Annotated in this window: 110 protein-coding genes, 1 tRNA gene and 4 pseudogenes (1 of these 115 cut by a window edge); 57 read left to right on the top strand and 58 right to left on the bottom strand. The window is 54.4% G+C overall.

Annotated elements, in window-relative coordinates:
* Both OGY07_RS21500 and OGY07_RS21505 read right to left on the bottom strand, forming a co-directional pair.
* A protein-coding gene (locus OGY07_RS21500) for a CDP-alcohol phosphatidyltransferase family protein (protein WP_286603066.1) crosses the window boundary here: on the bottom strand, nt 1-231 show its beginning. 393 nt of this gene lie to the left of the window's left edge; 231 of the gene's 624 nt are visible here — the first part of the coding sequence; its start codon is at nt 229-231; the stop codon falls past the left edge of the window.
* Complete coding sequence (locus OGY07_RS21505; protein WP_042287541.1) at nt 224-793, bottom strand: carboxymuconolactone decarboxylase family protein; 570 nt, start codon at nt 791-793, stop codon at nt 224-226. Before OGY07_RS21505 ends, OGY07_RS21500 begins: the two co-directional genes overlap by 8 nt.
* A 75-nt stretch (nt 794-868) precedes the next feature.
* Between OGY07_RS21505 and OGY07_RS21510 the strand changes: the two genes are divergently transcribed.
* Nucleotides 869-1285, top strand: a complete 417-nt coding sequence (locus OGY07_RS21510; RefSeq protein WP_042287735.1) for a pyrimidine (deoxy)nucleoside triphosphate diphosphatase — start codon at nt 869-871, stop codon at nt 1283-1285.
* Here the strand turns inward: OGY07_RS21510 and OGY07_RS21515 are convergent.
* Nucleotides 1245-1520, bottom strand: coding sequence for a YnjH family protein (locus tag OGY07_RS21515; protein WP_407208747.1), 276 nt, complete (start codon nt 1518-1520; stop codon nt 1245-1247). The genes OGY07_RS21510 and OGY07_RS21515 overlap by 41 nt on opposite strands.
* 229 nt (nt 1521-1749) lie before the next feature.
* Here OGY07_RS21515 and gdhA point away from each other — a divergent pair, with 229 nt between their 5' ends.
* Nucleotides 1750-3093 (top strand): NADP-specific glutamate dehydrogenase, encoded by a 1344-nt coding sequence (gene gdhA / locus OGY07_RS21520; protein ID WP_042287545.1) that lies wholly within the window; start codon nt 1750-1752, stop codon nt 3091-3093.
* A 15-nt stretch (nt 3094-3108) separates the two neighbouring features.
* Here gdhA and topB read toward each other — a convergent pair whose 3' ends face one another.
* From topB to OGY07_RS21535, 3 genes are all read right to left on the bottom strand, one after another.
* Nucleotides 3109-5061, bottom strand: coding sequence for a DNA topoisomerase III (gene topB / locus OGY07_RS21525; RefSeq protein ID WP_286603067.1), 1953 nt, complete (start codon nt 5059-5061; stop codon nt 3109-3111).
* A gap of 4 nt (nt 5062-5065) precedes the next feature.
* Nucleotides 5066-6109 carry a selenide, water dikinase SelD gene (gene selD, locus OGY07_RS21530; RefSeq protein ID WP_042287550.1) on the bottom strand — a complete coding sequence of 348 codons (1044 nt, stop codon included), beginning with the start codon at nt 6107-6109 and terminating at the stop codon, nt 5066-5068.
* A 116-nt stretch (nt 6110-6225) separates the two neighbouring features.
* A complete protein-coding gene (locus OGY07_RS21535) occupies nt 6226-6777 on the bottom strand; it encodes an NAD(P)H nitroreductase (RefSeq protein WP_042287553.1) in 552 nt (183 codons plus the stop codon).
* Nucleotides 6778-6942: 165 nt separating this feature from the next.
* Here OGY07_RS21535 and sppA point away from each other — a divergent pair, with 165 nt between their 5' ends.
* The 5 genes from sppA to yajD all read left to right on the top strand — a co-directional run bounded on the left by sppA (nt 6943) and on the right by yajD (nt 12476).
* Entirely contained in the window at nt 6943-8799 is a 1857-nt protein-coding gene (gene sppA, locus OGY07_RS21540; protein WP_269535942.1) for a signal peptide peptidase SppA, read from the top strand.
* Nucleotides 8800-8874: 75 nt separating this feature from the next.
* Nucleotides 8875-9891 carry an asparaginase gene (ansA, locus tag OGY07_RS21545; protein WP_042287737.1) on the top strand — a complete coding sequence of 339 codons (1017 nt, stop codon included), beginning with the start codon at nt 8875-8877 and terminating at the stop codon, nt 9889-9891.
* A gap of 10 nt (nt 9892-9901) precedes the next feature.
* Entirely contained in the window at nt 9902-10543 is a 642-nt protein-coding gene (pncA, locus tag OGY07_RS21550; protein WP_042287557.1) for a bifunctional nicotinamidase/pyrazinamidase, read from the top strand.
* Nucleotides 10544-10741: 198 nt separating this feature from the next.
* Entirely contained in the window at nt 10742-11995 is a 1254-nt protein-coding gene (gene chiD / locus OGY07_RS21555; RefSeq protein ID WP_286603069.1) for a chitinase ChiD, read from the top strand.
* Nucleotides 11996-12131: 136 nt separating this feature from the next.
* Nucleotides 12132-12476: an HNH nuclease YajD gene (gene yajD / locus OGY07_RS21560; RefSeq protein ID WP_042287562.1), complete on the top strand. Its 345-nt coding sequence runs from the start codon at nt 12132-12134 to the stop codon at nt 12474-12476.
* Nucleotides 12477-12533: 57 nt separating this feature from the next.
* Here yajD and OGY07_RS21565 read toward each other — a convergent pair whose 3' ends face one another.
* Together OGY07_RS21565 and msrB are read right to left on the bottom strand one after the other, a co-directional pair.
* Nucleotides 12534-12809, bottom strand: coding sequence for a YeaC family protein (locus tag OGY07_RS21565; RefSeq protein ID WP_205611928.1), 276 nt, complete (start codon nt 12807-12809; stop codon nt 12534-12536).
* Between the two features lie 39 nt (nt 12810-12848).
* Complete coding sequence (gene msrB, locus OGY07_RS21570) at nt 12849-13262, bottom strand: peptide-methionine (R)-S-oxide reductase MsrB (protein WP_042287567.1); 414 nt, start codon at nt 13260-13262, stop codon at nt 12849-12851.
* Nucleotides 13263-13604: 342 nt separating this feature from the next.
* On the opposite strand from msrB, the gene gapA reads away from it, so the two are divergent.
* Together gapA and OGY07_RS21580 are read left to right on the top strand one after the other, a co-directional pair.
* Nucleotides 13605-14600 (top strand): glyceraldehyde-3-phosphate dehydrogenase, encoded by a 996-nt coding sequence (gapA, locus tag OGY07_RS21575; protein ID WP_012905550.1) that lies wholly within the window; start codon nt 13605-13607, stop codon nt 14598-14600.
* A gap of 74 nt (nt 14601-14674) precedes the next feature.
* Nucleotides 14675-15559: a D-hexose-6-phosphate mutarotase gene (locus tag OGY07_RS21580; RefSeq protein WP_042287570.1), complete on the top strand. Its 885-nt coding sequence runs from the start codon at nt 14675-14677 to the stop codon at nt 15557-15559.
* A 61-nt stretch (nt 15560-15620) separates the two neighbouring features.
* On the opposite strand, the gene OGY07_RS21585 is transcribed toward OGY07_RS21580, so the two are convergent.
* Together OGY07_RS21585 and OGY07_RS21590 are read right to left on the bottom strand one after the other, a co-directional pair.
* Nucleotides 15621-16475 (bottom strand): aldo/keto reductase, encoded by an 855-nt coding sequence (locus tag OGY07_RS21585; RefSeq protein ID WP_060569640.1) that lies wholly within the window; start codon nt 16473-16475, stop codon nt 15621-15623.
* 90 nt (nt 16476-16565) lie between these two features.
* Nucleotides 16566-17312, bottom strand: coding sequence for a MipA/OmpV family protein (locus OGY07_RS21590; protein ID WP_042287574.1), 747 nt, complete (start codon nt 17310-17312; stop codon nt 16566-16568).
* Between the two features lie 443 nt (nt 17313-17755).
* Between OGY07_RS21590 and yeaG the strand changes: the two genes are divergently transcribed.
* The 5 genes from yeaG to OGY07_RS21615 all read left to right on the top strand — a co-directional run bounded on the left by yeaG (nt 17756) and on the right by OGY07_RS21615 (nt 23838).
* Nucleotides 17756-19690, top strand: coding sequence for a protein kinase YeaG (gene yeaG / locus OGY07_RS21595; protein WP_042287576.1), 1935 nt, complete (start codon nt 17756-17758; stop codon nt 19688-19690).
* Between the two features lie 120 nt (nt 19691-19810).
* Entirely contained in the window at nt 19811-21094 is a 1284-nt protein-coding gene (locus tag OGY07_RS21600) for a YeaH/YhbH family protein (RefSeq protein WP_042287579.1), read from the top strand.
* A gap of 136 nt (nt 21095-21230) precedes the next feature.
* The gene (gene dgcJ, locus OGY07_RS21605; RefSeq protein WP_286603076.1) at nt 21231-22721 is read left to right on the top strand and encodes a diguanylate cyclase DgcJ; all 1491 of its coding nucleotides are present in this window, start codon (nt 21231-21233) and stop codon (nt 22719-22721) included.
* A gap of 41 nt (nt 22722-22762) precedes the next feature.
* Nucleotides 22763-23266, top strand: coding sequence for a YbaK/prolyl-tRNA synthetase associated domain-containing protein (locus OGY07_RS21610; RefSeq protein ID WP_042287581.1), 504 nt, complete (start codon nt 22763-22765; stop codon nt 23264-23266).
* Between the two features lie 125 nt (nt 23267-23391).
* Nucleotides 23392-23838, top strand: coding sequence for a DUF441 domain-containing protein (locus OGY07_RS21615; protein ID WP_042287584.1), 447 nt, complete (start codon nt 23392-23394; stop codon nt 23836-23838).
* On the opposite strand, the pseudogene OGY07_RS21620 reads toward OGY07_RS21615, so the two are convergent.
* Nucleotides 23821-24613: pseudogene (locus tag OGY07_RS21620) on the bottom strand (AraC family transcriptional regulator); the annotation flags it as partial. The gene OGY07_RS21615 and the pseudogene OGY07_RS21620 sit on opposite strands and share 18 nt — an antisense overlap.
* Before the next feature lie 99 nt (nt 24614-24712).
* On the opposite strand from OGY07_RS21620, the gene OGY07_RS21625 reads away from it, so the two are divergent.
* A complete protein-coding gene (locus OGY07_RS21625) occupies nt 24713-25897 on the top strand; it encodes a CynX/NimT family MFS transporter (RefSeq protein ID WP_181821444.1) in 1185 nt (394 codons plus the stop codon).
* 50 nt (nt 25898-25947) lie between these two features.
* Here OGY07_RS21625 and OGY07_RS21630 read toward each other — a convergent pair whose 3' ends face one another.
* Nucleotides 25948-26655 (bottom strand): CTP synthase C-terminal region-related (seleno)protein, encoded by a 708-nt coding sequence (locus tag OGY07_RS21630; RefSeq protein WP_060569636.1) that lies wholly within the window; start codon nt 26653-26655, stop codon nt 25948-25950.
* A 151-nt stretch (nt 26656-26806) separates the two neighbouring features.
* Between OGY07_RS21630 and OGY07_RS21635 the strand changes: the two genes are divergently transcribed.
* Both OGY07_RS21635 and OGY07_RS21640 read left to right on the top strand, forming a co-directional pair.
* Nucleotides 26807-27316 (top strand): 2-thiouracil desulfurase family protein, encoded by a 510-nt coding sequence (locus tag OGY07_RS21635; RefSeq protein WP_286603425.1) that lies wholly within the window; start codon nt 26807-26809, stop codon nt 27314-27316.
* Nucleotides 27300-27647, top strand: a complete 348-nt coding sequence (locus OGY07_RS21640; protein ID WP_060569634.1) for a DUF488 domain-containing protein — start codon at nt 27300-27302, stop codon at nt 27645-27647. Before OGY07_RS21635 ends, OGY07_RS21640 begins: the two co-directional genes overlap by 17 nt.
* Here OGY07_RS21640 and OGY07_RS21645 read toward each other — a convergent pair.
* Both OGY07_RS21645 and OGY07_RS21650 read right to left on the bottom strand, forming a co-directional pair.
* A complete protein-coding gene (locus OGY07_RS21645) occupies nt 27633-27944 on the bottom strand; it encodes a hypothetical protein (protein ID WP_269535944.1) in 312 nt (103 codons plus the stop codon). The genes OGY07_RS21640 and OGY07_RS21645 overlap by 15 nt on opposite strands.
* A 74-nt stretch (nt 27945-28018) precedes the next feature.
* On the bottom strand, nt 28019-28273 hold the full coding sequence (locus OGY07_RS21650; RefSeq protein ID WP_286603081.1) for a putative hemolysin: 255 nt from the start codon (nt 28271-28273) through the stop codon (nt 28019-28021).
* A 161-nt stretch (nt 28274-28434) separates the two neighbouring features.
* Here OGY07_RS21650 and OGY07_RS21655 point away from each other — a divergent pair, with 161 nt between their 5' ends.
* Nucleotides 28435-28533, top strand: a complete 99-nt coding sequence (locus OGY07_RS21655) for a YoaK family small membrane protein (protein ID WP_042287604.1) — start codon at nt 28435-28437, stop codon at nt 28531-28533.
* 137 nt (nt 28534-28670) lie between these two features.
* Here OGY07_RS21655 and OGY07_RS21660 read toward each other — a convergent pair whose 3' ends face one another.
* Nucleotides 28671-28919, bottom strand: coding sequence for a GlsB/YeaQ/YmgE family stress response membrane protein (locus OGY07_RS21660; RefSeq protein ID WP_042287607.1), 249 nt, complete (start codon nt 28917-28919; stop codon nt 28671-28673).
* Nucleotides 28920-29382: 463 nt separating this feature from the next.
* On the opposite strand from OGY07_RS21660, the gene fdhF reads away from it, so the two are divergent.
* Entirely contained in the window at nt 29383-31530 is a 2148-nt protein-coding gene (fdhF, locus tag OGY07_RS21665; RefSeq protein ID WP_286603083.1) for a formate dehydrogenase subunit alpha, read from the top strand.
* Nucleotides 31531-31572: 42 nt separating this feature from the next.
* Here fdhF and OGY07_RS21670 read toward each other — a convergent pair whose 3' ends face one another.
* The 9 genes from OGY07_RS21670 to OGY07_RS21710 form a co-directional block, all read right to left on the bottom strand.
* On the bottom strand, nt 31573-32220 hold the full coding sequence (locus OGY07_RS21670) for a hypothetical protein (RefSeq protein WP_181821447.1): 648 nt from the start codon (nt 32218-32220) through the stop codon (nt 31573-31575).
* A 199-nt stretch (nt 32221-32419) separates the two neighbouring features.
* Nucleotides 32420-32602, bottom strand: a complete 183-nt coding sequence (locus OGY07_RS21675) for a DUF1869 domain-containing protein (protein WP_042287613.1) — start codon at nt 32600-32602, stop codon at nt 32420-32422.
* Between the two features lie 2 nt (nt 32603-32604).
* A complete protein-coding gene (gene yeaR, locus OGY07_RS21680; RefSeq protein ID WP_042287615.1) occupies nt 32605-32967 on the bottom strand; it encodes a DUF1971 domain-containing protein YeaR in 363 nt (120 codons plus the stop codon).
* A 158-nt stretch (nt 32968-33125) separates the two neighbouring features.
* Nucleotides 33126-35102: an acyltransferase family protein gene (locus OGY07_RS21685; RefSeq protein WP_286603087.1), complete on the bottom strand. Its 1977-nt coding sequence runs from the start codon at nt 35100-35102 to the stop codon at nt 33126-33128.
* Nucleotides 35103-35230: 128 nt separating this feature from the next.
* The gene (gene leuE, locus OGY07_RS21690) at nt 35231-35869 is read right to left on the bottom strand and encodes a leucine efflux protein LeuE (protein ID WP_042287620.1); all 639 of its coding nucleotides are present in this window, start codon (nt 35867-35869) and stop codon (nt 35231-35233) included.
* Nucleotides 35870-35984: 115 nt separating this feature from the next.
* Nucleotides 35985-37250: a Y-family DNA polymerase gene (locus tag OGY07_RS21695; protein WP_042287622.1), complete on the bottom strand. Its 1266-nt coding sequence runs from the start codon at nt 37248-37250 to the stop codon at nt 35985-35987.
* Nucleotides 37251-37252: 2 nt separating this feature from the next.
* Entirely contained in the window at nt 37253-37672 is a 420-nt protein-coding gene (locus OGY07_RS21700) for a translesion error-prone DNA polymerase V autoproteolytic subunit (RefSeq protein ID WP_042287741.1), read from the bottom strand.
* A 209-nt stretch (nt 37673-37881) separates the two neighbouring features.
* Nucleotides 37882-38532, bottom strand: coding sequence for a metal-binding protein ZinT (gene zinT, locus OGY07_RS21705; protein ID WP_042287624.1), 651 nt, complete (start codon nt 38530-38532; stop codon nt 37882-37884).
* Between the two features lie 141 nt (nt 38533-38673).
* Complete coding sequence (locus OGY07_RS21710) at nt 38674-39000, bottom strand: four-helix bundle copper-binding protein (RefSeq protein WP_042287626.1); 327 nt, start codon at nt 38998-39000, stop codon at nt 38674-38676.
* A gap of 230 nt (nt 39001-39230) precedes the next feature.
* Here OGY07_RS21710 and uspF point away from each other — a divergent pair, with 230 nt between their 5' ends.
* The gene (uspF, locus tag OGY07_RS21715) at nt 39231-39659 is read left to right on the top strand and encodes a universal stress protein UspF (protein WP_042287629.1); all 429 of its coding nucleotides are present in this window, start codon (nt 39231-39233) and stop codon (nt 39657-39659) included.
* Nucleotides 39660-39688: 29 nt separating this feature from the next.
* On the opposite strand, the gene sedR is transcribed toward uspF, so the two are convergent.
* Nucleotides 39689-40549, bottom strand: coding sequence for a beta-lactamase transcriptional regulator SedR (gene sedR, locus OGY07_RS21720; RefSeq protein WP_181821451.1), 861 nt, complete (start codon nt 40547-40549; stop codon nt 39689-39691).
* Between the two features lie 197 nt (nt 40550-40746).
* On the opposite strand from sedR, the gene blaSED reads away from it, so the two are divergent.
* Together blaSED and OGY07_RS21730 are read left to right on the top strand one after the other, a co-directional pair.
* Nucleotides 40747-41634 (top strand): SED family class A beta-lactamase, encoded by an 888-nt coding sequence (blaSED, locus tag OGY07_RS21725; protein ID WP_286603094.1) that lies wholly within the window; start codon nt 40747-40749, stop codon nt 41632-41634.
* Between the two features lie 132 nt (nt 41635-41766).
* Nucleotides 41767-42057: a YdgH/BhsA/McbA family protein gene (locus tag OGY07_RS21730; protein ID WP_042287633.1), complete on the top strand. Its 291-nt coding sequence runs from the start codon at nt 41767-41769 to the stop codon at nt 42055-42057.
* A gap of 76 nt (nt 42058-42133) precedes the next feature.
* Here the strand turns inward: OGY07_RS21730 and OGY07_RS21735 are convergent.
* The 4 genes and pseudogenes from OGY07_RS21735 to OGY07_RS21750 form a co-directional block, all read right to left on the bottom strand.
* Nucleotides 42134-42208, bottom strand: a tRNA-OTHER gene (locus OGY07_RS21735).
* A gap of 150 nt (nt 42209-42358) precedes the next feature.
* Nucleotides 42359-44713, bottom strand: a complete 2355-nt coding sequence (locus OGY07_RS21740; RefSeq protein ID WP_286603097.1) for an autotransporter outer membrane beta-barrel domain-containing protein — start codon at nt 44711-44713, stop codon at nt 42359-42361.
* Between the two features lie 783 nt (nt 44714-45496).
* Nucleotides 45497-45685 carry a cold shock small protein YmcF gene (gene ymcF, locus OGY07_RS21745; protein WP_042287743.1) on the bottom strand — a complete coding sequence of 63 codons (189 nt, stop codon included), beginning with the start codon at nt 45683-45685 and terminating at the stop codon, nt 45497-45499.
* Nucleotides 45686-45703: 18 nt separating this feature from the next.
* Nucleotides 45704-45889: pseudogene (locus tag OGY07_RS21750) on the bottom strand (cold shock domain-containing protein); the annotation flags it as partial.
* A 293-nt stretch (nt 45890-46182) separates the two neighbouring features.
* On the opposite strand from OGY07_RS21750, the gene cspF reads away from it, so the two are divergent.
* Nucleotides 46183-46395 carry a cold shock-like protein CspF gene (gene cspF, locus OGY07_RS21755; protein ID WP_286603099.1) on the top strand — a complete coding sequence of 71 codons (213 nt, stop codon included), beginning with the start codon at nt 46183-46185 and terminating at the stop codon, nt 46393-46395.
* 153 nt (nt 46396-46548) lie between these two features.
* On the opposite strand, the gene icd is transcribed toward cspF, so the two are convergent.
* Complete coding sequence (gene icd / locus OGY07_RS21760; RefSeq protein ID WP_042287636.1) at nt 46549-47799, bottom strand: NADP-dependent isocitrate dehydrogenase; 1251 nt, start codon at nt 47797-47799, stop codon at nt 46549-46551.
* Nucleotides 47800-48000: 201 nt separating this feature from the next.
* Here icd and rluE point away from each other — a divergent pair, with 201 nt between their 5' ends.
* The 8 genes from rluE to roxA all read left to right on the top strand — a co-directional run bounded on the left by rluE (nt 48001) and on the right by roxA (nt 55854).
* The gene (gene rluE / locus OGY07_RS21765; protein WP_286603102.1) at nt 48001-48636 is read left to right on the top strand and encodes a 23S rRNA pseudouridine(2457) synthase RluE; all 636 of its coding nucleotides are present in this window, start codon (nt 48001-48003) and stop codon (nt 48634-48636) included.
* A gap of 3 nt (nt 48637-48639) precedes the next feature.
* Complete coding sequence (locus OGY07_RS21770) at nt 48640-49101, top strand: NUDIX domain-containing protein (protein WP_042287638.1); 462 nt, start codon at nt 48640-48642, stop codon at nt 49099-49101.
* A gap of 54 nt (nt 49102-49155) precedes the next feature.
* The gene (mnmA, locus tag OGY07_RS21775) at nt 49156-50262 is read left to right on the top strand and encodes a tRNA 2-thiouridine(34) synthase MnmA (RefSeq protein ID WP_060569624.1); all 1107 of its coding nucleotides are present in this window, start codon (nt 49156-49158) and stop codon (nt 50260-50262) included.
* Nucleotides 50263-50295: 33 nt separating this feature from the next.
* Entirely contained in the window at nt 50296-50937 is a 642-nt protein-coding gene (gene hflD / locus OGY07_RS21780) for a high frequency lysogenization protein HflD (RefSeq protein WP_042287747.1), read from the top strand.
* A 3-nt stretch (nt 50938-50940) separates the two neighbouring features.
* Entirely contained in the window at nt 50941-52311 is a 1371-nt protein-coding gene (gene purB, locus OGY07_RS21785; protein WP_042287640.1) for an adenylosuccinate lyase, read from the top strand.
* A gap of 181 nt (nt 52312-52492) precedes the next feature.
* On the top strand, nt 52493-53164 hold the full coding sequence (gene phoP / locus OGY07_RS21790) for a two-component system response regulator PhoP (protein WP_042287748.1): 672 nt from the start codon (nt 52493-52495) through the stop codon (nt 53162-53164).
* The gene (phoQ, locus tag OGY07_RS21795; RefSeq protein ID WP_286603111.1) at nt 53164-54627 is read left to right on the top strand and encodes a two-component system sensor histidine kinase PhoQ; all 1464 of its coding nucleotides are present in this window, start codon (nt 53164-53166) and stop codon (nt 54625-54627) included. The genes phoP and phoQ overlap by 1 nt, the downstream gene beginning before the upstream one ends.
* 105 nt (nt 54628-54732) lie before the next feature.
* A complete protein-coding gene (gene roxA / locus OGY07_RS21800) occupies nt 54733-55854 on the top strand; it encodes a [50S ribosomal protein L16]-arginine 3-hydroxylase (RefSeq protein WP_042287642.1) in 1122 nt (373 codons plus the stop codon).
* A 69-nt stretch (nt 55855-55923) separates the two neighbouring features.
* Here the strand turns inward: roxA and pepT are convergent, their stop codons facing one another.
* Complete coding sequence (pepT, locus tag OGY07_RS21805; RefSeq protein ID WP_042287643.1) at nt 55924-57159, bottom strand: peptidase T; 1236 nt, start codon at nt 57157-57159, stop codon at nt 55924-55926.
* A gap of 228 nt (nt 57160-57387) precedes the next feature.
* On the opposite strand from pepT, the gene potA reads away from it, so the two are divergent.
* From potA to potD, 4 genes are read left to right on the top strand one after another with little or no spacing between them, the layout of a single operon-like run.
* Complete coding sequence (potA, locus tag OGY07_RS21810) at nt 57388-58524, top strand: spermidine/putrescine ABC transporter ATP-binding protein PotA (protein WP_060569622.1); 1137 nt, start codon at nt 57388-57390, stop codon at nt 58522-58524.
* A complete protein-coding gene (gene potB, locus OGY07_RS21815) occupies nt 58508-59365 on the top strand; it encodes a spermidine/putrescine ABC transporter permease PotB (RefSeq protein WP_060569621.1) in 858 nt (285 codons plus the stop codon). The genes potA and potB overlap by 17 nt, the downstream gene beginning before the upstream one ends.
* The gene (gene potC, locus OGY07_RS21820; protein WP_042287646.1) at nt 59362-60153 is read left to right on the top strand and encodes a spermidine/putrescine ABC transporter permease PotC; all 792 of its coding nucleotides are present in this window, start codon (nt 59362-59364) and stop codon (nt 60151-60153) included. The genes potB and potC overlap by 4 nt, the downstream gene beginning before the upstream one ends.
* Nucleotides 60154-60204: 51 nt before the next feature.
* On the top strand, nt 60205-61251 hold the full coding sequence (gene potD, locus OGY07_RS21825; RefSeq protein ID WP_286603117.1) for a spermidine/putrescine ABC transporter substrate-binding protein PotD: 1047 nt from the start codon (nt 60205-60207) through the stop codon (nt 61249-61251).
* A gap of 45 nt (nt 61252-61296) precedes the next feature.
* Here potD and OGY07_RS21830 read toward each other — a convergent pair whose 3' ends face one another.
* Genes OGY07_RS21830 through OGY07_RS21855 form a run of 6 tightly spaced genes read right to left on the bottom strand, consistent with a single transcriptional unit; the run spans nt 61297 to nt 67241 of the window.
* Entirely contained in the window at nt 61297-61923 is a 627-nt protein-coding gene (locus tag OGY07_RS21830) for a helix-turn-helix transcriptional regulator (RefSeq protein WP_286603119.1), read from the bottom strand.
* A gap of 18 nt (nt 61924-61941) precedes the next feature.
* Entirely contained in the window at nt 61942-62457 is a 516-nt protein-coding gene (locus tag OGY07_RS21835; protein ID WP_052406284.1) for a fimbrial protein, read from the bottom strand.
* A gap of 12 nt (nt 62458-62469) precedes the next feature.
* Complete coding sequence (locus OGY07_RS21840; RefSeq protein ID WP_286603126.1) at nt 62470-63549, bottom strand: fimbrial protein; 1080 nt, start codon at nt 63547-63549, stop codon at nt 62470-62472.
* Entirely contained in the window at nt 63443-65953 is a 2511-nt protein-coding gene (locus tag OGY07_RS21845) for a fimbria/pilus outer membrane usher protein (RefSeq protein ID WP_286603128.1), read from the bottom strand. The genes OGY07_RS21840 and OGY07_RS21845 overlap by 107 nt, the downstream gene beginning before the upstream one ends.
* 29 nt (nt 65954-65982) lie before the next feature.
* Nucleotides 65983-66660, bottom strand: a complete 678-nt coding sequence (locus OGY07_RS21850; protein WP_211934412.1) for a fimbrial biogenesis chaperone — start codon at nt 66658-66660, stop codon at nt 65983-65985.
* Nucleotides 66661-66710: 50 nt separating this feature from the next.
* Nucleotides 66711-67241 (bottom strand): fimbrial protein, encoded by a 531-nt coding sequence (locus OGY07_RS21855; RefSeq protein ID WP_042287657.1) that lies wholly within the window; start codon nt 67239-67241, stop codon nt 66711-66713.
* Between the two features lie 349 nt (nt 67242-67590).
* On the opposite strand from OGY07_RS21855, the gene OGY07_RS21860 reads away from it, so the two are divergent.
* Both OGY07_RS21860 and OGY07_RS21865 read left to right on the top strand, forming a co-directional pair.
* Nucleotides 67591-68253 (top strand): winged helix-turn-helix transcriptional regulator, encoded by a 663-nt coding sequence (locus OGY07_RS21860; RefSeq protein WP_042287756.1) that lies wholly within the window; start codon nt 67591-67593, stop codon nt 68251-68253.
* A 76-nt stretch (nt 68254-68329) separates the two neighbouring features.
* Nucleotides 68330-68962 carry a winged helix-turn-helix transcriptional regulator gene (locus OGY07_RS21865; protein WP_060569617.1) on the top strand — a complete coding sequence of 211 codons (633 nt, stop codon included), beginning with the start codon at nt 68330-68332 and terminating at the stop codon, nt 68960-68962.
* Here OGY07_RS21865 and dhaR read toward each other — a convergent pair.
* On the bottom strand, nt 68959-70869 hold the full coding sequence (gene dhaR / locus OGY07_RS21870) for a dihydroxyacetone kinase operon transcriptional regulator DhaR (protein ID WP_286603134.1): 1911 nt from the start codon (nt 70867-70869) through the stop codon (nt 68959-68961). The genes OGY07_RS21865 and dhaR overlap by 4 nt on opposite strands.
* 221 nt (nt 70870-71090) lie before the next feature.
* On the opposite strand from dhaR, the gene dhaK reads away from it, so the two are divergent.
* Genes dhaK through dhaM form a run of 3 tightly spaced genes read left to right on the top strand, consistent with a single transcriptional unit; the run spans nt 71091 to nt 74230 of the window.
* Complete coding sequence (gene dhaK / locus OGY07_RS21875; RefSeq protein ID WP_211934414.1) at nt 71091-72161, top strand: dihydroxyacetone kinase subunit DhaK; 1071 nt, start codon at nt 71091-71093, stop codon at nt 72159-72161.
* A gap of 10 nt (nt 72162-72171) precedes the next feature.
* A complete protein-coding gene (gene dhaL, locus OGY07_RS21880) occupies nt 72172-72804 on the top strand; it encodes a dihydroxyacetone kinase subunit DhaL (RefSeq protein ID WP_042287666.1) in 633 nt (210 codons plus the stop codon).
* A gap of 10 nt (nt 72805-72814) precedes the next feature.
* Nucleotides 72815-74230 carry a dihydroxyacetone kinase phosphoryl donor subunit DhaM gene (gene dhaM, locus OGY07_RS21885; RefSeq protein ID WP_286603137.1) on the top strand — a complete coding sequence of 472 codons (1416 nt, stop codon included), beginning with the start codon at nt 72815-72817 and terminating at the stop codon, nt 74228-74230.
* A gap of 57 nt (nt 74231-74287) precedes the next feature.
* On the opposite strand, the gene OGY07_RS21890 is transcribed toward dhaM, so the two are convergent.
* A complete protein-coding gene (locus tag OGY07_RS21890; RefSeq protein ID WP_286603139.1) occupies nt 74288-75643 on the bottom strand; it encodes a glycoside-pentoside-hexuronide (GPH):cation symporter in 1356 nt (451 codons plus the stop codon).
* A 324-nt stretch (nt 75644-75967) separates the two neighbouring features.
* On the opposite strand from OGY07_RS21890, the gene OGY07_RS21895 reads away from it, so the two are divergent.
* Nucleotides 75968-77647: an alpha,alpha-trehalase gene (locus tag OGY07_RS21895; RefSeq protein ID WP_286603141.1), complete on the top strand. Its 1680-nt coding sequence runs from the start codon at nt 75968-75970 to the stop codon at nt 77645-77647.
* Nucleotides 77648-77723: 76 nt separating this feature from the next.
* On the opposite strand, the gene OGY07_RS21900 is transcribed toward OGY07_RS21895, so the two are convergent.
* From OGY07_RS21900 to emtA, 3 genes are all read right to left on the bottom strand, one after another.
* On the bottom strand, nt 77724-79835 hold the full coding sequence (locus OGY07_RS21900; RefSeq protein WP_286603431.1) for a TonB-dependent siderophore receptor: 2112 nt from the start codon (nt 79833-79835) through the stop codon (nt 77724-77726).
* A gap of 135 nt (nt 79836-79970) precedes the next feature.
* A complete protein-coding gene (locus OGY07_RS21905; protein WP_042287677.1) occupies nt 79971-80225 on the bottom strand; it encodes a GlsB/YeaQ/YmgE family stress response membrane protein in 255 nt (84 codons plus the stop codon).
* Between the two features lie 178 nt (nt 80226-80403).
* The gene (gene emtA, locus OGY07_RS21910) at nt 80404-81015 is read right to left on the bottom strand and encodes a membrane-bound lytic murein transglycosylase EmtA (protein WP_286603143.1); all 612 of its coding nucleotides are present in this window, start codon (nt 81013-81015) and stop codon (nt 80404-80406) included.
* A 147-nt stretch (nt 81016-81162) separates the two neighbouring features.
* Between emtA and ldcA the strand changes: the two genes are divergently transcribed.
* Both ldcA and OGY07_RS21920 read left to right on the top strand, forming a co-directional pair.
* Complete coding sequence (gene ldcA, locus OGY07_RS21915) at nt 81163-82077, top strand: muramoyltetrapeptide carboxypeptidase (RefSeq protein ID WP_042287682.1); 915 nt, start codon at nt 81163-81165, stop codon at nt 82075-82077.
* Between the two features lie 95 nt (nt 82078-82172).
* Nucleotides 82173-83891, top strand: a pseudogene (locus OGY07_RS21920) (potassium/proton antiporter); the annotation flags it as partial.
* Here OGY07_RS21920 and OGY07_RS23535 read toward each other — a convergent pair.
* The 3 genes and pseudogenes from OGY07_RS23535 to OGY07_RS21930 all read right to left on the bottom strand — a co-directional run.
* Nucleotides 83844-83948, bottom strand: a pseudogene (locus tag OGY07_RS23535) (hypothetical protein); the annotation flags it as partial. The pseudogenes OGY07_RS21920 and OGY07_RS23535 overlap by 48 nt on opposite strands.
* A gap of 11 nt (nt 83949-83959) precedes the next feature.
* Nucleotides 83960-85030, bottom strand: a complete 1071-nt coding sequence (dadX, locus tag OGY07_RS21925) for a catabolic alanine racemase DadX (RefSeq protein WP_286603146.1) — start codon at nt 85028-85030, stop codon at nt 83960-83962.
* A gap of 12 nt (nt 85031-85042) precedes the next feature.
* Nucleotides 85043-86341 carry a D-amino acid dehydrogenase gene (locus tag OGY07_RS21930; protein ID WP_286603148.1) on the bottom strand — a complete coding sequence of 433 codons (1299 nt, stop codon included), beginning with the start codon at nt 86339-86341 and terminating at the stop codon, nt 85043-85045.
* 322 nt (nt 86342-86663) lie between these two features.
* On the opposite strand from OGY07_RS21930, the gene OGY07_RS21935 reads away from it, so the two are divergent.
* Nucleotides 86664-88196, top strand: coding sequence for a SpoVR family protein (locus OGY07_RS21935; RefSeq protein WP_042287691.1), 1533 nt, complete (start codon nt 86664-86666; stop codon nt 88194-88196).
* A gap of 81 nt (nt 88197-88277) precedes the next feature.
* Here OGY07_RS21935 and fadR read toward each other — a convergent pair whose 3' ends face one another.
* Nucleotides 88278-88997 (bottom strand): fatty acid metabolism transcriptional regulator FadR, encoded by a 720-nt coding sequence (fadR, locus tag OGY07_RS21940; RefSeq protein WP_042287694.1) that lies wholly within the window; start codon nt 88995-88997, stop codon nt 88278-88280.
* A 226-nt stretch (nt 88998-89223) separates the two neighbouring features.
* Between fadR and nhaB the strand changes: the two genes are divergently transcribed.
* From nhaB to OGY07_RS21955, 3 genes are all read left to right on the top strand, one after another.
* Nucleotides 89224-90768, top strand: a complete 1545-nt coding sequence (gene nhaB, locus OGY07_RS21945; protein WP_042287696.1) for a Na(+)/H(+) antiporter NhaB — start codon at nt 89224-89226, stop codon at nt 90766-90768.
* A gap of 141 nt (nt 90769-90909) precedes the next feature.
* Entirely contained in the window at nt 90910-91440 is a 531-nt protein-coding gene (gene dsbB / locus OGY07_RS21950; protein ID WP_042287698.1) for a disulfide bond formation protein DsbB, read from the top strand.
* Nucleotides 91441-91551: 111 nt separating this feature from the next.
* Nucleotides 91552-91893, top strand: coding sequence for a TehB family protein (locus OGY07_RS21955; protein WP_042287700.1), 342 nt, complete (start codon nt 91552-91554; stop codon nt 91891-91893).
* A gap of 23 nt (nt 91894-91916) precedes the next feature.
* Here OGY07_RS21955 and ycgN read toward each other — a convergent pair whose 3' ends face one another.
* The 3 genes from ycgN to OGY07_RS21970 all read right to left on the bottom strand — a co-directional run bounded on the left by ycgN (nt 91917) and on the right by OGY07_RS21970 (nt 93479).
* Nucleotides 91917-92363 (bottom strand): cysteine cluster protein YcgN, encoded by a 447-nt coding sequence (gene ycgN, locus OGY07_RS21960; RefSeq protein ID WP_060569797.1) that lies wholly within the window; start codon nt 92361-92363, stop codon nt 91917-91919.
* A gap of 93 nt (nt 92364-92456) precedes the next feature.
* A complete protein-coding gene (locus OGY07_RS21965; RefSeq protein ID WP_042287702.1) occupies nt 92457-93116 on the bottom strand; it encodes a fumarylacetoacetate hydrolase family protein in 660 nt (219 codons plus the stop codon).
* A 69-nt stretch (nt 93117-93185) separates the two neighbouring features.
* On the bottom strand, nt 93186-93479 hold the full coding sequence (locus OGY07_RS21970; RefSeq protein ID WP_042287705.1) for a YcgL domain-containing protein: 294 nt from the start codon (nt 93477-93479) through the stop codon (nt 93186-93188).
* Between the two features lie 126 nt (nt 93480-93605).
* On the opposite strand from OGY07_RS21970, the gene minC reads away from it, so the two are divergent.
* From minC to minE, 3 genes are read left to right on the top strand one after another with little or no spacing between them, the layout of a single operon-like run.
* On the top strand, nt 93606-94313 hold the full coding sequence (gene minC / locus OGY07_RS21975) for a septum site-determining protein MinC (RefSeq protein WP_286603153.1): 708 nt from the start codon (nt 93606-93608) through the stop codon (nt 94311-94313).
* Nucleotides 94314-94336: 23 nt separating this feature from the next.
* Nucleotides 94337-95149 carry a septum site-determining protein MinD gene (gene minD / locus OGY07_RS21980; RefSeq protein WP_286603155.1) on the top strand — a complete coding sequence of 271 codons (813 nt, stop codon included), beginning with the start codon at nt 94337-94339 and terminating at the stop codon, nt 95147-95149.
* Between the two features lie 3 nt (nt 95150-95152).
* Nucleotides 95153-95419, top strand: a complete 267-nt coding sequence (gene minE / locus OGY07_RS21985; RefSeq protein WP_001185666.1) for a cell division topological specificity factor MinE — start codon at nt 95153-95155, stop codon at nt 95417-95419.
* A gap of 126 nt (nt 95420-95545) precedes the next feature.
* Here the strand turns inward: minE and OGY07_RS21990 are convergent, their stop codons facing one another.
* On the bottom strand, nt 95546-96463 hold the full coding sequence (locus OGY07_RS21990; RefSeq protein WP_199957401.1) for a LysR substrate-binding domain-containing protein: 918 nt from the start codon (nt 96461-96463) through the stop codon (nt 95546-95548).
* 103 nt (nt 96464-96566) lie between these two features.
* Here OGY07_RS21990 and OGY07_RS21995 point away from each other — a divergent pair, with 103 nt between their 5' ends.
* Nucleotides 96567-97658 (top strand): tartrate dehydrogenase, encoded by a 1092-nt coding sequence (locus OGY07_RS21995; protein WP_286603157.1) that lies wholly within the window; start codon nt 96567-96569, stop codon nt 97656-97658.
* A gap of 60 nt (nt 97659-97718) precedes the next feature.
* On the opposite strand, the gene rnd is transcribed toward OGY07_RS21995, so the two are convergent.
* The 5 genes from rnd to yoaA all read right to left on the bottom strand — a co-directional run bounded on the left by rnd (nt 97719) and on the right by yoaA (nt 104129).
* Nucleotides 97719-98852 carry a ribonuclease D gene (gene rnd / locus OGY07_RS22000; RefSeq protein ID WP_181821466.1) on the bottom strand — a complete coding sequence of 378 codons (1134 nt, stop codon included), beginning with the start codon at nt 98850-98852 and terminating at the stop codon, nt 97719-97721.
* Nucleotides 98853-98921: 69 nt separating this feature from the next.
* Nucleotides 98922-100607 carry a long-chain-fatty-acid--CoA ligase FadD gene (gene fadD, locus OGY07_RS22005; RefSeq protein WP_060569607.1) on the bottom strand — a complete coding sequence of 562 codons (1686 nt, stop codon included), beginning with the start codon at nt 100605-100607 and terminating at the stop codon, nt 98922-98924.
* Between the two features lie 204 nt (nt 100608-100811).
* Nucleotides 100812-101393: a Slp family lipoprotein gene (locus OGY07_RS22010; RefSeq protein WP_060569606.1), complete on the bottom strand. Its 582-nt coding sequence runs from the start codon at nt 101391-101393 to the stop codon at nt 100812-100814.
* 72 nt (nt 101394-101465) lie between these two features.
* Nucleotides 101466-102161, bottom strand: a complete 696-nt coding sequence (gene tsaB / locus OGY07_RS22015) for a tRNA (adenosine(37)-N6)-threonylcarbamoyltransferase complex dimerization subunit type 1 TsaB (protein ID WP_060569605.1) — start codon at nt 102159-102161, stop codon at nt 101466-101468.
* A gap of 57 nt (nt 102162-102218) precedes the next feature.
* A complete protein-coding gene (gene yoaA, locus OGY07_RS22020; protein ID WP_200033016.1) occupies nt 102219-104129 on the bottom strand; it encodes a DNA repair helicase YoaA in 1911 nt (636 codons plus the stop codon).
* A gap of 128 nt (nt 104130-104257) precedes the next feature.
* Here yoaA and OGY07_RS22025 point away from each other — a divergent pair, with 128 nt between their 5' ends.
* Nucleotides 104258-104602 carry a RidA family protein gene (locus OGY07_RS22025; protein WP_060569604.1) on the top strand — a complete coding sequence of 115 codons (345 nt, stop codon included), beginning with the start codon at nt 104258-104260 and terminating at the stop codon, nt 104600-104602.
* Nucleotides 104603-104606: 4 nt separating this feature from the next.
* On the opposite strand, the gene OGY07_RS22030 is transcribed toward OGY07_RS22025, so the two are convergent.
* Nucleotides 104607-104786, bottom strand: coding sequence for a YoaH family protein (locus OGY07_RS22030; protein ID WP_042287725.1), 180 nt, complete (start codon nt 104784-104786; stop codon nt 104607-104609).
* A 73-nt stretch (nt 104787-104859) separates the two neighbouring features.
* On the opposite strand from OGY07_RS22030, the gene pabB reads away from it, so the two are divergent.
* The 4 genes from pabB (at nt 104860) to pdeD (ending at nt 111076) form a co-directional block, all read left to right on the top strand.
* Complete coding sequence (pabB, locus tag OGY07_RS22035; protein ID WP_042287727.1) at nt 104860-106221, top strand: aminodeoxychorismate synthase component 1; 1362 nt, start codon at nt 104860-104862, stop codon at nt 106219-106221.
* Nucleotides 106222-106224: 3 nt separating this feature from the next.
* Entirely contained in the window at nt 106225-106803 is a 579-nt protein-coding gene (locus OGY07_RS22040) for a CoA pyrophosphatase (protein ID WP_042287729.1), read from the top strand.
* Between the two features lie 1160 nt (nt 106804-107963).
* Nucleotides 107964-109328, top strand: coding sequence for an L-serine ammonia-lyase (sdaA, locus tag OGY07_RS22045; RefSeq protein ID WP_286603166.1), 1365 nt, complete (start codon nt 107964-107966; stop codon nt 109326-109328).
* Nucleotides 109329-109477: 149 nt separating this feature from the next.
* A complete protein-coding gene (pdeD, locus tag OGY07_RS22050; protein ID WP_286603167.1) occupies nt 109478-111076 on the top strand; it encodes a cyclic di-3',5'-guanosine monophosphate phosphodiesterase PdeD in 1599 nt (532 codons plus the stop codon).
* A gap of 6 nt (nt 111077-111082) precedes the next feature.
* On the opposite strand, the gene yoaE is transcribed toward pdeD, so the two are convergent.
* Nucleotides 111083-112642 carry a CNNM family cation transport protein YoaE gene (gene yoaE / locus OGY07_RS22055; RefSeq protein WP_042287780.1) on the bottom strand — a complete coding sequence of 520 codons (1560 nt, stop codon included), beginning with the start codon at nt 112640-112642 and terminating at the stop codon, nt 111083-111085.
* Nucleotides 112630-112935, bottom strand: coding sequence for a protein YoaL (locus tag OGY07_RS23540; protein WP_373322609.1), 306 nt, complete (start codon nt 112933-112935; stop codon nt 112630-112632). Before OGY07_RS23540 ends, yoaE begins: the two co-directional genes overlap by 13 nt.
* A gap of 149 nt (nt 112936-113084) precedes the next feature.
* Between OGY07_RS23540 and manX the strand changes: the two genes are divergently transcribed.
* On the top strand, nt 113085-114053 hold the full coding sequence (manX, locus tag OGY07_RS22060) for a PTS mannose transporter subunit IIAB (RefSeq protein WP_060569601.1): 969 nt from the start codon (nt 113085-113087) through the stop codon (nt 114051-114053).
* The last annotated feature ends 55 nt before the right edge of the window (nt 114054-114108 follow it).

A 114108-nucleotide genomic window follows, 5' to 3' on the forward strand; every position in this document is an offset into this window, starting at 1 on the left:
CAGTCCCCTGCGCCGGGCCAGCGCGCCGTCCAGCCCATCCAGCAGTCTGTTCAGCACGATGGCGACCAGCGCCGCAAAATACCATCCCAGCGCGAGAAACGGCAGCGCCAGTACGCCGATGGCAAAGCCAAACAGCGTTACGCCGTCCGCTGATACCCCTGGTTTGTCGAGCAGCCCGGCGCAACGGTGCAAAAACGGTTTGCAGCGCGGATGCAGATGACGGTCAAGCACGCGGCGCTCCTTTCAGGCTGTCACACAAGCCCTGTGAGGGGATATCCAGCGCGGCGTTAAAGCGCGCCGAAAGATTCTGAAACGCCAGCAGCGCGGTCATTTCGCTAATCACCTCGTCTGTAAAATGCGCCGTCATTTGCGCCTTTAGCGCGTCATCAACCTTCGGCGGCGTCGCGGTGACGGCTTCAGCGTAGGCCAGCGCCACGCGCTCCTCCTCGCTAAACAGCGCGGACGTCTGCCAGTTTGCCACCGCCAGCACTTTATCCATCGCGCCACAGCGTTCCGCCAACCTCAGGCTGTTCGCATCAACGCAAAATGCGCAGTGACATATCTGAGAAACACGGGTCATCAACAGCGCGCGCATGTCCGGCGTCAGCCGCGCCCGTTTGCGCTCCAGAAAACCGACAAACAGCGCCACCAGCCAGAACAGAAACGGCATCCGCCCCCACCAGCGCGTCGGGTGCAGTACCTCACCGTAATGTTTTTTCTGGGTTTGAACCAGCGGCTTAAGCGGTAAAGGTAAACGGGTCAGCGGCTTAACCCACGATTGCGGATCGTTCAAGGGAAACTCCTGGGACTTCAGGTCAAACAAAGATAACGATAGTATGTCACTTTATCCCGTTAGACATTGATGAATATGATGAAAACCCTCGACGTTGTCGCCGCCATTATCGAGCGTGATGGCAAAATATTGCTCGCCCAGCGCCCTGCCCATGCGGATCAACCTGGGTTATGGGAGTTTGCAGGTGGAAAAGTCGAGCCTGGCGAAACACAGCCGCAGGCGCTTGCCCGTGAGTTACAGGAAGAACTGGGTATCTGCGCCACCGTCGGAGCCTACGTTGCCAGCCATCAGCGTGAAGTTTCGGGCCGCATCATTCACCTGCATGCCTGGCATGTTCCGGCATTCAGCGGCGCGTTAACCGCCCATGCGCATCAGCGGTTGGTATGGTGCGAGCCGCACGTCGCACAGGAATATCCGCTTGCTCCCGCCGATATCCCCCTGCTCAAGGCGTTTATGCTTTTACGCGACGCCAGACCAGCGGATTCGTGCTGATCGTTTTTTCATCGCGCTGACACTGCAACAGCACACCTTCCACTTTAATCACCGCGCCCTCCGAATAATACTGATCCTGATAAATGCAGCACTGTAGACAGGGCTGCACACGTTGGCCACCCGTACTGAACACCTCCGGCGGCACGTTGACCTCGACCTGCGGGTGAGAGATCGGGTTAGCTGTCGCGGAAAAAGCGAGGGTCATCACGACGGCGGCGAGGGCGAAAGCGCGCATAGAAATTCCTTATTATTGCGGGACTGTTCTCACTATAACGGTCTTTCATGGCGAAAACTTTAATCCCGCCCGTCATCGCTTTTTGTTATGAGCCACGCCCGGTTATTAATTTGCTTAGCGGCACCATTTTTTTCTTGCTTCCCGTCACATTCCTGGTGGTATAGTCAAAAACTGCAAATACATATTCATTAAAAACACAATTACAATCGTTTAAATATAAGGTTTATCTATGGATCAGACACGCTCTCTGGAATCATTCCTCAACCATGTACAAAAGCGCGACCCGAATCAAACCGAGTTCGCGCAGGCCGTTCGCGAAGTGATGACCACCCTGTGGCCTTTCCTTGAGCAAAATCCCCGTTACCGTGAAATGTCGTTGCTTGAACGTTTGGTTGAGCCAGAGCGTGTGATTCAGTTCCGCGTAGTGTGGCTCGACGATCGTAATCAGGTGCAGGTCAACCGTGCCTGGCGCGTCCAGTTTAACTCAGCGATCGGCCCCTATAAGGGCGGCATGCGTTTCCACCCGTCCGTTAACCTCTCGATCCTTAAGTTCCTCGGCTTCGAGCAAACCTTTAAAAACGCGCTGACTACCCTGCCAATGGGCGGGGGTAAAGGCGGCAGCGACTTCGATCCAAAAGGCAAAAGCGAAGGCGAAGTGATGCGTTTCTGCCAGGCGCTAATGACCGAACTGTATCGCCATTTGGGTCCGGACACCGACGTACCGGCGGGTGATATCGGCGTCGGGGGGCGTGAAGTGGGCTTTATGGCCGGGATGATGCGCAAGCTGTCCAATAACAGCGCCTGTGTGTTTACAGGTAAAGGTCTTTCGTTCGGCGGCAGTCTTATCCGCCCGGAAGCCACCGGTTACGGCCTGGTCTATTTCACTGAAGCGATGCTTAAACGTCATGGTCTGGGCTTTGAAGGTATGCGCGTGGCGGTGTCCGGTTCCGGCAACGTGGCGCAATATGCGATTGAAAAAGCGATGGAGTTTGGCGCCCGCGTGGTCACCGCCTCTGACTCCAGCGGTACTGTGGTTGACGAAAGCGGCTTTAGCAAAGAAAAGCTGGCGCGCCTGTGCGAAATCAAAGCAAATCGTGACAGCCGCCTGTCCGCGTATGCCAAAGAGTTTGGCCTGACCTGGCTGGAAGGTAAACAACCGTGGTCAGTCCCGGTGGATATCGCCCTGCCTTGCGCAACGCAGAACGAGCTGGATGTCGACGCCGCGCGCATGCTGATCGCCAACGGCGTGAAGGCGGTCGCCGAAGGGGCCAACATGCCAACCACCATCGAAGCGACCGATCTGTTCCTGGATGCGGGCGTACTGTTTGCTCCGGGTAAGGCGGCAAACGCTGGCGGCGTGGCGACCTCCGGTCTGGAGATGGCGCAGAACGCCGCGCGCATGAGCTGGAAAGCGGAAAAAGTGGATGCGCGCCTGCACCACATTATGCTGGATATTCACCACGCCTGCGTGGAGTACGGCGGTGAAAGCAAGCAGACTAACTACGTGCGCGGCGCGAATATCGCGGGCTTCGTGAAAGTCGCCGACGCGATGTTTGGTCAGGGAGTGATTTAATTCTTCCCCAACGAACTAGATGCCTGCCTCTGCTGATGGCGGGCTTTTTTTCGCCGCTCGCTTACGCGGCGCACCCTTTTTCTTCTCGCTGCTACCGCCGCCGCTACCCGGCGCGACGATCCCGCGGAAGCGACGCACCGGCGTGGACTTCGCCTGGTCGATCAATTGGTACAACGTACCGATTAACGGCTGCATAAAATCCTGATAGCGGCACTGTTTTTCACTGATTTGCGTCAGAATAGACTCCCAGTGCGCCGTCATGTCCGGACGGGTCGCCATCTCCGGCAGCGAATGGAACAGCGCCTTTCCGGCGTCAGTGGAGTGAATATAGCGCCCTTTCTTGGTGAGGAAACCGCGCTTAAACAAAAGCTCAATGATCCCCGCGCGGGTCGCTTCCGTACCCAGCCCGTCGGTGGCGCGGAGGATCTTTTTCAGATCTTTGTCCTGCACAAAGCGGGCAATCCCCGTCATCGCCGACAGCAGGGTGGCATCGGTAAAGTGGCGCGGCGGCTGGGTCTGACGTTCAACCACTTCACCCTTCTCGCACAGCAGTTCGTCGTCTTTCGCCACGACCGGCAGCGGCGTCCCGTCGTTTTCTTCGTCTCGCTCTTTGTTACCAAGCAGCGTGCGCCAGCCCGCTTCCGCCAGAAACCGCGCTTTGGCGACAAATTTGCCTTTGGCGATGTCGAGTTCGATCACACACTTACGGAAAACGGCGTCCGGGCAGAACTGCATTAAGTACTGGCGCGCGATCAGGCTATACACCTTCGCTTCATTGTCGGTAAGGTTAATCGACGCACTGCGCGCGGTAGGAATAATGGCGTGATGCGCATCAACCTTTTTATCATCCCAGCAGCGGTTGCGGGTATCAGGGTCAATGACCGGCTGCGGTAACAGATCCGGCGCATGTACGCCGATGGCGTTCATCACCGCATGGCGTCCGACAAAGTGTTCTTCCGGCAGATAACGGCAGTCAGAACGCGGATAGGTGATCAACTTGTGGGTTTCATACAGCTTCTGACAGATATCAAGCACGTTTTGCGCGCTCAGGCCAAAGCGCTTTGCCGCCTCAATCTGTAACGCAGAAAGCGAAAACGGCAGCGGCGCGGATTCCGATTCCCGTTTATCGTTATAGCTGGTGACAATGGCCGGTTGACCGTTTATCCGGTTCACCACATGCTCCGCCAGCGGGCGATGCAGTAAGCGCCCTTCTTCATCCTGATATGGCTCGCAGGCGTCGCTCGGCTGCCAGATGGCGGTAAACCGCTCGTCGGCGGGGGTAACGATGTGCGCCTTCACCTCGAAGAAATCTTTTGGAATGAAATTCTCGATCTCTTCGTCACGACGCACCACCAGCCCGAGTACCGGCGTCTGCACGCGCCCAACCGACAGGACACCCTGATACCCGGCGTTACGTCCAAGAATCGTGTAGGCGCGGGTCATGTTGATACCGTACAGCCAGTCGGCGCGCGCACGCGCCAACGCCGAGACGCACAGCGGCACGAACTCACTGTTCGACCGCAACCGGTCAATGGCGCGCTCCACCGCCTGCGGGTTGAGATCGTTGATCAGGCAGCGCTGCACCTGCTGGCGTTTTTCCGGCGCCAGTTGCAGATAGTCAAGCACTTCATCCACCAGCAACTGACCTTCGCGATCGGGGTCTCCGGCATGAATGACCTCACTGGCCTCATGTAAAAAGCGCTTAATGACATTGAGCTGTTTGGTCACCGACGGACGCGGCTGCAATTGCCACTTTTCCGGCACAATGGGCAGATCAGAGAGGGTCCAGCGCGCATAGCGGCTGTCATACGCGTCGGGCTGCGCCTGCTCAAGCAGATGACCAATACACCAGGTGACCACCTGACCGTTTCCACATTCAATAAAGCCATCGCCTTTGCGATGCGGCTTCGGCAGCACGTCCGCAATGGCGCGGGCCAGGCTCGGCTTTTCGGCAATAAACAACCGCATTGAATTAACGGATCTCAACCATGGCACGACCGCCACGCGCGTCAACCAGTTCGCCAATCGCCGTCAGGTCGATGCCGAACTCTGCGGCGGCGAGTTTCACCTCGTCGACCGCATCCGGCGTCACCGCCAGCAGCAGACCGCCGGAGGTTTGCGGATCGCAAAGCAGATCGCGCACTTCACGCGGCATCTCGCCCATCAGATGCCCGTAGCTGGCAAAGTTTCGCTCGGTTCCGCCCGGTACGGCGCCAAGCCGGATATACTCCTCGACGCCCGGCAATTTCGGGATCGCGTCGTAGTGAATTTGTGCCTGAACGCCTGCGCCCTGACACATTTCGCTGAGGTGTCCCAGCAGGCCGAAACCGGTCACGTCAGTCATCGCCTTCACGCCGTCAATGTCCGCAAAGGCGGCTCCGGCAATGTTCATTCGACACATAACTTCCGTCGCCAGCCCCTGGTGTTCGGGTTTAAGCAGTGATTTTTTCTCTGCGGTGGTCAATACACCAATACCCAGCGGCTTCGTCAGGAAGAGTTTGCATCCCGCCCGCGCGGTACTGTTTTTCTTCACCCGTTCGGTCGGCACGATGCCGGTGACAGCCAGGCCAAAGATCGGCTCTGGCGCGTCGATGGAATGGCCGCCCGCCAGCGCAATCCCCGCCTCACGGCAGGCGAAACGTCCGCCTTCGGTAACTTCGCGGGCGATATCGGGCGACAGCGTGTTGATGGGCCAGCCGAGGATGGCAATCGCCATAATCGGTTTCCCGCCCATCGCAAAAATATCGCTAATGGCGTTGGTTGCCGCAATACGGCCAAAATCAAATGGGTTATCGACGATCGGCATAAAGAAGTCAGTGGTGCTGATCACACTGGTGCCGTTGCCGAGATCGTAGACTGCCGCGTCGTCGCGGGTCTCATTGCCCACAAGCAGGTTCGGGTCGACAAACTTCGCCTGCTCGCTGTGCAGAATGGTTTCCAACACTTTGGGGGAAATTTTACAACCGCAACCCGCTCCGTGGCTGTACTGCGTTAAACGAATAGCGTGCTCGCTCATGGACATCTCCTGTCATTGCAATCGGGCTATGGTAGCGCTCATTCCCTGATGTGGTAAGAGAGAGTGTCTGAATTCCGGCGTCTTTGCTCAGAATCCAGACAGTTTTGCGGATTATTTTAAAAAACGGTCACGAATGGCGCGGTATCCGGCACGTTAATCGTCGTTGAGGCTTTCAGTTGCGGCGTGCCAAGATAAAGAAAACCGACGATCTTATCCTGCGGCCGGCAGTTAAACGCGTCACGAACCACCGGGCTTTCGGTGAGCGCGCCGCTGCGCCAGATACCGCCAAAACCCTGGGCCACCGCCGCCATCTGCATCGCCATCACCGCGCATCCGGCGGACATTTCCTGTTCCCAGACCGGTACTTTATGATTTTCCTGGCATTTGGCGACCACGGTAATAATCAGCGGCGCACGGAACGGCGCGCTGCGGGCTTTCTCGATCGCTTTTTCATCACCGTCAGCGGCGATGGCTCCTTTTTCCAGGACGGCGCTGAAGCGCTCGCGTCCTTCGCCCTCAATCACAAAGAAGTGCCAGGGTTGCAGGGTCTTATGATCCGGCGCGCGCATTCCTGCCCGCAGGATATTCTGAAGTTGCTCACCGGCAGGGGCAGGCTCTGCCAGACGAGAGGCGCTACGACGGTTAACAAGTAATTCAAGTGCATCCATTTGGTTAACTCCTGTCATGGTGAATATTCACAAAATTAACACGAGAGCAGAATTTGTTACAGCGCAGACGGTGATTCCTGCTGACAACTGCCTGTCGGGTCATTAGGATAGCCTCATCTCATACATCCTGACCGGATGTAGTATTGGTAATGATTGGGAGAAGACATGCGAACCCTGTGGCGATTTATTGCCGGTTTTTTTAAATGGACGTGGCGACTGCTCAATTTTGTCCGCGAAATGGTGCTTAACCTGTTCTTTATTTTCCTGATCCTTGTGGGTGTCGGGATCTGGATGCAGGTGAACAACGGGAATTCGGGGGAGAAAGTCAGTCGCGGCGCCCTGCTCCTGGATATTTCCGGGGTGATCGTCGATAAACCCTCCAGTACCCATCGTTTAGGCGTGCTTGGTCGTCAATTGTTTGGCGCAAGCTCCGATCGCCTGCAGGAAAACTCCCTGTTTGATATCGTCAATACGATCCGTCAGGCGAAAGAAGACAGCAATATCACCGGCATCGTCATGGATCTGAAAGATTTTGCCGGAGCCGATCAGCCGTCGATGCAGTATATCGGTAAAGCGCTGCGCGAATTCCGCGACAGCGGTAAGCCGGTTTATGCCGTTGGCGATAACTTCAGCCAGGGCCAGTATTATCTGGCAAGTTTTGCTAATAAAATCTGGCTTACGCCACAAGGGGCTGTCGATATTCACGGTTTTGCCACCAATGGCCTGTACTACAAATCGCTGCTGGATAAGCTGAAAGTGTCCACCCACGTTTTCCGCGTCGGCACCTATAAATCCGCTGTTGAGCCCTTTATTCGCGACGATATGTCTCCCGCCGCACGTGAAGCGGATAGCCGCTGGATTGGCGAGCTGTGGCAGAATTACCTGAATACCATCGCCGCCAACCGTCAAATTCCGGCTCAGCAGGTATTCCCTGGCGCGCAAGGTGTACTGGACGGGCTGACAAAGGCCGGCGGCGACACGGCGAAATATGCCCTCGACCATAAGCTGGTGGATGCGCTGCTCACCAGCACTGAGATGGAAAAAGCCCTGACCAAAGCATTTGGCTGGAGCAAGTCTGAAAATAACTATCGCGCAATCAGCTATTACGATTATTCCCTGAATCCCCCTGCGGACACCGGTAGCGCCATTGCCGTGGTGTTTGCCAACGGGGCGATTATGGACGGCGAAGAAACCCCGGGGAACGTTGGCGGCGACACGACGGCCTCGCAAATTCGCGACGCCCGACTGGATCCGAAAGTGAAAGCCATCGTCCTGCGCGTCAACAGCCCGGGAGGCAGCGTGACGGCTTCCGAAGTGATTCGCTCTGAACTGGCTGCGGCAAAAGCTGCCGGAAAACCTGTCGTGGTATCGATGGGCGGCATGGCGGCATCCGGCGGCTACTGGATCTCCACACCCGCCAGCTACATTGTGGCGAACCCAAGCACCCTGACCGGCTCTATCGGGATCTTCGGGGTCATTAATACCGTTGAAAATAGCCTCAACGCTATCGGCGTACATACGGATGGCGTGGCCACCTCGCCGCTGGCGGATATTTCGATGACCAAAGCTCTGCCGCCGGAAGTGCAGCAGATGATGCAGCTGAGCATCGAGAATGGCTATCAACGTTTTATCACCCTGGTTGCCAATGCGCGCAAGTCAACGCCTGAGCAGATTGATAAAATCGCCCAGGGCCACGTCTGGACCGGGCAGGATGCGAAGGCCAACGGTCTGGTCGACAGTCTGGGCGACTTCGACGACGCGGTGGCGAAAGCCGCGGAGCTGGCGAAACTCAAACAGTGGCATATCGACTACTATCAGGATGAGCCGACTTTCTTCGACAGGGTGATGGACAGCATGTCCGGTTCGGTACGCGCCATGCTGCCGCAGGCTATTCAGGCGATGCTTCCCGCGCCGCTGGCCTCTGCCGCCAGCACGGTGAAAGCGGAAGGCGACAAACTGGCGGCGTTTAACGACCCGCAAAACCGTTATGCGTTTTGTCTGACCTGCGCTAACGTGCGTTAAACGGTGATGCCGGATACGTCGCGCAAGCGTCGCTATCCGGCACAAAAACACTCTTCACTTCGTAAGATCATCGCCATGCAGAAGAAATCTATTTACGTTGCCTATACCGGCGGTACCATCGGTATGCAGCGTTCTGAACAGGGATACATTCCGGTTTCCGGTCACCTTCAACGGCAACTGGCATTGATGCCTGAATTCCACCGTCCGGAGATGCCGGATTTCACTATCCACGAATACGCCCCGCTGATGGACTCCTCCGATATGACGCCTGAAGACTGGCAGCATATCGCGAATGACATCCACGCTAATTACGATGAATATGATGGTTTCGTGATCCTCCACGGCACCGACACCATGGCGTTCACCGCGTCCGCTCTCTCGTTTATGCTGGAAAATCTCGGTAAACCGGTTATTGTGACAGGGTCACAAATCCCCTTAGCCGAGCTGCGTTCCGACGGACAAATTAATTTGCTCAACGCGCTGTACGTCGCCGCTAATTATCCGATCAACGAAGTTACACTGTTTTTTAATAATCGCCTTTACCGCGGAAACCGCACCACGAAAGCCCACGCTGACGGCTTTGACGCCTTTGCTTCCCCTAACCTCCAGCCGTTGCTGGAAGCCGGGATTCATATTCGTCGTACGGGCACTCCACCAGCGCCGCAGGGCGATGGGCCATTTATTGTGCACCCTATCACGCCGCAACCGATCGGCGTGGTCACGATTTACCCGGGGATCTCTGCCGGGGTGGTGCGAAACTTCCTGCGCCAGCCGGTAAAAGCGCTGATCCTGCGCTCCTATGGCGTCGGCAACGCGCCGCAGAATAAAGAATTTCTTAAAGAGCTGAGCGAAGCCAGCGACCGTGGCATCGTGGTGGTGAATCTCACCCAATGTATGTCAGGTAAAGTGAATATGGGCGGCTACGCGACCGGGAACGCGCTGGCGCATGCCGGGGTGATTGGCGGTGCGGATATGACTGTTGAAGCCACGCTGACCAAGCTGCATTATCTGTTGAGCCAGGGTCTGGACACCGCGGCCATTCGCGTGGCAATGACCCAGAACCTGCGCGGCGAACTGACGCCAGACGACTAAGGAGGATCCTGTGACCCAGCGCGCTCTGTTACTGGTTGATTTACAAAATGACTTTTGCGCGGGCGGCGCGCTTGCCGTGCCCGAAGGCGACAGCACCGTGGATGTCGCCAACCGGCTGATAGCGTGGTGTCAGGCGCGCGGCGAGGCGGCGATCGCCAGCCAGGACTGGCATCCGGCGAATCACGGCAGTTTTGCCAGCCAGCACCAGGTGGAACCTTACTCGCAAGGCCAACTCGATGGGCTGGCGCAAACCTTCTGGCCGGATCACTGCGTACAAAACACCGAAGGCGCGGCGTTGCATCCGCTGTTAAACCAGAAAGCGATCGCAACCGTATTTTACAAAGGCGAGAATCCGCAGGTTGACAGTTACAGCGCTTTTTTCGATAACGGCCGCAGACAAAAAACGGCGCTGGACGACTGGCTGAAGGCGCACAGTATTACGGAGCTGATCGTCATGGGGCTGGCGACCGATTACTGCGTGAAATTTACGGTGCAGGATGCGCTCCAGTTGGGCTACCGCGTAAACGTCATTACCGACGGCTGCCGCGGGGTGAATCTGCACCCCCAGGACAGCAGCTATGCGTTTATGGAGATGGCGGCGCAAGGCGCTACGCTCTATACGCTGGATGACTGGGAAGAGACGCACCGCTGATGTGATGGCCGGATGGCGCTGCGTTTATCCGGCCAACGTCTCTCCCTCTCGCATAAAAAATCCCGTTTGTCTTCCGTCACATAAAGTGAACTGTATCGCAGCGGCAACGACACGCGGGTGCTACTCTTTGATGGCTGTTTTTTCGCCACGCCATTTCCGTGGCGTGTTTGCTTTTTTAAACGTCAAAGAGGATCGATTATGAAACGTTTGCCTTTGCTGGCAGCATTACCCCTGATCTGCGCGTCCGTCGCGTCCGCCAGTTCAATGATGTCCGTTGGCTATTTTAACGGCGGCGGGGACGTCACCGCCGGACCGGGCGGTGATATTAATAAGCTGGACGTGCGCCAAATCACCCACCTGAACTACTCCTTTGGCCTGATCTATAACGGCGAAAAAGAAGAAACCAATGTCGCGCTGAAAGATTCGGCAATGCGGCATCAGATCTGGCTGTCGCCAAAAGTCCAGTCGGACCTCGCCCAGCTTCCCGTTCTGCGCAAACAAAACCCGAATTTGAAGGTGCTGTTATCGGTAGGCGGCTGGGGAGCGCGTGGATTCTCCGGCGCGGCAGCCACGCCGGAAACCCGCGCGGTATTTATTCAGTCTGCGCAGGAGATTGTTAAAAAGTATGGTCTTGACGGGATCGATCTTGACTGGGAATACCCGGTCAACGGCGCATGGGGGCTGGTAGAAAGCCAGCCAGCGGACCGGGATAACTTCACGTTGCTGCTGAAAGAACTGCGCCAGGCGTTCGGCAAAGCCAAACTGGTGACCATTGCCGTCGGGGCGAATGCGGAAAGTCCGAAAAGCTGGGTAGATGTGAAGGCCATCGCACCGCTGCTCGATTATATCAATCTGATGACGTATGACATGGCCTATGGCACCCAGTATTTCAACGCCAACCTGTACGATTCAAAGGCGTGGCCAACGGTGGCCGCTGCCGACAAATACAGCGTGGACTTTGTGGTCAATAACTATCTTGCCGCCGGACTTAAACCGCAGCAGATGAATCTTGGCATCGGTTTTTATGGCCGCGTTCCCAAGCGTTCCGTGGAGCCAGGAATTGACTGGAGCAAACCGGATGCGCAGAAAAATCCTGTCACCCAGCCCTATTTCGGCGAGCAGGAAGTGGCGTTGTTTCGATCGCTCGGTATTGACCTGAAGAAAGATACCTACGTGAAGTACAACGATATAGTGAAAACCTTTCTTAACGATCCGCAAAAGCGGTTTACCAGGCACTGGGATGACGACGCGAAGTTTCCGTGGCTGTCGGTAAAATCCGCTGAAGGCAAGACGCTGTTTGCCCTCTCCTACGAGGATCCGCGTTCGGTGGCGATCAAAGCCGACTACATCAAAAAACGCGGACTGGCGGGCGCGATGTTCTGGGAATATGGCGCGGATGATAATAATCAGTTAGCAAAACAGCTGGCGGAATCCTTAGCGATTACGCCGTGATCCGGTGAGACGCCCCAGGATTTATTGTGGGGCGTCTCCCGCACTGTGCGACGCCGTGTCATTCGGGTTAAGATTGGCGTATCCGCTGCGGTATTTTTACGCCGCTTTTTCTTTCTCGACAGGAGGCATGGGGCTTATGGCTTTTATCCCTAAAAATTACGCCCGTCTGGAAGTGGGTTATCGCGAAAAGGCGCTTAAGCTCTTCCCCTGGGTTTGTGGACGTTGTTCACGTGAATTTGTCTATTCCAATCTTCGTGAGTTGACGGTACACCATATCGATCACGATCATTCCAATAACCCGGAAGATGGCAGCAACTGGGAGATGCTGTGCCTGTACTGCCACGACCACGAGCATTCAAAATACACGGAAGCCGATCAGTACGGCTCAACGGTCATAGCGGGGGAAGATGCGCAAAAGAGCGTCGGCGAGGCAACCTACAATCCTTTTGCCGATCTCAAGTCGATGATGAACAAGAAGTAACCCTTCACGCGTTCCGATCAACACCCGACGGCGCACGCTGTCGGGCGTTTTGCGGTATCAGGATTTAAATGTCGCGATCGGTTTCGGCGCAATACCGAAATCTTCTTTCAACTGCTGTTTGCTTTTCATCACCATCTGACCGTTGGTGTCGATGGTCATGTGTTGCGCGTCAGTGTTGTGCCGCGCCTGCCAGAGCATCACCAGTTGCAGACTGTTATCTTTTTGCTCGGACGTCAGCGCCACGCCATCCGGCCATTTTCCCAACTCAACGGCGGTTGATAAGCGCTGATACACTTCCGGCGTCATGCTGTTAATGATCTCATCAAGATTCATACGCTCCCCTCCTGTGGAATAAATTGCTGAATCGATTCTTCAACCCTTCACCTGATCGCCATTTTCATCGTCGGTAAAGCTCAGGGAGGCCGAATTAACACAGTACCGTTCCCCGGTCGGCTGTGGACCATCCGGGAAGACGTGGCCCAGATGGGCATCACAGTTGCCGCAGCGAATTTCGATGCGTTGCATTCCGTGTGAATCGTCTTTCAGATAGCGGATCGCGTCTTCGCTCAGCGGCTCGTAAAAGCTCGGCCAGCCGCAACCGGAGTCGTATTTCGTTTGGGAGGTAAACAGCGGCGCGTCGCAGACCAGACAGTGGTACACGCCGTCACGCTTGTTATGCAATAACTGCCCGGTAAACGGCGGTTCGGTACCGTGATTCTGCGTCACGTAGAACTGCATTTCAGTCAGGTTTTTCTTCAGATCTTCTGCGGAAGGTTTGTTCGCCATTTTGCTCGTATCTCGCGTTTGGAACACTCACATTGCGTCACCGATTCTAACAAAACATTAACACCTCAGTCGCAACTTTTGTTCTAAACTTGATCCTTGCGAAATGGCAGCTCGTGAATCGTGATGAAAATCACATTTTTATCTCAGTTGCCCTTTAAAATTCGGGGCGCCGCCCCCATGTGGTTTCAAGCCCAAAGGAAGAGTGAGGCGAGTCAGCCGCGCAAAGCTTGTGCAGAGGATTGATTTGTCGCAATGATTGACACGATTCCGCTTGACGCTGCGTAAGGTTTTTGTAATTTTACAGGCAACCTTTTATTCACTAACAAATAGCTGGTGGAATATATGACTATCAAAGTAGGTATCAACGGTTTTGGCCGTATCGGTCGCATTGTTTTCCGTGCTGCTCAGAAACGTTCTGACATCGAGATCGTTGCAATCAACGACCTGTTAGACGCTGACTACATGGCTTACATGCTGAAATATGACTCCACTCACGGTCGTTTCGACGGCACCGTTGAAGTGAAAGACGGTCATCTGATCGTTAACGGTAAAAAAATCCGTGTTACCGCTGAGCGCGATCCGGCTAACCTGAAATGGGACGAAGTTGGTGTTGACGTAGTTGCTGAAGCGACCGGTATCTTCCTGACTGACGAAACCGCACGTAAGCACATCACTGCTGGCGCGAAAAAAGTGGTTCTGACGGGTCCTTCTAAAGACGACACCCCGATGTTTGTTAAAGGCGCTAACTTTGACAAATATGCTGGCCAGGACATCGTTTCCAACGCATCCTGCACCACTAACTGCCTGGCTCCACTGGCAAAAGTTATCAACGACAACTTCGGCATCATCGAAGGTCTGATGACTACCGTTCACGCGACCACCGCGACTCAGAAAACCGTTGACGGCCCGTCTCACAAAGACTGGCGTGGCGGCCGTGGCGCGGCTCAGAACATCATCCCGTCCTCTACCGGCGCAGCTAAAGCTGTCGGTAAAGTTCTGCCGGAACTGAATGGCAAACTGACCGGTATGGCGTTCCGCGTTCCGACTCCGAACGTATCCGTTGTTGACCTGACCGTTCGTCTGGAAAAAGCTGCTTCTTACGAAGAAATTAAGAAAGCAATCAAAGCTGCTTCCGAAGGCGAAATGAAAGGCGTTCTGGGCTACACCGAAGACGACGTTGTTTCTACCGATTTCAACGGCGAAGTATGCACTTCCGTGTTCGATGCTAAAGCAGGTATCGCACTGAACGACAACTTCGTTAAACTGGTATCCTGGTACGATAACGAAACCGGCTACTCCAACAAAGTTCTGGATCTGATTGCTCACATCTCCAAATAAGTTGAGATGAAGCCATAAATTGTAAGAGCGACTCCGGTCGCTCTTTTTTTTGTCTGAAATTAAAGGATTGCGTGATGATTACTAAAATTTTTGCTCTTCCGATAATCGAACAAATCACCCCTGTTCTGTCGCGCCGTCAGCTGGACGAACTCGAACTGATTGTTGTCGACCACCCGCAGGTCAAAGCCTCTTTTGCTCTTCAGGGCGCGCATCTTCTCTCCTGGAAACCCGCTGGCGAAGAGGACGTTCTGTGGCTGAGTGATATCACGCCGTTTAAAAACGGTGTCCCCCTGCGCGGCGGCGTTCCGATCTGCTGGCCCTGGTTTGGTCCCTCCACACAGCCGGGTTTTCCTTCCCACGGTTTTGCCCGTAACCTGCCCTGGACGCTGAAAGCTCACAATGAAGATGACAACGGCGCGGTGCTAACCTTTGAACTGCAAAGCAGTGAAGCGACCCGTCAGTACTGGCCGCACGACTTCACCCTGCTGGCGCGTTTTAAAGTGGGTCAAACCTGCGAAATCGAACTGGAAGCGCACGGCGATTTCGAAACAACATCCGCCCTGCACACCTATTTCAACGTTGGCGATATCGCGGCGGTGAAAGTAAGCGGTCTGGGCGATCGTTTTATTGATAAAGTGAACGATGCGAAAGAAGATGCGTTGACCGACGGCGTTCAGGCGTTCCCGGATCGTACTGACCGCGTTTATCTGAACCCGGAAGCATGCAGTGTGATTCACGACACCGCGCTAAACCGGAATATTAACGTTATCCATCATCACCATATCAACGTTGTTGGCTGGAACCCGGGCCCGGCGCTGTCCGTGAGCATGGGCGACATGCCGGATGATGGCTATAAAACGTTTGTCTGCGTCGAGACTGCGCATGCCAGCGCACCGCAAAAAGCGACGGAAGAAAAACCGTCCCGTCTGGCACAGACCATTCGCGTTGCGAAACGCTGACGGTAGCTGCGGCTGAACCTGGTCAGCCGTCATCTGGTCTGCAGGTTTATAACCGTTTTCGTCACACCATATCCAGCGCGGTTTTCCCCGTTGGCGCTGGATATGCCTTCTCCAGAGCGGCAATTTCGCCGGCGGACAGCGTCATCGTCAGCGCGGCCGCATTTTGCTTCACGTGCTCTACGCTTGCCGCTTTCGGAATCGCCATCACCCCCTGATGACTGATCACCCAGGCCAGTAAAACTTGCGCTACGCTGGCGTGATGCGCCTGCGCGATCGCCTGCACCTGCGGGTGATTAAATAAACCGTTGCGCAGACGGCCGGCCTGCGCCAGCGGACTGTAGGCCATCACAGGAAGGTGTTGCTGCTGACACCATGGCAGAAGATCGTATTCGATACCGCGCGAAGCCAGATGATAAAGCACCTGATTGGTGGCGCAGGCTCTGCCGCCCTCCACTTTCCACAGCGCCTGCATATCGTCGTAATCGAGATTCGACACGCCCCAACGGCGGATTTTACCCTGCGCCATCAGCGTCTCCATCGCCTCGACGGTCTCCGCAAAAGAATAGCTGCCCGTCCAGTGCAATAAATAGAGGTCCAGATAATCCGTATTGAGCCGCCGCAAACTCGCCTCGCAGGCGGCAATAGCTTTCTGCCCTCCCGCATTCCAGGGATAGACTTTCGACACCAGAAACACCTGTTGACGCAATCCGCTCAGCGCCTCGCCAACCACTTTCTCCGCACCGCCGTCGGCATACATCTCCGCAGTGTCGATCAGCGTCAGCCCAGCCTCCACGCCCGCTCGTAGTGCAGCCACCTCCGCTTTGCGCATGCCAGCGTTTTCGCCCATATACCAGGTGCCCTGGCCGATTGCCGCCAGCGGCGGGTGTCCGGCAAATACAATCTGTTTCTCTGTCATCGCACTCTCCTCCGTCATGCACTACCGTAAAGCAAAACAGGGCGCAAGCGCCCTGTTTTGATGCACAAAATGCATTGTGATGATGCACAATCAGAATTTATAGGTGATCCCGGTGGAGATCAGACCGGTCCAGGATTTGTCGATCATCGGGCTGTCGGTAATTTCATCAGACAGGCGGGTATAGCGCGCCGTGCCGTAAACGTTCCAGTCGCCCAGGAAGTTGTAACTGGCGCTCAGCTCCAGATACGGGTTCCAGCTGTCGTTCGGGTTATAGTCACGCAGACCGCTACGGGCAGACTCTTTACGTGAAACACCGTAGTAGTATTCGTTCTGGTTTTCGCTGTTCCACTCAACCCCGATGCCTGGCGTCAGCGTTAAACCGCCGTTGGTGTAGCGGTACAGCCAGGCGAGATCCCAGACGATGCCGTTACTGTTGTCCAGCGTATCGCCTGACAGCATGGTGCGCAGAAAACCGTATTCCGTATTATGCACATACGACAAGCCCGCCATCACGGTGCTCTTACGTTTGTCCAGACGACGCATTTGATAATCATCACTGTCGCCAGGCTTGAAGTACATCGGCGACCAGTAGGCGGTAATCGACAGTTTATCGGTCGTGTCATTCCACAAATAGTAACCGCCGCCAAGACCACGGAACCAGAAGTTATCGCCTTCATAGTTAATAACCGGAACCGGATAAACGTCAGCGTCATAGTCCTTATAAGGGTGTTCAACCACACCAACGCCTGCGCCCAGCGTCAGGTTGCTTTCAGCGTGCGCTACCGTAGCAGACGTTGCGATAAGCACGCCAAGTGCCAGAAGTTTGAGTTTGGTCACAATCCATCATTCCTTATTCAAATGTTTCGCGGCAAAAGTGTAACCGCCAATACGCAACAACCCAACTATTTTACAAATAACTGACAGAATGTAACCGTTTAATTTCCCTGGCAGAGATGACAGTCTGCTTGCAGCCGCGTGAATAACGCATGATCTTCTGCTGTTTTATTTACATTAGCTATGCACTTTTTGTGGATGAGTTATTGATATGCCATTGAAATTCATTTGCTCCCACAGGCAAGTTTTGCAAATGCCATCTACGCTTAAATTTAGAAGGTGTATCACCGGGCACGTTGATCTCCTGCTTAGCAAGATGGCATGAGAGTTGCTGTTTTTTCTGATGAGACAGTAAGTGACGTCGTTCAGTTTACCTCTTCCGGGAGCCTCTACTATTCATATGAACGGCTCTTAACCTGTGCTAAAAAACGAAAGGACGGCATACCATGAATATATTCGATCACTATCGCCAGCGCTATGAAGCTGCCAAGGACGAAGAGTTCACACTGCAGGAATTTCTTACCACTTGTCGGCAAGATCGCAGTGCTTATGCCAATGCGGCAGAGCGGCTATTGATGGCTATCGGTGAGCCTGTCATGGTCGATACTGCCCAGGAACCTCGACTTTCCCGACTCTTCTCTAACCGGGTTATCGCCCGTTATCCGGCATTTGAAGAGTTCTACGGCATGGAAGATGCGATTGAACAGATTGTCTCTTATCTGAAACACGCGGCTCAAGGGCTGGAGGAGAAGAAACAGATCCTGTATCTGCTGGGGCCTGTAGGGGGCGGGAAGTCGTCGCTGGCCGAGCGACTGAAATCGTTAATGCAGCGGGTTCCCATTTATGTACTGAGCGCGAACGGAGAACGCAGCCCGGTCAACGATCATCCCCTGTGCCTGTTTAACCCGCAGGAAGATGCCCAGATTCTGGAGAAAGAGTACGGCATCCCCCGCCGCTATCTTGGCACCATTATGTCGCCGTGGGCGGCGAAACGACTGCACGAGTTCGGTGGCGATATCACTAAATTCCGCGTGGTGAAAGTCTGGCCGTCGATTCTGGAACAAATCGCCATCGCCAAAACGGAGCCGGGCGATGAAAACAACCAGGATATCTCCGCGCTGGTCGGCAAGGTGGATATTCGTAAGCTCGAAAACCACGCCCAGAACGATCCGGACGCCTATGGCTATTCCGGCGCCCTGTGCCGCGCGAACCAGGGGATCATGGAATTCGTCGAGATGTTTAAGGCGCCAATTAAGGTGCTGCACCCGCTGCTGACCGCGACTCAGGAAGGGAACTATAACGGTACCGAAGGGATCTCCGCCCTGCCGTTTAACGGTATTATTCTTGCCCACTCGAACGAATCGGAATGGGTGACCTTCCGTAATAACAAAAACAACGAAGCCTTCCTCGACCGTGTTTACATCGTGAAGGTGCCGTACTGCTTGCGCATTTCCGAAGAGATCAAAATCTACGAGAAATTGCTTAATCACAGTGAGCTCACCCATGCGCCCTGCGCGCCGGGCACGCTGGAAACGCTGTCGCGTTTCTCGATCCTGTCGCGTCTGAAAGAACCGGAAAACTCGAGCATCTACTCCAAAATGCGCGTTTATGACGGAGAAAGCCTGAAAGACACCGACCCGAAAGCGAAGTCTTACCAGGAGTACCGGGACTACGCTGGCGTGGACGAAGGAATGAACGGTTTGTCGACCCGCTTCGCGTTTAAGATCCTCTCGCGCGTGTTTAACTTCGATCATGCGGAAGTGGCGGCCAACCCGGTGCATCTGTTCTACGTACTTGAGCAGCAGATCGAGCGTGAACAGTTCCCACAGGAGCAGGCCGAACGCTATCTTGAGTTCCTGAAAGGCTATCTGATCCCCAAATACGCCGAGTTTATCGGCAAAGAGATTCAGACAGCTTATCTGGAATCGTATTCTGAGTACGGACAGAACATTTTTGACCGCTATGTCACCTACGCCGATTTCTGGATCCAGGATCAGGAGTACCGTGACCCGGATACCGGTCAACTGTTTGACCGCGAGTCGCTGAATGCTGAACTGGAAAAAATTGAAAAACCGGCGGGGATCAGCAATCCAAAAGATTTCCGAAACGAGATAGTCAACTTTGTTCTGCGCGCCCGGGCGAACAACAGCGGGCGTAATCCGAACTGGACCAGCTATGAAAAACTGCGCACGGTCATCGAGAAGAAAATGTTCTCTAATACCGAAGAGCTGTTGCCGGTCATTTCGTTCAACGCCAAAACGTCGACCGATGAGCAGAAGAAACACGACGACTTTGTCGACCGGATGATGGAGAAAGGCTATACCCGTAAGCAGGTGCGTTTACTGTGCGAATGGTATTTGCGCGTACGTAAATCGTCATAAACCGTTGCCCGGCGGCGCACGCTTGCCGGGCCTATTACAACGTTCCGTAGGCCGGAGACGCGCGAGCGTCCTTCGGTATCTACAGACACTGCGTGTTGGCAAATGCAGTACGGGGGGCATATGACCTGGTTCATAGACCGACGACTCAACGGCAAAAACAAAAGCACGGTTAACCGCCAGCGCTTTTTGCGCCGTTATAAAGCGCAAATCAAACAGTCGATCTCCGAAGCCATCAACAAGCGTTCGGTGACCGACGTAGACAGCGGTGAGTCTGTCTCGATTCCTACGGAAGACATCAGCGAACCGATGTTTCATCAGGGACGCGGCGGCCTGCGCCATCGCGTACATCCGGGTAACGATCACTTTGTGCAGAATGACCGCATAGAGCGGCCGCAGGGCGGTGGCGGCGGTTCCGGCAGCGGACAGGGTCAGGCCAGCCAGGACGGTGAAGGGCAGGATGAATTCGTCTTCCAGATCTCGAAAGATGAGTATCTCGATTTGCTGTTCGAAGACCTGGCGCTGCCAAACCTGAAGCAAAACCAGCAGCGCCAATTGACGGAGTATAAAACTCATCGCGCGGGATATACGTCGAATGGCGTTCCGGCCAATATCAGCGTCGTTCGCTCGCTGCAAAACTCGCTGGCGCGGCGCACGGCGATGACCGCCGGTAAGCGTCGCGAACTGCATTCGCTGGAAGAAGAATTAGAGACCCTCAGCAAACGCGAACCGGCACAACTGCTGGAAGAAGAACGCCTGCGTAAAGAGATTGCCGAACTGCGGGCGAAAATCGAGCGCGTGCCGTTTATCGACACGTTTGATCTGCGTTATAAAAATTACGAAAAGCGTCCCGATCCTTCCAGCCAGGCCGTCATGTTTTGCCTGATGGACGTCTCAGGCTCAATGGATCAGTCTACCAAGGATATGGCGAAGCGCTTTTATATTCTCCTTTATCTGTTCCTGAGTCGGACCTATAAAAACGTGGAGGTCGTTTATATCCGCCATCACACCCAGGCGAAAGAGGTCGATGAGCATGAGTTCTTCTACTCGCAGGAAACCGGCGGGACGATCGTTTCCAGCGCCCTGAAGCTAATGGATGAGGTGGTGAAAGAGCGTTACGATCCCGCACAATGGAACATCTATGCCGCGCAGGCCTCGGACGGCGATAACTGGGCCGATGACTCCCCGCTGTGTCATGAGATCCTGGCGAAAAAACTGCTGCCGGTGGTGCGTTACTACAGCTATATCGAAATCACCCGCCGCGCGCACCAGACGCTCTGGCGCGAATACGAACATCTGCAGGCGAGTTTTGACAATTTCGCCATGCAGCATATTCGCGATCAAGACGATATTTACCCGGTGTTCCGTGAACTTTTTCATAAGCAAGGCGCCACCAGCGCCAGTTAAACAATGACCCGCCAGGCAAATGTGCGCCTGGCGGGTTCATTTATTCTCTGTTACATCCTCTCCTTCCGGGGTCATTAGGTTGAAACTGGCGCGTGTGATAAAATAGAGTGTCTGACCAGGAGAGTTGCTGTTTATCATGAAATTGCCGCACAAAGCGCTCAGGCTCTTTATTTCTGCAAGCGTTGTTGTTTTAACCTCCTCGTTTCTGATTTATGAGCTTGTCAATAGCCACAAAATGATGAACGCCTATATGCGTTATCTGATAGAAAAGGCCGACTCCTCTTTTTTGTATGACAAATATCAGAATCAGAGTATCGCCGCTCACCTGATGCGAACCTTTGCCAGCCCACAAAAAACGCCGCCGCCAGAAAAACGTCGCACGATTTGTCAGGCTTACGAACATGTGAATCAGGTATATGGCCTGAATTTGACGCGCCATAACTACCCGGCGCTTCACGGTACGCTACAAACGGCCTCAGCAGACTGCGAACAGATTGCCCCCGAAGCATTACGCTTAACCGCGTTTGATCGGGCCGTCCTGGTGAACTATAAACAAGCCGATTACGGTAACGGGTTAGCCACCCGGGAAACAAAATTCCGCTATTATCTGGATCTGCAGGACCACTATATTTATTTCTATCGACGGGTTAATACACGTCAGTTCGCCATGCATCACTGGCATTTCTTACAAAAAGGCTCGCTAGGAATAAATATGGCGGATATTGACGGTGTGTTTACCGGACGCACCGTGCTGTCGAGTATTTATCAGGACGATCGCACCGAACTGAACGTGATGAGCTTTTTAACGCCGGTCTACCTCGACGGCACGTTAAAAGGGATGGTCATGGTGGATATTAATAAACAGAACTTGCAGAATATTCTTTATCCCCACGATCGCCCCCTTGTCTGGCGCTATCTGAATGCCGCGGTGACGGATACCGATTCCGGGAAAACCATTATTATCCATCAGAGCGAAAATAATCTTTTTCCGTATGTCCGCTACGTTGTTGATCTCCCCGGCGGGCTCCATGTCGCACTGTCGCTCGATATTCTCTACTTCCTGATGTCGGCGTGGAAAATTTTTCTTTTTTACCTGATAGCCACCGCCCTGCTGCTTAATATGGTCAGGCTCCATTTTCGTCTTTATCATAACGTGACGCGGGAAAATATTAGCGACGCGATGACCGGTTTATACAACCGTAAAATTTTAACGCCCACCCTTGAACAGCGGTTGCAGCGGTTTGTCAGCGCGGGTACGCCGGTCACCTTCATTGCGATCGATCTCGATAAGCTTAAGCAGATCAACGACACCCAGGGACATCAGGAGGGCGATCGGGCCATTACCCTGCTGGCGAAAGCGATCGAGGCGTCAGTGCGCAAAAGCGACTATGCCATACGGCTGGGGGGCGATGAATTCTGCGTGATCCTGATCGATGCGGAACCTGACATGGCCGCGCGTTTACCGGAGCGAATCAGCCAGCATCTGCACACCGTCGCGCCGGAAAAAGCGATCCGTTTTTCGTCAGGCGTATACAGCATGCAGCCGGACGATACGCTTCATGACGCCTATAAAGCCTCGGATGAACAGTTGTACCGCAATAAACAGCAAAACCATCAGCGTTCGTGATAGTCTTTTAGCCTGTTTTTTCGCGCTAACAGGAGTGAAAAATGAGCGAATTAGTGAAGGGCAGCGTAACCCATCAGCGTTTGATTGATTTGCTGTCGCTGGAAGGCGCGCGTTATCGCATTGTCAGTCACGAAGCGGTGGGTAAATGTGAAGCCGTGTCGGAAATTCGGGGAACCGCACTGGGTCAGGGCGCAAAAGCACTGGTCTGCAAGGTTAAGGGTAACGGCGTGAATCAGCATGTGCTGGCGATCTTACCCGCCGACCAGCAAGCCGATCTTTCGCTTCTCGCCACCCATCTTGGCGGACTTCGCGCATCACTCGCCAGCCCTGCCGAAGTGGATGCGCTCACCGGCTGCGTGTTCGGCGCCATTCCACCGTTTAGCTTTCATCCGCAGCTTAAGCTGGTCGCCGACCCGCTGTTGTTCGAACGGTTCGATGAGATCGCCTTTAACGCCGGCGTGCTCGATAAATCGATAATCCTTAATACCCGCGACTACCTGCGTATCGCCCAGCCTGAACAGGTCGCTTTCCGTCGCCTAACCTGAGCACGTCGCTGTTTCGCCGCATTATGCATTTGCCAGAAATGGCCAACCAGGATGAAAAAAGTCTGTTCACTCACGCGTTTGAGCGTAGAGTTAACAGGCTTACTTTTTTTGGCAAGGAAACCACGATGTTTGATGTCACTCTGCTGATCCTGCTCGGACTGGCAGCTCTGGGCTTTATCAGCCATAACACCACTGTCGCCGTTTCAATTCTGGTGCTGATCATCGTCCGCGTTACCCCTCTCAACGCTTATTTTCCGTGGATAGAAAAACAGGGGCTAACCATCGGGATTATTATCCTGACGATTGGCGTTATGGCCCCCATCGCCAGCGGTACGCTTCCGCCTTCCACGCTCATCCACTCCTTTTTGAACTGGAAATCGCTGGTCGCCATTGCGGTCGGCGTGGTGGTGTCGTGGCTCGGCGGGCGCGGCGTCACGCTGATGGGCAACCAGCCGCAACTGGTCGCCGGTCTGCTGGTGGGTACTGTGCTTGGCGTGGCGCTGTTTCGCGGCGTCCCGGTGGGACCGCTTATCGCCGCCGGTCTGGTCTCGCTTATTGTCGGGAAGCAGTAGTTAATCCCGTCAGATAACGGCCTGGGGTCTGGCCCAGGCCTTTTTTAAACATCGTAATAAACGCCGTCGTGGAGTCATACCCCAGTAACTGCGCGACCTGCTGCACGTTATTTCCGTCCACCAGCGCCCTCAGCGCGAGAATAAGCTGCAACTGATGCCGCCACCGGCGAAAGCTGAGGCCGGTCTCTTTGACCACCAGCCTGGCAAGATTACGCTCGCTCATGGCAAAGGCATCCGCCCACTGTCCCAGCGTTTGCCAGCGGGCGGGTTCGCGCGCCATCGTGTCGACCATCCGGCGAATTTTAGGGTGGGCGGAAACCGGTAGCTGCAATTGCTCCTGCGGTTGCTGTGGCAGTTCGTCAAACAACACCTGGGTCAGACGCCGGGTGGGCGGCTCAGCCCGTTGGCTGTCGCTGCGCGTCGCCAGCGCCAGAATAAGTTCCCGGCAAAGCGGCGTAATTTGTAACGTGCAGCAGCGATCCGGCAGCGTCACCGCGTCCGGTTCGATAAACAGAAAACAGAGCTCCGCGTTGGCCGTCGCATGGTTACTGTGCGGAATACCGCCGGGGATCCAGACGCCGTACTGCGGCGGCACCATCCACATCGCCCGCTCCACCTCACAGGTAATCGCGCCGTGCAGCGCCATAATCAACTGCCCCTTACGATGCTGGTGCAGCTTACTGAACAGTTCCTCAGGCTGCACCCGAATACGAAATGCCACGGCAGGGTCATGGTGAAGATCGGGTTCATATCCATCAAGTCGCAGGCTGTACATCATTTTGTCCGTTTTTAGCGATAAACTGTCATTTTAGCTTGATTTGTTATTCCGGCAAACGCGGTATGGTACGCCCTCACCCGTTGATATGAGATAACAATGACTTTTTCTTCACCACGCGGCAAACACAGCGCCCTGATGATTGCGGGCATCCTGATGATTGCCACCACGCTACGCGTGACCTTCACCGGCGCGGCGCCGTTACTGGACGCGATTCGCGCGGACTACCACCTCACCACCGCCCAGACCGGCCTGTTAACCACCCTGCCGCTGCTGGCTTTTGCGCTGGTTTCACCACTGGCCGCAAACGTTGCCCGGCGTTTTGGGATGGAGCGCAGCCTGTTTATTGCGATGCTATTGATTTGCGCCGGTATAGCCGTGCGCTCATGGCCTTCCGCCCCGCTGCTGTTTGCAGGAACGGCGGCGATTGGCTGCGGCATCGCGCTGGGCAATGTACTGCTGCCAGGACTGATCAAGCGCGATTTTTCACAGCATGTCGCCAGACTGACCGGCGCCTACTCTCTGACGATGGGCGCGGCGGCGGCATTAGGTTCCGCGCTGGTGGTGCCGCTGGCGCTGAGCGGTTTTGGCTGGCGCGGCGCGCTGTGTACGCTGATGATTTTTCCCTTACTGGCCCTTCTGATTTGGCTGCCGCAGTGGCGCAACGCCGCCACCGCAACCCTGACCTCCTCCCGCACCTTGCGCGCACGCGGTATCTGGCGCTCCGCGCTGGCCTGGCAGGTGACGTTGTTTCTTGGTATTAACTCACTGATCTATTATGTGATTATCGGCTGGCTGCCCGCGATATTAATCAGTCATGGTTTCAGCGAAGCGCAGGCGGGTTCCCTGCATGGTTTGCTGCAACTGGCGACCGCGGCGCCCGGTTTGCTTATTCCACTTGTCCTGCACCGCTTTCGCGACCAACGTTGCATCGCCGTACTGGCATCGCTGATGTGCGCCTGTGGCGCCGCGGGATTGTGGTTCATGCCCGTCCAGGCGGTTGCGTGGACGCTGCTGTTTGGATTCGGCTCGGGAGCCACAATGATCCTCGGGCTGACCTTTATCGGCCTGCGCGCCAGTTCCGCGCATCAGGCCGCGGCGCTCTCTGGTATGGCGCAGTCCGTTGGCTATTTGCTGGCGGCCTGCGGACCGCCGCTGATGGGAAATATTCATGATGCGCAGGGCGACTGGCAGATCCCGCTGTTGGCTGTCGCGGCGCTGGCGGTGCTGATGGCGGTGTTCGGCCTCTATGCCGGACGCAACAAGGAGATTGCCACAGCGTAACGTATGGCCCCCGAGATTGCCGGACGACGACGCCCTCCGGCAGTTGACGTTTACCCCCGCGCGGCGCGCAACATCGCCTGAACGAGCGGAACCGGTTTACCCGCCAGCGCGCCACGTTCATGCTGGAACAGCGTCGCCACAAAAAACGGATGCGTCACCAGCTCGACCGCGCGGATATCGCCATTGTCATCCCAGCCGGTCACCCGCAGATCGCCGCTTTCCAGCTCACGGGCAAACGCGTCCGCAATACCATAGTTACAGTGATAGCCTTCCGTAACGATCGGCTGACCATAGGCTTTGGCGATCAGCGTATTGGCGCGCAGTTCAATTGCATCCGTTTTTTCGACCAGCGAGCAGGTCAGCGGCATAATAACCATCCGCCCTTCGGTGTCGGTTTCAGCATGCGCCGCATCGTGCCAGCCCAGCACGTTACGGGCGTATTCCACTATCGCATGTTGAAACCCTCCGCAGGTTCCCAGGAAAGGAATGCTGTTTTCCCGGGCATAGCGAATGGCGGTCAGCGCGCCGTCGGTATTTTGATAAGGACTGCCCGGCACGACCCAGATTGCGTCATACCCCACCAGATCTTCTGCGCTGTTAATTTCCGTACTGGCAAGCCAGTCGTAATCCGCGATCAGCTCAAGGACCGCGGCGGCATCGTCGATGGCCAGGGGAATCGCCTGATGCGCCGTGACGCTGGCGTTATAATCACCGACCAGCGCGATCCGCAGCGTATCTTTTACAGGGGATATTTCCATGAAGAATTCCTTACGTCAGAGCAATTGGGGACAACATAAGGAACCTCAGCCTACCGATCTTTTCCCGCTATCACAATCCCTTAATTTAGGGATGGCGAGCCACGAAGTGCTATAGTGGTAACGTTTTTTCCGTTTTGACGCCTGAATCATGATGAAAAGTAAAATACTGATTAGCGCATGCCTGATGGGGTTTAAGGTTCGCTATAACGGTAGCGAGAAAACCCCTTTAAACGCAGTGCTTTCGCGTCTGCAGGAAGAACAACGTCTGGTCGTTCATTGCCCCGAACTGGCCGCTGGCATGCCGATACCCCGCCCACCGGCAGAAATTGTCTTTGCCAATGGCGATGCAGTCATGCAAGGGCGCGCAAAAGTACACGAAAAGACCGGCAAAGATGCCACCGCGCATTATCAACTTGCCGCCTGGCTTGCCCTTCGCGCCGCGCAGGAAGCCGGATGTGTGGTCGCGTTACTTACCGATGGCAGCCCCACCTGCGGCAGCCAGTTTATTTACGACGGCACGTTTAGCGGCAAACGTCATCCCGGCATGGGGGTCGCTACCGCGCTGCTGCGTCAGCACGGCATTACCGTTTTTTCCGACCAGCAGTTAGCTGACTTTTGCGCCTGGATTGAAGAGAGAGATAAACATGAAAATTCAGTGTAAGCGCGTTTATGAACCCGCAGAACAAAGCGACGGTTACCGCGTGCTGGTGGATCGCTTGTGGCCGCGGGGCATCAAAAAAGCGGATCTCGCTTTTGATGAATGGGTCAAAACGCTTACCCCGTCGACCGAACTGCGTAAGATGTTTCATGCCGCAACGATTGATTTTACGCACTTTGCCGGGCTGTATCGTGCGGAACTCGCCGCCGAGCGCCAGGAAGGGGAACGGCTGGCGAAGATTGCCCGTCAGCAAACGCTGACGTTACTGTACGCGGCCAAAAACGACGAACAGAATCACGCCCTTGTGCTGGCGGACTGGCTACGCGAGCTGTGATTCGCGGGCATTGACTGCATCAGGCTGCGCGTCGGGTAACAGTGGCATCAGGTGCTCCGCACGTACCCAGGCAAACCCCTGCTGCCCATTCGCGGCAACCACATCGCCTGTCACCAGCCAGAGCGCCCGCGGCGTCTCTTTTGGCAGCATGGTCGTAAAGCCATTCACCGGGTTGATAAACACCTCGCCCGGTTGACACAGGTGAAACAGTTCTACCGACTTGCCAATATTGCAACGTCCGGTGGACGTTTTCGCGCCAATAATCATCGCCAGCGTGCCTGGCTTTAACTGGAACATACTTCTCTCGTTACGCTCTTGTACTGTAGATTAAGACTATTCCGAGAGATGATAGCCTGCCAGGCCCCCTGTTGTCACTTCGTCGATTGCGGATGATCGCGACGCCACAGTTCCCATTCGTCAATGACTTCGCCGCCCGGCAGTTTGCAATCGGAGCGCACGCCCTGCGGGCTTTGCACCGGCACTAACGTCCCGCCTTTTTGCTCACAATAGACCGCCGCAGGGTTTGCCATCCCCACCTTCGGTGGCTTTGGCGCATCGGGTTGCGATGCCGTCGTACAGGCTGACAATAAACAGGCGCATGTCAGCGCAATAAGCAGTGATTTCATATTCCCTCCGTTAACGGTGATAGCGCACTAGCGTACCGCGACTGCCTTCCGGTCTCCATGTTTTCCTGCGTCGTCGTTAAAAGCGTGCGGACATTCTCTTTTGTCACTCATTAACCCCTGTTATCCTTGCGGCTCTTTGCATACTTCTGACAGGTGATCGCATGAGACTGGGCATTCTGTTTCCCGTCGTCATTTTTATTACGGCCGTGGTTTTTCTGGCATGGTTTTTTATCGGCGGCTATGCCGCGCCGGGAGCATAATTCATGAAAAAAACAACCCTGATAATGATCGCCGTAGCGATAGTCGCTGTGCTGGGAACCGCGTTAGGCTGGTGGTGACGCTGGTCTAAATGACAAAGGCCACCCTGAGGTAGCCTTTTGTCTGCAAATTTTACCGTTTAGCTTTTGATTTTTCTGTAGATAACCAGCACGACAATCGCGCCGATTACCGCGACCGCGAAGCTGCCGAAGTTAAAGCCGTCCACTTTCCCGAAGCCCAAAAGCGTGCTGATCCAGCCGCCGACGACGGCGCCGACGATCCCCAGAATGATCGTCATGAAGAAACCACCACCATCCTTACCAGGCATAATCCACTTCGCCAGAATACCTGCAATAAGACCAAAAATAATCCATGAAAGAATGCCCATTTTTTCCTCACTTATGTTTTTACGTTAGCGGTTTAGTCGCCGTTAAAAAGCATAGCACATCATCAGGAAATTGAAATTTGTGATGAAAATCACTTTATTTACCCTGCGTTGTTCTCCTGCAAAAGTTGGGGTTGCATATTCAAATGATAAAGATTATCTTTCTCATTACTGAATAGTTGAGCAAAAAGCTCAGGTATTCAGTACGACATTGCTCACATTGCTTCCAGTATTTCTTGCCCGCCTCTGTGCGGGCTTTTTTTTGACGTTGCCTCGTCATTTATGTCGAACGGGCTGTCATTTCCTCCCCCTTCCTGTTCCAGAACCGCGCCACTGCGGGTTTCTTCATTCTGGCACGCATTATGCTTATCGCCATGCGTCATAATGACAATCCGAAGCGTCGGCGACAGTGCTGACGCTTCCTCTACAATTCGCGCTATTTCAGCATTTAACAGGTCTGTTATTGATGAAAAAAATCACCAGTGTGTGCCCCTACTGCGGGGCCGGGTGCAAGCTCAAGCTTGTTGTTGAAAATAACAAAATCATCCGCGCTGAAGCGGCTGAGGGTGTGACTAACCAGAACCAGCTCTGCCTGAAAGGTTACTATGGTTGGGACTTCCTGAACGATACCCGCCTGCTGACGCCCCGTCTGACTCGCCCCATGATCCGCTATGAAAAAGGCGCTAAATTTACCCCGGTCAGTTGGGATGAAGCCATCCGCTACACCGCGCATCGTTTGCTGGCTATCCGCGATACCTTTGGTCCACGCGCCATTATGACGACCGGTTCTTCCCGCGGAACGGGGAATGAAACCAATTATGTCATGCAGAAATTCGCCCGTGCGGTTCTTCATACTAACAATGTGGATTGTTGCGCCCGCGTATGCCACGGTCCTTCCGTCGCCGGACTCCAGGAAACCCTGGGCAATGGCGCAATGAGTAACGCCATTAGCGATATTGAACATTCCAAATGCCTGCTGATCTTTGGCTATAACTGTGCGGACTCTCACCCTATCGTGGCGCGCCGGGTCATTAAAGCGCGTCAGAATGGCGCAAAAATTATCGTCTGCGATCCTCGCCGTATTGAAACTGCCCGCATTGCCGATCAGCATCTGCAGCTTAAAAACGGGTGCAATATGGCGCTGGTTAACGCCTTTGGCTACGTGCTGATTGACGAGCAGTTATACGACAAAGCGTATGTGCAGCAGCATACAGAGGGCCTGGATGCCTACTGGCAGACGGTGAAAGACTATTCCCCTGAAGCCGTGGAACATCTGACTGGCGTTCCGGCTTTGCAGGTGCGCCAGGCAATGCGCACCTTTGCCGCCGCCCCTTCCGCAACCGTGATGTGGGGAATGGGCGTGACGCAGTTCGGCCAGGCGGTTGACGTGGTGCGGGGGTTATCCAGCCTCGCTTTGTTGACCGGTAATCTGGGGCGCCCTTACGTCGGCGTCGGACCGGTGCGCGGACAGAATAACGTTCAGGGTGCCTGTGATATGGGCGTGTTACCTAATATGTTCCCGGGGTACCAGAGCGTGACCGATCCGGTTATTCGTCAGAAGTTCGCCCATGCCTGGGGTATCAATCCTGAGCGGATGGACAAACACGTCGGGACGCGCATCACCGAAGTACCGCATCTGGCGCTGGAAGGTAAAATCAAAGCCTACTACATCATGGGGGAGGATCCGCTGCAAACAGAAGCTGATTCGAGCCTAGTTCGCAAAGGCTTCGAGGCGCTGGATTTTGTCGTGGTGCAGGATATTTTCATGACCAAGACCGCAGAGATGGCCGACGTCATTTTACCGGCAACCTCCTGGGGCGAACACGGCGGCGTATTCACCTGCGCCGACCGCGGCTTTCAACGTTTTGAAAAAGCCATTGAACCGACCGGTGACGTGAAGCGCGACTGGGAAATTATCAGCCTGCTGGCCAGCGAAATGGGGTATCCCATGCATTATGACAACAATCAGCAAATCTGGGATGAGATGCGCGAACTGTGTCCGCTGTTCTATGGCGTAACGTACGAAAAAATGGGTGAAATGGGACACGTACAATGGCCCTGCCCGGACCTCGATCATCCCGGAACGCCCTATTTGTACGCCAACAGTCGCTTTGATACGCCAGACGGCAAAGGCAAGCTGTTTGCCGCACCGTGGCGCGCGCCTGCGGAAATTCCGGATGAGACGTATCCGATGGTGCTCTGTACGGTACGCGAAGTGGGTCACTATTCCTGCCGCTCGATGACCGGGAACTGTGCGGCGCTTCAGGCGCTTGCCGATGAACCGGGCTATGTGCAGATTGCCGCCCAGGACGCACAGGAACTGGGGATCCGCCATCGCGATCTGGTGTGGGTCAGTTCGCGACGCGGCAAAGTGATCAGCCGGGCCGATGTCTCAGAGCGCATTAACCGCGGCACGGTGTATATGACCTACCAGTGGTGGATTGGCGCATGCAACGAACTGACGCAGGACAACCTCGACCCTATCTCAAAAACGCCGGAAACCAAGTATTGCGCGGTGAAGGTAGAAAAAATTACCGATCAACAGTGGGCTGAACGATACGCCGCGCAGACCTACAGCGAGATGAAAATGCGACTGTGTGAGGCGATCGCCTGACAGCGTTTGCACCTGAACCCGCAGTGCGGGTTCAGGCCGCGTTCAATAGCCGACGTGCTGCGGCTCGCCCAGCGGCAGCGCGCGCGCTTCCCGCCGTTTATCCTTCCGCATAAATCCCAGCGTGATAAAAAACAGCCCTGCCATAAAGGGCAATTCATACAACTCTTCAATCAAATCGGTATAGTTGACGTCGTGCAAAAAGAGTGGAGCCAGCAGGCGGTGATGTTCGACAGTATCCGAAATCAAAAACGAACAGGCCGTCAGCGCAAACAACCACACGGGAAGCGGTTCCTCACGCAGACGACGCGCAATCTCCCGGCGCAGTGAAGCAGACAGGCAAACCGGTAACACCAGCGCGGCAATCAGTATGACCGAGATCCCCCGAAACAGTATTCTGGGTTCGTCAGGAAAATAATCGCGTCCCCAACTGGTGCTTCGCCCCAGCAGCACTACCCACCAGACCACCGCCCATAACCAGAACTGTTTCGCGCCTTCAGGTCGGGAAAGCGGTCGGATATACCAGGCGGTGAACAACGCGCCAAACAGTAGCCATAGCGCCTGTCCGTTCTCAACCCACGCGACAAGCGCGCCATGAAAAAGCGGCAGATGCCAGTTTGCGGTGAACGGGATCGCGACGGCAGCTAGCGTAAGAAAGCCGGTTGTGGAGGAAAAACGTGCGTCAAGTTTCATGGGTATCAGTTCTGTTAAGGTTCTGTTACCCGATCATAAATTTTACGAATATTCTTACCTTAGCAATCCATGCGGTGAACTTAAGGTTTTCTTAAGGTTTCGTTTCAATTCATTTCTGTGATGTGTCAAACATTGCGAAAAGACAAAAAAAACCGTACTGCATCGCCTGTATGCAGTACGGTTGTTATTTCCGACGGTCTTACCAGCCGCAGACGTCGTGCTCGTTTTCCGTATCGTATGAACGAACCGTATTCACCAGATCTTTGACCACCTCAGCGGCCACTTCCGGCACCAGCAGGGTCATCGGCGCATCGGTTTCATAATCGACAGACACACCATTGCTGTTATTCGTCACGCTGACGGTATAGGTTGCTTTTCCCATGATTATTTCTTCCCGGTATGAATGACTTTTCGTTGGTTTGCGCTTTCCAGCAGAACCTCCGGCGCGACGAAAAAATCGATATTGAAATAGGTGTCATCGGTCATCACTTCGATGTTGTGCCACTTTTCAGGTGGAAAAACACCAAACTGACCGGCTTCGATGATCATCACTTTTTCCGGTTCCGGACTGTGTTCATCGGCATAGCCGAGATATTTGACCGCCCCCTGCATCACCGACAGGCGGGGATACACCCCCGGTCGGGTTCCTTTATCAAGGTGGCGTTCGAAAATTCCGGCAGGCGCGGTCTCTTTATTCCAGAACGGCGTGGAGCGCGTATGGATATGGTTTTGTGGAATCTGAAGCATGTTCTTCCCTCATCCAGTCGATAGATGCGGTTGTGTTTAACCCGCTGTTCCAGAAAGGTTACGCCTCATAACTGGCATTTTAAATACACCAAAAGGGGCACATGCTTCTTTTCCACTGTCGGGGCGACACGCCTACTTGTGCGCCTCGCCCCATGACATCATCTACCCGGCGGGATGAGCGGATTGCCGTATTGTTTCAGCCAGCTCTCTGCTAACTTTTTAGTGGCGTAATCGTTCAGATGCCCAACGTCACGGTACAACGGGATCCCGTTAATTTCTGTTTTGCAGATTCCGTCAGGGCATTGCACCCTTTTTGGATCGATAACGATCAGAGATGGAAACTTTGCCTGCAGCGTTGCGTACATTTTTTCTGTCCACACCGCCGGATTGATTTGCGGCTGCGGATTACAGGATTGATGCTCATACTCGCCCCGTGTTTTAAAATGCTCATAGAAACAAGTCAGATAATTTTCCGGCATCGGGAACATGCTTTTCACAAGAATCGGCTGCGCGCCAGCATCGATAATGGCTTGTACAGCCTGCCCGGTCGCGCGGGTCACAATATTGATGGACTCAGTTTGTGACGGGGTATCATTAATATGATCTCTCACCCTGAACGCCGCATAGTTTTCCCATACCTGAGAAATGATGACGTATTTATACTTATGGCTTCGAATAGCGTCATAATATTTTTCGACGTTTTCGTGGCAAATCTGATAATGATCGCCTTTATAAGTATACAAATCATCATGGTATACGCCCGGAATCGCCAGACACAACGAAGTCGCTTTCATATCCACAGCAACTTTTGCATTTTTTCCCATGACATCAAAAAAATTCCAGTACTGATTGGAATGCGAATCGCCCATCAGTATCGCACGTTCTGAAGACGTTTTATCCCCTACCACACACGCCATATCGGTTCCTGATACATTCGCATTCATACAGTCCTGCCGCTGTTTTAACTTTGTCTCTTTCAGAACGCTATTGATATGATGAAGCGTCTCACCAAACCGGAGATAACTAAAACCATCAAAATGCTTGCTGACAGGGATCAAAACGATAATGGCGAGCAGTGGCGCGACCAGCAAGATAATCAGCGTTTTTTTCAAAGACTGCCGGGGCTTTCTATAGGGTTTTTCAACAAAATAGTATGATCCCACCGCTAAAAGAATAGACAAACACAGGCCTGCCAGTCGGGCATAGACATGGGTAATCCCTATATAGTGCAATGTCGCGAAAATAGGCCAGTGGAAAAGATACAGTGAATACGAGATTTTACCGAGCCATACGAGAGGGGAGAATGATAAGCAATTATTGATTAGGATATTTTCCCGGGAGCCGCTAAAAATCACTATTGCTGTACTGAGACAAACCGCCAGCGTATAAACGTTGGGATAACCCAGAATGACATCCGTTCTGAAGCTGATAGTAAAAATAACAATAATCGCAAGTAGTGAAATAATATTAAGCGCAACTGTATTTACTCTCTTTGCCAATGGCAGGTAAATACATACGCAGACACCAAGCATAAACTCAAAGAACCGGGAAGCGAAAAAATAATAGGTTTTCGTCGGCTGTGCAGATGTATAATGCCAGGTAATTGCGATACCCACTACCGTTATCAGCAGCGAGCCGTACTTAATCGTTCGCTCATTTGTTTTCTTACGGAAAAAATAATAAATAATCGGAAAAAAAAGATACCATTGCCACTCAATAGACAGTGACCAGGTATGAAGCAATAACATCGCGTTCGAGTCAGGCGCTGCATATGCGGTCGTTTCATCACCAAAATAGCGGTTTGAGACGATCAGTAAGGTCTGTTTTATGCTTTTAAGAAAAGGTGCGTAATCTTCAGGTAACCAGAATACCGAAGCCAGGACGAAACAAAAAGCCATCATCGCCAGCATAGCAGGCTGCAAGCGCCATAGCCTGCGTAGGTAAAAGTCGCTAAAGCTAAATTTACCCGCATCCATTCTGTCTTTGATTATCGAGGCAATGAGGAAGCCAGAAATAACGAAGAAAATATCAACCCCAATAAAACCGGATGCGAATACTGTAAACCCGGCGTGAAATAGCACCACCAGCAATACGGCAATCGCCCTGATGCCGTCAATATCTGAACGATATTTCATCCATTACCCTGCCAATAAAATATAAAGCACGGATTTTACACGAGTTTATTTAAAAGTGAACCGCTATGGCTCACTGTTTCTCTACGCTTCCGATACAAAAAAGCCCGCTGTATAGCGGGCTAACAGCTTTACGATTGCAGCGTTGCCAGTCGTGCCGCGAATCCGACGAAAATCAGGCCGATCAGTGAATTTCCCACCTTCGCCAGTTTCTTTTTTGTGCGGATGTACTGGGTGACAAACGCGCCGGAGAGGATCAGGAAAGTCAGATAGCAAAAGCTCACCACTTCCAGCGTGGCCGCCAGAATGAAAAATGACAGTCCCGCGTGCGGCGCGTTAACATCAATAAACTGCACAAAAAAGGAGACGTAGAAAAGAATCGCTTTTGGATTGGTCAGGCTCAGTACGAGCGCGCGTTTAAAAATCGCACCGAAAGGCACGGCGTCTTCAGAGGCCCCACTGCCCTTTGATTTAAGCGTGGACCAGAGGATCTTCGCGCCAAGATAAAGCAGATAAAACGCACCGAGATAGCGCACGATATTAAACAGCACCGGCGTGGTTTTAATCAGCGTCGCAACGCCCGCATAGGCTAAAAACATCAGCACCGCATCGCCAATAAACACACCGCTCGCGGCAAGATAGCCGCCCTTTATCCCTCGCCCGACGCTGTTTTTTAAAACAAATATCGTATTCGGCCCCGGCACTAATACAATAAAAATCGCCCCCACCAGATAGGTCCAGTAATTCAGTACGCCATACTCTGCAAACACGTTAACCTCTTCCTGAAACAACACATACGCTTAGCTGCGAAACAATATGCTAACCAATGCACCTGATGATGGAAAGGGAAATCCCTTAAACGGAGATTCCGCGTTGGCGGGTGTTTTATCTGACGACCAGCAGATCCGACACGCGCGTAGTGTAGCGGGGAGAGAGCATCTCCCGTTTCATTTGCCACTGCTGGGTAGTGCCTTGCCCGGCAAAATAGAGCGTTCCCCTTCCCTCTTGCGCATTAAGCTTATCCAGCACGCTCATCAACTTTTCACTGCCTGGACGGGGTGCGTTATCGTCAAACAGATTAAGCTGCGCCACGCCCTGGCTGAAAAAGTCGCCAAGCATCACACCCGCTTTTTGATAACGGTGACCGTCACGCCAGATCGCGTCCAGACAGCGGATCGCCGCGTTAATAATGTCCCGGCTGTCATGCGTTGGCGTCAACAATTCGACCGAGCCATAATTGCCGTAATATTTTTCATTTTCCGCAAACGGACTGGTTTTCACAAAGGCGGAAATATGCCGACAGTATTGATGCTCCGCGCGAAGCTTTTCCGCCGCGCGCGTGGCGTGGCTGCAAATGGCCTGACGCATCTGCTCGTAGTCACTCACCCGCTCGCCAAAAGAGCGGGAACAGATAATCTCCTGCCGGGCGGCTGAAAACTCCTCCAGCGCCAGACACGGTTCGCCGCGCAACTCGCGCACCGTTCTTTCAAGCACCACGCTGAAATTTTTCCTGATGAAGCGAATATCCGTCTCCGCCAACTGCAGTACGTTTTCGATGCCCATCGTTTCCAGCTTTTTCGCAATGCGCCGCCCAATGCCCCACACCTCGCTGACCGGCATTAACGCCATTAGCTTTCTCTGGCGATCCACGTTCGACAGATCCACCACCCCGCCTGTCTGCGGCCACTGCTTTGCCGCGTGGTTCGCCAACTTCGCCAGCGTCTTGGTTGGGGCGATCCCGACACCAACCAGCAGATGCGTGCGCTGCAGCAGCGTGCGGCGAATCTCCATGCCGAAATCGGTCAGATCCCGGCAATGACGTACCCCTGTCAGATCGCAAAACGCTTCATCGATACTGTATATTTCCACGCGCGGCGTCAGCTCTTCCAGCGTGGTCATTACCCGGTTAGACATATCGGCGTACAGTTCGTAGTTGCTGCTGAAGCAGACGACGCCATAGCGACGAAACAGATCTTTTTGCTTAAAGTAGGGATCGCCCATTTTCACGCCCAGCCGCTTTGCTTCTGCGCTTCGGGCGATGACGCAACCATCGTTGTTTGATAACACGGCCACTGGCTTACCTTTCAGATCCGGCCGGAAGGCGGTTTCGCAGGATGCGTAAAAGGAATTCACATCCACCAGCGCAAACATGATTACTTTGTCGCTTTGATGATGTGCGTAACCACGCCGAAAATATCCAGCGTATCCTCACTGCTCACGCGGATAGGCGACCAGGCGCTGTTCATCGGGTTTAACTGCACCGTGGGCCGCAGCTGTAGCTGCTTTACCGTAAACTCCCCTTCAACTGCCGCAATCACAATGTCACCATGCGTCGCCTGAAGCGCGCTGTCCACCACCAGCAAATCCCCGTCGCCAATACCGCCCTCAATCATCGAGTCGCCAGCGGCGCGGACAAAATAGGTTGAACTGGGATGCTGAATAAGCAGTTCGTTAAGGTCGATCCGTTGTTCCACATAATCTTGCGCGGGAGAGGGAAATCCGCACTGAACGATATCGGCAAAAAGCGGAGTCGTTACAATCTGGCGCAAGTCAACGGGTCTGTAGAACATCATCATCACACATCCATATATTTACTGTATTTATATACAGTAGATTTAAACAAAGGCGAGATCAAGCGGCGAACAGCGCGTGTTGGCGGGCGTTAAACTGCAGCATGTTGATTTTATTTATTTACGGGGAGAAAAAAATTTTGTGCGGCTCATTCGAACGATTATAAAAGCGCCAACTGAAAACCCGTCGGCATGCGACGGGTTCACAGGATTTAATGATGCAGCATTTCATCCACCACGGCCTGGGCCTTAAGCTGGTATGGATAATAGGTTGGCCAGTTATCCATCTCTTCCAGCAGCGCCTGCTGTGAGGTATTGCCCATAAAGATATGGAAATGACTCGACTTGCGCGGAGCGATGATATGATCGCTAAACTGCACATATTTCGGCGCGTTGCTGTTCGCCTCTTTGCACTCAAACAGATAACGGACGCCTTTCTTACCCGAGGTATAGGTGAGGATCTTGTGTCCAGCATAGTCATATTTACAGGAGGCGACCTGATCGCCGGTATGGAACTCCATCACGCCGTTTTCAATACCGATCGTTTCGACATCCGTTGCATATCCTTTGCGGTAATACGCTTTTATTTCCTCTGCTGATTTACGCTTATCTTTCTCTGCTTTCTGCGTAAACACCGGATCCAGTTCGCCGCTGACCAGATACGGGTAAACGGATTGCCACATACCGTCCCAGTCGGTCAACGCCCTGTCCCGAACGTTTTTATCGTCGAATACGCCTTCGGCCGCTTTCTGTTCCACCTCTGTCAGCGGAGCGCCATGTGAATGGTGACCGTGTGCGAAGGCATAACCGCTCGCCAGCAGCATTCCCAGAAACAGCGATAGTTTTTTAAAACGAATAACCACAATTGCACCCTCAGTTCATCCATAAAGATGCAATGTTATATTATAACAAAAGAAGATATTCAACTGTCCCGATGAAAACAACGAGGAAAAGCAGGCCGAAAATCAACGGCCACCGCGCGGGTGGCCAATGGCAGGAGGCTGTCAGGCAGCCATCTTCAGGCAGGCGTCGGCGCACGCATTGCAGGCCTGGGCGCACGCCTGACAGTGTTGGTGCTCATGTCGGGCACATTCCTCGGCGCAGGCCTTGCACAGGTCCACGCAAAGACGACACGCCTGACTGAGATAATCGCTGTCCAGGGCCATAAATTGCGCCGCCAGACGGCACATTGCGGCACACTGGGTATCCAGACGGATACACGCTCTCATCATATCGATATCTTGTTCATTCAGGCATGACGCAGCACAGTGATCGCATGCTGCCGCACACGCATAACACATATCAATACATTCACGGTGTTCTTGCTGCATAACTCACTCCTTATTTTTGTCAGAGGAGTAGATAAGTCTGCACAAAATTTCCCACCTCGCCAGGCGGTAAGGCGCATTCACTTTTTTCCGAATAGCAGAATCCTTTTCCATTTCGTGTCGGCAATCACATATTCCACGCCCCGCTGTCCAGAACTTTGATCGGGTCACTTTTTCTACAAAAACCGAATTCGGTATGATGGAGGCGGACATAAAAAACAGGAGGTAATACTATGTATCGTTCTGTTCTGGTTCCAATTGATATCTCTGAATCCGATCTGACCCGCCAGCTCATCCCCCAGGTTGAGGCGCACACCAAAGCGGCAAAAGTCCACTTCCTGGCGGTGATCCCGTCAGTCCCCTTCTATGCTTCCATGGGGCTTGCCTACTCCGGTGAATTACCGGACAGGAACGGTTTACAGGCCAAAGCCTTGCAGAAGCTGGAAGAGATCGTGAAGCAATTCACTATCCCTGAAGGCAGAGTGCAAACGCACGTGGTGTATGGTCCACCTAAAGATCAAATCCTGAAGGTGGCGGAGGCGGTGAGCGCCGATCTGGTGATTATTGCCTCGCACCAGCCAGGCATTTCAACCTATCTGCTGGGCTCAACCGCTGCGGCCGTGGTTCGCCACGCGCACTGCCCGGTGTTAGTGGTACGCTGATCCCCGAACGGGAGTCCGCTGGCTCCCGTTTATTCTGCCTTTACAATCCAGTCCCGAAAGATTTCCATTGCCGGGGTCACTGGCTTCGATTTCAGGTGCGTGAGCCAGTAGCTGCCCATATCGACTTCATTAGCAAAAGGACGCACAAGCTGCCCGCTCGCCAGCTCACGGCTGAACATTTTTGCCGGAACCAGTGCCGCGCCGCCGCTCTGGATGACCGTTTCAACCATCAGGCGCGATGAGTCGAACATTGCGCCATTGATTCGCTCAGCGCTAACCCCTGCCGCCGCAAACCAGGCATCCCACTCATCTGCCCGGTAAGAGCGTAAAAGATTCTCTTGCAGGAGATCGGCGGGATGCGACAGTCGTTGCGCGGTATCGGGCGAACAAAGCACCGTCAGCGGCGCCTCGCACAGCATTTCGTTATGGGTGGCGGGCCACTGACCGCTACCAAAGCGGATGGCGAAATCCAGCCCTTCTGCGGCCAGGTTTACCACGTTGTTATTGGTGCGCAAACGCAGATCGACAAACGGATGCGCTTGCCGGAATTGTTCAATGCGCGGTAGCAGCCAGCCAACAGCGAAAGTCCCAACCGCCGCGACGGTGAGCACCTCACGGTATTCTCCTCCTTCAAACTGGCGGAAAATGGTGTCGATTTGCCCAAACGCATCGGTCAGCACCGCAAACAGCGCCTGCGCCTCATCCGTCATCTCCAGCCCTCTGGGCAGACGCTTGAACAGCACCCGGTTCAGGCGATCTTCAAGTATTCGTACCTGTTGGCTGACCGCCGCCTGCGTTACGCAAAGTTCAAGCGCGGCGCGCGTAAAGCTCAAATGACGGGCGGAAGCTTCAAAGGCGCGTAGCGCATTGAGAGGAAGATGAGAACGCATCGAAAAGACTCATAAGATTTTCTTTTATCCAGGGTAAATTCTTCTCGCTTGTTAAGCAAGCGCTGAATGGAGATAGTGCATCACGCCGGCAACCGGGAAACATTTTATTTTTATTGATGTCTCTGGCCTGGATATTTCTGTCTCAAAAACAAAAGTGCCCTTATTTACCCATTCATTGACGATTAAGAAGGTTTTGTATGCTTAAAGAACGGTTTCGCCAGACGGTATTTATCGCTGCCGCTGTTATGCCCTTCATTTTTAGTAGCACTTCACTGCATGCGCAGGCGACGTCAGACGTGCAGCAGGTTCAGAAAAAGCTGGCGGCGCTGGAAAAGCAATCTGGCGGACGCCTGGGCGTGGCGCTGATTAATACCGCGGATAATTCGCAGGTGCTGTACCGCGCAGACGAGCGTTTTGCGATGTGCAGCACCAGTAAGGTCATGACCGCCGCCGCGGTATTAAAACAGAGTGAAACCCATGACGGTATTTTGCAGCAAAAAATGACCATTAAAAAAGCCGATCTGACCAACTGGAATCCCGTAACAGAGAAATATGTGGGTAATACGATGACATTAGCTGAGCTAAGCGCAGCGACGTTACAGTACAGCGATAATACCGCCATGAATAAACTGCTGGCGCATCTTGGCGGCCCCGGCAACGTCACGGCGTTTGCACGTTCCATTGGCGACACGACGTTTCGTCTCGATCGCAAAGAGCCGGAATTAAACACCGCCATTCCCGGCGATGAGCGCGACACAACATCGCCGCTGGCCATGGCCAAAAGTCTGCGTAAACTCACGCTGGGCGACGCGCTGGCAGGTCCCCAGCGCGCGCAGCTTGTCGACTGGCTGAAAGGCAACACCACCGGGGGCCAGAGCATTCGTGCCGGCCTTCCTGCACACTGGGTGGTGGGCGATAAAACCGGGGCGGGTGATTACGGTACCACGAGTGACATCGCGGTGATCTGGCCGGAAGACCGCGCCCCGCTGGTGCTGGTAACCTATTTCACACAGCCACAGCAGGATGCGAAATGGCGTAAAGATGTCCTGGCCGCGGCGGCGAAAATTGTGACGGAAGGAAAGTAATTTCTCTGAACAGAACCCTGCGCAGACACCTGACGGTGTCTGTGCGGAAAACAGCGCTTCGCTGGAAAATTGGTCTACACTAAAAAATGTGTGAATTCACTCTCACCAATCAACCTAACAAGGATGCGCGATATGAAAAAAATTGCTTTCGCTACCACACTGCTTGTCTCAGCCTTCTCTTTCAGCGCCATTGCCGCTGACCAGGTTTCAAAAGAAGAAGTTGATCATTTTAAACTGGAAAAAGTGGGGACGGTAAACGTTTCGCAGAGCGGCGGAGCCATCTCCTCACCAAGCGATCTGCGTGAAGAACTGTCGAAACTGACGGATGAAAAAGGTGCCAAATATTATCACATCGTCGCTGCCCGTCAGCATGGCCCGAATTTTGAAGCGGTCGCCGACATTTATAAAGATGCGAAAAAATAAGCCCGTCGTGAACAGTATTCACCTGCTGGTCTGACAAAAGAAAAAGGCCCGGACAAATGTCCAGGCCTTTAAAATTTGGGCCGCCATCGAGGCCTCGAACCCCGTTCCCTACAACAAAAGTCGTTCGCTCTTCCAGATGAGCTAATGGCGGTTAGCCGTTTATCATTATCTGATTGAGAATTTACTCATCAGTGATAACGGGCTGAATAATACATAACTCAAATTAACCCTGCAAGAGCTAAAGTCCTTTTGAAACGCCTTTAATTCACTGTTTGCTTATTATTTGCGCGCCGATAGCAAATCAAAAGCGCATCCGTATCCCAACAACACCCTGAATGGGTTCCTCAATATGGCGACCCTGTCGGTAATTCATTTCACCATACAGCGTGGCGGTGCGAGTTACGTCGGCAGACAGACCCAGGCCATACTTACCGGAGGTACCGTTAAGATTATTATCAAAATGATTCACATTATTGATTACCGTGCGATTCGATTTTGCTAATTCCTGTTCAACCTCCACCTGAATGTATGGCGCAATAACAGTGTCATGGCTGGAAAAATGGCCTCCCGTGCGTATACCCATCCCGGCAATAAGAGAACGCGCCGCGCCTGTCTTCGCCCTCATCCCGTTTGACAAACGAATATCCGCATCATTAATTTGCGTCCCGGTAAGGCGAAAAAATGGCTCAACGGTGATGGTATCATCCGGCTGGAAAAGTATTCCGCTTTCAGTCGCGGCGCTCAGACCATATTGATGCCATTCTCCCGTTGCATTACCGCCATTGGTCATACGCACCCTGAGGTTATTATTTAATCTATTCGCTTTAACCACGCCATCAATATAAACGCCGTTGTGATGATACCAGGTGGCGTAGCCGCCAATACCGTAACTGTCCACATGGCTTTTTCCGCCCCGGGCGTGCAGGACATGATTTTTGGTCAGCGTGATAAACGCGCCGCTAACAAGCGTTCCATCCTGATATTCCGCCATTCGGTCTCCGCCCAGTTCCAAACCGTTTTGGTGCAGCGTATATTCAGCACCGCTACTGACCGAAACGTGGCTCTTTTTACCCAGATAATGGCCCCAGACATTCCCCTCGTCCGCCTTTCGCTCACGGCCTGAGTGATTACGGTAACTGCGCAGGCCGTCCATTTCTGAACGCATAACATTCAGGCCGACGGTCGCCAGGCTCAGGACTGCATCCGTAGAGGGGGTCGTAATCAGCGAACCGCCGCCATTGCCATTGTTATTCCCATTATCTCCTTCGCTGCCGCCGTCGCCCTCGTTATCTTCATTATCTTCATCGCCTTCGTTACCTTCATTGCCATCGGTCATCGCGCCGAGATACCAGACATTGCCGCTGTAGCCATCCTTATTCTGTTGATGATACAGCGTATAAAGATACGTACCGCCATCAATCGCGGCTGAGCGATGATAATTAGCGCTCACCAGAGAAAATTCCGCTTCACCGCGTTGATCGTGAATAAGATTCACCGTAAGGTCCCTGTCGTCGGCGATTTCATGTCCCGAGTCAAAAACCATGATAGTAAAGCTGCCAGCGCCCTGACCTATCTCGACAAAATTCGCGTTCTTTTTAGCCAGCGATGAGTTAAATAAAAAGTGACCTGAGCCGCTAAGATTATCAATGGTCAGAGCCGCATATTCGCCGTAACTGTCGAGCAGAAAACTTACGTTTCCTCCCTGGAGAGTGAGATTGCCGACATAAGCCGGGTCCAGATCCGCGGTGTCGTTATCAATGTCGGTAATATACAGCGTCCCGGCTAGCGTGATGTTATCGGCTACCGCACCGGCATCCATATAGACGCCTCCCGCCTGCCCGACATTCATAAAACCAGTCGCGCGTGCGCCATCATATAAATAAGAACGACCGCCATTGATTGTGGTGTCATTAATAATGGCATTATTCGCCACCGACTGGATCCCGGCGTCAATCCTCGTTCTGTCCGCATAACCTTCGCTATAAACGATCTGATGGCCGCCGTTAATATGCGTGTCTTCGGCCTGCGAGCCGAAATAAATATACTGGCGCGACGTATCATTAAGCTGCGTTTTTTTCGCCGTGGAGGCGGAAAAGTAAACATACTGAACGCTGTTATCATTCAGTATCGTATTTTCCACGAAGCCCGGCGCCCAGGTCTGGAATTGAAGTGTCTGAACACTGTTTCCGTTGAGAGTGGTATTCACCGCCAAACCACCGGTAAGCTGCTGACGAGCCGTTCCGTTAAGGGTTGTACCTTCTGCAACCGCATTTAAGCCAGAAATATACTGCGCGCCGTGATTAATCGTGGTGTCTGTCACCCGCGCGCTGTCACTCAGGTATTGTGAAGAGCCTTCCTCTATCGTTGTGTTTTTTGCATGCGCGTTATCCTTGAGCCATTGCTGCCCGCCGTTATTGAGCTGAGTGCCGGTGATTAGCGCATTTTCATAACCATACTGGCGTCCGCCGCTCCCCTGAACAACGGTATCCACCGCTTCAGAATAAACGTTTTGCGTACCATTGCTGTTGATAATCGTCCCCCTGGCAACGGCGTTATCTCTGACATTTTCAAAACCTTTATCGTTAAGTACCGTGCCGTAAGACGTGGCGTTATCCTGTAATTCTAAAACACCACTAATTTTTTGTGGGACAGACATTTCGACAATAATATTTTTTACGACAGCATCTCCATTGTATATTACTGTCTCGCCAGAAATGAGGCAGTTAATATTACAACGCTCATTCGTCGTTTCTGTTTCTACAGGAATTAATGATACCGCCCCGACAGCGGGCGACAACACCGCAAAACCGCAGGCCAGCGTAGAGGCAACAACATGATAAATAAGAGTGCTTGCGGAGGTATTTGCTGACCATCCTTGTGTGCTCATTTCATTTCTCACTTCAGGGACGCCACGGCAAAACCTGATATAACAACAGTGAACCAGACGTATCCTTTCATTAAAAGACAATTGACCTGCTGCGCATAATCACGCACGGGAGGGAATAAAAACCAATGACAGGCTTAAATCAAACGCGTCCATCTAAACACAGATAATGTAAACCAATAGTAAACCGGGACCTGCACAACAAGGAAAAATAATACGGAAATTCCTTATTAACACGGCAATATTTCTCGAATTATGTTGCTTATACCGTATTCGCGACAATAAAAAACGAGAACCTTTTGGCTCTCGCTCTTATTAATTCCAGAAAGTAAGGTAGCGTAAAATGTGAAGGCGCCGTTTACAGCGCCTGTGTCATCGGACGGAAAATAACCTCGTTCACACCGACACCTTCCGGCTCGCTGATAACAAATGCCACCCTGCGCACAGAGGTGTCCGGAGGGATACCGACTTGAGTACCATAATCCTGATTAGCCGCGTTTCATCACAAAAAGGAAGGGAGATAAAAATGCCAAAAGGCTCCCGGCGGAGCCTCAATTATTTTCGGTAGTCTACCGGTGTCTGACCGGAACGAATGTACTGTGTAATATTGTCAAATGTCACCATGACAGATTTGCAAAAAATGCATTTTGCGCCGAAAGGGTTTTTCTCGGTAACATCAAAAGCAGAGGTTCTGTACTGAGAACCATGACAACATGGACATCTGAAGTGGATATGAGGAGTCATAACGGTCACCTTAAAGTGCGGGCCTCTGGGGCCCTGGTCTACGCTAAATTCGACGTCCTGATCCTCATTTAACGTTTTAAAATTGTCGCTCTGAATTGCAGAAGAAGGGACAAACACATCTTTGCTGCCATCAGCCGGAGCAATAAAACCGAAACTTTTTTCAGCGTTGAATTCTTTTACTAAGCCTGTCTTTTTAATTGACATGATCGATACCTTAATTTGAGCCTTCCGGCGTAGGGTTTTTACAGAAACGACGAAGTGAATAGTGGGAAGACTCAAAGAAGGGACAAAGAGAATATACCTGAAATGAGAACTGCTTGAGTAAACAACTTTATAGATCGTTTGTTCTTAAACCGATGAGGTCATTAACGCATGGACGTATCCGTTAAGCAATGTTTATTTTAGCCATCCGGATATCCTTATAGCCAGAAAATAACTCTGGCGTTCTCTTTAAGCACGTGTATAGTGCCCCCTGTAATTAGCATTAAGGAATTTGTTTGTCCCATAAAATGACAGGAATTGTCAAAACCTTTGACTGCAAAAGCGGTAAAGGTCTAATCAGCCCCTCCGATGGCCGCAAAGATGTTCAGCTTCACATTTCCGCACTCAGCCTTCGCGATTCAGAAGTACTGACCCCTGGGTTACGCGTTGAGTTTTGTCGAATAAACGGTCTGCATGGCCCTTCAGCAGCGAATGTTTATCTTTCGTAATCTGTATTAACACCTTTCGCCCAGGAAAAACCGTGGTGCATCATTAGCCATTCGCTAACAGCCCGCAGTCAGTCTATACCTGGCAGACGTTATCGGAAAAAAATAAAAAACGGGAACCACTGGCTCCCGTTATGGTGTCACCCAGAATCTGAATTACATATTGGCGATGATCGCGTCACCAAACTCTGAACATTTCAGCAGCTTAGCGCCTTCCATCAGACGTTCGAAGTCATAGGTCACGGTCTTCGCGGCAATCGCCCCTTCCATGCCTTTAACAATCAGGTCTGCGGCTTCGAACCACTGCATGTGGCGCAGCATCATTTCAGCAGAAAGGATGATGGAGCCCGGGTTCACTTTATCCTGACCTGCGTACTTCGGCGCGGTGCCGTGAGTCGCTTCAAACAGCGCGCACTCGTCGCCAATGTTCGCGCCCGGGGCGATACCGATGCCGCCAACCTGCGCAGCCAGCGCATCGGAAATATAGTCGCCGTTCAGGTTCATACAGGCGATAACGTCGTATTCCGCCGGACGCAGCAGGATTTGTTGCAGGAACGCATCGGCAATGACGTCTTTAATGACAATCTCTTTGCCGGTGTTCGGGTTCTTGATTTTCACCCACGGACCGCCATCGATCAGCTCGCCGCCGAACTCATCGCGCGCCAGCTGGTAACCCCAGTCTTTAAACGCGCCTTCGGTGAACTTCATGATGTTGCCTTTATGGACCAGGGTCACGGAGTCACGATCGTTAGTGATCGCGTACTCGATTGCCGCGCGCACCAGACGTTTGGTTCCTTCTTCAGAACACGGCTTGATACCGATACCGCAGTGCTCAGGGAAGCGGATTTTTTTCACGCCCATCTCTTCGCGCAGGAATTTAATCACTTTCTCAGCGTCCGCTGAGTCCGCTTTCCATTCAATACCTGCGTAGATGTCTTCAGAGTTTTCACGGAAGATAACCATGTCGGTCAGTTCCGGGTGTTTAACCGGGCTTGGGGTGCCCTGGTAATAACGCACCGGACGCAGGCAAACGTACAGGTCAAGTTCCTGACGCAGCGCAACGTTCAGAGAGCGGATACCGCCACCAACCGGGGTAGTCAGCGGGCCTTTAATCGCCACGCGGTATTCACGAATCAGATCCAGGGTTTCAGGGGGCAGCCAGACGTCCTGACCATAAACCTGGGTGGATTTTTCACCGGTGTAAATTTCCATCCAGGAGATTTTACGCTCACCTTTATAGGCTTTCTCGACCGCGGCATCGACCACTTTGAGCATGGCAGGGGTTACATCAACACCGATACCGTCGCCTTCGATAAACGGGATAATCGGATTCTCAGGAACGTTGAGTTTGCCGTTTTGCAGGGTGATCTTCTTACCTTCCGCCGGAACAACTACTTTGCTTTCCATTCACCTCTCCTTCGAGCGCTTCTGGTTTGCTCGTCTGTCATCGCGCTGCATGTGCCATTGCGTCCTGCTGCACGAATGCGTTAGAGCAATTTTTTGTTAATGTTTTGTAATGAGCATGTCAATACTACCCTAATGTTCGCCGCCATGAAAGACGCTCGTGATTAGGCTATAATGCGGCAATTGCTATAATCTGAAAATACCATGCAGAAAACTTCTTTTAGAAATCACCGGGTTGAGCGATTCAGCTCGCGACAAGCCACTAAGCGGCGCAAAGAAAACCAGCCAAAACGCGTGGTTTTATTCAATAAACCTTACGATGTTTTGCCACAATTTACTGACGAGGCCGGACGGCGCACCTTAAAAGATTTTATCCCCGTACAGGGGATTTATGCCGCAGGCCGTCTGGACCGGGACAGCGAAGGACTGTTGGTGCTGACCAACGACGGCGCGCTACAGGCGCGCCTGACGCAGCCGGGCAAACGCACCGGCAAAATCTATTTTGTGCAGGTTGAAGGCGACCCTACGACGCAAGCGCTGAACGCGCTGCGCGATGGCGTCACGCTGAACGATGGCCCCACCCTGCCCGCCGGCGTCGAGCTTGTCGCGGAGCCTGACTGGCTGTGGCCGCGCAACCCGCCGATTCGTGAGCGGAAAACCATCCCTACCCGCTGGCTGAAGATCACCTTATATGAAGGGCGTAACCGGCAGGTGCGGCGTATGACCGCGCACGTCGGGTTTCCGACGCTGCGTCTGATTCGCTATGCCATGGGGGATTACACGCTGGATAATCTCGCTAACGGCGAGTGGCGAGACGTCACCAATGCAAATAAAGGATAAAGTATGTTCAAACCACACGTCACGGTTGCCTGCATCGTCCATGCAGAAGACAAATTTTTAGTGGTCGAAGAAACGATAAACGGCAAAGCGTTGTGGAATCAGCCTGCCGGACATCTGGAAGCCGACGAAACGCTGGTGCAAGCGGCGGCGCGCGAGCTGTGGGAAGAAACCGGGATTAAGGCGCAACCTCAATACTTTATTCGTATGCATCAATGGATTGCGCCCGACAAAACGCCCTTTCTCCGCTTTCTGTTCTCTATTGAACTTGCCAATATGTGCGACACTGAACCGCATGACAGCGATATCGATTGCTGCCGCTGGGTCAGCGCAGAAGAGATTCTTCGCGCCCCGAACCTGCGTTCGCCGCTGGTGGCCGAAAGTATTCGCAGCTATCAGCGGCCAGAGCGTTATCCACTGGACATGGTCGGTGAATTTAACTGGCCGTTTACTGAGGGTGTCAACTAAAAGGGGTGCGTGATAGAATACGCCGCCTTGAAGTTCAATGTCGTGAGTATTCCAATGTCAGAAAGCCCAAAAAAAGTGATCGTCGGGATGTCCGGCGGTGTCGACTCTTCCGTTTCCGCCTGGCTGTTGCAACAACAGGGTTATCAGGTAGAAGGCCTGTTCATGAAGAACTGGGAGGAAGACGACGGTGAGGAATACTGCACCGCGGCGGCCGATCTGGCTGACGCGCAGGCCGTCTGCGATAAGCTCGGCATTGAACTGCACACCGTTAACTTTGCCGCAGAATACTGGGATAACGTCTTTGAGCTGTTCCTTGAGGAGTACAGAGCCGGACGTACGCCAAACCCGGATATTCTGTGCAATAAAGAGATCAAGTTTAAAGCGTTCCTTGAATTCGCCGCAGAAGATTTAGGCGCTGACTTTATCGCCACCGGGCACTACGTGCGCCGCGCTGATGTGGACGGCAAAAGCCGTCTGCTGCGCGGGCTCGACGGCAATAAAGACCAGAGCTACTTCCTGTATACCCTCAGCCATGAACAAATCGCGCAAAGCCTGTTCCCGGTAGGCGAACTGGCCAAGCCGCAGGTGCGTAAAATAGCCGAAGATCTGGGCCTGGTGACGGCAAAGAAAAAAGACTCCACCGGCATCTGTTTTATCGGCGAACGTAAGTTCCGCGAGTTTCTTGGCCGTTACCTGCCGGCACAGCCGGGTAAAATCGTTACCGTAGACGGCGAAGAGATTGGCCAGCACCAGGGGCTGATGTATCACACGCTGGGACAACGTAAAGGACTCGGCATCGGCGGCACCAAAGAAGGGACCGACGATCCCTGGTACGTGGTCGATAAAGACGTTGAGAACAACATCCTGGTTGTCGCGCAGGGCCATGAACACCCGCGCCTGATGTCCGTCGGCCTGGTGGCGCAACAGTTGCACTGGGTGGATCGCGAGCCGTTCACCGGCACAATGCGCTGCACGGTGAAAACACGCTATCGCCAGACTGACATTCCGTGCACCGTGAACGCGCTGGATGACGAACGCATCGAAGTGATCTTTGACGAACCGGTTGCCGCGGTCACGCCGGGCCAGTCGGCGGTCTTTTACCGTGGCGAAGTGTGCCTCGGCGGCGGCATTATCGAACAGCGCCTGCCGTTGCCGGTCTAATTTTTACCTCTTAAATACAAGGAAGCAGTGAACGTGGCAAAAAATTACTATGACATCACCCTCGCCCTGGCAGGTATTTGCCAGTCGGCACGCCTGGTGCAACAACTGGCGCACCAGGGACATTGTGATGCCGATGCACTCCACGTCTCACTGAACAGCGTCATTGATATGAACCCCAGCTCAACGCTGGGGGTGTTCGGCGGTAGCGAAGCCAATCTGCGCCTCGGCCTGGAGACCCTGCTCGGCGTGCTCAACGCCAGCAGTCGCCAGGGGCTAAACGCAGAGCTAACCCGCTATACCCTGAGCCTGATGGTGCTGGAGCGCAAACTCTCCGCCGCCAAAGGCGCGCTGGATACCCTGGGCGATCGTATTAATGGCCTGCAGCGCCAGCTGGAACACTTCGATCTTCAATCGGAAACGCTGATGAGCGCCATGGCCGGCATTTATGTCGACGTCATCAGCCCGCTGGGACCGCGTATTCAGGTGACGGGTTCCCCCGCCGTACTGCAAAGCCCGCAGGTGCAGGCCAAAGTTCGCGCCTCGCTGCTGGCAGGGATTCGCGCCGCCGTGCTCTGGCACCAGGTTGGCGGAGGCCGCCTGCAGCTCATGTTTTCCCGTAATCGCCTGACCACTCAGGCAAAACAAATTCTTGCTCATTTAACCCCGGAGTTGTGATCTATGGAATTATCCTCACTGACCGCCGTTTCCCCTGTCGATGGACGCTACGGCGATAAAGTCAGCGCGCTGCGCGGGATTTTCAGCGAATACGGTTTGCTGAAATTCCGCGTACAGGTAGAAGTACGCTGGCTGCAAAAACTGGCCGCGCACGCAGCGATCAAGGAAGTTCCTGCTTTTGCTGCCGACGCAAACGGTTTCCTCGACGCTATCGTGGCAAACTTCAATGAAGAAGACGCCGCGCGCATTAAAACCATCGAGCGCACCACCAACCACGACGTCAAAGCAGTCGAGTATTTCCTGAAAGAGAAAGTGGCGGAGGTGCCTGAGCTGCACGCGGTTTCCGAATTCATTCACTTTGCCTGCACCTCAGAAGATATTAATAACCTCTCACACGCGCTGATGCTGAAAACCGCGCGCGACGAAGTGATCCTGCCGTACTGGCGCAAAATGATCGACGCGGTAAAAGATCTTTCCGTGCAGTATCGCGACATCCCCCTTCTCTCCCGTACTCACGGTCAACCGGCAACACCGTCGACCATGGGCAAAGAGATGGCAAACGTGGCCTACCGCATGGAGCGCCAGTTCCGCCAGCTGAACCAGGTAGAAATCCTGGGTAAAATCAACGGCGCGGTCGGTAACTATAACGCACACATCGCCGCGTATCCGGAGGTTGACTGGCACCAGTTCAGCGAAGAATTTGTCACCTCGCTGGGCATTCAGTGGAACCCGTACACCACCCAGATTGAGCCGCACGACTACATCGCCGAACTGTTCGACTGTATCGCCCGTTTCAACACCATTCTGATCGACTTCGATCGTGACGTCTGGGGTTACATCGCGCTGAACCACTTCAGGCAAAAAACCATTGCGGGCGAAATCGGGTCTTCCACCATGCCGCATAAAGTAAACCCGATCGACTTTGAAAATTCCGAAGGTAACCTGGGCCTGTCAAACGCGGTTCTGCAACATCTGGCCAGCAAACTGCCCGTGTCCCGCTGGCAGCGCGACCTGACGGATTCAACCGTGCTGCGTAACCTGGGCGTGGGTATTGGTTACGCGCTGATCGCCTATCAGTCCACCCTGAAAGGGGTAAGCAAACTGGAAGTGAACCGCGATCGTCTGCTGGACGAACTGGATCACAACTGGGAAGTATTGGCAGAGCCGATCCAAACCGTAATGCGTCGCTATGGCATTGAAAAACCGTATGAAAAGCTGAAAGAGCTGACCCGCGGCAAACGCGTTGACGCTGAAGGGATGAAGCAGTTTATCGACGGTCTGGCGCTGCCGGAAGACGAAAAAACGCGGCTGAAAGCGATGACCCCGGCGAATTACATTGGTCGCGCCGTGACAATGGTTGATGAGCTAAAATAAGCCACCCGCCTGTGCCGGATGATGATGCAACGGCATCTTATCCGGCCTGCAATGGCCAGACGTGTTTTCCGTGCCGGTGCGCTTCCGGCATTTCCCCTTCCCCGGTTTATTAAATGTTTATCCCCACAGCAACATAATCAGCGTTAAACTATTCATACCGTATATATAGGGAGAAAAGATGATGCGCGTACTGGTTGTTGAGGATAATGCGTTGTTACGCCACCACCTGAAGGTGCAACTTCAGGATGCAGGACATCAGGTTGATGACGCCGAAGATGCCAAAGAGGCCGACTATTATCTTAACGAACACGTGCCAGATATCGCGATCGTCGATCTCGGACTACCCGATGAAGACGGGCTGTCGCTGATCCGTCGCTGGCGCGGGAATGACGTTTCCCTACCGGTTCTGGTGCTGACTGCGCGCGAAGGCTGGCAGGACAAAGTGGAGGTGCTGAGCGCGGGGGCGGATGACTATGTCACCAAACCGTTTCACATTGAGGAAGTGGTGGCACGCATGCAGGCGTTGATGCGGCGTAACAGCGGCCATGCCTCACAGATTATCTCCATTCCCCCTTTCCAGGTCGATCTTTCTCGCCGTGAACTGTCGGTGAACGATGAAGTCATTAAGCTGACCGCCTTTGAATACACCATTATGGAAACGCTGATCCGTAATAACGGCAAAGTGGTCAGTAAAGATGCGCTGATGTTACAGCTCTATCCGGATGCTGAACTGCGTGAAAGTCATACCATTGACGTTTTGATGGGCCGTCTGCGCAAGAAGATTCAGGCGCTGTATCCCCATGACGTGATTACCACCGTCCGTGGTCAGGGATATCTGTTCGAACTGCGCTAATGAATAAACTGCTGCGTCACCTTTTTCCGCTGTCTCTGCGGCTACGCTTTTTACTGGCGACTGCAGGGGTGGTGCTGGTGCTGTCTCTGGCCTATGGCGCAGTCGCGCTGGTGGGCTATAGCGTCAGCTTTGACAAAACGACCTTCCGCCTGCTGCGCGGCGAGAGCAATCTTTTCTATACGCTCGCCAGGTGGGAGGACAATAAGATCCATGTCGAGATCCCGGAGCATCTCGATATGCAAAGCCCCACGATCTCGTTGATTTATGATGAAAACGGCAAGCTGCTCTGGGCGCAGCGTAATGTGCCGTGGCTGGTAAAACTTATTCATCCCGACTGGCTGAAAACCAACGGTTTTCACGAAATCGAAGCCGATATTGACGCCACCAGCACGCTGGTAAACGAAGACCACTCGGTGCAGGCGCAACTGAAAGAGGTACGGGAAGACGATGACGACGCGGAAATGACCCACTCGGTCGCGGTAAACGTCTACCCGGCGACGGCGCGTATGCCGCAGTTGACGATTGTGGTGGTCGACACAATTCCCATTGAGCTTAAACGCTCTTATATGGTCTGGAGCTGGTTTATTTACGTGCTGGCAGCCAACCTGCTGCTGGTGATTCCGTTGCTGTGGGTGGCGGCCTGGTGGAGCCTGCGCCCTATCGAGGCGCTGGCGCGCGAAGTCCGGGAACTGGAGGAACACCATCGCGAACAGTTAAACCCGGAAACCACGCGCGAACTGACCAGTCTGGTGCGCAACCTTAATCGTCTGCTGAAAAGCGAACGCGAACGCTACGATAAGTACCGAACCACGTTGACCGACCTGACCCATAGCCTGAAGACGCCGCTGGCCGTGCTGCAAAGTACGCTGCGTTCAATGCGCAGTGAAAAGCTGAGCGTTAGCGACGCCGAGCCGGTGATGCTTGAACAAATCAGCCGTATCTCTCAGCAGATTGGCTATTACCTGCATCGCGCCAGTATGCGTGGCGGTGGCGTACTGCTCAGCCGGGAACTGCATCCGGTGGCCCCTTTACTGGATAACCTGACCTCGGCGCTCAATAAGGTTTATCAGCGTAAAGGCGTCACTATCAGCCTCGATATTTCACCGGAAGTGAGTTTTGTCGGTGAACAGAACGACTTTGTCGAAGTGATGGGCAACGTGCTGGATAACGCCTGCAAATATTGCCTCGAATTTGTCGAAATTTCCGCCCGCCAGGCCGACGACCATCTGCATATTGTGGTGGAAGATGACGGTCCCGGCATCCCGCAGAGCAAGCGCGATCTGGTGTTTGATCGCGGTCAGCGGGTGGATACACTGCGTCCGGGCCAAGGCGTGGGACTGGCGGTCGCTCGTGAAATTACCGAGCAATACGACGGCAAGATTATCGCCAGCGACAGTCTGTTGGGCGGCGCCCGAATGGAGGTAATTTTTGGACACCAGCAGCCGGGGCAAAAAGACGATTAACGCCGAAAATCACGGGACCTTCGCTAATAAATATGCGCTCACTACATTCATCCTGTTACGCATCCGTTATAATCGGTTGCAACGAACAGCCTGTGGATGCGCAATATGGAATACCAATTAACTCTCAACTGGCCCGACTTTCTTGAACGCCACTGGCAAAAACGCCCGGTGGTGTTGAAACGCGGCTTTAATAACTTCATCGATCCGCTCTCTCCTGACGAACTGGCGGGGCTGGCGATGGAAAGCGAAGTCGACAGCCGTCTGGTAAGCCATCAGGATGGCAAATGGCAGGTCAGCCACGGTCCGTTTGAAAGCTACGATCATCTCGGCGAGAACAACTGGTCGCTGCTGGTTCAGGCCGTTAACCACTGGCACGAGCCCACCGCCGCGCTCATGCGCCCTTTCCGCGCCCTGCCGGACTGGCGTATTGACGACCTGATGATCTCGTTCTCGGTACCCGGCGGCGGCGTGGGTCCGCATCTGGATCAGTACGATGTCTTTATCATTCAGGGGACTGGCCGCCGTCGCTGGCGCGTCGGTGAAAAGTTGCAAATGAAGCAGCATTGCCCGCATCCGGACCTTTTACAGGTCGATCCGTTTGAGGCGATCATTGATGAAGAACTGGAGCCGGGCGATATCCTGTATATCCCGCCGGGATTCCCGCACGAAGGCTATGCGCTGGAAAACGCAATGAACTATTCCGTCGGCTTCCGCGCACCGAATACCCGCGAACTGATCAGCGGGTTTGCCGACTATGTGCTGCAACGCGAACTGGGCAGCACGTATTACAGCGACCCGGACGTTCCCCCACGTGAGCACCCGGCTGACGTGCTACCGCAGGAAATGGACAAACTGCGCACGATGATGCTCGATCTGATTAACCAACCGGAACACTTTAAGCAATGGTTTGGGGAATTTATCTCCCAGTCTCGCCACGAGCTGGATATCGCCCCGCCGGAGCCGCCGTATCAGCCCGACGAAATCTACGATGCCCTGAAGCAGGGCGACGTGCTGGTACGCCTGGGTGGTCTGCGCGTTCTGCGCGTGGACGGTGAGGTATACGCCAACGGCGAGAAGATCGACTCTCCGCATCGTCCGGCGCTGGAAGCGCTTGCCAGCCACATCGTGCTTACCGCCGAAAACTTTGGCGATGCGCTGGACGATCCGTCCTTCCTGGCGATGCTGGCCGCGCTGGTCAACAGCGGCTACTGGTTCTTCGAAGGGTAAGTCGGCGCTTCGCTTATCCGGCCTGCAGGATCACCTCCCGTAGGCCGGACAATACGGCGCCATCCGGTCTCAACAAGACGACGGCTGCTTCGCCGTCAGCTCAGCGATACGCACAATCACCTGTACCGCTTTTTCCATGCCTTCCAGCGTCACAAACTCATGCTTGCCATGATAGTTGTAGCCGCCGGTGAACAAGTTCGGGCACGGCAGTCCCATAAACGACAGCTGCGCGCCGTCGGTGCCGCCGCGGATCGGCTTCATATCCGGTTCAATATCGCAGTCGCGCATGGCCTGCTGGGCGATGTCGAGGATATGCGGGTACTCAGCCACTTTCTCTCGCATGTTGTAATAACTGTCCTCGATCACCAGTTCGATATAGCAGTCCGGGTGTAGCCCTTTGCCCACCTTTTTGGCGATCTCCATCATCTTGCGCTTCCGCGCTTCAAACTGTTTGCGGTCGAAGTCGCGAATGATGTAGTGCATATCGGCGCGATCGACGGTGCCTTTCATGCTCGCCAGGTGATAAAAGCCTTCGTAGCCGTCGGTGGTTTCCGGGCTTTCATCTGCGGGCACCTCGTTATGAATACGCGCCGCCAGCGACAGGGCGTTCACCATCACCCCTTTCGCGGTGCCGGGATGAACGTTATTGCCGACAATCTTGATGTTCACGGACGCCGCGTTGAAGTTCTCAAACTCCAGTTCGCCGACGCCGCCACCGTCAACGGTGTAAGCCCACTTCGCGTTAAACGCCGCGACATCAAAGTGCTTCGCCCCCTTGCCCACTTCTTCATCCGGGGTAAAGGCCACCCGAATATCGCCATGGGGGATGTTTTTCTCTTTCAGTACCGCCAGCGCGGTCATGATTTCCGCCACGCCCGCTTTGTCGTCCGCGCCAAGCAGCGTTTTACCGTCTGTGGTGATCAGCGTTTGTCCCAGCAACTGATGCAGCACCGGGAACATGACCGGCGACAGCACCTCATCGCCAATGCCGAGCGCAATATCACCGCCGCGATAATTTTCAACAATTTGCGGATTCACGTTTTTGCCGCTGAAATCTGGTGAGGTATCCACATGTGAAATGAAACCGATAGCAGGGATATCGCCGGGGATATTCGCCGGCAGCGTCGCCATCAGCGTCCCTTTGTCGCTTAACGTCACATTGACCAGCCCCATCTCTTCGAGCTGTTGTTTGAGCAAATGTAATAGCTTCCACTGTCCCTCTGTACTGGGAACCTGTCTCACACCCGCTTTCGACTGGGTATCCAACGAAACGTAGTGTAGAAAACGCTCAAGTAGTTTATCCATGCAGTCATCCTCACTATTTGTGACAACATTATCAGGAAGCCACAAAAGACAAATATTGCGTCAGGTCACTTTTATCCCCGCAAACGAGAATATTTCTCTTCAGACCCCTACTGACTATAACAAGGATTGGCGATTACAGTGGTTTGCCGTAGAATGACCGCCCTCTTTAAGAGTCACCAAGGTGGTCAACCACAAACCCCGTATCGGTCAGCCATCCGATACGTCTACATGGGACAGAGAAAAAAATTGAATAAACAACCGCGTTCGCTTTCACCGCTGGTTCTTTTATCAGGTATCAGCAAAAGCTTCGATGGCAAAGAGGTCATTTCCCAGTTGGATCTGACTATCAATAATGGCGAGTTCCTCACGCTGCTGGGTCCTTCAGGCTGCGGTAAAACAACCGTGCTTCGCCTGATAGCCGGTCTGGAAACCGTGGATTCCGGTCAGATTATGCTGGATAACCAGGACATCACCCACGTTCCGGCAGAAAACCGCTACGTAAACACCGTTTTCCAGAGCTATGCGTTATTCCCCCACATGACCGTTTTTGAAAATGTGGCCTTTGGGTTACGTATGCAAAAAACCCCGGCGGCGGAAATTGCCCCGCGCGTAACTGAAGCGCTGCGGATGGTGCAACTGGAAGAGTTCGCACAGCGCAAACCGCATCAGCTTTCCGGCGGTCAGCAGCAGCGCGTGGCCATCGCCCGGGCAGTCGTCAATAAACCGCGTCTTTTGCTGCTGGATGAGTCACTCTCGGCGCTGGACTATAAACTGCGAAAGCAGATGCAGAACGAACTGAAAGCCTTGCAGCGTAAGCTCGGCATCACGTTCGTCTTCGTCACCCACGACCAGGAAGAAGCGCTCACCATGTCCGACCGCATTGTGGTCATGCGCGACGGACGCATTGAGCAGGACGGCACGCCGCGTGAAATTTACGAAGAGCCAAAAAACCTGTTCGTTGCCGGATTCATTGGCGAAATTAATATGTTCAATGCGACAGTCATTGAACGGTTAGACGAACAGCGGGTACGCGCGAACGTTGAAGGCCGCGAGTGCAATATCTATGTGAATTTTGCCGTTGAGCCAGGGCAACAACTGCACGTTCTCCTGCGCCCGGAAGATTTGCGCGTGGAAGAAATTAACGACGATTCGCCTGGCGAAGGGCTTATCGGCTACGTGCGCGAGCGCAACTACAAGGGGATGACCCTTGAGTCGGTTGTCGAACTGGAAAATGGTAAGATGGTGATGGTCAGTGAATTCTTCAATGAAGACGATCCCGACTTTGACCACTCGCTCGACCAGAAAATGGCCGTTAACTGGGTAGAAAGCTGGGAGGTCGTACTGGCTGATGAAGAACACAAGTAAATTCCAGAATGTGGTGATTATCACTATCGTCGGTTGGCTTGTGTTGTTTGTCTTTCTGCCCAACCTGATGATCATTGGCACCAGCTTTTTGACCCGTGACGATGCAAATTTCGTCAAAATGGTCTTTACGTTGGACAACTACACGCGTCTGCTCGATCCGCTCTATTTCGACGTGCTGCTGCACTCGCTGAATATGGCGCTGATTGCCACCCTCGCCTGTCTGGCACTGGGTTATCCGTTTGCCTGGTTTCTGGCGAAACTGCCGCAAAAAGTGCGTCCGCTGCTGCTGTTTCTGCTGATCGTCCCCTTCTGGACTAACTCGCTGATCCGCATTTACGGGCTGAAAATTTTCCTTAGCACCAAAGGCTACCTTAACGAGTTTCTGCTGTGGCTGGGAGTCATCGACACGCCTATTCGCATTATGTTTACGCCGGGGGCGGTGATTATCGGTCTGGTCTATATCCTGCTGCCATTTATGGTTATGCCGCTTTATTCCAGCATCGAAAAGCTCGATAAACCGCTGCTGGAAGCGGCGAAAGATCTCGGCGCCAGCAAGCTGCAAACCTTTATCCGCATTATCATTCCGCTGACCATGCCAGGCATTATCGCGGGCTGTCTGCTGGTGATGCTGCCGGCGATGGGTCTGTTTTACGTCTCCGATCTGATGGGCGGCGCGAAAAACCTGCTGATCGGTAACGTGATTAAGGTACAGTTCCTGAACATCCGCGACTGGCCGTTCGGCGCAGCGACCAGCATTACGCTGACCATCGTGATGGGCCTGATGCTGCTGGTTTACTGGCGCGCGTCGCGACTGCTGAATAAGAAGGTGGAACTCGAATGATCGGTCGACTGCTCCGCGGCGGTTTTATGACCGCTATCTACGCGTACCTGTATATTCCCATCATTATTTTGATTGTGAATTCCTTTAACAGCTCGCGATTCGGCATTAACTGGCAGGGATTTACCACAAAATGGTATGGCCTGTTGATGAATAATGACAGCCTGCTGCAGGCCGCTCAGCACTCGCTGACGATGGCGATCTTTTCTGCTACTTTCGCCACGCTGATCGGTTCGCTGACCGCGGTAGCGCTGTATCGTTACCGTTTTCGCGGGAAACCGTTCGTCAGCGGTATGCTGTTTGTGGTGATGATGTCGCCGGATATCGTGATGGCGATTTCGCTGCTGGTCCTGTTTATGCTGCTTGGCATCCAGCTCGGCTTCTGGTCGCTGCTGTTCTCGCATATCACGTTCTGTCTGCCTTTCGTGGTGGTGACGGTCTACTCGCGTCTGAAAGGATTTGACGTGCGAATGCTGGAAGCGGCAAAAGATCTGGGCGCCAGCGAACTGACTATTCTGCGTAAAATCATCCTGCCGCTGGCAATGCCGGCGGTGGCGGCAGGCTGGCTACTGAGCTTTACCCTGTCAATGGACGATGTGGTGGTCTCGTCGTTCGTCACCGGACCGGGTTATGAAATTCTGCCATTGAAAATATACTCCATGGTGAAAGTCGGCGTCTCACCGGAGGTGAATGCGCTGGCGACAATCCTGTTGGTGCTGTCGCTGGTGATGGTGATTGCCAGCCAGCTGATCGCTCGCGATAAAACGAAGAGCCTGTCTCGTCAGGCGTAAGTGTTGTTCAATCCGCCTGGAGAGTCAGGCGTTAATCTCAGGGGACGTTAAATGAAAAAATGGTCACGCCACCTGCTCGCGGCAGGCGCTCTCGCTATCGGTATGAGCGCCGCGCACGCGGACGACAGTAAAACGCTCTATTTCTACAACTGGACCGAGTATGTTCCGCCAGGTCTGCTGGAACAGTTCACCAAAGAGACCGGCATTAAGGTTATCTATTCGACCTATGAGTCGAATGAAACCATGTACGCCAAGCTCAAAACCTATAAAGAAGGCGCGTACGATCTGGTGGTTCCGTCCACCTATTACGTGGATAAAATGCGCAAAGAAGGCATGATCCAGAAGATCGACAAGTCGACGTTGACCAACTTCAGCAACCTTGACCCTGACATGCTGAACAAGCCATTTGACCCAAACAACGACTACTCCATTCCGTATATCTGGGGGGCGACGGCCATTGGCGTCAACAGCGACAGCATTGACCCGAAAACCGTCATCAGCTGGGCCGATTTGTGGAAACCGGAATACAAAGGCAGCCTTCTGTTGACCGACGATGCGCGAGAAGTGTTCCAGATGGCGCTGCGCAAACTGGGTTATTCCGGCAACACCACCGATCCGAAAGAGATTGAAGCGGCGTACAACGAGCTGAAAAAACTGATGCCAAACGTGGCGGCTTTTAATTCCGACAACCCGGCAAATCCGTACATGGAGGGTGAAGTCAACCTCGGGATGGTATGGAACGGTTCTGCGTTCGTGGCGCGCCAGGCGGGTACGCCGCTGGAAGTCGTCTGGCCGAAAGAAGGCGGTATCTTCTGGATGGACAGCCTCGCCATTCCGGCAAACGCGAAAAATAAAGAAGGCGCGCTTAAGCTGATCAATTTCCTGCTGCGCCCGGATGTGGCGAAAGAAGTAGCGGAAACCATCGGTTACCCGACGCCAAACCTGGCGGCGCGTAAGCTACTCAGCCCGGAAGTCGCCAATGACAAATCGCTCTACCCGGATGCGGAAATCGTCAGCAAAGGGGAATGGCAGAACGACGTAGGCGCGGCCAGCGCAATCTACGAAGAGTATTATCAGAAGTTGAAAGCAGGACGCTGATCCTGCCCTGCGCCGGGCGGCGGCCTCCCCTGCCCGGCCAGATCATCATCCTCCTTCTTCCCCGCCCCGGTGCGGATATTTTTCCTCCTTCGCCACCAGAAACTGCATCAGTTCACAGTCCGACCTGAGCCTGAATTTATGCATGAGCGCATGGCGATGGGCCAGTACGGTTTTCTGACCAATGTTCATCTGCGCGCCGATCTGCCGGGACGTCAGGCCGGAGAGCAACAGACGTATCAGATGCTGCTGCTTATCTGAAACGCGCTTATGGGAACAACTGACGCAGGAACGTTTAACGCCCTCATCTTTATCTTGCCGGGTTAACGGCCAGTGATGTGCTATCGTATTGCGCAGATGGTCAACCGTGGCGTTATGGGCCATCAACACAATTTGGCGCAGGCAATCCGGCAGTTCGCCGCGAGCGGGAACGTGACGCTGTTCGACAATGCCAATCATCAACCCGGCCTTACAATGTAATAATTCCGGATGGCACAGATAGGCCTCTCCCGGACGCAGAACAGCAACGAGAATATCCGCCGCCCTGATTTTATCTGGATGATAATCAGCAAAAATGACCGTCTGCTGTTCGTCTTCCTGCTGGAATATTTCCGCCAGCAGCGCGGTCAGCCCAAATTTATAAAAGCTATCATCACAGCGGATAATGATATTCATAAAGCGCCTGTCAACGTTTTACTGATAGGTCATTGAAACGGTCACGACAGCATTAACGGTGCCCGGCATGACATGTCCCTGCTGGCTCACGATGCGGGCGCGCAGTTGCCATGTATAACGCTGACTTTCCACCTGACCGCTAAGTGATTTTCCATCCCCAAGCGGCTGTCCATCGCGGCTCTGAAGCTGTACCGCCACCGGCGTCGCCGTTCCGACGTTTTGATATCGGTCCTGCGGTTGGTTTTGATCCGGACTGCCATTAAACATGACGGTTACCTGAGTAGTGCCCGCGGGACAGTTTTCCACACTCAAATCGAACGCCACCCATGGCGTGGTTGAGCCCGGGGTGTACATCGACGACGCGGTAACCGACTGATCGGCGGTAAGGTCGACCGTTTTCGTTACGCTGTCGCTGCTGATCTGACACGGCGCCGCTTTTACGTTGCCGGTGACGTACAGCGCCACCGGATCGCCAATGCTCCACGCCGGCGCAGAAAATAACATCGCTATTGCCAGTCCTTGTTTACCGGGCATTTTCATCACCTGCTATTGATACGTTACATTCAGCGTTGCCGTGGCATTCGCACTGCCCGGCTTAACAACAGCCCTGGTCTGGTAATAACGCGCCGTCAGGGGAAACGCTTCCTGCCCACCCGCCGATTGTTTCAGCAGGATGCGGTTGTTCAGCTGCAGCGGAATCGTGTTGTAAAGCAGTTGCACCCCAACACCTTCCGCCGTGCCGGGCATCCCCTGCCCGTTGAGCGCCAGAACGCCGGAATCGCCGCTGACATCCGGGTTTGGCGTTCCGCTCAGTTCAATGTTGATATTGGTTGAAGGATCGCAATTCAATCCCAGGGTTTGCGTATCGCCGCGCGAGGGGATAAATCCTGGTCGGTCTGAAAATGCGCTGGCATTAATATCGCCGAGATTAAAATTAATCACCTGGCTGGAAAGCGAACAGGCTAATACCGTGACCTGACTTGCGGCGTCCAGCGAAATTTGCACAAAGTGATTGTCCGGCGCGCCATACCAGCCCTGCGCGATTAATCCAGGGGTTAAGGGGCCAGAGGTGATGTTTCCGGTTTTATAAAAAATGACGTCATAATTACCGAGGTAATAGAGCGTCTTAATATTCGCGCCATAAGATGGCAGCATGAAATTACCGGCGTCGAACGACGTGCGGATCCCGACGCCGTCGAGGTTAGTGTTATACACTCCGCTCATGGACGCGGGCGTGGCGGATAAGTAATTAAACGTATAGCCGCCATTGCAACTCGCGACGCCAGTGGATGAAAACGACGCCAGTTCAACAAATCCGGAGACCCGGACGCGGGCAATTTCCGCGCCTGCGCCTGTATCACGCTGCACCAGAATATTGCCTGTCGACACGGTTCGAATCAGCGGCGCCGTTATTTCGCACACGTCGGCGGAACACAGACCGGAAAATACCAGGAGTAACGCGCCGAATAAAAAATGAAATTGCCGCACGGTATTGTTCTCATTGCCATAAGTGAAGTATTCAGCGACAAAGGCTGTTGGCGACGTTGACGCCGGAATACTGTTCTGTCGCATCCAGCGAATAAGCGGCGCGACAGCGCTGTCGCGGGCCGTCTCCCCAGACGACATCCAGCGTGCCCTGCCGTTCCATTCCGCTGAGATAAACCTGTCCGTCATCGCCCACAATAAACCCCGGCCCCTTTGCGCCGCTAACGCTGGCAACCGAACCAAACGGCACCGGTAGCCCGTTATCACGGCGTAAATTCAGCAACAGGCGCTGCCCGACGCTGGCGATAAACTCCGCACGCACGACGGCGCCGCGCGTCGGCACAACGTTTTTATTGGTCAACGCCAGTTCCACGTTGTCGGGAACGGTTAGCGTATCCAGTCCGATATCGTTTTTACGATACGGCGATACGTTACTGGCCAGGGTATAGCCGCGAAAATCGGTTTTGACGCCGCTCTGATTTTTCACCCCGACACCGCCTGCGCCCGGCGCTTTAATTAACACGTTAGTTTCTCCCAGCGGCTGGGACAGCGTAACGCCGTCAGCGTGCGCCAACACGCCGCCGGCCAGGGCATAGTTCACCCGCTGGATCGCGCGGTCGTAGCTGTAGCCGCCGCTCAGTTCCCCATAGGTTCCCTTATAGTCGGCGTTCAGACTGCCGGTATAGCCCACGTCATCCGAACCGTATCCCTGCTGGATATTCCAGCTCAGGGCATTTCCTGCCAGCGCCATACCGCTGACTCCGATGCTTTGGGTCGTGCCGCCGCTGCGGCTGTGGTTCAGGCCAGAATGAGCCCAGGTATTTGCCATAAACGCCGTCAGCGGCATGCTGACGTTAAGGGCTATCTGGCGATCGCTCTCCGCATGACCGTGATTGCCTGACTGACTGTTTTGACTCTGCGTCCAGCTAATTCCGTAGCTGAGTTGCTTCCAGGTGTTGTTATAGCTGACACTCAGCGACTGCATGGGTTTACCTGAATGCCAGTAATCTTCCCGCACCGCAGTGAGCGACAGCGAACCTGCGCCTGCGCCAAGACTCTGGCTGACGTTAGCCTCCATGCGATTACGCCGCTTCTGCGACAGCATGTTACCGCCACCGTAGGTATCAAACACGTCCTGCATGGCGTAATAACCGCGTGTTGAGTAGCGATAACCGGCAATCGCGAAATTCGTTCCGGTCGCCACGCTGTTTTTGCTGTAGCGAATGCGCCAGGACTGTCCCTGCGCCTTCCCGGCTTCATGTGGTCGGGCCCATGACTGAATCACATCGCCAGAAACCGCCCCTACGACACCGAGGTTTTTGCCCACCCCCATCGCCATCGCGCGGTAGCGATCAGCGATCTGTATTCCCCCGTAAACGGTAAACGCGTGGGGTAAACCATACATCGCCGTCCCCTGGGAAAATGGAGCGCGCTCCACCCGGCTGTCGTAAGTACGGTAGCGGCCCGCGGTAAGCGAAAATTTGAAGCGTCCTTCACGCTGGAGTACCGGTAATGAGGCAAACGGCACGGTGAAATGCTGCTCGCTGCCGTCGGCTTCTTTCAGGGTCACCTCAAGATCGCCGGCCCCGCCAGTCGGGTACATATCACTGATCTCAAACGCGCCGGGCGCGACGTAACCTTGATAAATCTGATAGCCGTTTTGCCGGATAATAATTTGCGCATGCGTACGGGCGATCCCCCGGACCACCGGCGCATAACCTTTCAGCGAATCCGGCAGCATGTCGTCATCTGACGCAAGCTGACCGCCGCGAAACGGAATGCTGTCAAAAACATCGGCGGGCGAGGCGCTGTCGCCCAGAACCACCTGCGCTTTCAAGGGAATAATGTTGCGCTGCAGATAGGTGTAAACCGTATCCCAGCGCTCGTTGCCCTCGCTGTCGCGATTCCAGGTGGTGTAGTTACGCAGACGCCAGGGGCCGATATTCATGCCCGGTCGCAGATTGGCGTACTGACTGTTGCGGGTTAAGCCGGTATTTTTTTCCCGGCTATTGTCCCCGCTCAGGCTGTAATTCAGCATTGCCGCGGTTATCCCTTCGTCCCACAGTTCCGGCGCGACATAGCCCCGCGCGTGGGCGGAAAGCGCAGCCTGTGGCATACTTAGCATCAGTTTCTGGGAGGAAAATGACAGTTCACTGGATGCCTGAGGGATCGCTGACAGCTCCGCACAGTCGCCTTTCGCCATTAACCCCGAATAGACGTCAGTTCTCACCCCGTAGCGCTGTAAAATAACGTCGCTCAGGCAGGGTTGAAGGTTTCCGTCATCATCCCTGACAAAGGCAACCTCCCGGGTCTCCCGGAGCTCTCCGTTAAGGAGAATATCGACCCGATAGGTTCCTTCTGCCTGCTGACCCGTTTCAAAACCAGAAAGGTCAATTTCCCCGGATGCGCTTTGGGTTCGTTCAAGTAACGCCGGGTTGAAATAATCTCTTCCCTTCGCCTCATTCAGCACAGCTGAAATCATTAATGAGATAAACATCGCCAGTCGGATCGGGGGAAGGTGATTTCTGTAATTTGCTATCATCATTGACTTTATTCCCCGACAGCCATCCCTGGCTATATTGCAGCGCGATGCGCGTCGCCTGTCCCGCCATAATCGTTAATGATTTTAAAGGTGACGGCTCCGCCACTGACGCCGGACGGCAGCACGAAACGGGCGGTACTTTCCGGCGCAACGAATGTCACATCGTTCACTTTTTTACCTGCCACGGTAATTTCATTAAAATTAATAAAGTATGCGGAAGGATTTTTTACCTGAATAAACTTTCCGTCCAGCCGCCAGATTAATTTCTCTGCCTGCGCTTCCGGCGTCGACTGACGCAGTTGACCGGGACGATAAATGAGTTTTATTCGTGTCTTTACGGCGATTTGCAACGTATTGTCCTTTCGCGCTGCCGACGGGATTGACTTAATGTTCAACCAGAACAACGATTCTTTATTTTCCGGCAAATTTCCGCTGCGGATAATTCGCATTACGTTTTGCTGACCGTTATCCAGACGATAAAGCGGCGGCGTAATAATAAACGGGGCTTTTGTTCGAGCCGCATCCGGTAATTCAATCCACGATTGAATTAAATACGGGATGGTATCGGGATTACTGACGCTCAGAGAGGCCTCTTTTTTTTCACCATCATAAATAACGCGCGTACCGCCAACGGAAACGCCAGCGTGAGTCATCGAAATACCCATCGCGAAAAACACGGGGAACAGGACGCAACAACGTAATGCATTCATACTAAACCTCTGAAAGGGCCAAATACTGGCCCTTAAACGGCGCAGGTAAATCAGTTATAGTTAACGGTAAAATTGGCGACAGCGTTAGCCGGCCCCGCCATCACAGTGGCGCTGGTGGCGACATAAGCCGCGTAAAAATCCAGATGATTATCCGCGGTACTGGATAACGGATACGAATAGCCGTTCACCTCGTTCAGCCCAAGGTTGCTTTTATCCGCTGTTTTCAGTCGAATCGCCACGCCACTCGCCGCACCCGGATCCGGGTTTATCGCCAGTAAACTGTTGTCAAACGCATCGACTAAGCCATCAAACTTGACCTTTGCCGACGTCACGCTGACCGGACAATTGATCAATCTTAAGGTGAATTTCGTTGTCGATGCCTCATCGCCAACGCTGACAAAAGCCGTTTTGGAAACGCTGCCCATATCCACCATCAGGGTATTATTGGAACCAATATCCACGGTACATGCGGTATCGAGAATTTGTCCCATAAAATTAACCGTGCCGTCATAGGCGATGGCATTTGAAATAGTCAAAAGACCTGCGACGGATAACGCCATCACTACGCTATTTTTTTTCATCATTGCTATCCTTAACTTTTGTTTATTTATAATCCGGTTAATTTACCGGTGCGAAAACCGCCTCTTTAGCGAGAACATTTCCGCTATGTCTTTGAAAAATGCCAGGCCATAAGTCAAAACCACGTTATCGGGTTACACGTCATTCCGCTTTCTGCAAGCAGCAACCAAATACGTTGTCATATTGCTTAATGATGATTTTCATATAGCTGCATATATTCGCTCAAGTGATTTTTTGGTGTAATTTTACACTTTATTCCAGATTCACTTATTAATTTGCACTCCCCATAATTACTAAATCAAGCAGTAAGTTACGTTATTCCAATTATGATAATGCCATGGGAGAGCAATGATGCCTGCACGCAAAATAGCTACTGAATCAATTGCATATAAAGACCTGCCGATAAAACCGGTAAAACACATTGAGCGGATAATAGATAAACTTCTGCCACACGCTAACATATACGAAACAAAACCAAGACAAATAATTAACTATAAAAACAATAACTCCCATCAATGCCTACTCCTGCTGAAAGGAACCATTTCAATATTCAGAACGCGGGATAGCTTTATGTTTAATTCCGAAGTCGCGCCGTTTGTCTTTGGCTTAAGTAATCAACTCTGTGATGCCAGTTATCTTTTTATGCGCAGTGAGGAGTGCTCGCGGGTGGCGGTATTACCCCTGACAAAAGTCAATGAGGTCATTACGAAAGAGAATCTGTGGGAAAGCCTGGCGTCGCTGTTGGTTTACACCGCAGGACGGGTTTACGATCATTGTACGCGTATTACCGCGCCCAGTTCCTACGATATTATTCGCTCACAACTTTATGAGTTAATGAAGGAATCTGTTGAGTTCCGCCGCAACATTACCGCGGCGAACTACATTCAGAGCCGAACCTTTTTGTCACGCAGCAGCATTATGAAAATTCTTGCCGACCTTAAAAAAGGTGGCTATATCATCACGGAACGTGGCGTACTTCTCCAGATACAGCAAAATATTCCCCTGAAATATTAGCCGTAGACTATGCTCGTCAAAGTAAGAACCTGATACCGCAGGTTCTCAATGCGTTAATCATGACCGGACCGCCATCATGTCGCAGCAATCATCGTTTAATCTTCTCAAGCAGCCTTCCGTTTATGCCCCGGAACTGCTAAAGCAGTTGACGCAGGAGCAGGAATTTCGCTGCTATCCTAAAGGCAGTCGGTTTGTTTTTATTCGCGCGGGCGAGCACTGCTGTCAGTTTATCCGTAGCGGTGTGGTCAGCATTGAAAACCAGGAAAATCACCTGGCGCTCGGCATTGCATCCGCCCCTGTCTCGCTGGGTTTTACCAGCGCCTTATCCGAAAAGCTGCTGCTGCGTGCTCTGGAGCCGTGTGAGGTCGCCACCGTGCCCCTTGATACCGTCATGGCGCGCATTGAGGAGAAACAGCTCTGGGAAATCATGGCGAAGCATATGATCGTCGTGATGAATAAGCTGTTTATACAAAATGAGATGGCGACCGCGCCAACCGCCTATGATCTTCTTTGTAAGCAGTTGCTGGCGCTGAATCAGGAGCCGGACAGTATCCGGGAAAGCGTGGCCGCTTATCAGTTTATTCTCGACAGAACGCATATCTCACGCAGCAGCGTGATGAAAATTCTCTCGGCGCTGAAAAAAGGGGGCTATATCGAACTGAGCCAGGGCAAGCTGATCGCGATTAACCATCTGCCATCACGCTTCTAATCGTTATCGCGCTGCGATTTATACTGGCCGACGTCAATGCCATAGACCTTCATTTTTCGCCAAAGTGTCGTCCGGCCAATTTTTAACAGCGCGGACATCTCCTGTACCCGTCCGCCGGTAAGTCTGGCGGCGTGAATAATCGCCTCTTTCCCGGCATCCGCGAACGATAAGCTGGCAGACCGCCGCTCTTCCGCCAGAGGCGCATTTCGCCGTTCGTTGAAGACATAGTCCGGCAGGTGGCTGAGGTGAATGCGCCCTTTTTCACTGCGCAGCGCCGTATTCTCAATGACGCTGTTCAGTTCAAAATCATTTCCCGGCCAGTCGCAGGCGACCAGTTGCGCCAGCACGTCATCGTCCATCCTGAGTCGCGTGGAAAAGCGTTTCTCAAGACGGCGTAACCGGTGATCGACCAGCGAAGGAATGCTGCTGCGACGCATCCGCAGCGGCGGAATGGTGATCTCAAAAGCATGTAGCGCATAGTAAAGCTGACGGCTGAAGCGGTTTTGTTCCACCAGCAGCGCCAGATCCGCCGTGGTGGCGGCGATAACCTTCACATCGACCGGCACTACGCGCCTGGCATCGAGACGGGTAATCACGCCCTGTTTGATGACCTGCAGCAGCGCCGACTGCAGTGCCGGGGCGAGATATTCGATTTTTTCCAGATACAGCGTTCCACCGTTCGCCAGTTCCAGCCGACTCAGGCGTCCTTCGCCCTCCTCACCCGCCGTCGTTGACGCAAAATCCAGTGCCCGTTCGGCATACAGTTGACAGTTTACTGCTATGTACGGCCCTTCCGCCCGCTCGCTGTCATTGTGGATCGCCTGGCTCAGCAACTCCTTACCCACGCCTTCCTCACCGCGCAATAGCACCGGAAAAGCGCCGCGCGCCGCCTGGCGACCAAAGTGGACGAGCCGCTGGGTTTGCGGATCGTTCTGCGCCATTTGCGCAAAGGTATAATTCACTTTGCCCAACTGACTGGTCATGAGCTGGCGCATTTTTTCCACCGGGTGCAACAATAAAATAAAGCCGGTGCCCTGTGCGTCCTGGATCGGTTTCAGGGTGATCACCGCATCCACAAACTGATGCTGGCTTTCGAACGTTGCCTCGACATGATGAAGTGGACGGTGTTGCCGGACGGCCCGCACCAGCACTGCGGGCAACGTGAATAACTCCGTCAGGTTTTTCCCCTGGGCTGCCGCTACGTCAAGGTGCAGCAACCGCGCCGCCCTTGCATTGATAAACTGCACGTGGCCCTGGGCATTCCAGGTCATCACGCCATCGTCCATGCTTTCTAACAGACCATTCAGATGGTTAAGGTGACGGTTGGATTCCGCCAGCAGACTGTCGGTGAGCAGAGAATTAGCCACCTCCCGGGCTATCGCCAGCGTGAGCGGCAGATCGGATGAGGTATCGTCGTCCGCCCGGCAAACCAGCGCGATCGAACCGGTAAGACGTCCGTGATTATCAAAAACCGGCGTCGCGCAGACGCACCACGGGCGCAACGCGTGCCGGAAGTGATGGGAACCCCGGGTTTTTACCGGCTGCCCAAGCAGAGCGGCAAGAGACAGCGCACAGGTGCCAATAATGCTTTCCGCACAGTAGGTCCCCTCAACAAACCCAAGCGCCGCAAGCTGCTCCAGCGTCCCGGCATCGCCGCAGCAACTCAACACGCAGGCGCTTTCATCAAGAATAAACAGCCCGCACCGACGCGGCATCATGTACTCCCACGCATCTTCCAGCGCCGCCTGTCCCAGCGTCAGCAGCGCCGCTTTACGCCGGCAAATGGTGTCAAAGGTCAGCCCCTGCGCCCGATGCGGCCTCGACCAGAAATCAGGGCGCATAATACTGGCGCAGCGCAACCATGAAGCGCGCAGAAACGCAGGAATCTCGTCATCAGGTGAAGCCATTGCCGGTTATCTCCAGTCAGGGTGCGCTCGCTCGCATTTTTGCTTGTTTTCCGTCAAATGCGTTCCAGAATGAAACATTTCTGCTCAGTTTGGTTCCATTATGAAACATAACACCGATGAATTTTCTTTTTCGCGCGCTGGGGCACAATTGCGCTATCGGCAGCGCGCGGTCGCCGTGATGTTGAACACGTCCTGTCCCTGGAGATAACCCGGAGCAAAAAATGAAAAAGCTAATTAACCGTGTGGAAGACGTACTGAGTGAACAACTGGCGGGTCTGGCGAAAGCCTACCCTACGCTGACCCTGCATCAGGATCCGGTGTATGTCACCCGCGCGGATGCCCCCGTTCAGGGCAAAGTGGCGCTGCTGTCCGGCGGCGGAAGCGGGCATGAGCCGATGCACTGTGGCTATATTGGGCGGGGAATGCTCTCCGGCGCCTGCCCCGGCGAAATATTCACCTCGCCGACGCCGGATAAAATGTTTGAGTGCGCCATGCAGATTGACGGCGGCGAAGGCGTGCTGCTGATTATTAAAAACTACACTGGCGATATCCTCAACTTTGAAACCGCCACCGAACTGCTCCACGACAGCGGCGTGAAGGTCACCACCGTTGTGGTTGACGACGACGTGGCGGTCAAAGACAGCCTGTATACCGCCGGACGTCGCGGCGTCGCCAATACGGTCCTGATAGAAAAGCTGGTCGGCGCGGCGGCAGAGCGCGGCGACTCGCTGGAAGCCTGCGCTGCGCTGGGCCGCAGACTGAATAATCACGGTCATTCGATTGGCGTCGCTCTTGCGGCCTGCACGGTTCCCGCCGCCGGTAAACCATCTTTCACCCTGAACGACAACGAAATGGAGTTCGGCGTGGGTATTCACGGTGAGCCAGGTATCGACCGTCGCGCCTTTTCCTCGCTGGATGAGACCGTGGATCAGATGTTCGATACGCTGCTGGAAAACGGTGCCTATAGCCGTACGCTGCGCCACTGGGATCCACAGCAGGGCGTCTGGCTGGAAGACAAACAAAACAAGCAGCCTTTACAGCGCGGCGACCGGGTAATTGCGCTGGTCAATAATCTCGGCGCGACGCCGCTTTCGGAACTCTACGGCGTTTACAATCGCCTGGAAACGCGCTGCCAGGAGGCAGGAATGATTATCGAGCGCAATCTGATCGGCGCCTACTGCACGTCGCTCGATATGTCCGGCTTTTCCATCACCCTGTTGAAAGTGGACGACGACACCCTCGCATTATGGGACGCCCCGGTTCACACCCCGGCCCTGAACTGGGGAAACTAAGGAGAACGTTATGTCACTGACCAGAACGCAAATCGTCAACTGGCTCTATCGCTGCGGCGACATTTTCAACCAGCAAAGCGATTATCTCACCGGGCTGGATCGCGAAATAGGCGACGCCGACCACGGTCTGAATATGCATCGCGGTTTTAGCAAGGTGGTAGAAAAATTACCCGCTATTGCCGACAAAGATATCGGTTTTATTTTGAAAAATACCGGCATGACGCTGCTTTCCAGCGTCGGCGGCGCCAGCGGCCCGCTGTTTGGTACCTTTTTTATCCGCGCCGCCCAGGTGACACAAGCCCATCAGAGTCTGTCGCTGGAAGAACTTTATCAGATGATGCGCGAAGGCGCAGATGGCGTCATCAGCCGGGGCAAAGCGGAACCGGGGGATAAAACAATGTGCGACGTTTGGCTGCCGGTAGTCGAGTCGTTGCGTCTGGCCTGCGAACAAAATCTGTCCATACCCGCCGCCCTGGACGCCGCCGCCGCGCAGGCGGAAGCCGCCGCGCAAAGTACGATTACGATGCAGGCACGCAAAGGGCGCGCCAGCTATCTGGGCGAGCGCAGCATTGGGCATCAGGATCCTGGCGCAACCTCGGTCATGTTTATTACCCAGATGCTGAGCGCAGCGGCAAAAGAGTAAGGACGGTGTGATGGTAAACCTGGTAATTGTTTCTCATAGCGCCCGGCTGGGTGAAGGGGTCGGCGAGTTAGCGCGGCAAATGTTAATGGGCGAAGATTGTAAGATTGCCATTGCCGCCGGGATCGACGATCCGCAAAACCCTATCGGTACCGACCCGATAAAAGTGATGGCGGCTATCGAGTCTGTTGCCGATGCCGACAACGTGCTGGTGATGATGGATATCGGCAGCGCGTTGCTGAGCGCGGAAACAGCGCTGGAACTGCTCGAACCGGCTGTTGCCGCGAAAGTTCGCCTGTGCGCCGCGCCGCTGGTGGAGGGTACGCTGGCGGCCACGGTGAGTGCTGCGGCAGGCGCGGATATCGATAAAGTCGTTGCTGATGCGATGAATGCGCTGGAGGCGAAACGTGAGCAATTAGGTTTACCTTCCCCAGCCGCCCAGACGCAGACCGCGCCCTCGCTTACGGACGGCGAAGCAAAGTCGGTTTCGGTGGTGGTAAAGAATCACAACGGGCTGCATGTGCGTCCGGCGTCGCGGCTGGTTTCGACGCTGTCCGGCTTTAACGCCGCCCTTCTGCTGGAAAAGAACGGCAAATGCGTGACCCCGGACAGCCTGAATCAGATTGCGCTGTTGCAGATACGTTGTAATGACACTATTCGCCTGTTAGCCCGTGGCGAGCAGGCGGATGACGCGCTGGCGGCGTTCAGCCAACTGGCGGCCGCGAATTTTGGCGAGTCGGCAGCAGCGCCGGCAATGCAGACTGCGACGGCGGCGGTAACGGGAAAAGCATACCGCTATGCGCCGACGCTGCCCCCCGTCGTTAAAAAGAGCGTATTGAGCGTCACGGCAGAACAGTCACGTCTGCGCAACGCGTTGGATCTCACCCTGCTGGATTTGATGTCACTGGTAACCCGCGTCGAGGCGAGCTGGCCGGGCGATCTGGCGGCGATCTTCTCTGGCCACCATATGCTGCTCGACGACCCGGAGCTGTTTACCCGCGCCTGTGAATTACTGCGAAGCGAGCACTGTACCGCAGAGTACGCATGGCAGCAGGTATTAACGGAGATGAGCGCGCAGTATCGCCAGCTTGATGACGCTTATCTGCGGGCGCGCGATATCGACATTGACGATCTGTTGCAGCGTAGTCTGCGTCATCTGCAACAATGCCCGCTTACGTTGCCTGAGTTTACTGCTCCGGCGATTCTGGTGGCGGACGATCTCTGCCCTTCCACCGTGGTGGCGCTTGACCCTGCGGTGGTGAAAGGCATTTGTCTGCGTGGCGGAAGCCCGCTTGCGCACGGCGCGCTTATCGCCCGTGAAATGGGCATCGCCTGGGTTTGTCAGCAAGGCCATGCGCTGGATGCAGTACAAACCGGCGAGGCGCTGACGCTCGACGTCGCGGGGCAGCGCGTCTTACGACAGAAATGACCCTGCCGGTATCCGGTCCGCAGTGTTCAGTGGGCCGGATACACGCTTACCCTACCGTTAGCCCGCAAACTGACCTTTTTGCAGATCCTGAACCACAGCATGCATTTTGTCGGCAGTGAGCTGGTAAAACTTAATCGACACCGCGGTGAGTAAATAAAACAGCGCGGGCAGTAGCGTAAACAGCATTATCACGCCATCCACGGCGCCGTCCGGCTGGGTGTCGCTGTTGGTGGCGTAACCGTAAAACGCCAGTACCCAACCGATAATCGCACCACCAACCGCAACGCCAAGTTTGATGACAAAAATGTTCGCCGCGACGTTCATTCCGGTGATTCGCCGACGGGTTTTCCATTCACCGTAATTATTAGCATCAGTGATCATCGACCATTGAATCGCGCCATTGCCGCCCTGAATAATCTGGATCGCCAGATGCGCCAGCAGCGGGACAATCCACCATGCTACCGGCAGGAAATAACAGGCTACGCCGAGCGCGGCGTTGAGAATATTGATCCAGAAAGAGAGCTTAATTTTGCAAAAGCGGGTGCCAAACGGTTTCGCCAGCACCGAACCGAGCATTGATGCAAACATCCCGCCAAGCATAAACCAGGTGATCACATCCGCACCTTTGTTCAGCACCGTGTTAACGTAATACACCACTGCGCCGCCGCGGATCACTACCGCCACCAGCATCATAAAGTTATAGACCGACAAAATACGCCACTGCTCGTTTTGAAAAAGGATTTTCACATCGCGGGCGATGTTCATATTCTCCTCTTTAATCGGCTGAACGCGTTCTTTGGTGGTCAGGAAGCAGATCAAAAACATAACGCAGCCAATCGCGCCAAACAGCGCCATCGCCAGTTGAATACCGCTCGCTCTGTCGCCCGGCGAGAGGTAATCCGCCACCGGCAGAATAAAGGCGGTGCCTAACGCGCCGCCAATCGGCGTAATGGCGAACCGCCAGGATTGCAGCGATAAATTCTCATTGGGATCGGCGGTTAATGCCGCGCCTAACGAGCAGTAAGGAATATTAATGGCGGTATACATTAATGTCATAAATATATAAGCCGCGACGGCATAGGCTATTTTACCGCTGTCGCTAAAATCTGGCGTGGAATAGACCAGTACGCAGCTCACGGCAAAAGGGATACAGATTGCCAGCAGCCACGGACGAAAGCGGCCCCAGCGCGTCGCGGTCGCATCGGCAATTGCGCCCATCACCGGATCGGTAATGGCGTCCAGCAGACGGACCAGCAAAAACATGGTCCCCATTACGGCGGGCGCTAGGCCATAAATATCGGTATAAAAATAGGCCAGAATGGCAACGGAAGAGTCAAAGACAATATGGCTTGCGGCGTCGCCCAGGCTATAACCTATTTTTTCTTTTATGGGTAATTGTTCCACTTCAGACATAATTTATCCTTAATAAAATAATAAAAGCAGCACACAACATCCCGGTGCGTGCATTTCTTCACAGATGCTTTTTTCGGTCTATTATGTTTTTTGATTCATTTCTTATGTTTTTTATCTTTTGTGATCGCTCTTCATAACCTGCGTGCGCTTCGGCTATTGTTATTATTTTGGTGAATATATTTCCCGCCATTACGTCATACCCGGATAACAAAAATGTCTGTAGCTTCGCAAAATGCGGCTTCAACGACGCGCAGCAGGCGATCCTGAACTACGATTTTCTCATGATAAATGCCGTAATCCGGTACGCACTAAGGAGATTATTCAATGCTTACCCCTGCTGTTCGCCATACAGGCGCGCTATCCTGGGCCATTAAACTGGCGCTGACCGGCACCCTTCTCACCTTTGCCTCATTGTCGGCCAATGCAGAAGAATCGATGACCAACCCGCCGCAGCCGCCCGACATTTTGCTCGGTCCCCTGTTTAATGATGTGCAAAACGCAAAATTGTTTCCCGATCAGAAAACCTTTGCTGACGCCGTACCGAATAACGATCCGCTGACCATCCTTGCGGACTATCGGATGCAGAAAAACCAGTCCAGCTTTGACCTGCGCCACTTCGTCAACGTCAACTTCACCTTACCGAAAGAAGGGGAAAAATATGTCCCGCCAGCGGGGCAGTCGCTGCGCGAACATATTGACGGACTGTGGCCGGTACTGACCCGTTCAACCGAAAGCGCGGGTAAATGGGACTCCCTGCTGCCGCTGCCTGAACCCTATGTAGTGCCCGGCGGGCGCTTTCGCGAGATCTACTACTGGGACAGCTATTTCACCATGCTGGGGCTGGCCGAAAGCGGTCACTGGGACAAAATTGCCGATATGGTGGCGAACTTCGCCTGGGAAATTGACGCCTTCGGGCATATCCCGAACGGTAACCGCACCTATTATCTGAGCCGCTCACAACCGCCCTTCTTTTCTTTGATGGTCGAATTACTGGCACAGCATGAAGGCGATGACACGCTGAAAAAATATTTGCCGCAGTTACAAAAAGAGTACAGCTACTGGATGGAAGGCGTCGACACGTTACAGCCAGGCCAACAGCATAAGCGGGTGGTGAAACTGGATGACGGTGCCGTACTCAATCGCTACTGGGACGAACGGGATACGCCGCGCCCCGAATCCTGGGTGGAGGATATCGCCACCGCGAAAAGCAACCCCAATCGTCCGGCCACGGAAATCTACCGCGATCTGCGTTCGGCTGCGGCCTCTGGCTGGGATTTCAGCTCGCGCTGGATGGATGATCCGCAGCAACTCGGTACGATTCGGACCACCAGCATTGTGCCCGTGGATCTCAACTCCCTGCTTTACAAGATGGAAAAAATCCTCGCCCGCGCCAGCAAAGCAGCAGGCGACGACGCACAGGCCAGTCATTATGATCGGTTAGCGAACGAACGTCAGAAAGCCATCGAACATTACCTGTGGAACGACAAAGAGGGCTGGTACGCCGACTACGATCTTAAGAGCAAACAGGTACGTAATCCGCTTACCGCCGCCGCGCTGTTCCCGCTGTACGTCAATGCCGCCGCGAAAGATCGCGCCCACAAAATGGCCGTCGCTACCCAGGCGCACCTGCTCCAGCCTGGCGGCCTTGCCACTACGTCGGTGAAAAGCGGTCAGCAATGGGATGCGCCAAACGGCTGGGCGCCGCTCCAGTGGGTCGCCACCGAAGGATTGCAGAACTACGGGCAGGAAAAAGTGGCGATGGAGGTGACCTGGCGTTTCCTGACTAACGTTCAGCACACCTACGATCGGGAACAGAAGCTGGTAGAGAAGTATGATGTCAGCAGCACTGGCACCGGCGGTGGCGGCGGTGAATATCCGCTGCAGGATGGGTTTGGCTGGACAAACGGCGTCACGCTGAAAATGCTCGACCTGATCTGTCCGCAGGAAAAACCCTGCGACAGCGTCCCCTCCACCCGGCCTGCCCGTTCAGCCGACAAGCGCTGAAAACGCGCAAACACAAGCCACGCCGTAATCATGGCGCTAACCGGCCTGGGGCGCCAGGCCGGTGCGCAGATCTCTGTCAGAAACTGTAGCTGGCGCCAACCTGAACAGTCCGGTCGCGCCCGAGCCAACAGTTGGTGCTGTCGTAGCAACTGAAGGTCTCTTTATTGGTGACATTCTGCGCGCTGGCCTTTAGCGTCACGCCGCTGAGCGAAGGTAGCGCTTCGCCCAGGCGGTAAGACATTGCCAGATCGTACAGCGTCGTGCCGCCCAGCTTCCCGGCTGTGTTATCCGGCGAAATCTCCATCGGTCCGGTGTAGCGCGCGCCAGCGCCCAGCGTGAGCCCGCGTAGCGCAGTGCTATCGAAGGTGTAATCGCCCCACAGCGTAAAGGCGTTTTCCGGTACCTGAGTGGGCCGTTTTCCTTCGTAGCTTTCATCTTTCGTATTAATCGCATGGGTGTAGGCGTAGTTGGCGATCAGCGTGACGTTGTCAGCAGGACGACTGATGAGGGACAGCTCAGCGCCTTTTGACTCAATTTCGCCAGTCTGGCGGTAATCCCACGTTGGCGTCGCTGAAAGGACATTTTTCTGACGAATAGTGAATACCGAAGCGGTAAAAGTGGTGGCATAGTCAGCCAGCAGATACTTCACCCCGCCCTCCACCTGTTTGCTGGTGGTCGGCTTCACGTCTTTGGTCGTCAGCGAGCCCTGCGGCGAAATCGGCCTGAAGCCTTCAGAATAGCTGATAAACGGGGATAGTCCGTTAGCAAAAGCGTACAGCGCGCCAATACGTTTGGTCACCCGATCCTGGGAGATCCACGTTTTCTCGCCGTTCTGCAGCGCGTCAGTGGTCGTCGAGCGATAGTCATCGTAGCGGATACTGGCCAGCAGGTTTACGCCGCCAAAGACGATCTGGTCCTGGAGATAGTAACCATTTTGTTGGTAAGAAAGACGATTTTTTTGCGCGGTGTACAGGCCGAGATCGTCAGTATGAATCTGGTGGAAATCCGGATGGCGCATGTCAATGCCCGGCGTGGCGCTGGCATAACGATAGAAATAATGGCTGTCGAGTTTCTGGTAGTCGAAACCGGCCAGCAGGTGATGCTGCCAGCCGCCCAACAGCACCGTTTTGGTTAACTGGTTATCAATGTTAACGCTCTTAAGATCTTCATCAGTGGTGTAGGCAAAGCGATCGAGCATCCAGACCGGGTTGACGCCATTGCCGGTGGCATAGACGCTGCGCTGGTGGGTATCGACGTCAAAATACCGCGCTTTCTGGCTGAATCCCCAGCCGCTCTCGAACGCATGTTCGAGATGGTAGCCCAGCATCCACTGACGTTGTTTGAAGCCGCTCCACTTATCGCCTGCAAAATCCCGACGGTCGGCATAACCGGAGCGCAGATATGCGATGGGCAATGGATTCGACGGCGACAGCGACGGCGTATTTTGTACCAGCGCATCCATCGTCAGACGCGTTCTGCCGTCCGGCTGCCAGCTCACGGAGGGTGCAAGCAGGTAATCTTCATAGCGCGTGGTATATGGCTGATCGTTCCCTTCCGTCGCTTTCCCGAGCAGGCGATAATTCCAGTCGCTGTCACGGATGTTTCCCGTTGCGTCCAGATACCCTTCTTTCAGGTTGCGCGTACCGGTCATAACACCCAACTCCGTTTTCTGCTCCGCCTGCGGCGTCTTGCCCTGAATATTCACCAGCCCACCCGGCGAGCCGTTGCCGTACAGCACCGACGCGGGGCCTTTGAGAATATCGACATGTTCAATGAGCAGCGGATCGATGCGCGCTTTAGTGTTGCCCGTGACGTTATACGGCAACTGTAAGCCGTTGTAGTACTCTTGATCGACGGTGAAACCGCGGATTTTGTACTCGCTCATGTAGGTCGTATTGCCGCGCATTTCCGTTGACACGCCCGGTGCGTAGCGCAATATCTCGTTAACCGACGTTGCATGGCGCAGCGTGATTTCTTTTTTATCGAGAGTATTAATCACCTGCGGCATCTTACTTTCAGGCGCTGCGGATTTGGTCGCGCTGTTGGTCCAGGCAGGCAGCAAGCTCTCCTGCCCCGACGCGGACACCACGATAGTGGCTTCGTCTGCCTCTGCGGCATAACAGGAAGTGGTCAGAGCCAGTGAGATACAGCCAGAGAGCGCGCGCAAGCGAAAGCGTGAAGGGGTTATCATCATGAGAATCGTTATAATATGAAATAGGAATAGCAATTATTCTCATTTTTATTTGCAAATCAACAACACCCTTTCTACGGTATATTTTTTCGCATAAAACAACGGCTCCCGCAGGAGCCGTTGTGCCGAAGGTTAGTCGCGCCGTACAAGCCGGAAAACACCCAGCACCACAACGGCGCCCACCACCGCGACGAGGAAACTGTGCAGATTAAAACCGCTGATGCTGCCGCCAATGCCGAACATGGTCGCCAGCCAGCCCCCCACTACCGCCCCCACAATACCGAGTATGCAGGTGAGAATAAACCCGCCGCCGTCGCGCCCCGGCATCAGCAGTTTGGCAATAACACCGGCAATCAGACCGAAAACAATCCAGGCAATGATCCCCATGTTGAGGCCCTCTGTTCAGTGAAACCACACGCAACACCTTCTTGCGCCCGTACGCTAAGTATAGGCAAGTCGCTGATCCACGCCGAACCGGGCAGTGCAATTATTCCTTGTGGTATAGATAAGGGTTGTCTCAGGTTCTGCCGATAACCCGTCGAAATCCCGCAACCTGGGCACATAATTACATCGCGTCCAACGCGCGTTGTAGCTTCCAGATATAGCGCGGCGCCTGCGGCGCGGGATGGTTATCGACGACATGCTCAAAAAATTCGTCCGCATCCAGATCGTTAATTTTTTCGATCGCCTTTTTACGGTCGGAGGAGAAGGTACGCAGCAGCGCACCCGCGCCGTTCGCATACGAAACCACCAGCGCGTACTGCATCACCTGCGGGTCCTCGATGCCTGCGAGCGGACCGTTTTCCAGAATGCTCAGGTAAGCGGCGCCCATCGAAATGTTACGCTCCGGGTTTTTCAGTTCGCTGGTGGAAGGCTCGCCGCTCCAGCCCATACGGCGGTACACATCGCGCCCGGAGGTGGACGCCTTAAGCTGCATTAGCCCGACGGCGTTGGATTTGCTTACCACACTGGGGTTGCCGCCGGATTCAATGGCGATAATCGCGGTAATCAGCTTCGGGCTGACACCCCAGGCTGCGCCGGCTTTCTCACTGATCGGCATCCACTGCATTGCCCGTTTTACCGGCACTTCCGGGTTCCACGGCGGATTTTGATAATCGGGTTTTGAACTACAGCCAGCAAGCAGCACAATCAAAAAAGCAAACCATCTCAATTTCACGTCATCTGTCCTTATGGCCGACGCATCGGGCGTTTATTCGGCGTCAATACAACAATGCAGGCCGGATAAGCCAGGCGTTATCCGGCAAAACGTTCTACTATAGGCGGCATGATATACATTAGGTTTCTGTTGTAGCAAGGAATTGCCATGTCCCGGTTTCACTTAATTGCCCCTTCGGGCTATTGCATTAATCAGCAAGCGGCTTCACTGGGTATTCAACGTCTGGAACAGGCTGGTCACCAGGTAGAAAATACCGCCGTGGTTGGACGACGTTATCAGCGTTTTGCCGGTACCGAAGCGGAGCGCCTGGCGGATATCACTGAACTGGTTAACCTGACGATGCCCGGTACTATCGTCATGCCGGTGCGCGGCGGGTACGGCGCGAGCCGTCTGCTGGCGCATATCGACTGGCAGGCACTGGCCGCGCGTCAGCAGCAGGATCCGCTGCTCATATGCGGACACAGCGATTTTACGGCGATCCAGTGCGGTTTGCTGGCGTTGGGTAAGGTCATTACCTTTAGCGGTCCGATGCTGGCAGGCAATTTTGGCGCGCCGGAGCTGGACCGTTTTACGGAAGATCATTTCTGGCGGGCGCTACGTAACGCGGTGTATTCAGTGGCGTGGCGCAGCGAAGGCCCGGCGTGCCATACCGAAGGCACTCTCTGGGGCGGTAACCTGGCGATGCTGATTTCCCTCATCGGCACGCCGTGGATGCCGAAAATTGAAAACGGTATTCTGGTGCTGGAAGATATCAACGAGCACCCCTTCCGCGTTGAGCGTATGCTACTGCAACTTTTTGACGCGGGCATCCTCAACCGTCAGAACGCCATTGTGCTGGGTAGCTTTAGCGGTAGCGCGCCAAATGAGTATGACGCGGGATACGATCTCAACGCCGTCTATGCATTCTTACGCGAACGCCTCGCTATTCCGCTCATCACCGGGCTTGATTTTGGCCACGAACAACGCACCGTGACGCTGCCGCTGGGTGCGCATGCGGTTTTGCGTAATGACGCCAATGGCGCTCAGCTTACGCTGTCCGGTCATCCGGTGTTGAAATCTTAAAAAAAGCGCTGGCGAGGGCTAACTAATCCGCGGGAACGGTCGTTAATATGTTAGGCTTAATGAATAAAAAAGCATAATTGAGGAGAATACGACCGTTGGACGCCACTGCAATAATCAGTCTTTTTATCCTGGGGTCCGTCCTCGTCACCAGCAGTATCTTACTCAGTTCATTTTCGTCACGTCTCGGTATCCCCATTCTGGTTATTTTCCTCGCCATCGGCATGCTGGCAGGCGTTGATGGCGTGGGCGGTATACCGTTCGACAACTATCCGTTTGCATATATGGTCAGTAACCTGGCGCTGGCGATTATCCTGCTGGATGGCGGGATGCGTACGCAGGCCAGTTCCTTTCGCGTCGCGCTGGGTCCGGCGCTGTCGCTGGCGACCGTCGGCGTGCTGATCACCTCTGGCTTGACCGGCATGATGGCGGCGTGGCTGTTTAAGCTGGACCTGATCGAAGGCTTGCTGATTGGCGCGATTGTCGGCTCTACCGACGCCGCAGCGGTTTTTTCGCTGCTCGGCGGCAAGGGGCTGAACGAACGCGTGGGCTCAACGCTGGAAATCGAATCCGGCAGTAACGATCCGATGGCGGTATTCCTCACCATTACCCTGATTGAGATGATCCAGCAGCATGAGACCGGCCTGAGCTGGATGTTCGCGGTCCATATCATTCAGCAGTTTGGTCTCGGGATCGCGCTTGGCTTAGGCGGCGGCTACCTGCTTCAACAGATGATCAACCGCATTTCCCTGCCCGGCGGTCTGTATCCGCTGCTGGCCCTGAGCGGCGGGATCCTGATTTTCGCCTTAACCACCGCGCTGGACGGCAGCGGGATACTGGCGGTATACCTGTGCGGCTTTTTGCTGGGCAACCGCCCGATCCGCAACCGTTACGCGATACTGCAAAACTTCGATGGGCTGGCCTGGCTGGCGCAAATTGCCATGTTCCTCGTACTGGGACTGCTCGTTACGCCGTCTGACCTGCTGCCCATAGCCGTCCCGGCGCTGATGCTGTCGGCGTGGATGATTTTCTTTGCCCGTCCCATTTCGGTTTTTGCCGGGTTACTGCCGTTCCGCGGCTTTAACCTGCGCGAGCGGGTATTCATCAGTTGGGTTGGACTGCGCGGCGCGGTTCCCATCATTCTTGCGGTGTTTCCGATGATGGCTGGTCTGGACAACGCGCGCCTGTTTTTCAACGTCGCCTTCTTCGTGGTGCTGATCTCGTTGTTGTTTCAGGGCACCTCGCTCTCGTGGGCGGCGAAAAAAGCGAAGGTCGTGGTGCCGCCCGTGGGTTGGCCGGTTTCCCGGGTGGGGCTGGATATTCATCCGGAAAACCCCTGGGAGCAGTTTGTCTACCAGCTCAGCGCCGACAAATGGTGTGTGGGCGCGGCCCTTCGCGATCTGCATATGCCGCAGGAGACGCGCATTGCAGCGCTGTTCCGCAACAATGAGCTGTTTCACCCAACCGGCAGCACCCGTTTACAGGAAGGCGATGTGCTCTGCGTGATAGGACGCGAACGCGATTTGCCTGCGCTGGGCAAACTGTTCAGCCAGTCACCGCCGGTGGCGCTGGACCAGCGTTTCTTCGGTGATTTCATTCTGGAAGCGAGCGCGAAATTCGCCGATGTGGCGCTGATTTACGGGCTGGAAGACGGAACCGAGTATCGCGACAAACAGCAGACGCTGGGTGAAATTGTCCAGCAGTTGCTCGGCGCCGCGCCAGTCGTGGGCGACCAGGTTGAATTTGCCGGCATGATCTGGACGGTCGCCGAAAAAGAAGATAACGCAGTGCGCAAAGTCGGGGTGCGCGTGGCGGGAGAAGAAGACGAAGAATAACGATGGCGATGCCGGACACGCGTAGCCGTCGCCCGGCATCGTTCAATAAGTTACACCGTCACAACCGGCACGCGCAGCGCCAGAGCGCACATGAGCTCATAACCGACGGTGCCGGCGGCAGCGGCGACGTCGTCAATCTTAATCTCTTTGCCCCAAAGCTCAACCGGCGTGCCAATCCCCGCCTGCGGACAGGGTGTTAAATCCACCGCCAGCATATCCATAGAGACCGTACCCACCGTCATCGTGCGCACACCGTCAACCAGAACCGGCGTTCCCGTTGGGGCGTGGCGCGGATAGCCGTCGGCATACCCCACCGCGACAATACCGATCCGCTGTTCGTGCTGGGCTGTGAAACGCCCGCCGTAACCAACCCGGTCGCCGGCTTTCAACGTCTGCACGCCGATGATTTCGCTGCAAAGGGACATGACGGGTTTCAGCCCGGTATTGGCGATATCACGCCACTGGCCGGAAGGCGACGCTCCGTACAGAATAATCCCCGGTCGCACCCAGTCGCCGTGGGCTTCCGGATGCCACAAGGTTGCCGCAGAATTCGCCAGCGAACGGCGGCATTCCAGCCCTTCCGTCGCCTGCGCAATCCGCGCCATCGCCTCATTGATGCCGTCAGGGTGTTCAGCATCGGCAAAATGCGACATCAGCGTCATCTCGCCGACGTTCGGCATGGCCCGCAGTTGTTGCCAGACTGTCTGCAACCGTTCCGGTAGAAAACCAAGACGGTTCATCCCGGTATTCACTTTCACGTACACGTCCAGCGGCGCGTTGAGTTTCGCGTTCTGGATTGCCTTCAACTGCCAGTTGCTGTGTACGCACGTTGTCAGCCTCCAGGTATCGTATACGGTCAGATCGTCTGCATGAAAGAAGCCTTCCAGCATCAGGATCGGTCCTTTCCAGCCGCGCTCTCGCAGGGTTATCGCTTCTTCTAAATTGAGCAGCGCAAACCCATCGGTGCCGCCTAACGCATTCCAGATACGTTCAATGCCATGTCCGTAGGCGTTGGCTTTAACCACTGACCAGACGCGGGCGTCCGGTGCAGCCTGACGGACAATACTCAAATTCTGCTTCATCGCCTGCAGGTCAAGGCTGGCCAGTATAGGGCGGGTCATTTCGCATCCTTATCAGTGATGTGCGCCATGAAGTTGCTGTGGCCGGGATGGCGTATACCCCGGGCTGTAACGCGCCACGCTCAAATCCTCATACGGGATCGCGGGCGTGCGGCCAGAGAGGATATCGCTCAGGAGCTGTCCGGAGCCGCAGGCCATGGTCCACCCCAGCGTCCCGTGTCCGGTATTCAGCAGCAGATTTTTAAAGCGGGTTCGCCCCACGACCGGCGTACCATCCGGCGTCATTGGGCGCAGCCCGGTCCAGAATGTGGCCTGTTCAATGCGTCCACCGCGCGGGTAGAGATCGCGCACCACCATCTCCAGCGTTTCCCGACGCGGCTGGAGCAGTTCGGTATTAAAGCCGACGATTTCCGCCATGCCCCCGACACGAATGCGCTGATCGAAACGGGTAATGGCGATTTTGTAGGTTTCATCAAGAATAGTCGAAACAGGCGCGCCGTCCTCTTCCGCCACAGGGATCGTCAGCGAATAGCCTTTCAGCGGATACACCGGAATATCGACAATGCCTTTCAGCATCGCCGTGGAATAGGAGCCAAAGGCCATCACATACGCATCGGCTTTGATGATTTCGTCGCCGCACTTCACGCCATAGATACGCTCGCCTTCACAGAGCAGCTTGTCCACCGTCGTGTTGAAACGGAACGTGACGCCAGCCTGTTCGGCCATTTGCGCCAGTCGCTGGGTAAAAAGCTGGCAGTCGCCCGTTTCGTCGTTCGGCAACCGCAGCCCGCCGGTCAGCTTATGCGCCACTTCCGCCAGCGCCGGTTCCACTTCCGCCAGCCGGGCAGATTCCAGCAACTGGTACGGCACGCCCGCGTCTTCCAGCACCGCGATGTCCCGGGTGGCGTTTTCATACTGCTGTTCGGTGCGGAAGAGTTGTAGCGTCCCGCCCTGACGTCCTTCGTACTGAATGCCGGTTGACGCACGCAGCGCTTTCAGACAGTCGCGGCTGTATTCCGCGAGACGCACCATGCGGCCTTTGTTTTCCATGTAGTGGCGGGTGTCGCAGTTCCGCAGCATTTGCCACATCCATTTAAGTTGAAACGGCGAACCGTCCAGACGCACGGCCAGCGGCGCGTGGCGCTGAAACATCCATTTAATTGCCTTTAAAGGAACGCCTGGCGCCGCCCAGGGGGCGGCATAGCCTGGTGAAATCTGTCCAGCGTTCGCGGCACTGGTTTCCAGCGCCGGACCGGGTTCACGATCGATGACGGTCACCTCGTGCCCGGCCTGACATAAATACCAGGCGCTGGTCACGCCAACGACGCCACTTCCCAGTATGACAACTCGCATAGCCACTCCGTTAACAGTAAAAGAACAATCTTCTAATTACATCTTGATAACCCAGATGAAAATATTATTCAACATATGGCTTTTTTATGGTGACCTGCCTCACAGATAGCCGATTGCAGGGTGATAGCGATTGTTTGGCATCTCCTGCTATGCCGCATTTTTATCCAGCATAAAATAGCGTAGCGATGGCAATTTCTGGCGGGATAACCAGCAGAAATCGCGAAGAAAAGATCGCATCGCCAACACGGTTTTTAACAGGGTGTTCTATGCTTGAAATGAGGTGCTCCACACAGAGAGCGCCGCCAACAATGAGGGTGCGCGAATGGCTACGATTGATTCCATGAACAAGGACACCACACGGTTGAGCGATGGACCCGACTGGACGTTTGATCTGCTGGATGTTTACCTGGCAGAAATAGACCGCGTGGCAAAACTCTACAGACTGGACACCTATCCGCACCAGATTGAGGTCATCACCTCCGAGCAGATGATGGACGCCTATTCCAGCGTCGGGATGCCGATCAATTATCCGCACTGGTCATTTGGCAAAAAGTTTATCGAAACCGAAAGATTGTATAAACACGGGCAGCAGGGTCTGGCCTATGAGATCGTCATTAACTCGAACCCGTGTATCGCTTATCTGATGGAAGAGAACACCATTACCATGCAGGCGCTGGTAATGGCTCACGCCTGCTACGGGCATAACTCTTTCTTCAAAAACAATTATCTGTTCCGCAGTTGGACCGACGCCAGCTCGATTGTTGATTACCTGATTTTTGCCCGCAATTACATCACTCAGTGCGAAGAGCGTTACGGCGTTGATGAGGTGGAAAAATTGCTGGACTCCTGTCATGCGCTGATGAATTACGGGGTTGATCGCTACAAGCGTCCGCAAAAAATCTCTTTGCAGGAGGAGAAAGCCCGTCAGAAAAGCCGTGAAGAATATCTGCAAAGCCAGGTAAACATGCTGTGGCGTACACTGCCGAAGAAAGAGGAAGAAAAAACGGTGGCCGAGGCGCGACGTTATCCGTCGGAGCCGCAGGAGAACTTGCTCTACTTTATGGAGAAGAACGCGCCACTGTTGGAGTCCTGGCAGCGTGAGATCCTGCGTATCGTGCGCAAAGTGAGCCAGTATTTCTATCCGCAGAAGCAGACCCAGGTGATGAACGAAGGCTGGGCCACCTTCTGGCACTATACGATCCTGAATCATCTTTACGACGAAGGCAAAGTCACCGAGCGCTTTATGCTGGAATTTTTGCACAGCCACACTAACGTGGTGTTCCAGCCGCCCTATAACAGCCCGTGGTACAGCGGCATTAATCCCTATGCGCTGGGCTTTGCGATGTTCCAGGACATCAAGCGCATCTGTCAGTCGCCAACGGAAGAAGATCGCTACTGGTTCCCCGATATGGCGGGATCAGACTGGCTGGAGACGCTGCATTTCGCGATGCGCGACTTTAAAGATGAAAGCTTCATTAGCCAGTTCCTGTCGCCGAAGGTGATGCGTGATTTCCGCTTCTTTACGGTGCTGGACGACGATCGGCATAACTATCTGGAAATCTCTGCGATTCATAACGAGGAAGGCTACCGTGAAATCCGCAATCGCCTGTCGTCACAATATAACCTGAGCAATCTTGAGCCAAATATCCAGGTGTGGAATGTCGATCTGCGCGGCGATCGCTCTCTGACGCTACGCTACATTCCGCACAACCGCGCGCCGCTGGACAAGGGTCGTAAAGAGGTGCTGAAGCACGTGCATCGGCTATGGGGATTTGACGTAACGCTGGAACAGCAGAACGAAGACGGCAGCGTTGAGCTACTGGAACGCTGCCCGGCGAGGGTGAACAGTTTGTAATCGCCCTGTCGCCCGCAGGGGAAACCGCCGGGTTGGATAAACGCAAAAAACCTCTCTGCAGAGAGGTTTTTCTTTTATGTCCTATCGCCCCTGAATCGCGAGATCGCCCGGCAGGTTTTTCTGCATCCGGTGCCAGATCTCGCCGCTGTCGTGACCGTAGCGGCGTACCGTTTCATACACCTGATCGTGCGCGCCTTGCAGGCAAAGTTGCGACAGCTTGTGATAGAACCCCAGCGCCAGGCTGCGCGCTTCCGGATTAGCGAAATAGTGACGCCCGATACGGGTGTACAGCCCTTTCATGCCGTTGAGGATCAGGCCGTAAATCGGGTTGCCGGAGGCAAACGCCAGGCCGCGGAAAATGTTGTAATCAAGTTCCGCAAAGGCGTCGGCGTGGTCGGCAACTTCCTGCGCTGTCGCCAGCACTTCCTGAGCTTTGTCAGGATGCTGACGAAATGCGGTGCGGATAAAGATCGTTGAGATATTGGTTCGCACCGACAGCAGATTATCAATCAGTTGCGGAACGCTTTCATGATCGAGACGCGCCAGGGTTTCAAGAATGTTCAGCCCGGACGTTTCCCAGAAATTATTCACCTTCGTCGGTTTGCCGTGCTGAATGGTCAACCAACCATCACGCGCCAGACGCTGAAGCACTTCACGCAAAGTGGTACGCGTCACCCCGATCAGCTCGGAGAGTTCACGTTCAGCAGGCAGAATAGTGCCCGGGGGGAAGCGGTTATTCCAGATACTTTCAATGATGTACTCTTCCGCGAAACCCGCCGGGCTCTGCGCCTTAATGACCATAGTGAGATTTCCATTACACAGCAAAACATAGTTACACTCATCATACCAGACGGGTTACAACCCCGATAGCGCAGGCAACAAAGAAAAAGGGGATCAAGGCTTCATTTTCCGGATAACGCCGCGCCGGTATATAAGGTTAAGGACTTGCCTGGTTTAGCGCTGACCGCTAAGCTTTGCGGCTAAACATAAAAACATCATTTCATTTAATTAGGTAAGGGAAACCGCCATGGAGATCTCCTGGGGTCGCGCATTCTGGCGCAACTTTTTAGGCCAGTCGCCAGACTGGTACAAACTCGCTCTACTGATATTTCTGATCGTTAACCCGCTGATTTTCATGATCAACCCCTTCGTAGCGGGATGGTTGCTAGTGGCGGAATTTATCTTCACGCTGGCCATGGCCCTGAAATGCTACCCGCTGCTGCCGGGCGGACTGCTGGCGATTGAAGCGGTGATGATCGGCATGACCAGCGCCGCCCATGTGCGCGAAGAAGTCGCGGCCAATCTGGAAGTCCTGCTGCTGCTGATGTTTATGGTGGCGGGCATCTACTTTATGAAGCAGTTACTGCTGTTTATTTTTACCCGCTTACTGTTGAGTATTCGCTCCAAAACCATGCTATCGCTGGCCTTCTGCATTGCCGCCGCCTTTCTTTCGGCTTTCCTTGATGCGCTTACCGTGGTTGCCGTCGTGATCAGCGTTGCCGTTGGCTTTTACGGTATTTATCACCGTGTGGCCTCCGCGCGCGGTGAAGATAACGATATTCTGGACGACAGCCATATCGATCAGCATTACAAAACGGTGCTGGAGCAGTTCCGCGGCTTTTTACGCAGCCTGATGATGCACGCAGGCGTTGGGACCGCGCTTGGCGGCGTGATGACCATGGTGGGCGAACCGCAGAACCTGATTATTGCAAAAGCCGCCGGCTGGCACTTTGGCGACTTCTTTCTGCGCATGTCGCCTGTCACCCTCCCCGTGCTGATTTGCGGCCTGCTGACCTGCGTATTGGTAGAGAAAATGCGCTGGTTTGGTTATGGCGAAACGCTGCCGGAAAAAGTGCGTGAAGTCTTGCAGCAGTTTGACGATCAAAACCGCCATCAGCGCACCCGTCAGGACCGACTGAAACTGGTGGTGCAGGCGATTATCGGCGTCTGGCTGGTGGTTGCCCTGGCGCTGCATCTGGCGGAAGTGGGGCTGATTGGCCTGTCGGTCATTATTTTAGCGACCTCGCTAACCGGCGTAACTGACGAGCACGCCATCGGCAAAGCGTTTACCGAGTCACTGCCCTTTACCGCCCTGCTGACCGTGTTTTTCTCGATTGTCGCCGTGATCATTGACCAGCATCTGTTTACGCCGATCATCCAGTATGTCCTGCAGGCGTCGGAGCATGCCCAGTTAACGCTGTTTTATCTGTTTAACGGGCTGCTCTCTTCGATCTCCGATAACGTCTTCGTCGGCACGATTTACATCAACGAAGCCAAAGCGGCGATGGAAAGCGGCGCGATCTCACTGCAACAGTTTGAACTGCTGGCGGTGGCCATTAATACTGGCACCAACCTGCCGTCGGTCGCCACACCAAATGGCCAGGCGGCCTTCCTGTTCCTGTTGACTTCTGCCCTTGCGCCATTGATTCGCCTCTCTTATGGTCGGATGGTGTGGATGGCGCTGCCTTATACCGTTGTTCTGACGCTGGTGGGTCTGCTGTGCGTGGAGTTCACTCTCGCCCCGTACACCGAATGGATGACCCGGATCGGCCTTTTAGCTACACTTCCATAACAACTTACCGGGCATTTCACTGCCCGGTTTGCCTTTTTGCGTGATAATTATCCAATTACACAATATTTCATTTTCTCCTGGTGGCGCAGTTATTGAATTGGTTTACACTGCCGTGTCTACGCATATTGCAGGGAAATAACTATGTTGCGATTTTTGAACCAGTGCTCACGGGGTCGGGGCGCATGGTTACTGATGGCATTGACTGCCCTGGCGCTCGAACTGGTCGCGCTGTGGTTTCAGCATGTCATGCTACTTAAACCGTGTGTGTTGTGCATTTACGAACGCTGTGCGCTGTTTGGCATCATGGGCGCCGGGTTAGTCGGCGCCATCGCGCCGAAAACGCCGTTACGCTATGTCGCGCTGGTGATTTGGATATACAGCGCCATCCGCGGCGTTCAACTGGCATGGGAACACACCATGATTCAGTTACATCCTTCCCCCTTCATGACCTGTGATTTTATGGCGCGCTTCCCGGGCTGGCTGCCGCTGGATAAATGGTTGCCGCAAGTGTTTGTTGCCTCTGGCGACTGTGCGGAACGTCAGTGGGAATTTTTAAGCCTCGAAATGCCGCAGTGGTTGTTGGGCATTTTTGCCGCTTATCTGGTGGTGGCGATTCTGGTGTTAATCGCGCAGCCGTTTAAGCCGAAAAGACGCGATCTGTTTGGTCGTTAATCCGCAACGCTCCCACCCGGGGGCGTTTTTTTTGCCGGAAAATCATTGCGTGCGACGCTTTATAAGATGTATATTAAATACATCTTATAAAGCCCACCAGGGGGAGTCCTTATGTCACATCTACGCATCCCGGCAAACTGGAAAATCAAACGTTCAACCCCATTTTTCACCAAAGATAACGTCCCCGCAGCGCTTCTCTCCCACCACAACACTGCCGCCGGCGTTTTCGGTCAATTGTGTGTCATGGAAGGGACGGTCACCTATTACGGTTTCGCTAACGAAGAAGCAAAAGAACCGGAAGTGAAAGTGGTGATCAACGCCGGCCAGTTCGCCACCAGCCCACCGCAGTACTGGCACCGGGTCGAGTTGAGCGATGACGCTCAGTTTAACATCAACTTCTGGGTCGATGAAGATCACGAAGGCGAGCAGATGTATCAGGCGAAAAACGCATAACATCCGCTCTCAGCATGGGCGGCTCAGTCCGCCCATTCAGGTTTATTCAGAATATGGTCCTGCCAGTCGCGGACTTCTGACTCTTTTACCGCAATATGGCGCACCGAGATGCGTTCGCCGTGCATCGCCGCTTTTGACCCCGTCAGCAGCGGGTGCCACGCGGGTAACCCTTTCCCTTCCGCCAGTAAACGATACGCACAGGTCATCGGCAGCCATTCAAAAGTCGGCAAATTATCACGCGTGAGTTTGATACAGTCAGGCTCGTATTCGAAACGGCGTTCGTAGTTGCGACACTGGCAGGTTTTGATGTTTAACTGTCGGCAGGCGACATTGGTAAAATAGATTTCGTCAGTGTCTTCGTCCATCAGCTTATGCAGACAGCACTGACCACAGCCATCACAGAGCGACTCCCATTCGGCATCGGTCATTTCATCCAGGGTTTTACTTTGCCAGAAAGGTAAATCGCTCATCAGGGTATCCGCCATTGCTGTAAAGCTGCACCTTATAACCAGTCTGGCACGCTGATGCAAGTTTTGCCGCCCAAAAAAGGCGGCAAAGGGCTTTTACAGAACGCGAGTCGTAAGGGAATGGCCGTTGAAATGAATCTCCAGCTCGTCGCCGCTGGCAAGCGGCCCGACGCCTTCCGGGGTACCGGTCAATACAACGTCTCCGGCCTTCAGGGTAAAGAATTTACTCATATACGCAATCAGCGGCACGATTTTGTGGATCATGTCGGCGGTCGTGCCCTGCTGGCGAACCTCGCCGTTTACCGTCAGGCTAAGCGGCGTATCCTGCGGATCGCCGTTAAATTCAGCAGCCGGAATAAACCCCGACAACGGGCAGGAATTATCGAAGCCTTTGGCTTTTTCCCATGGCTGCCCCGCCTTCTTCATTTTGCCCTGAATGTCGCGCAGCGTCAGATCGAGCGCCACACCGTAACCGGCAATGGCTTTACGCACATGATCTTCCGTCGCCTGGCGTAACGTAGCGCCAATCAGAACCGCCAGTTCGACTTCATGATGCACCGCGCCCATCGCCGTTGGAATCGCCAACGGCTGGCGCAGATCGCAAAGCGCTGTTTCCGGTTTGATAAACAGCACCGGCTCATCCGGCGTCGCGCTTCCCATCTCTTTAATATGTTTTGCGTAGTTGCTGCCTACGCAAACCACTTTGCTTGCCGGGAAGTCGAGCAGCGCGCCCTGCCAGTTATGATGTTGATACATGCTTTTCCCCTAATCTGTCATCCTGGATGGTCAGTAATGGCACCGGCAAGGCTTAACGCCGGATACCGTTTATTTATCCGTTTCTGGAGCGTGCTGCGAGGAGGCTGAAAGATGTTGCTTCAATAAATCTTCCGGCGGCGGAGGCAATTGTAAATAATATCCCTGCTCCGCTAAGGCTTGCTTTACTTTATCCAGATCGGCGTTGACTAACTTCTTACGACCATCCAGCGGCAATATCATTGCCAGTTTTGGCTGGCCAAATCCTTTCATCAGCTCTTCAGGTACGCGTGAAAAATCGTCTTTTTTTTCGACATATAAATAGGTCTGGTCACGTCGGGTACTTCTGTAGATCACACAAAACATACATTTTACTCTGAATTAAACGGTTGGCGACTTGCCTCAATATAATAGTGACTATAACATGCCTTCTGGACTTCGGAATATCATCCCATATCGGGGATGATAAATAGCAAATTGAGTAAGGCCAGGATGTCAAACACGCCCATCGAACTTAAAGGCAGTAGCTTCACCTTATCAGTGGTTCATTTGCATGAAGCCGAACCCGAGGTTATTCGTCAGGCGTTAGAAGACAAAATCGCTCAGGCTCCCGCTTTTTTAAAACACGCCCCGGTGGTGATTAACGTCAGCGGTCTGGACGCGCCGGTAAACTGGCCGGTTCTGCAGGAGGTGGTGACCTCCACAGGACTGCGGATTATCGGGGTCAGCGGCTGCAAAGACGCCCGTTTAAAAGCGGAAATCGACCAGATGGGCCTTCCCTTATTGACTGAAGGGAAAGAAAAAGCCGCGCGTTCCGCGCCAACTGAACCCGTCGCCCCTGTCGCCCCGGCGCAAAACGCTGGTTCCGTCACAAAAACGCGATTTATTGATGTGCCGGTTCGTTCCGGTCAGCGCATTTATGCACCACAATGTGATCTGATTGTTACAAGTCACGTCAGCGCTGGCGCAGAGCTTATCGCTGACGGTAATATTCATGTCTACGGCATGATGAGAGGCCGTGCGCTGGCGGGCGCAAGCGGCGATCGGGAAGCGCAAATTTTTTGTACCCATCTGACGGCAGAACTGGTCTCTATCGCAGGTGTTTACTGGCTGAGTGATAAAATCCCAGCAGAATTTTATGGCAAAGCGGCCCGTTTGCAGTTAGCAGACAACGCTTTGACAGTTCAACCGTTGAATTGATCCCTTTTTAACAAGGAATTTCTATGGCACGCATTATTGTAGTTACTTCGGGTAAAGGGGGCGTTGGCAAAACCACCTCCAGCGCGGCCATCGCTACTGGTTTGGCCCAGAAGGGAAAGAAAACTGTCGTTATTGATTTTGATATCGGCCTGCGTAACCTCGATCTTATCATGGGGTGTGAACGCCGGGTCGTTTACGATTTCGTCAACGTCATTCAGGGCGATGCGACGCTGAATCAGGCGTTGATCAAGGACAAACGTACTGAAAACCTCTTTATTCTTCCTGCCTCTCAGACGCGCGATAAAGACGCCCTGACCCGCGAAGGCGTCGCGAAAGTCCTCGACGATCTGAAAGCGATGAATTTCGACTTCATTGTCTGCGACTCCCCGGCGGGGATTGAAACCGGCGCGCTGATGGCGCTCTACTTCGCCGATGAAGCGATCATCACCACGAACCCGGAAGTCTCCTCAGTTCGTGACTCCGACCGCATTCTGGGGATTCTGGCGTCGAAATCCCGCCGCGCCGAAAATGGCGAAGAACCGATCAAAGAACATCTGCTGCTGACGCGCTACAACCCTGGCCGGGTGAATAAAGGCGATATGCTCAGCATGGAAGATGTGCTGGAAATCCTGCGCATTAAGCTTGTCGGGGTGATCCCGGAAGATCAGTCTGTACTGCGCGCCTCTAACCAGGGCGAGCCGGTCATTCTGGATATCAATGCAGACGCGGGTAAAGCGTATGCCGATACGGTAGATCGTCTGTTGGGAGAAGAACGTCCTTTCCGCTTCATTGAAGAAGAGAAGAAAGGTTTCCTCAAACGCCTGTTCGGAGGATAAGTTATGGCATTACTGGATTTTTTTCTCTCGCGGAAAAAGAGTACAGCCAACATCGCGAAAGAGCGATTACAGATTATTGTCGCAGAGCGTCGTCGTAGCGACGCCGAGCCGCATTATTTACCGCAGTTACGCAAAGATATTCTTGAGGTCATTTGTAAATACGTACAAATCGATCCTGAAATGGTCACCGTTCAGCTTGAACAAAAAGACGGCGACATTTCTATTCTCGAACTTAACGTGACATTGCCAGAAGCGGAAGAGTCGAAATAACGCTTTCGCTCAGAAAAATCCTGGAAAAAAAGGCGGAACTTTCTGCCTTTTTTATTTGTATAAGAAAATCGTAATAAACATTTTTTCTGGTCAAAATATTGGTTATTTATACAGTATGACCTGAATTCATTTCACGGAAAATGTCGGATAGCGGTCGGCGAAATAATCCCGCAAAAACTCAACCGTAATTCGTACCTTCGCGGAGTTCGCCAGCCGGGAGACATAAACGGCCCAGATGTTTGCTGGTTGATAATACTCCGGCAGAACCTGCACCAGTTGACCGCTGGCAATATTGTCACAGACATCCCACCATGAGCGTAACGCAATCCCCTGGCCGTCCAGGCACCACTGGTGAACGATCTCCCCATGGTTCGACGACAGCGCGCCTGTCACTTTGATGGCATGTTGCCCCTCTTTATTTTGGAGTTGCCAAACGCCAAATGGGTGATCGCGCTCTTTTATTACCAGACAGGAACAGGCGGACAGCTCCGTCAGTTGCTTTGGCGTGCCGTGCTGCGCTAAAAATGACGGCGAGGCGCAAAGAATACGATAGTTCGTACCCAGTTTGCGGGCGATAAGATTCGGCGCGATATCATCGCCAATGCGAATATCCAGATCGACGCCTTCATTTGCCAGATCCACCAGCCGATCTTCGACATCAAAGCGCAATTCCAACTGGGGATACTGCTTCGCCAGCGCTGAAAGCGCGGGCGCTACCACGCGCCGGCCAAAGCCAAAGCTACTGATGATCCGCAGCATCCCTTGCGGCACCTGACGTACGTCAGAAAGCTCGTCCATCATCTGATCCACATCATACAAAATACGCTGCGCCCAGGCGTAGATGCGCTCGCCCTCTTCGGTCATGCTCACCCGCCGGGTGGTGCGATGCAGCAGAACCACGTTGAGCGTGTGTTCCAGTAGGGCGATACGTTTGCTGACGAAGGCAGGCGATACGCCCATCTCCTGCGCCACCGCGGCAAATCCCGAGCGCCGGGCAACCTGCATAAAGACGCGTAAGTCATTTAACAACGGCAGATTATTCATGATCTGTGTTTTATGTTTCACCAGTTGGTCTCATTAACTGCCGTTCAGTCAATTATAGGATAGCGGTGAAGTCAATTTTCTGAGCCGATAAGTGAGATCTGAAATGAACAAAACCTGTCGCATTGCCGCCATCCCCGGAGACGGCATTGGTAAAGAGGTTCTGCCGGAAGGGCTACGGGTGTTAAAGGTCGCCAGCGAGCGCTGGGGGCTGTCTCTGAGTATTGAAACCTTTGAATGGGCCAGCTGTGAGTACTACCAGCAACACGGCAAGATGATGCCGGATGACTGGCACGCACAGTTGTCATCGTTTGATGCCATCTATTTTGGCGCGGTTGGCTGGCCGGACACCGTGCCGGATCATATCTCCCTGTGGGGATCGCTACTGAAGTTCCGCCGTGAATTCGATCAGTACGTTAACCTGCGACCGGTACGCCTCTTTCCGGGAGTGCCCTGCCCGCTCGCGGGCAAGCAGCCTGGCGATATTGATTTCTACGTGGTGCGAGAAAATACTGAAGGCGAATATTCGGCGTTGGGTGGACGGGTTAATCCGGGCACCGAACATGAACTGGTGATCCAGGAGTCGGTGTTTACCCGCCGCGGCGTGGATCGCATTTTGCGCTATGCGTTCGAACTGGCGCAAAGTCGCCCGCGTAAAACGCTGACCTCCGCCACCAAATCTAACGGGCTGGCGATCAGTATGCCATTCTGGGATGAACGCGTGGAGGCAATGGCGCAGCACTTTCCCGCTATTCGCTGGGATAAGCAGCACATCGATATTCTGTGCGCCCGGTTTGTCATGCAGCCGGAACGCTTTGACGTAGTGGTCGCCTCTAACCTGTTTGGCGATATTCTGTCAGACCTCGGTCCGGCGTGTACGGGTACCATTGGCATCGCGCCTTCCGCCAACCTGAACCCGGAGCGCACTTTCCCCTCTTTGTTCGAACCGGTCCACGGTTCCGCGCCGGACATATACGGCCAGAACATTGCCAACCCGGTCGCCACTATCTGGGCAGGCGCGATGATGCTCGATTTCCTCGGGGAAGGCGATGCGCGCTATACCGCTGCCCATGACGGTATCCTGGCGGCGATCGAGCAAGTGATTGCCAGCGGACCGAAAACGCCTGATATGAAGGGGAACGCCTCAACCCGGCAGGTGGGCGAGGCTGTCTGCGAACGGATACGGTCCATGCAGTAAGCGAAGACCGTACAGTACAACGCGACCGGCTGGCGGATGTCCAGCCGGAGCGGGCTGACATTAGCCCTGACGCGGATACTCCGCCAGCAGCGCATGAAGCTGCGCGGCCATCAACTCGCCGCGCCAACCGGAGATCAGTTCTGGCTCGCCGTTTTGCGGTTTGAGCTGCCAGTGCCAGTTAAGCAACTGGTTGATCTGGCGGCGTGACGCCAGCAGTTCGGCGCTGACGTTATGCCCGGCGCTCACTCCGGCAATCAGCGCTTTAATATCTTTAAACGCTTTCCGATAGCCAGGCATGTCGATCAGGTTAAGCAGCGGCGCTGGCAGCGCCTCCTCGGGTAACGCCTGCGCTTTGGCAACCAGCGCGAGCAGCGTCTTGCCATGGAAGCGAATTTCACTCCCGGAAAGCCCGAGGCTGTCGAGTTCCCCCATGCTGCCGGGCATATAGCGCGCCACCGACCACAGATGTTCTTCACGCACCACGAAGTTCACCGCCAGATCGCGCTCGCGCGCCTTGCGCAACCGCCAGTCGGCAAGCAGCTGCAGACAGGCCAACTGGCGGGTACGCAGTTGCCAGGCATTGGTGATATCACGCCACGCCTCTTCCGGCGCCAGAATTTCCTGACGACGTTGCTGCATCAGACGGCATTCGTCCAGCGCTGCGGGCAGCCAACCAGCAGCTTCGGTTTCCGCCATCAGTTTTCCGGCGATCGGCAACAGATACCATACGTCCGCCGCCGCATATTCACACTGGCGTTCCGTCAGAGGACGCGCCAGCCAGTCGGTCCGCGATTCGCTTTTGTCGAGCGCCACGCCGCTAAACTCTTCGACCATTGAGGCAAAACCCCACGACAGCGGGCGACCGCAGAAAGCCGCCAGAATTTGCGTGTCGATCAGCGGCTGCGGCAGCTCGCCAAAGGCATTCAGAAACACTTCCAGATCTTCACTGCCTGCGTGCAGATATTTCGTGATAGCGGTATCGCGTAAAATCGCCTTCAGCGGCGACCAGTCGGTGATGCCATGCGGATCGATTAGCGCAACATGTTCGCCGTCGAACAACTGGATAAGCCCTAACTGCGGGTAATAGGTGCGCGTACGAACGAATTCGGTATCAAGGGCGATGGCAGGAAACGCGCGAACCGCCTCACAGAGGGTCGCCAGCGCGTCGTCAGTGGTGATCATTTGGTAATTCAAATTGCTTTCTCTTTGTTTTACGCCAAAAAAAACGCCGGATTATCCGGCGCTTGACGTGTTGCTTAACGCTCAGCCTTTATTGTCTACTTTGGCGCGGGCTTCGTCACGCAATTCTCGACGTAAAATTTTTCCGACGTTGGATTTTGGCAATTCATCGCGGAACTCCACCAGCTTCGGCACCTTATAGCCGGTTAACTGGCGGCGGCAGAAAGTCACCAGCGCCTCGTCCGTTAATGACGGATCTTTTTTCACCACGAAAATCTTCACCGCTTCGCCGCTGCTGCCGGACGGCACGCCGACGGCCGCGACCTCGAGTACTCCCGGATGCTGCATCACAACATCTTCGATCTCGTTTGGATAAACGTTGAAACCTGAGACCAGAATCATGTCTTTCTTACGGTCGACAATGCGCAAAAAACCCTCATCGTCCATCACCGCGATATCACCTGTATGCAGCCAGCCGTCCTTGATGATCTCGTCGGTCGCATCCGGACGCTGCCAGTAACCGAGCATCACCTGCGGACCTTTGACGCACAGTTCGCCGGGCTGATCCGGCGGCACTTCGTTATCATCATCGTCCACCAGCTTAGCTTCGGTAGACGGCACCGGCAACCCAATGCTGCCGCTGTGATAGTCAATATCATGCGGGTTCACGCTGACCAGCGGCGCGCATTCGGTCAGGCCATAGCCTTCCAGCAGATACTGTCCGGTCAGTTTCACCCAGCGTTCAGCTACCGCCTGCTGCACCGGCATACCCCCGCCGGCGGAAAGATGCAGGGAGGAGAAATCCAGTTGCTGGAACTCTTTATTATTCAGCAACGCGTTAAACAGGGTGTTCACGCCGGTCATGGCGGTAAACGGGTACTTTGCCAACTCTTTCACCAGCCCCGGAATATCGCGCGGGTTGGTAATCAGCAGGTTCTGTCCGCCCAGTTCGATAAACAGCAGGCAGTTCATGGTCAACGCGAATATGTGGTAGAGCGGCAGTGCGGTCACCACCAGCTCTTTCCCCGGATGCAGGAGCGGTCCATAGGTCGCTTTCACCTGCTCAAGGTTAGCAAGCATATTGCGATGGGTGAGCATCGCGCCTTTCGCCACGCCGGTCGTGCCGCCGGTATATTGCAGGAAAGCCAAATCCTCAGACACCACTTCCGGCTTCACGTACTGCATGCGGTAGCCCGCATGTAGCGCGCTGCGAAACGAGATGGCATCCGGCAGATGGTACTTTGGCACCAGACGTTTGATGTATTTGACCACAAAGTTCACCAGCGTCCCTTTCGCCGTCGACAGCTGGTCGCCCATGCGGGTCAGAATAACGTGTTGAACCTGAGTTTTCTCAACCACTTTTTCCAGGGTGTGGGCGAAGTTCGAGACAATGACGATCGCCGCCGCGCCGCTGTCGTTGAGCTGATGCTCCAGCTCGCGCGGCGTGTATAGCGGGTTGACGTTCACCACGATCATCCCGGCACGCAGAATGCCAAACAGCGCGACGGGATACTGCAACAGGTTTGGCATCATTAGCGCGACGCGATCGCCCTTTTTCAGACCCAGCCCTTCCTGCAAATAGGCCGCAAACGCCCTGCTCCGCTCTTCCAGCTTGCGGAAGGTCATCACCTCCCCCATATTAACGAACGCGGGCTGATCGGCGTAACGCGCGACAGCATGCTCAAACAGTTCTACCAGGGATTGATAACGGTCAGGATTGATCTCCGCAGGCACATCCGCGGGATAACGGTTTAACCAAACCTTCTTCACTGCATCACCTCTAAAATGAGTGTTCGTCGTCATCGCAACCCCAGATAATAAACAAGTCGTTAACACAATATTAACTCAGCGTACCAGTTTATTAATTACTCAACGAAAAGGTTGCGAAGCGCGTCACTATTTATTTTTCTTATGACATGACTAACGCAGAAACAGCGGACGTGCCGCTGTTTCTTTTACTGATAATACAAAGGGTTACTCTGTGACTATCGTCTGAACCTGAGCAGGCCCAGGGTTATACCACCCCCAGCCGCCGTAGCCATAGGGCCAGCCTCGTCCGCCATAGAACCAGGGGTCGATAGGCTGCGGCGGCATGACGACCTGTTGAGCGATACGCCAGCGCTTGTAGCCCGTCACGTCCATGGTCATGAAGTTATACGGCGTGTTGCCGACTTTTCCCGCCACGCTGCCGGTGATCGGCCCGACGACCGTCACTAACTGACCGCGAAAATCGACCGGATCAAGAAAGCCGTTCACGTTAGCATAAATACGTCCGCGTGACGGCTCGCCAAGGATCGGGCGCGCGCCGCTGTCCAGCGGGACGGTAGCGATTTCCAGTCGGGTTTTGCCCTGCTGGTTTTGAATATCCACCACCTTACCGCCAAATCGCGCTTCCTGACCAACGTACAGCTGCGGGGCATTCATCACCCGCATCAGATCGTCCTGCGGCGTCGGGCTGGTGCCTTTGATGGCATCCGGAACGGTCACACACCCGCTGAGCATCAGCACGATCGCGCCCGCCAGCAGATTTTTAACAACTTGTTTTTGAACCGCCATACTGCGACTCCTTTTCTCAGCGCACTGCCCCGAAGTTCCAGTGCATTTCCAGGGCATACATACTACTGAGATTCATTCTTTGCCCGGAAGTTTCTTCCAGGCCACGTTGTTACGTAAATAAACCGGTTCGGCGTGTTCAACGGCGACCGTTTTTCCTGCCGCCAACAATTGGCGGGCAACAGGAAGCATGTCTTCCGCTGCGGGCAGCAAAATGCCGCCGTCACGCAGCGCCAGAGCGCTCTGTTTACCGAGATCGGGCCACGCAGGCCAGCCGGTTCCCACGGTAACCCATTCGCCGTCGAGCTGCTGCAGCCGTCCTTCCACCTGCTCCGGTTTGAGCACCGCTTCCGTTTCTTCGCCGTGCCAGAGGCCGTTTTCGTCACGCTGATACTCAGCCCAGTAGACTTCGCCCATGCGCGCGTCAATGGCCGCCAGTACGCGGGTTGCGCCGCTTTTGCGCCAGGCGCCCTGCGCCATTGTCGCCAGCGTGGAGACGCCAATCATCGGCAGTTCCGCCCCCAAGGCCAGCCCCTGCGCAATGCCAATACCAATACGCACGCCGGTAAAACTGCCCGGCCCGCGTCCAAAGGCAAGCGCGTCAAGTTCAGTGAGTGAAAGGCCGCTTCGGGTCAGGATGTCCTGCACCATGGGCAGGATACGTTGCGTATGTTCGCGTGGACAAAGCTCAAAATGAGCCGTGAGGGAACCGTCGTTCCACAGAGCGACAGAACAGGCTTCTGTGGCGGTATCGATAGCCAGAATTCGCATGGGTTTTCGTGCTTAGATCAATAAAATGGCCCGCATCTTACCATACTCCAGCGTAAATTACTCCGCTGAAGGCATGGCGAGAAAACGGACCGCGCGGGCGATATCCCGGGTACGCGGCGCGGGCGGCAGACTGGCCAGAAACGTCGCGCCATAGGGGCGCATTACCAGCCGGTTGTCGCAAATCACCAGCACGCCGCGATCGTCGGCATCGCGGATCAGGCGGCCTACGCCCTGTTTCAGGGTGATCACCGCATCGGGTAATTGCACCTCGTCAAACGGATCGCCGCCACGCAGTCGACAGTCTTCCATTCGCGCTTTCAGCAGCGGATCGTCCGGCGAGGTAAACGGCAGCTTGTCGATAATCACCAACGACAGCGTATCGCCGCGCACATCCACCCCTTCCCAGAAACTGCTGGTCGCCACCAGCAGGGCATTACCGGCGCTGACGAACTGCTGTAACAGCTGGCCTTTACTGGTTTCGCCTTGCAGCAGTACCGGCAGCGTCATGGTCGCGCGAAACTGCTCCGCCAGGTCGCGCATCATGGCGTGAGAAGTACAGAGCATAAAACAGCGCCCATTATTGGCTTCGATGATCGGTCTTAACATTGCCGCCAGTTGGCGCGCCGCGCCTGGCTGGTTGGTTTGCGGCAGATTGCGCGGCACGCACAGCAATGCCTGACGGCTGTAGTCAAATGGGCTGGGCAGCAGCATCGATTCCGCCTGCTCAATACCCAGACGTGCGGTAAAATGGTGGAGGTCGTCGTTCACCGACAGCGTGGCGGAGGTGAAGATCCAACTCCCCGGCTTCTGCTCCATCACCTCTTTGAATTTGTCCGCCACGGTCAACGGGGTCAGCGCAAGGGTAAAATTGCGCGACGTGCATTCGTACCAATAGCTGTAACCGGGTTGATTGATCTCTTTCAGCCGCTTCAGGCGCGCCCGGTAGAGGGTGGCGCGCTCAAAGGCGGCGTCAAGCAGCGCCGAGCGGCCAAGCGACAGCTTCGCCACGTCATAACATAACTCGAGGGTGTCATCGAGCAGTAAAAAGGCACGCTGCACGCGCGGATCTGCCAGCAATTCGCGCAGATTGCCGCGATACCCCGGTTCGCCCAGCTGCAGGCGAAAATCCTGCGCGCTTTGCGCCAGACGGTCGGCACATTTTTGCAACTGCTGGGTGTCTTTCAGCTCGGTACGATAGGCAATGGTAATATCTTTCGCCAGATCCATCAGTTGGCGACTGGAAAGCGATTGTCCGAAATACTGGCTGGCAATGTCCGGAAGCTGGTGGGCTTCGTCGAAAATCATCACTTCCGCCTCCGGAATCAGTTCGCCGAAACCGCTCTCTTTGACCACCATGTCAGCGAGAAACAGATGATGGTTCACCACCACGACATCCGCCTCCATCGCTTTTTTACGCGCTTTTACCACGAAGCAGTCTTTATACAGAGGACAGTCGCTACCGAGGCAGTTATCGTTAGTGCTGGTAACCAACGGCCAGGCCTGGGAATCTTCGGCTACGCTGACGCAGGTACTGATATCGCCATCTTCGGTCTGGTTCGACCAGGAGCGCAGCAGGATCACATCGCTTAAGGTCTGCACCGGCAGGTCTCCCCCCGCCAGCGCCTGTTGCTCCAGGCGTTCGAGGCAAAGATAGTTTGAACGCCCTTTCAGCAGAGCCAGTTTGCCGCTGTACTGTAGCGCTTTTGCTACCGTCGGCAGATCGCGGCTGTACAGCTGATCCTGCAAGGCCTTCGACCCCGTAGAGATAATCACTTTCTTTTTCGCGCGCAATGCTGGCGCGAGGTAGGCGTAGGTTTTCCCCGTCCCCGTCCCGGCTTCCACCACCAGCGGCTGCGCACGTTTAATGGCCTGTGTGACGGCTACCGCCATCTGTCGCTGTGGTTCGCGCGGTTTAAAACCCGGTATCGCTTTAGCCAGCTGACCTTCTGGTGCAAAATCGTCCGTCACACTACCCCCTGTTAATTTGAACAGGGATTATGTCAGGCCGGAGAGTCTTACGCCAGTTGAAGAAATGTCGACGCCCTGACAATATGGCAGTTTGCCCGCGTATGCAGAACGTTAAAGAGGAAGAATGTATGACGATTATTCGTATTGATGCCGAAGACCGCTGGTCCGATGTGGTGATCCACAACAACACGCTGTACTACACCGGCGTGCCGTCGAATCTGGACGCCGATGCGTTTGAACAGACGGCCAATACGCTGGCGCAGATCGACGCCGCGCTGGCGCAGCAGGGCAGCAGCAAGTCACGTATTCTTGATGCAACCATTTTCCTGGCGGATAAAAGCGATTTTGCGGCGATGAACAAAGCCTGGGACGCCTGGGTCGTTGCCGGACACGCTCCGGTGCGCTGCACGGTGCAGGCTGGATTAATGAACCCGAAATATAAAGTTGAGATAAAGATTATCGCGGCGGTCTGAGTCGCTATTCGTCTTCATCGTCAAAACGCGCCACGATCCGTTCGCCGGTATGCGTGGCGCGTAGCTCTTCCGCCACCAGCGCAATCGCCTGACCGCTGCTCATGCCCTGGGACATCAGTTCCTGGATTCGTTCAACCGCTTTCTGCTGCTGCTCGTGGCTGAGTGAAGGTAAACCTGCAAACATCGTCAACTCCTGCTAAATTGTCTGCGCTAATTATTTCATGCAACCCGTCACATAGCCAGTACAGTCAGGATCAATGAAGACGTTATCTCCCGCGATTATTACGCTCCCCTGGCGTCAGGACGCCGCCGAATACTATTTTGCCCCGCTAAGCCATTTACCCTGGGCGATGCTGCTGCATTCCGGCCATGCGAATCATCCGCACAGCCGTTTTGATATCGTGGTGGCCGATCCATGCTGTACGCTCACCACCCACGGCGACGCAACCCAAATCCGCGACGCGAATGGCGTTCGCGACAGCCACGACGATCCGCTGGCGTTGCTGCAAACGGCGCTGGATACGCTGCAGCTTCATCCGTCGCCTAATGACGCGCTTCCGTTTCAGGGCGGCGCGCTGGGATTATTCGGCTACGACCTTGGGCGACGTTTTGAGTCATTGCCGTCTATTGCGCAGCAGGATATTCCTCTTGCGGAAATGGCGATTGGCATTTACGACTGGACGCTGATTGTCGATCATCACCGCCACACGGTGACGCTGCTCAGCCATACCGACGTACAGGCACGCTACGACTGGCTGAAAAGCCAGCGTTCTCCCGCCCGGACGCCGTTTGCGCTGACCTCTGGCTGGCAGTCGAATATGAGCCGCGAACAGTATGGGGAAAAATTCCGTCAGGTGCAGGCGTACCTGCACAGCGGCGATTGTTATCAGGTGAATCTGGCGCAGCGTTTTCAGGCGGCGTATCAGGGGGATGAATGGCTGGCCTTTACGCAGCTTAATCAGGCCAACCGCGCGCCGTTCAGCGCCTTTATACGTCTTGACGAAGGGGCGATTCTGAGCCTGTCGCCGGAACGCTTTATGTTGCTGGATAAGGGCGAAATCCAGACCCGGCCGATCAAGGGAACCCTGCCACGACTGTCGGACGCGCAGGCCGACCGCCAACAGGCGCAAAGACTGGCGCATTCGGCAAAAGATCGCGCCGAAAATCTGATGATCGTCGACCTGATGCGTAATGACATCGGCCGCGTGGCGATTCCCGGCACGGTGAAAGTGCCGGAACTGTTTGTCGTTGAACCGTTTCCGGCGGTGCATCACCTGGTCAGCACCATCACCGCGCAACTGCCCGCGACACGCCACGCCACGGATCTCCTTCGCGCTGCGTTCCCGGGCGGCTCCATTACCGGCGCGCCAAAAGTGCGGGCGATGGAGATTATCGATGAACTGGAACCCCATCGCCGCAACGCCTGGTGCGGCAGCATCGGCTACCTGAGCGTGTGCGGCAATATGGACACCAGCATTACTATTCGCACCCTCACAGCGGTTAATGGTCAGCTATACTGCTCTGCCGGAGGCGGCATTGTGGCCGATAGCGAGGAACAGGCGGAATATCAGGAAACGTTTGATAAAGTGAACCGTATTTTGCATCAACTGGAGAACTAACCCATGGAAAACACAGGCCTGACGCTGGATGATTTTTTATCACGCTTCCAACTTTTGCGACCGCAGATCAATCGTGCGTCGCTCAATCAGCGCCAGGCTGCGGTTCTCATTCCGGTGGTGCGTCGTCCTCAGCCCGGGCTGCTACTGACCCAGCGTTCCGTGCATCTGCGCAAGCATGCCGGACAGGTGGCCTTTCCCGGCGGCGCGGTAGACAGTACTGATGTGTCGCTTATCGCCGCCGCTCTGCGTGAAGCGCAGGAAGAGGTGGCTATTCCGCCGGAAGTGGTGGAAGTGATTGGCGTTTTGCCGCCCGTGGATAGCGTCACCGGGTACCAGGTGACGCCAGTGGTGGGCGTGATCCCGCCAAACCTACCTTATCGCGCCAGTGAGGATGAGGTATCCGCTGTGTTTGAAATGCCGCTGGCACAGGCGCTGCATCTGGGGCGCTACCATCCGTTGGACGTTTACCGTCGAGGCGATTCTCACCGCGTATGGCTGTCATGGTATGAGCATTATTTCGTCTGGGGTATGACCGCGGGCATCATTCGTGAACTGGCATTGCAGATTGGCGTGAAGCCGTAGGGTTATGGCGCATGGCCAAACGGAAAATATAGCCTGCGATCTGAAAAGGATATCTGTTACACCGGCAACAGGTTGCATGATGAGATATCCTGCGATCTGAACAGGATGTCTGCTACACCGGCAACAGGTTGCATGATGAGACATCCTGCGATCTGAACAGGATATCTGTCACACCGGCAACAGGTTGCATGATGAGACATCCTGCGATCTGAACAGGATGTCTGTCACACCGGCAACAGGTTGCGTTCCCCATACGGGCAGTGCTTCTCTGAACTTTCAGCACCCGTGAACGCGCAAGGGAGGCTCGCCGCCGCCTCCCTTGCAACCCAGGCTCCCGGCAGGGAAAATCGCCACTGCGTGGTGCATTCGCCTTTTGCCGTCTGCCTGTCGGGTCGGGGGCGAGCCTGCCTCCCCGCAGGCCGCCCCCTCCGCCCGCTTCCCTGCGGGCGGCCCCGGTCAGCCGTCAACGGCTCATCGATTTTCACGCCGGACCGGATCATCGCTGCCACGCTCTGCTTTTCAGGGAGATGAGTTTCGCTGTGATGAGCAGCTGGCGCTGTACCCTAACAGGTTTACGGTTCTGGTTGATGCTGTTATCCCCTGCCCGCCGCTGTGGAGGTCAGGTGTGGATGGTCCGGCTGAAAATTGCCGACGTGTTTCCGTAAGGCCGGGGGAAGCCGCAGGGAGGCGGCTTCAGGGGGTGCGCAGCAGGGACGCTGCGTCACCCCCGACCCGACAGCCTGAAGGAATAAGCGGAGGGCACCGCGAAGCGGCAATTTTCCGACCGGGAGCCGGGATTGTTAAGGGCGTGGCGGAGAACGCCCTTAACACGTTCGCGGGAGACGGACGCCCTGAGAGGCACAGAACATGGGGCGAACGGAACCTTTCTGCGGGGTTACATGGAGAGATATCCTGCGATCTGAAAAAGGTATCTGTCACACCGGCAGGGAAATTACCCCCCTCAAGTCCCGCAAGCTATACTTATCTTTACGCGCAAACAACACAACCTGAAACTCCCGTCACAACATTAGTAAAAACGCGGTTACTCATTAGTTTAATTCATGTGAATAGTTAAGCTGATGCCGACGTTCCCTCTTACACTATGCGCAGTTATTACATCGTTTCTGGAAGTTTCCAGTCACCCTGTCAGGAGTATTATCGTGATTAGTCTATTCGACATGTTTAAGGTGGGGATTGGTCCCTCATCTTCCCATACTGTAGGGCCTATGAAGGCGGGTAAACAGTTCGTCGATGACCTGGTCGAAAAAGGATTACTGGATAGCGTTACCCGTGTTGCCGTCGACGTGTATGGTTCACTGTCGCTCACGGGTAAAGGTCACCACACCGATATCGCCATTATTATGGGCCTGGCAGGCAACGAACCTGCCACCGTAGATATTGACAGCATTCCGGGTTTCATTCGCGATGTTGAAAATCGCGGTCGCCTGCTGCTGGCGCAGGGCCAGCATGAAGTCGATTTCCCGCAAAATGACGGGATGCGTTTTCACAATGGCAACCTGCCGCTGCATGAAAACGGCATGCAGATCCACGCCTACAGCGGGGATAACGTTGTCTACAGCAAAACGTATTATTCTATCGGCGGGGGATTTATCGTCGATGAAGAACATTTCGGTCAGGACGCCGCCGGTGAAGTCAGTGTGCCGTATCCGTTCAAATCGGCTACCGAGCTGCTGGGCTTTTGCAACAGCACCGGTCTGTCGCTTTCAGGGCTGGCCATGCAAAACGAACTGGCGCTGCACAGCAAGAAAGAGATCGAAGACTATTTTGGTCACGTCTGGCAGACCATGCAGGCCTGTATCGATCGCGGGATGAACACCGAAGGCGTGCTGCCGGGGCCGTTACGCGTACCGCGCCGTGCTTCCGCGCTGCGCCGGATGCTGGTTTCCAGCGACAAGCTGTCCAGCGATCCGATGAACGTGATTGACTGGGTGAACATGTTTGCTCTCGCGGTCAACGAAGAAAACGCTGCCGGTGGGCGCGTGGTTACCGCGCCGACAAACGGGGCGTGCGGGATCGTGCCTGCTGTGCTGGCCTATTACGATCACTTTATTGAATCCGTCAGCCCGGATATCTATACCCGCTACTTCCTGGCGGCCGGGGCGATCGGCGCGCTGTATAAAATGAACGCCTCCATTTCCGGCGCGGAAGTGGGCTGTCAGGGTGAAGTCGGCGTGGCGTGTTCAATGGCTGCCGCAGGCCTGGCGGAACTGCTGGGCGCCAGTCCGGAGCAGGTATGCGTTGCCGCGGAAATCGGCATGGAGCATAACCTGGGGCTGACCTGCGATCCGGTTGCCGGTCAGGTTCAGGTTCCGTGCATCGAGCGGAACGCCGTTGCCTCGGTCAAAGCGATCAACGCTGCGCGGATGGCCATGCGCCGTACCAGCGCGCCCCGCGTCTCGCTGGATAAAGTCATCGAAACGATGTACGAAACCGGTAAAGACATGAACGCGAAATACCGGGAAACCTCTCGCGGCGGTCTGGCGATCAAAGTGCAGTGTGACTAAGCCCGCCCACTCACACGCATAATTTTCCTTTCGCCCATCTGCCACGGATGGGCGAAATTTTTTGCCCTCTCTCGTCGGCCCGCATTTTCCCCACTACACTTGCTCTGTTACGGTTGGCTTTTGTGGCCGACGGTTTTCGGGTGGCCTGCATGCAGACAGCACAACGGATCATAAAAAAATATCGCCGCAGACGTTTTATTCTTTGCACGCTTTGTGCGCTGGCGACACTCATTCTGACGCTGAGCGTTCGATTTATTTCGGAGCGGAATTTAAATCAGCAGCGCACCGCCACCTTTGCCTCCCGCGCGGTGGCCTCACTGGATGAGATCCTCCGTCCCCTGCAAAACGGACGCGACAATCTGCTGCCTTTAATTGGGCTTCCCTGCGCCTCGGCGCACCTGCCTTTACGTAAAGAGGTCGCCCGGCTGCAAACGGTACGGGCTATCGCGCTGGTGCGAAACGGCGTGCTGTATTGCTCCAGTGTGCTTGGCCTGCGCGATGTCCCAATCCGCCAGCTTCAGCCCGATCTCCCAGCTGCGGATGCCAGGCTGTTGCTTTCCACAGACGCGGTACTTATTGCTGGCACCCCTATTCTGATCCAGTGGTATCCCGCTTCGCCCGATGGCAAAGACGGCCTGCTGGAGGTGATAAACATCGACCTGCTCATCTCTTTATTGCTGGAGCCGCGAAAACCGCAAATTACCCACGCCAGTCTGACGGTCGGCAACCGCCATCTCCTTTACGGTAAGGGTGTCGTCGCTACTCTGCCTCCTCTCGATGGAGATGAGCGCTATCAACATCACTCGCAGCACTTTCCCTTTACCATCAGCGTCACCGGCCCGGGTGCAGAGGCGCTGGCGTTGAGGACGTTACCGACCCAGTTGCCGCTGGCCCTCCTGCTAAGCCTGCTGGTGGGGTATCTCATGTGGCTGGTCACCGCCAACCGGGTGAGTTTCTCCTGGGAAATTAACCTCGCCATCGCCCAGCGGGAGTTTGAACTGTTCTGCCAGCCGCTACTGGACGCGCACACGCAGCAGTGTACAGGGGTGGAAATCTTGCTGCGCTGGAATAACCCGCGTCAGGGCTGGATCTCACCGGACGTGTTTATTCCTATCGCGGAAGAACATCATCTCATCGCGCCGTTGACCCGGTATGTGATAGCGGAAACCATTCGGCAACGGCATTTTTTCCCGATGAGCCACCAGTTTCATATCGGCATCAACGTTGCCGCCAGCCACTTTCGTAAGGGGGAGTTACTGAGGGATCTGGACCAGTACTGGTTCAGCGCACAGCCTGTGCAGCAACTGGTTATTGAACTGACGGAACGCGATGCCCTGCGGGATGTGGACTATCGCACCGTTCGCGAAATGCAGCGCCAGCATATCAAACTGGCGATCGATGATTTCGGCACCGGTAATAGCTCGCTGTCATGGCTGGAAAAGCTGCGCCCGGACGTGCTGAAAATTGATAAGTCGTTCACCCATGCCATTGGCACCGACGCCGTTAACTCGACGGTGACCGACATTATTATCGCCCTCGGGCAACGACTGAACATTGAACTGGTCGCGGAAGGAGTGGAAACGCAGGAACAGGCGCAGTATTTGCGCCGTCATGGCGTGCATTTGCTGCAAGGCTATCTTTATGCGAAACCCATGCCGCTGCGTGATTTTCCGCAGTGGCTGGCGGGAAGCCTGCCGCCTCCCGCCAGGCATAACGGGCGCATGACGCCCGTTATACCGCTGCGCTAGAGGCGATTACTCCTCTTCGTCGTGCGCAGGCTGCTCTTTAACAATTCGCACCAGATCCACGCGATAGTCGTTAGCGTCGACAATGGTAATGCTGAGCGGGGCGACCTCAACCACCTCTCCAACATGGGGGATGTGTCCCTTCGCAGCAATCACCAGACCGGCCACCGTCGCGATATCTTCATCCTCATTAACCAAATTGTCCACCGCCAGCGCCTGTTGCAACGCGTGGAGATCGGTGCCGCCTTTCACTAACCAGCCGTTACCGTCAGCGGTGATTTCCGGCGTTTCGTCAGCATCCGGGAACTCTCCGGCGATAGCTTCCAGCACGTCCAGCGGCGTCACCAGCCCCTGTACGACGCCAAACTCGTTGGTGACGATCACAAAACTGCCGCGGGCGCGGCGCAGTACGCCAAGCAGGTTGATAGGATCCAGCGTTTCCGGGACCACTATCGCAGGCGAAGCCGAGGCGATCGCCGCCACGTCAACGCCCTCTTCCAGCGCCACTAACAATTCTTTCGCCCGCACGATACCAATGATCTCATCCAGTTCGCCACGGCACACCGGGAACAGGCTATGCGGCGAAGAAAGCAGTTGCTCGCGAATTTCATTCACGCTCAGGTTCGCGTCCACCCAACTGATTTCCCCGCGCGGCGTCATGATACCGCGCAGCGAGCGCTGGGCCAGGGTCAGGACGCCGTTAATCATATAGCGTTCTTCTTCCGCAAATGCGCCTTCCGGAATGGGCACCGCTGTCTGGCTGTCCGGCTCATGGGCCACGGCAGCCTGGCGTTTACCGCCCATCAAACGCAGGATGGCGTCGGCGGTACGGGCGCGCAGCGGTAGCGTTGACTGATGGCGGATGAAGTTGCGACGCGCAATCTGATTAAACACCTCAATGATGATCGAGAAACCAATCGCCGCGTACAGATACCCTTTCGGTATATGGAAACCAAAACCTTCCGCCACGAGGCTCAGACCGATCATCAGCAGGAAGCTGAGACAGAGCACCACCACCGTTGGGTGCTGGTTGACGAAACGGGTCAGCGGCTTCGACGCCAGCAGCATTACCGCCATGGCGATCACCACGGCCGCCATCATCACCGGCAGATGGTTCACCATACCGACCGCGGTAATCACCGCATCAAGTGAGAACACGGCGTCAAGAATAACGATCTGCGTGACCACCACCCAGAAACTGGCGTAGCCTTTTCCATGCCCTGAATCGTGCTCACGGTTTTCCAGCCGTTCATGCAGTTCTGTTGTCGCCTTGAACAGCAGGAATATCCCCCCCAGCAGCATAATCAGGTCGCGGCCAGAGAAGGTGAAATCCATAACGGAGAACAGCGGTTTGGTCAGGGTCACCATCCAGGAAATGATGGACAGTAGCGCCAGGCGCATAATCAGCGCGAGCGATAAACCGATAAGGCGCGCTTTGTCACGCTGCTTTGGCGGCAGCTTATCCGCAAGAATTGCAATAAAGACCAGGTTATCGATACCCAGAACAATTTCAAGAACGACGAGCGTGAGCAAACCCGCCCAAATTGAAGGGTCCATTAAGAATTCCATGACAAGCTCCTGCTTAAGGAATGGTTAACAGGCGATACGGCAATATGCAGACGAAAAGTGTGACACGAAATGCCAGACTGGCAGGCGCGTTGCGGCCTGAAAGTGAAATGACGTCGGTGACGATCCATATAGCGGGCTGGTGCCCTATACTCCTGATAAGTTAAACGGACGTTAAACATAACAGAGAGAATGCATTTTTGGCAAAGATTTACCTTCCTTTGCAAAGAAATGTAACGGGGATATTTTACTCTACGAAATTTCTCATCGGCGAAAGCTAAATTACGGATCTTCATCACATAAAATATTTTTTTCGATATCTAAAATAATTCACGAAACTCATTGCTTTTTCATTGTAACCCTTATCTGAATCGATTCGATTGCGGACGACGATTCAAATACATCTTACTGAATGATGTGTTAACGATAATAAAGGAGGTAGCAAGTGACCATTGCTATTGTGATAGGCACACATGGTTGGGCTGCAGAGCAGTTACTCAAAACAGCAGAGATGTTGTTAGGCGAGCAGGAAAACGTCGGCTGGATCGATTTCGTTCCTGGTGAAAACGCTGAGACACTGATCGAAAAGTACAACGCTCAGCTAGCAAAACTCGACACCAGCAGCGGCGTGCTGTTTCTCGTCGATACGTGGGGTGGCAGTCCGTTTAACGCTGCCAGCCGCATTGTCGTCGACAAAGAGCATTACGAAGTGATCGCTGGCGTCAATATTCCTATGCTGGTTGAAACCTTTATGGCGCGAGACGACAACCCGAGCTTTGACGAGCTGGTGCAGCTTGCTGTCGAAACCGGTCGCGAAGGCGTGAAAGCGCTGAAAGCGAAACCGGTTGAAACGGCGGCGCCTGCGCCTGTCGCCGCTGCGCCTAAAGCGGCGGCCCCCGCGAAGCCGATGGGACCGAATGATTATATGGTGATTGGCCTTGCGCGCATCGATGACCGTTTAATCCACGGTCAGGTGGCGACCCGCTGGACTAAAGAAACGAACGTGACCCGCATTATCGTCGTCAGCGACGAAGTGGCTGCGGATACCGTGCGTAAAACACTGTTAACCCAGGTCGCACCGCCCGGCGTGACGGCCCATGTGGTTGACGTCGCCAAGATGATTCGCGTTTACAACAACCCGAAATATGCCGGCGAGCGTGTGATGCTGCTGTTCACTAATCCGACCGACGTTGAACGTATTGTGGAAGGCGGCGTGAAGATCACCTCTGTCAACATTGGCGGTATGGCTTTCCGTCAGGGCAAAACCCAGGTGAACAACGCAATCTCCGTCGATGCGAAAGATATCGAAGCCTTCAATAAACTCAACGCGCGCGGTATTGAACTTGAAGCGCGGAAAGTTTCCACCGATCCAAAACTGAAAATGATGGATTTGATCGCCAAAGTGGGCAAGTAACCACCGGCATTTAATTAGCTTTCACACATATGTCTGTATAGCAATAGGAGAAGTA

It is taken from the genome of Citrobacter sp. Cs237 (genome assembly GCF_030332325.1).
Classification (GTDB): domain Bacteria; phylum Pseudomonadota; class Gammaproteobacteria; order Enterobacterales; family Enterobacteriaceae; genus Citrobacter_A; species Citrobacter_A sedlakii.

What these genes read in the sequence shown, in the direction of transcription:
- OGY07_RS21840 (WP_286603126.1), bottom strand. Translation starts at nt 63,549, where the DNA reads ATGTCGTCTGGGGAGACGGCCCGCGACAGCGCTGTCGCGCCGCTTATT.
- minE (WP_001185666.1), top strand. Translation starts at nt 95,153, where the DNA reads ATGGCATTACTGGATTTTTTTCTCTCGCGGAAAAAGAGTACAGCCAAC.
- OGY07_RS22040 (WP_042287729.1), top strand. Translation starts at nt 106,225, where the DNA reads ATGGAAAACACAGGCCTGACGCTGGATGATTTTTTATCACGCTTCCAA.
- OGY07_RS21710 (WP_042287626.1), bottom strand. Translation starts at nt 39,000, where the DNA reads ATGCAGCAAGAACACCGTGAATGTATTGATATGTGTTATGCGTGTGCG.
- dadX (WP_286603146.1), bottom strand. Translation starts at nt 85,030, where the DNA reads ATGACCCGCCCTATACTGGCCAGCCTTGACCTGCAGGCGATGAAGCAG.
- OGY07_RS21740 (WP_286603097.1), bottom strand. Translation starts at nt 44,713, where the DNA reads ATGTCTGTCCCACAAAAAATTAGTGGTGTTTTAGAATTACAGGATAAC.
- purB (WP_042287640.1), top strand. Translation starts at nt 50,941, where the DNA reads ATGGAATTATCCTCACTGACCGCCGTTTCCCCTGTCGATGGACGCTAC.
- nhaB (WP_042287696.1), top strand. Translation starts at nt 89,224, where the DNA reads ATGGAGATCTCCTGGGGTCGCGCATTCTGGCGCAACTTTTTAGGCCAG.
- sedR (WP_181821451.1), bottom strand. Translation starts at nt 40,549, where the DNA reads ATGCGTTCTCATCTTCCTCTCAATGCGCTACGCGCCTTTGAAGCTTCC.
- potA (WP_060569622.1), top strand. Translation starts at nt 57,388, where the DNA reads ATGGGACAGAGAAAAAAATTGAATAAACAACCGCGTTCGCTTTCACCG.
- OGY07_RS21935 (WP_042287691.1), top strand. Translation starts at nt 86,664, where the DNA reads ATGGCTACGATTGATTCCATGAACAAGGACACCACACGGTTGAGCGAT.
- dhaR (WP_286603134.1), bottom strand. Translation starts at nt 70,869, where the DNA reads ATGGCTTCACCTGATGACGAGATTCCTGCGTTTCTGCGCGCTTCATGG.
- OGY07_RS21835 (WP_052406284.1), bottom strand. Translation starts at nt 62,457, where the DNA reads ATGCCCGGTAAACAAGGACTGGCAATAGCGATGTTATTTTCTGCGCCG.
- OGY07_RS21685 (WP_286603087.1), bottom strand. Translation starts at nt 35,102, where the DNA reads ATGAAATATCGTTCAGATATTGACGGCATCAGGGCGATTGCCGTATTG.
- pepT (WP_042287643.1), bottom strand. Translation starts at nt 57,159, where the DNA reads ATGGATAAACTACTTGAGCGTTTTCTACACTACGTTTCGTTGGATACC.
- OGY07_RS22030 (WP_042287725.1), bottom strand. Translation starts at nt 104,786, where the DNA reads ATGTTTGCAGGTTTACCTTCACTCAGCCACGAGCAGCAGCAGAAAGCG.
- pdeD (WP_286603167.1), top strand. Translation starts at nt 109,478, where the DNA reads ATGCAGACAGCACAACGGATCATAAAAAAATATCGCCGCAGACGTTTT.
- phoQ (WP_286603111.1), top strand. Translation starts at nt 53,164, where the DNA reads ATGAATAAACTGCTGCGTCACCTTTTTCCGCTGTCTCTGCGGCTACGC.
- OGY07_RS22010 (WP_060569606.1), bottom strand. Translation starts at nt 101,393, where the DNA reads ATGGCGGTTCAAAAACAAGTTGTTAAAAATCTGCTGGCGGGCGCGATC.
- topB (WP_286603067.1), bottom strand. Translation starts at nt 5,061, where the DNA reads ATGCGGTTGTTTATTGCCGAAAAGCCGAGCCTGGCCCGCGCCATTGCG.
- OGY07_RS21645 (WP_269535944.1), bottom strand. Translation starts at nt 27,944, where the DNA reads ATGTTCCAGTTAAAGCCAGGCACGCTGGCGATGATTATTGGCGCGAAA.
- icd (WP_042287636.1), bottom strand. Translation starts at nt 47,799, where the DNA reads ATGGAAAGCAAAGTAGTTGTTCCGGCGGAAGGTAAGAAGATCACCCTG.
- yeaR (WP_042287615.1), bottom strand. Translation starts at nt 32,967, where the DNA reads ATGCTTCAGATTCCACAAAACCATATCCATACGCGCTCCACGCCGTTC.
- OGY07_RS21990 (WP_199957401.1), bottom strand. Translation starts at nt 96,463, where the DNA reads ATGAATAATCTGCCGTTGTTAAATGACTTACGCGTCTTTATGCAGGTT.
- ansA (WP_042287737.1), top strand. Translation starts at nt 8,875, where the DNA reads ATGCAGAAGAAATCTATTTACGTTGCCTATACCGGCGGTACCATCGGT.
- OGY07_RS21535 (WP_042287553.1), bottom strand. Translation starts at nt 6,777, where the DNA reads ATGGATGCACTTGAATTACTTGTTAACCGTCGTAGCGCCTCTCGTCTG.
- OGY07_RS21565 (WP_205611928.1), bottom strand. Translation starts at nt 12,809, where the DNA reads ATGAATCTTGATGAGATCATTAACAGCATGACGCCGGAAGTGTATCAG.
- gapA (WP_012905550.1), top strand. Translation starts at nt 13,605, where the DNA reads ATGACTATCAAAGTAGGTATCAACGGTTTTGGCCGTATCGGTCGCATT.
- OGY07_RS21615 (WP_042287584.1), top strand. Translation starts at nt 23,392, where the DNA reads ATGTTTGATGTCACTCTGCTGATCCTGCTCGGACTGGCAGCTCTGGGC.
- OGY07_RS21515 (WP_407208747.1), bottom strand. Translation starts at nt 1,520, where the DNA reads ATGCGCGCTTTCGCCCTCGCCGCCGTCGTGATGACCCTCGCTTTTTCC.
- OGY07_RS21670 (WP_181821447.1), bottom strand. Translation starts at nt 32,220, where the DNA reads ATGAAACTTGACGCACGTTTTTCCTCCACAACCGGCTTTCTTACGCTA.
- potC (WP_042287646.1), top strand. Translation starts at nt 59,362, where the DNA reads ATGATCGGTCGACTGCTCCGCGGCGGTTTTATGACCGCTATCTACGCG.
- potB (WP_060569621.1), top strand. Translation starts at nt 58,508, where the DNA reads ATGAAGAACACAAGTAAATTCCAGAATGTGGTGATTATCACTATCGTC.
- msrB (WP_042287567.1), bottom strand. Translation starts at nt 13,262, where the DNA reads ATGGCGAACAAACCTTCCGCAGAAGATCTGAAGAAAAACCTGACTGAA.
- OGY07_RS21995 (WP_286603157.1), top strand. Translation starts at nt 96,567, where the DNA reads ATGAACAAAACCTGTCGCATTGCCGCCATCCCCGGAGACGGCATTGGT.
- blaSED (WP_286603094.1), top strand. Translation starts at nt 40,747, where the DNA reads ATGCTTAAAGAACGGTTTCGCCAGACGGTATTTATCGCTGCCGCTGTT.
- OGY07_RS21890 (WP_286603139.1), bottom strand. Translation starts at nt 75,643, where the DNA reads ATGTCTGAAGTGGAACAATTACCCATAAAAGAAAAAATAGGTTATAGC.
- rluE (WP_286603102.1), top strand. Translation starts at nt 48,001, where the DNA reads ATGCAGAAAACTTCTTTTAGAAATCACCGGGTTGAGCGATTCAGCTCG.
- OGY07_RS23540 (WP_373322609.1), bottom strand. Translation starts at nt 112,935, where the DNA reads ATGAAGATCCGTAATTTAGCTTTCGCCGATGAGAAATTTCGTAGAGTA.
- dsbB (WP_042287698.1), top strand. Translation starts at nt 90,910, where the DNA reads ATGTTGCGATTTTTGAACCAGTGCTCACGGGGTCGGGGCGCATGGTTA.
- OGY07_RS21730 (WP_042287633.1), top strand. Translation starts at nt 41,767, where the DNA reads ATGAAAAAAATTGCTTTCGCTACCACACTGCTTGTCTCAGCCTTCTCT.
- yajD (WP_042287562.1), top strand. Translation starts at nt 12,132, where the DNA reads ATGGCTTTTATCCCTAAAAATTACGCCCGTCTGGAAGTGGGTTATCGC.
- sppA (WP_269535942.1), top strand. Translation starts at nt 6,943, where the DNA reads ATGCGAACCCTGTGGCGATTTATTGCCGGTTTTTTTAAATGGACGTGG.
- yeaG (WP_042287576.1), top strand. Translation starts at nt 17,756, where the DNA reads ATGAATATATTCGATCACTATCGCCAGCGCTATGAAGCTGCCAAGGAC.
- pabB (WP_042287727.1), top strand. Translation starts at nt 104,860, where the DNA reads ATGAAGACGTTATCTCCCGCGATTATTACGCTCCCCTGGCGTCAGGAC.
- OGY07_RS21850 (WP_211934412.1), bottom strand. Translation starts at nt 66,660, where the DNA reads ATGAATGCATTACGTTGTTGCGTCCTGTTCCCCGTGTTTTTCGCGATG.
- OGY07_RS21955 (WP_042287700.1), top strand. Translation starts at nt 91,552, where the DNA reads ATGTCACATCTACGCATCCCGGCAAACTGGAAAATCAAACGTTCAACC.
- OGY07_RS21700 (WP_042287741.1), bottom strand. Translation starts at nt 37,672, where the DNA reads ATGATGTTCTACAGACCCGTTGACTTGCGCCAGATTGTAACGACTCCG.
- OGY07_RS21830 (WP_286603119.1), bottom strand. Translation starts at nt 61,923, where the DNA reads ATGAATATCATTATCCGCTGTGATGATAGCTTTTATAAATTTGGGCTG.
- OGY07_RS21905 (WP_042287677.1), bottom strand. Translation starts at nt 80,225, where the DNA reads ATGGGGATCATTGCCTGGATTGTTTTCGGTCTGATTGCCGGTGTTATT.
- OGY07_RS21510 (WP_042287735.1), top strand. Translation starts at nt 869, where the DNA reads ATGATGAAAACCCTCGACGTTGTCGCCGCCATTATCGAGCGTGATGGC.
- ycgN (WP_060569797.1), bottom strand. Translation starts at nt 92,363, where the DNA reads ATGAGCGATTTACCTTTCTGGCAAAGTAAAACCCTGGATGAAATGACC.
- dgcJ (WP_286603076.1), top strand. Translation starts at nt 21,231, where the DNA reads ATGAAATTGCCGCACAAAGCGCTCAGGCTCTTTATTTCTGCAAGCGTT.
- dhaL (WP_042287666.1), top strand. Translation starts at nt 72,172, where the DNA reads ATGTCACTGACCAGAACGCAAATCGTCAACTGGCTCTATCGCTGCGGC.
- OGY07_RS22025 (WP_060569604.1), top strand. Translation starts at nt 104,258, where the DNA reads ATGACGATTATTCGTATTGATGCCGAAGACCGCTGGTCCGATGTGGTG.
- tsaB (WP_060569605.1), bottom strand. Translation starts at nt 102,161, where the DNA reads ATGCGAATTCTGGCTATCGATACCGCCACAGAAGCCTGTTCTGTCGCT.
- phoP (WP_042287748.1), top strand. Translation starts at nt 52,493, where the DNA reads ATGCGCGTACTGGTTGTTGAGGATAATGCGTTGTTACGCCACCACCTG.
- OGY07_RS21650 (WP_286603081.1), bottom strand. Translation starts at nt 28,273, where the DNA reads ATGAAATCACTGCTTATTGCGCTGACATGCGCCTGTTTATTGTCAGCC.
- OGY07_RS21855 (WP_042287657.1), bottom strand. Translation starts at nt 67,241, where the DNA reads ATGAAAAAAAATAGCGTAGTGATGGCGTTATCCGTCGCAGGTCTTTTG.
- fdhF (WP_286603083.1), top strand. Translation starts at nt 29,383, where the DNA reads ATGAAAAAAATCACCAGTGTGTGCCCCTACTGCGGGGCCGGGTGCAAG.
- gdhA (WP_042287545.1), top strand. Translation starts at nt 1,750, where the DNA reads ATGGATCAGACACGCTCTCTGGAATCATTCCTCAACCATGTACAAAAG.
- OGY07_RS21675 (WP_042287613.1), bottom strand. Translation starts at nt 32,602, where the DNA reads ATGGGAAAAGCAACCTATACCGTCAGCGTGACGAATAACAGCAATGGT.
- OGY07_RS21770 (WP_042287638.1), top strand. Translation starts at nt 48,640, where the DNA reads ATGTTCAAACCACACGTCACGGTTGCCTGCATCGTCCATGCAGAAGAC.
- selD (WP_042287550.1), bottom strand. Translation starts at nt 6,109, where the DNA reads ATGAGCGAGCACGCTATTCGTTTAACGCAGTACAGCCACGGAGCGGGT.
- OGY07_RS21695 (WP_042287622.1), bottom strand. Translation starts at nt 37,250, where the DNA reads ATGTTTGCGCTGGTGGATGTGAATTCCTTTTACGCATCCTGCGAAACC.
- OGY07_RS21965 (WP_042287702.1), bottom strand. Translation starts at nt 93,116, where the DNA reads ATGTATCAACATCATAACTGGCAGGGCGCGCTGCTCGACTTCCCGGCA.
- OGY07_RS21860 (WP_042287756.1), top strand. Translation starts at nt 67,591, where the DNA reads ATGCCTGCACGCAAAATAGCTACTGAATCAATTGCATATAAAGACCTG.
- OGY07_RS21630 (WP_060569636.1), bottom strand. Translation starts at nt 26,655, where the DNA reads ATGGAAATATCCCCTGTAAAAGATACGCTGCGGATCGCGCTGGTCGGT.
- ldcA (WP_042287682.1), top strand. Translation starts at nt 81,163, where the DNA reads ATGTCCCGGTTTCACTTAATTGCCCCTTCGGGCTATTGCATTAATCAG.
- OGY07_RS21845 (WP_286603128.1), bottom strand. Translation starts at nt 65,953, where the DNA reads ATGATGATAGCAAATTACAGAAATCACCTTCCCCCGATCCGACTGGCG.
- roxA (WP_042287642.1), top strand. Translation starts at nt 54,733, where the DNA reads ATGGAATACCAATTAACTCTCAACTGGCCCGACTTTCTTGAACGCCAC.
- uspF (WP_042287629.1), top strand. Translation starts at nt 39,231, where the DNA reads ATGTATCGTTCTGTTCTGGTTCCAATTGATATCTCTGAATCCGATCTG.
- dhaM (WP_286603137.1), top strand. Translation starts at nt 72,815, where the DNA reads ATGGTAAACCTGGTAATTGTTTCTCATAGCGCCCGGCTGGGTGAAGGG.
- OGY07_RS21625 (WP_181821444.1), top strand. Translation starts at nt 24,713, where the DNA reads ATGACTTTTTCTTCACCACGCGGCAAACACAGCGCCCTGATGATTGCG.
- mnmA (WP_060569624.1), top strand. Translation starts at nt 49,156, where the DNA reads ATGTCAGAAAGCCCAAAAAAAGTGATCGTCGGGATGTCCGGCGGTGTC.
- yoaE (WP_042287780.1), bottom strand. Translation starts at nt 112,642, where the DNA reads ATGGAATTCTTAATGGACCCTTCAATTTGGGCGGGTTTGCTCACGCTC.
- OGY07_RS21635 (WP_286603425.1), top strand. Translation starts at nt 26,807, where the DNA reads ATGAAAAGTAAAATACTGATTAGCGCATGCCTGATGGGGTTTAAGGTT.
- OGY07_RS21895 (WP_286603141.1), top strand. Translation starts at nt 75,968, where the DNA reads ATGCTTACCCCTGCTGTTCGCCATACAGGCGCGCTATCCTGGGCCATT.
- OGY07_RS21610 (WP_042287581.1), top strand. Translation starts at nt 22,763, where the DNA reads ATGAGCGAATTAGTGAAGGGCAGCGTAACCCATCAGCGTTTGATTGAT.
- ymcF (WP_042287743.1), bottom strand. Translation starts at nt 45,685, where the DNA reads ATGACTCCTCATATCCACTTCAGATGTCCATGTTGTCATGGTTCTCAG.
- OGY07_RS21865 (WP_060569617.1), top strand. Translation starts at nt 68,330, where the DNA reads ATGTCGCAGCAATCATCGTTTAATCTTCTCAAGCAGCCTTCCGTTTAT.
- OGY07_RS21580 (WP_042287570.1), top strand. Translation starts at nt 14,675, where the DNA reads ATGATTACTAAAATTTTTGCTCTTCCGATAATCGAACAAATCACCCCT.
- OGY07_RS21970 (WP_042287705.1), bottom strand. Translation starts at nt 93,479, where the DNA reads ATGTTTTGTGTGATCTACAGAAGTACCCGACGTGACCAGACCTATTTA.
- potD (WP_286603117.1), top strand. Translation starts at nt 60,205, where the DNA reads ATGAAAAAATGGTCACGCCACCTGCTCGCGGCAGGCGCTCTCGCTATC.
- OGY07_RS21585 (WP_060569640.1), bottom strand. Translation starts at nt 16,475, where the DNA reads ATGACAGAGAAACAGATTGTATTTGCCGGACACCCGCCGCTGGCGGCA.
- fadR (WP_042287694.1), bottom strand. Translation starts at nt 88,997, where the DNA reads ATGGTCATTAAGGCGCAGAGCCCGGCGGGTTTCGCGGAAGAGTACATC.
- dhaK (WP_211934414.1), top strand. Translation starts at nt 71,091, where the DNA reads ATGAAAAAGCTAATTAACCGTGTGGAAGACGTACTGAGTGAACAACTG.
- OGY07_RS21930 (WP_286603148.1), bottom strand. Translation starts at nt 86,341, where the DNA reads ATGCGAGTTGTCATACTGGGAAGTGGCGTCGTTGGCGTGACCAGCGCC.
- minC (WP_286603153.1), top strand. Translation starts at nt 93,606, where the DNA reads ATGTCAAACACGCCCATCGAACTTAAAGGCAGTAGCTTCACCTTATCA.
- OGY07_RS21655 (WP_042287604.1), top strand. Translation starts at nt 28,435, where the DNA reads ATGAGACTGGGCATTCTGTTTCCCGTCGTCATTTTTATTACGGCCGTG.
- minD (WP_286603155.1), top strand. Translation starts at nt 94,337, where the DNA reads ATGGCACGCATTATTGTAGTTACTTCGGGTAAAGGGGGCGTTGGCAAA.
- OGY07_RS21640 (WP_060569634.1), top strand. Translation starts at nt 27,300, where the DNA reads ATGAAAATTCAGTGTAAGCGCGTTTATGAACCCGCAGAACAAAGCGAC.
- chiD (WP_286603069.1), top strand. Translation starts at nt 10,742, where the DNA reads ATGAAACGTTTGCCTTTGCTGGCAGCATTACCCCTGATCTGCGCGTCC.
- OGY07_RS21660 (WP_042287607.1), bottom strand. Translation starts at nt 28,919, where the DNA reads ATGGGCATTCTTTCATGGATTATTTTTGGTCTTATTGCAGGTATTCTG.
- OGY07_RS21600 (WP_042287579.1), top strand. Translation starts at nt 19,811, where the DNA reads ATGACCTGGTTCATAGACCGACGACTCAACGGCAAAAACAAAAGCACG.